The sequence below is a fragment of the Prevotella sp. S7 MS 2 genome, from assembly GCF_000762865.1.
Lineage (GTDB): Bacteria > Bacteroidota > Bacteroidia > Bacteroidales > Bacteroidaceae > Prevotella.
In genome coordinates this window covers 1-115343 of sequence record NZ_JRPT01000001.1, presented here as the reverse complement: position 1 = coordinate 115343, position 115343 = coordinate 1, and the positions used below count along the sequence as shown (strand labels likewise).

92 protein-coding genes (1 of these 92 running past the window's edge) are annotated in these 115343 nt (G+C 43.9%); 59 read left to right on the top strand and 33 right to left on the bottom strand.

The features are described 5' to 3' along the window. Both HMPREF0671_RS00470 and HMPREF0671_RS00465 read left to right on the top strand, forming a co-directional pair. Window positions 1-805, top strand: partial view of a valine--tRNA ligase gene (locus HMPREF0671_RS00470; protein ID WP_036895917.1) — the 3' end only. It extends 1841 nt beyond the left edge of the window; the window shows 805 of its 2646 coding nt (coding positions 1842-2646); its start codon lies off the left edge, out of view; its stop codon occupies window positions 803-805. Window positions 806-874: 69 nt separating this feature from the next. Continuing rightward, entirely contained in the window at window positions 875-2119 is a 1245-nt protein-coding gene (locus HMPREF0671_RS00465) for a clostripain-related cysteine peptidase (protein WP_036895915.1), read from the top strand. A gap of 60 nt (window positions 2120-2179) precedes the next feature. Here the strand turns inward: HMPREF0671_RS00465 and HMPREF0671_RS00460 are convergent, their stop codons facing one another. Then, window positions 2180-3928, bottom strand: coding sequence for a phospho-sugar mutase (locus HMPREF0671_RS00460; RefSeq protein WP_036895913.1), 1749 nt, complete (start codon window positions 3926-3928; stop codon window positions 2180-2182). Window positions 3929-4104: 176 nt separating this feature from the next. Here HMPREF0671_RS00460 and HMPREF0671_RS00455 point away from each other — a divergent pair, with 176 nt between their 5' ends. The 11 genes from HMPREF0671_RS00455 to HMPREF0671_RS00405 all read left to right on the top strand — a co-directional run bounded on the left by HMPREF0671_RS00455 (window position 4105) and on the right by HMPREF0671_RS00405 (window position 12326). Continuing rightward, entirely contained in the window at window positions 4105-4422 is a 318-nt protein-coding gene (locus HMPREF0671_RS00455) for a DUF4491 family protein (protein ID WP_036895911.1), read from the top strand. A 14-nt stretch (window positions 4423-4436) separates the two neighbouring features. Continuing rightward, window positions 4437-4907: a 23S rRNA (pseudouridine(1915)-N(3))-methyltransferase RlmH gene (gene rlmH / locus HMPREF0671_RS00450; protein WP_036895910.1), complete on the top strand. Its 471-nt coding sequence runs from the start codon at window positions 4437-4439 to the stop codon at window positions 4905-4907. Window positions 4908-5283: 376 nt separating this feature from the next. After that, window positions 5284-5595 carry a T9SS type A sorting domain-containing protein gene (locus HMPREF0671_RS00445; protein ID WP_036895908.1) on the top strand — a complete coding sequence of 104 codons (312 nt, stop codon included), beginning with the start codon at window positions 5284-5286 and terminating at the stop codon, window positions 5593-5595. A gap of 170 nt (window positions 5596-5765) precedes the next feature. After that, on the top strand, window positions 5766-7163 hold the full coding sequence (locus tag HMPREF0671_RS00440) for a L,D-transpeptidase family protein (RefSeq protein ID WP_232223143.1): 1398 nt from the start codon (window positions 5766-5768) through the stop codon (window positions 7161-7163). Continuing rightward, window positions 7160-7705: an RNA polymerase sigma factor gene (locus HMPREF0671_RS00435; RefSeq protein WP_232223142.1), complete on the top strand. Its 546-nt coding sequence runs from the start codon at window positions 7160-7162 to the stop codon at window positions 7703-7705. The genes HMPREF0671_RS00440 and HMPREF0671_RS00435 overlap by 4 nt, the downstream gene beginning before the upstream one ends. A gap of 222 nt (window positions 7706-7927) precedes the next feature. Further along, complete coding sequence (locus HMPREF0671_RS00430) at window positions 7928-8299, top strand: hypothetical protein (protein WP_036895906.1); 372 nt, start codon at window positions 7928-7930, stop codon at window positions 8297-8299. Window positions 8300-8301: 2 nt separating this feature from the next. Further along, a complete protein-coding gene (locus tag HMPREF0671_RS00425; RefSeq protein ID WP_036895991.1) occupies window positions 8302-8745 on the top strand; it encodes a hypothetical protein in 444 nt (147 codons plus the stop codon). Further along, window positions 8742-9479: a tRNA pseudouridine(38-40) synthase TruA gene (gene truA / locus HMPREF0671_RS00420; protein ID WP_036895905.1), complete on the top strand. Its 738-nt coding sequence runs from the start codon at window positions 8742-8744 to the stop codon at window positions 9477-9479. Before HMPREF0671_RS00425 ends, truA begins: the two co-directional genes overlap by 4 nt. Next, window positions 9479-10399 carry a DMT family transporter gene (locus tag HMPREF0671_RS00415; RefSeq protein ID WP_036895903.1) on the top strand — a complete coding sequence of 307 codons (921 nt, stop codon included), beginning with the start codon at window positions 9479-9481 and terminating at the stop codon, window positions 10397-10399. The genes truA and HMPREF0671_RS00415 overlap by 1 nt, the downstream gene beginning before the upstream one ends. 139 nt (window positions 10400-10538) lie before the next feature. Next, window positions 10539-11426, top strand: coding sequence for a 4-hydroxy-tetrahydrodipicolinate synthase (dapA, locus tag HMPREF0671_RS00410; RefSeq protein WP_036895901.1), 888 nt, complete (start codon window positions 10539-10541; stop codon window positions 11424-11426). A 12-nt stretch (window positions 11427-11438) separates the two neighbouring features. Then, window positions 11439-12326 (top strand): AraC family transcriptional regulator, encoded by an 888-nt coding sequence (locus HMPREF0671_RS00405; protein ID WP_036895899.1) that lies wholly within the window; start codon window positions 11439-11441, stop codon window positions 12324-12326. A gap of 9 nt (window positions 12327-12335) precedes the next feature. Here the strand turns inward: HMPREF0671_RS00405 and HMPREF0671_RS00400 are convergent, their stop codons facing one another. Continuing rightward, window positions 12336-13370 (bottom strand): asparaginase, encoded by a 1035-nt coding sequence (locus HMPREF0671_RS00400; protein ID WP_036895897.1) that lies wholly within the window; start codon window positions 13368-13370, stop codon window positions 12336-12338. Window positions 13371-13506: 136 nt separating this feature from the next. On the opposite strand from HMPREF0671_RS00400, the gene uxaC reads away from it, so the two are divergent. From uxaC to carB, 5 genes are all read left to right on the top strand, one after another. Then, window positions 13507-14910, top strand: a complete 1404-nt coding sequence (uxaC, locus tag HMPREF0671_RS00395; RefSeq protein WP_036895895.1) for a glucuronate isomerase — start codon at window positions 13507-13509, stop codon at window positions 14908-14910. Window positions 14911-15166: 256 nt separating this feature from the next. Beyond that, entirely contained in the window at window positions 15167-15964 is a 798-nt protein-coding gene (locus HMPREF0671_RS00390; protein WP_036895894.1) for a polysaccharide biosynthesis/export family protein, read from the top strand. A 143-nt stretch (window positions 15965-16107) separates the two neighbouring features. Further along, the gene (locus tag HMPREF0671_RS00385; RefSeq protein ID WP_036895892.1) at window positions 16108-17994 is read left to right on the top strand and encodes an amidophosphoribosyltransferase; all 1887 of its coding nucleotides are present in this window, start codon (window positions 16108-16110) and stop codon (window positions 17992-17994) included. A gap of 20 nt (window positions 17995-18014) precedes the next feature. Beyond that, window positions 18015-19091, top strand: coding sequence for a glutamine-hydrolyzing carbamoyl-phosphate synthase small subunit (gene carA / locus HMPREF0671_RS00380; RefSeq protein ID WP_036895891.1), 1077 nt, complete (start codon window positions 18015-18017; stop codon window positions 19089-19091). A gap of 8 nt (window positions 19092-19099) precedes the next feature. Continuing rightward, window positions 19100-22324, top strand: coding sequence for a carbamoyl-phosphate synthase (glutamine-hydrolyzing) large subunit (gene carB / locus HMPREF0671_RS00375; protein WP_036895889.1), 3225 nt, complete (start codon window positions 19100-19102; stop codon window positions 22322-22324). A gap of 82 nt (window positions 22325-22406) precedes the next feature. On the opposite strand, the gene HMPREF0671_RS00370 is transcribed toward carB, so the two are convergent. The 3 genes from HMPREF0671_RS00370 to HMPREF0671_RS00360 form a co-directional block, all read right to left on the bottom strand. Beyond that, window positions 22407-23816: a threonine/serine exporter ThrE family protein gene (locus HMPREF0671_RS00370; protein ID WP_036895887.1), complete on the bottom strand. Its 1410-nt coding sequence runs from the start codon at window positions 23814-23816 to the stop codon at window positions 22407-22409. Between the two features lie 175 nt (window positions 23817-23991). Then, window positions 23992-25680 carry a putative transporter gene (locus HMPREF0671_RS00365; RefSeq protein ID WP_036895885.1) on the bottom strand — a complete coding sequence of 563 codons (1689 nt, stop codon included), beginning with the start codon at window positions 25678-25680 and terminating at the stop codon, window positions 23992-23994. Window positions 25681-26005: 325 nt separating this feature from the next. After that, window positions 26006-26824 (bottom strand): hypothetical protein, encoded by an 819-nt coding sequence (locus HMPREF0671_RS00360; protein ID WP_036895883.1) that lies wholly within the window; start codon window positions 26822-26824, stop codon window positions 26006-26008. 139 nt (window positions 26825-26963) lie between these two features. Between HMPREF0671_RS00360 and HMPREF0671_RS00355 the strand changes: the two genes are divergently transcribed. The 3 genes from HMPREF0671_RS00355 to HMPREF0671_RS00345 are packed head-to-tail and all read left to right on the top strand — an operon-like array spanning window position 26964 to window position 29871. Continuing rightward, window positions 26964-28238: a replication-associated recombination protein A gene (locus HMPREF0671_RS00355; RefSeq protein ID WP_036895882.1), complete on the top strand. Its 1275-nt coding sequence runs from the start codon at window positions 26964-26966 to the stop codon at window positions 28236-28238. A gap of 30 nt (window positions 28239-28268) precedes the next feature. Continuing rightward, window positions 28269-29225, top strand: coding sequence for a D-2-hydroxyacid dehydrogenase (locus HMPREF0671_RS00350; protein ID WP_036895881.1), 957 nt, complete (start codon window positions 28269-28271; stop codon window positions 29223-29225). A gap of 4 nt (window positions 29226-29229) precedes the next feature. Further along, on the top strand, window positions 29230-29871 hold the full coding sequence (locus HMPREF0671_RS00345; protein ID WP_036895879.1) for a trimeric intracellular cation channel family protein: 642 nt from the start codon (window positions 29230-29232) through the stop codon (window positions 29869-29871). A gap of 62 nt (window positions 29872-29933) precedes the next feature. Here the strand turns inward: HMPREF0671_RS00345 and HMPREF0671_RS00340 are convergent, their stop codons facing one another. Genes HMPREF0671_RS00340 through HMPREF0671_RS00330 form a run of 3 tightly spaced genes read right to left on the bottom strand, consistent with a single transcriptional unit; the run spans window position 29934 to window position 33792 of the window. Then, window positions 29934-31235: an NCS2 family permease gene (locus HMPREF0671_RS00340; RefSeq protein ID WP_036895878.1), complete on the bottom strand. Its 1302-nt coding sequence runs from the start codon at window positions 31233-31235 to the stop codon at window positions 29934-29936. A 23-nt stretch (window positions 31236-31258) separates the two neighbouring features. Further along, window positions 31259-32035 (bottom strand): NAD(+) diphosphatase, encoded by a 777-nt coding sequence (gene nudC, locus HMPREF0671_RS00335; protein WP_036895876.1) that lies wholly within the window; start codon window positions 32033-32035, stop codon window positions 31259-31261. Further along, on the bottom strand, window positions 32035-33792 hold the full coding sequence (locus HMPREF0671_RS00330; RefSeq protein ID WP_036895875.1) for a bifunctional UDP-sugar hydrolase/5'-nucleotidase: 1758 nt from the start codon (window positions 33790-33792) through the stop codon (window positions 32035-32037). Before HMPREF0671_RS00330 ends, nudC begins: the two co-directional genes overlap by 1 nt. A 98-nt stretch (window positions 33793-33890) precedes the next feature. On the opposite strand from HMPREF0671_RS00330, the gene HMPREF0671_RS00325 reads away from it, so the two are divergent. The 8 genes from HMPREF0671_RS00325 to glmM all read left to right on the top strand — a co-directional run bounded on the left by HMPREF0671_RS00325 (window position 33891) and on the right by glmM (window position 47352). Then, window positions 33891-34562, top strand: coding sequence for a DnaJ domain-containing protein (locus HMPREF0671_RS00325; RefSeq protein ID WP_036895873.1), 672 nt, complete (start codon window positions 33891-33893; stop codon window positions 34560-34562). A 74-nt stretch (window positions 34563-34636) separates the two neighbouring features. Beyond that, window positions 34637-35305 carry an RluA family pseudouridine synthase gene (locus HMPREF0671_RS00320; protein ID WP_036895871.1) on the top strand — a complete coding sequence of 223 codons (669 nt, stop codon included), beginning with the start codon at window positions 34637-34639 and terminating at the stop codon, window positions 35303-35305. 569 nt (window positions 35306-35874) lie between these two features. Further along, complete coding sequence (locus HMPREF0671_RS00315; RefSeq protein ID WP_036895870.1) at window positions 35875-40500, top strand: translocation/assembly module TamB domain-containing protein; 4626 nt, start codon at window positions 35875-35877, stop codon at window positions 40498-40500. After that, complete coding sequence (locus HMPREF0671_RS00310; RefSeq protein WP_036895869.1) at window positions 40497-42863, top strand: BamA/TamA family outer membrane protein; 2367 nt, start codon at window positions 40497-40499, stop codon at window positions 42861-42863. Before HMPREF0671_RS00315 ends, HMPREF0671_RS00310 begins: the two co-directional genes overlap by 4 nt. A gap of 99 nt (window positions 42864-42962) precedes the next feature. Then, window positions 42963-43874 carry a nucleotidyltransferase gene (locus HMPREF0671_RS00305; RefSeq protein WP_036895867.1) on the top strand — a complete coding sequence of 304 codons (912 nt, stop codon included), beginning with the start codon at window positions 42963-42965 and terminating at the stop codon, window positions 43872-43874. 317 nt (window positions 43875-44191) lie between these two features. Continuing rightward, entirely contained in the window at window positions 44192-45229 is a 1038-nt protein-coding gene (locus HMPREF0671_RS00300; protein ID WP_036895865.1) for a bifunctional oligoribonuclease/PAP phosphatase NrnA, read from the top strand. A gap of 75 nt (window positions 45230-45304) precedes the next feature. Next, a complete protein-coding gene (locus HMPREF0671_RS00295; RefSeq protein WP_036895862.1) occupies window positions 45305-45940 on the top strand; it encodes a DUF4827 domain-containing protein in 636 nt (211 codons plus the stop codon). Between the two features lie 29 nt (window positions 45941-45969). Further along, window positions 45970-47352, top strand: a complete 1383-nt coding sequence (gene glmM / locus HMPREF0671_RS00290) for a phosphoglucosamine mutase (RefSeq protein WP_036895861.1) — start codon at window positions 45970-45972, stop codon at window positions 47350-47352. An 8-nt stretch (window positions 47353-47360) separates the two neighbouring features. Here glmM and HMPREF0671_RS00285 read toward each other — a convergent pair whose 3' ends face one another. The 12 genes from HMPREF0671_RS00285 to epsC all read right to left on the bottom strand — a co-directional run bounded on the left by HMPREF0671_RS00285 (window position 47361) and on the right by epsC (window position 62599). Next, entirely contained in the window at window positions 47361-47831 is a 471-nt protein-coding gene (locus HMPREF0671_RS00285; RefSeq protein WP_036895859.1) for a DUF4112 domain-containing protein, read from the bottom strand. After that, window positions 47815-48564: a hypothetical protein gene (locus HMPREF0671_RS00280; RefSeq protein ID WP_036895856.1), complete on the bottom strand. Its 750-nt coding sequence runs from the start codon at window positions 48562-48564 to the stop codon at window positions 47815-47817. The genes HMPREF0671_RS00285 and HMPREF0671_RS00280 overlap by 17 nt, the downstream gene beginning before the upstream one ends. Further along, on the bottom strand, window positions 48557-49534 hold the full coding sequence (queG, locus tag HMPREF0671_RS00275) for a tRNA epoxyqueuosine(34) reductase QueG (protein WP_036895853.1): 978 nt from the start codon (window positions 49532-49534) through the stop codon (window positions 48557-48559). Before queG ends, HMPREF0671_RS00280 begins: the two co-directional genes overlap by 8 nt. Beyond that, complete coding sequence (locus HMPREF0671_RS00270; RefSeq protein ID WP_036895850.1) at window positions 49512-50123, bottom strand: polysaccharide deacetylase family protein; 612 nt, start codon at window positions 50121-50123, stop codon at window positions 49512-49514. Before HMPREF0671_RS00270 ends, queG begins: the two co-directional genes overlap by 23 nt. A 6-nt stretch (window positions 50124-50129) precedes the next feature. Then, window positions 50130-53486, bottom strand: a complete 3357-nt coding sequence (locus tag HMPREF0671_RS00265) for a DUF2723 domain-containing protein (RefSeq protein WP_036895848.1) — start codon at window positions 53484-53486, stop codon at window positions 50130-50132. 336 nt (window positions 53487-53822) lie between these two features. After that, a complete protein-coding gene (locus HMPREF0671_RS00260) occupies window positions 53823-54533 on the bottom strand; it encodes a metal ABC transporter ATP-binding protein (RefSeq protein WP_036895846.1) in 711 nt (236 codons plus the stop codon). 3 nt (window positions 54534-54536) lie between these two features. Then, the gene (locus tag HMPREF0671_RS00255) at window positions 54537-55769 is read right to left on the bottom strand and encodes a metal ABC transporter solute-binding protein, Zn/Mn family (protein ID WP_036895844.1); all 1233 of its coding nucleotides are present in this window, start codon (window positions 55767-55769) and stop codon (window positions 54537-54539) included. Beyond that, the gene (locus HMPREF0671_RS00250; protein ID WP_036895842.1) at window positions 55745-56683 is read right to left on the bottom strand and encodes a hypothetical protein; all 939 of its coding nucleotides are present in this window, start codon (window positions 56681-56683) and stop codon (window positions 55745-55747) included. The genes HMPREF0671_RS00255 and HMPREF0671_RS00250 overlap by 25 nt, the downstream gene beginning before the upstream one ends. A 48-nt stretch (window positions 56684-56731) precedes the next feature. Then, on the bottom strand, window positions 56732-58000 hold the full coding sequence (gene purD / locus HMPREF0671_RS00245) for a phosphoribosylamine--glycine ligase (RefSeq protein ID WP_036895839.1): 1269 nt from the start codon (window positions 57998-58000) through the stop codon (window positions 56732-56734). 51 nt (window positions 58001-58051) lie between these two features. Continuing rightward, window positions 58052-60232, bottom strand: a complete 2181-nt coding sequence (locus HMPREF0671_RS00240) for a DPP IV N-terminal domain-containing protein (RefSeq protein ID WP_036895989.1) — start codon at window positions 60230-60232, stop codon at window positions 58052-58054. Beyond that, window positions 60222-61685, bottom strand: a complete 1464-nt coding sequence (locus tag HMPREF0671_RS00235) for a class I SAM-dependent RNA methyltransferase (RefSeq protein WP_036895837.1) — start codon at window positions 61683-61685, stop codon at window positions 60222-60224. The genes HMPREF0671_RS00240 and HMPREF0671_RS00235 overlap by 11 nt, the downstream gene beginning before the upstream one ends. 17 nt (window positions 61686-61702) lie before the next feature. Beyond that, complete coding sequence (gene epsC, locus HMPREF0671_RS00230) at window positions 61703-62599, bottom strand: serine O-acetyltransferase EpsC (RefSeq protein WP_036895836.1); 897 nt, start codon at window positions 62597-62599, stop codon at window positions 61703-61705. 214 nt (window positions 62600-62813) lie between these two features. On the opposite strand from epsC, the gene HMPREF0671_RS00225 reads away from it, so the two are divergent. The 8 genes from HMPREF0671_RS00225 (at window position 62814) to HMPREF0671_RS00190 (ending at window position 71765) form a co-directional block, all read left to right on the top strand. Further along, complete coding sequence (locus tag HMPREF0671_RS00225) at window positions 62814-64082, top strand: Gfo/Idh/MocA family protein (RefSeq protein WP_036895834.1); 1269 nt, start codon at window positions 62814-62816, stop codon at window positions 64080-64082. A 291-nt stretch (window positions 64083-64373) separates the two neighbouring features. Then, window positions 64374-65135 carry a GIN domain-containing protein gene (locus HMPREF0671_RS00220; protein ID WP_036895832.1) on the top strand — a complete coding sequence of 254 codons (762 nt, stop codon included), beginning with the start codon at window positions 64374-64376 and terminating at the stop codon, window positions 65133-65135. 154 nt (window positions 65136-65289) lie between these two features. Next, the gene (locus tag HMPREF0671_RS00215) at window positions 65290-66015 is read left to right on the top strand and encodes a sugar phosphate nucleotidyltransferase (protein ID WP_036895830.1); all 726 of its coding nucleotides are present in this window, start codon (window positions 65290-65292) and stop codon (window positions 66013-66015) included. Between the two features lie 10 nt (window positions 66016-66025). Then, window positions 66026-66826 carry a hypothetical protein gene (locus tag HMPREF0671_RS00210; RefSeq protein ID WP_036895987.1) on the top strand — a complete coding sequence of 267 codons (801 nt, stop codon included), beginning with the start codon at window positions 66026-66028 and terminating at the stop codon, window positions 66824-66826. 5 nt (window positions 66827-66831) lie between these two features. Beyond that, window positions 66832-67755 carry a CDP-alcohol phosphatidyltransferase family protein gene (locus HMPREF0671_RS00205; RefSeq protein WP_036895828.1) on the top strand — a complete coding sequence of 308 codons (924 nt, stop codon included), beginning with the start codon at window positions 66832-66834 and terminating at the stop codon, window positions 67753-67755. 27 nt (window positions 67756-67782) lie between these two features. Next, entirely contained in the window at window positions 67783-68487 is a 705-nt protein-coding gene (locus HMPREF0671_RS00200; RefSeq protein WP_082721659.1) for an HAD family hydrolase, read from the top strand. Next, window positions 68484-71102 carry a DUF5686 family protein gene (locus tag HMPREF0671_RS00195; RefSeq protein ID WP_036895826.1) on the top strand — a complete coding sequence of 873 codons (2619 nt, stop codon included), beginning with the start codon at window positions 68484-68486 and terminating at the stop codon, window positions 71100-71102. The genes HMPREF0671_RS00200 and HMPREF0671_RS00195 overlap by 4 nt, the downstream gene beginning before the upstream one ends. Window positions 71103-71126: 24 nt before the next feature. After that, complete coding sequence (locus HMPREF0671_RS00190) at window positions 71127-71765, top strand: response regulator transcription factor (protein ID WP_036895823.1); 639 nt, start codon at window positions 71127-71129, stop codon at window positions 71763-71765. 135 nt (window positions 71766-71900) lie between these two features. Here HMPREF0671_RS00190 and HMPREF0671_RS00185 read toward each other — a convergent pair whose 3' ends face one another. From HMPREF0671_RS00185 to HMPREF0671_RS00160, 6 genes are all read right to left on the bottom strand, one after another. Then, the gene (locus tag HMPREF0671_RS00185) at window positions 71901-72818 is read right to left on the bottom strand and encodes a dihydrodipicolinate synthase family protein (RefSeq protein ID WP_036895821.1); all 918 of its coding nucleotides are present in this window, start codon (window positions 72816-72818) and stop codon (window positions 71901-71903) included. Between the two features lie 39 nt (window positions 72819-72857). Then, window positions 72858-74090, bottom strand: a complete 1233-nt coding sequence (locus HMPREF0671_RS00180) for an MFS transporter (RefSeq protein WP_036895818.1) — start codon at window positions 74088-74090, stop codon at window positions 72858-72860. Window positions 74091-74137: 47 nt separating this feature from the next. Next, window positions 74138-75241: a cyclically-permuted mutarotase family protein gene (locus HMPREF0671_RS00175; RefSeq protein WP_036895815.1), complete on the bottom strand. Its 1104-nt coding sequence runs from the start codon at window positions 75239-75241 to the stop codon at window positions 74138-74140. Continuing rightward, window positions 75232-76011 carry a creatininase family protein gene (locus tag HMPREF0671_RS00170; RefSeq protein ID WP_036895813.1) on the bottom strand — a complete coding sequence of 260 codons (780 nt, stop codon included), beginning with the start codon at window positions 76009-76011 and terminating at the stop codon, window positions 75232-75234. The genes HMPREF0671_RS00175 and HMPREF0671_RS00170 overlap by 10 nt, the downstream gene beginning before the upstream one ends. 99 nt (window positions 76012-76110) lie before the next feature. Beyond that, window positions 76111-77616, bottom strand: coding sequence for a Gfo/Idh/MocA family protein (locus HMPREF0671_RS00165; protein WP_231725583.1), 1506 nt, complete (start codon window positions 77614-77616; stop codon window positions 76111-76113). A gap of 164 nt (window positions 77617-77780) precedes the next feature. Next, entirely contained in the window at window positions 77781-79910 is a 2130-nt protein-coding gene (locus HMPREF0671_RS00160) for a Tex family protein (protein ID WP_036895810.1), read from the bottom strand. A 128-nt stretch (window positions 79911-80038) separates the two neighbouring features. Here HMPREF0671_RS00160 and abc-f point away from each other — a divergent pair, with 128 nt between their 5' ends. Then, complete coding sequence (gene abc-f, locus HMPREF0671_RS00155) at window positions 80039-81994, top strand: ribosomal protection-like ABC-F family protein (RefSeq protein ID WP_036895808.1); 1956 nt, start codon at window positions 80039-80041, stop codon at window positions 81992-81994. 38 nt (window positions 81995-82032) lie between these two features. Then, complete coding sequence (locus HMPREF0671_RS00150; protein WP_036895982.1) at window positions 82033-84066, top strand: M13 family metallopeptidase; 2034 nt, start codon at window positions 82033-82035, stop codon at window positions 84064-84066. A gap of 254 nt (window positions 84067-84320) precedes the next feature. Here the strand turns inward: HMPREF0671_RS00150 and HMPREF0671_RS00145 are convergent, their stop codons facing one another. Further along, window positions 84321-85799, bottom strand: a complete 1479-nt coding sequence (locus tag HMPREF0671_RS00145) for an alkaline phosphatase family protein (RefSeq protein ID WP_036895981.1) — start codon at window positions 85797-85799, stop codon at window positions 84321-84323. A 542-nt stretch (window positions 85800-86341) separates the two neighbouring features. Here HMPREF0671_RS00145 and metA point away from each other — a divergent pair. Genes metA through HMPREF0671_RS00125 form a run of 3 tightly spaced genes read left to right on the top strand, consistent with a single transcriptional unit; the run spans window position 86342 to window position 90115 of the window. Continuing rightward, on the top strand, window positions 86342-87259 hold the full coding sequence (gene metA / locus HMPREF0671_RS00135; RefSeq protein ID WP_036895803.1) for a homoserine O-succinyltransferase: 918 nt from the start codon (window positions 86342-86344) through the stop codon (window positions 87257-87259). Between the two features lie 8 nt (window positions 87260-87267). Beyond that, entirely contained in the window at window positions 87268-89118 is a 1851-nt protein-coding gene (locus HMPREF0671_RS00130) for a U32 family peptidase (RefSeq protein ID WP_036895980.1), read from the top strand. After that, window positions 89108-90115 carry a hypothetical protein gene (locus HMPREF0671_RS00125; protein WP_036895801.1) on the top strand — a complete coding sequence of 336 codons (1008 nt, stop codon included), beginning with the start codon at window positions 89108-89110 and terminating at the stop codon, window positions 90113-90115. Before HMPREF0671_RS00130 ends, HMPREF0671_RS00125 begins: the two co-directional genes overlap by 11 nt. 13 nt (window positions 90116-90128) lie before the next feature. On the opposite strand, the gene HMPREF0671_RS00120 is transcribed toward HMPREF0671_RS00125, so the two are convergent. Further along, the gene (locus tag HMPREF0671_RS00120; protein ID WP_052052700.1) at window positions 90129-90782 is read right to left on the bottom strand and encodes a hypothetical protein; all 654 of its coding nucleotides are present in this window, start codon (window positions 90780-90782) and stop codon (window positions 90129-90131) included. A 191-nt stretch (window positions 90783-90973) separates the two neighbouring features. On the opposite strand from HMPREF0671_RS00120, the gene HMPREF0671_RS00110 reads away from it, so the two are divergent. Next, the gene (locus HMPREF0671_RS00110; RefSeq protein ID WP_197421713.1) at window positions 90974-92422 is read left to right on the top strand and encodes a hypothetical protein; all 1449 of its coding nucleotides are present in this window, start codon (window positions 90974-90976) and stop codon (window positions 92420-92422) included. Beyond that, entirely contained in the window at window positions 92419-92934 is a 516-nt protein-coding gene (locus tag HMPREF0671_RS00105; RefSeq protein WP_036895794.1) for a DUF6646 family protein, read from the top strand. Before HMPREF0671_RS00110 ends, HMPREF0671_RS00105 begins: the two co-directional genes overlap by 4 nt. A gap of 276 nt (window positions 92935-93210) precedes the next feature. Here HMPREF0671_RS00105 and HMPREF0671_RS00100 read toward each other — a convergent pair whose 3' ends face one another. Further along, window positions 93211-94734, bottom strand: coding sequence for a DUF438 domain-containing protein (locus tag HMPREF0671_RS00100; RefSeq protein WP_036895977.1), 1524 nt, complete (start codon window positions 94732-94734; stop codon window positions 93211-93213). A gap of 197 nt (window positions 94735-94931) precedes the next feature. Here HMPREF0671_RS00100 and HMPREF0671_RS00095 point away from each other — a divergent pair, with 197 nt between their 5' ends. From HMPREF0671_RS00095 to folD, 9 genes are all read left to right on the top strand, one after another. Further along, on the top strand, window positions 94932-95522 hold the full coding sequence (locus HMPREF0671_RS00095; protein WP_232223141.1) for a Tat pathway signal sequence: 591 nt from the start codon (window positions 94932-94934) through the stop codon (window positions 95520-95522). A gap of 1 nt (window position 95523) precedes the next feature. Next, on the top strand, window positions 95524-96405 hold the full coding sequence (locus tag HMPREF0671_RS00090; RefSeq protein WP_036895791.1) for a lipopolysaccharide assembly protein LapB: 882 nt from the start codon (window positions 95524-95526) through the stop codon (window positions 96403-96405). Between the two features lie 304 nt (window positions 96406-96709). Next, window positions 96710-97540: a prephenate dehydratase gene (locus HMPREF0671_RS00085; RefSeq protein WP_036895789.1), complete on the top strand. Its 831-nt coding sequence runs from the start codon at window positions 96710-96712 to the stop codon at window positions 97538-97540. A gap of 58 nt (window positions 97541-97598) precedes the next feature. After that, on the top strand, window positions 97599-98780 hold the full coding sequence (locus HMPREF0671_RS00080) for a pyridoxal phosphate-dependent aminotransferase (protein WP_084589693.1): 1182 nt from the start codon (window positions 97599-97601) through the stop codon (window positions 98778-98780). Between the two features lie 13 nt (window positions 98781-98793). Next, on the top strand, window positions 98794-99861 hold the full coding sequence (locus tag HMPREF0671_RS00075) for a bifunctional 3-deoxy-7-phosphoheptulonate synthase/chorismate mutase type II (RefSeq protein ID WP_036895787.1): 1068 nt from the start codon (window positions 98794-98796) through the stop codon (window positions 99859-99861). Next, window positions 99858-100643, top strand: coding sequence for a prephenate dehydrogenase/arogenate dehydrogenase family protein (locus HMPREF0671_RS00070; protein WP_036895786.1), 786 nt, complete (start codon window positions 99858-99860; stop codon window positions 100641-100643). The genes HMPREF0671_RS00075 and HMPREF0671_RS00070 overlap by 4 nt, the downstream gene beginning before the upstream one ends. Before the next feature lie 2 nt (window positions 100644-100645). Then, complete coding sequence (locus HMPREF0671_RS00065) at window positions 100646-101599, top strand: endonuclease (RefSeq protein WP_036895784.1); 954 nt, start codon at window positions 100646-100648, stop codon at window positions 101597-101599. A gap of 387 nt (window positions 101600-101986) precedes the next feature. Beyond that, a complete protein-coding gene (ffh, locus tag HMPREF0671_RS00060; RefSeq protein ID WP_036895782.1) occupies window positions 101987-103336 on the top strand; it encodes a signal recognition particle protein in 1350 nt (449 codons plus the stop codon). A gap of 52 nt (window positions 103337-103388) precedes the next feature. Beyond that, the gene (gene folD, locus HMPREF0671_RS00055) at window positions 103389-104267 is read left to right on the top strand and encodes a bifunctional methylenetetrahydrofolate dehydrogenase/methenyltetrahydrofolate cyclohydrolase FolD (protein WP_036895780.1); all 879 of its coding nucleotides are present in this window, start codon (window positions 103389-103391) and stop codon (window positions 104265-104267) included. 127 nt (window positions 104268-104394) lie between these two features. Here the strand turns inward: folD and cobC are convergent, their stop codons facing one another. From cobC to cobU, 4 genes are read right to left on the bottom strand one after another with little or no spacing between them, the layout of a single operon-like run. Continuing rightward, the gene (gene cobC, locus HMPREF0671_RS00050) at window positions 104395-104931 is read right to left on the bottom strand and encodes an alpha-ribazole phosphatase (protein WP_036895778.1); all 537 of its coding nucleotides are present in this window, start codon (window positions 104929-104931) and stop codon (window positions 104395-104397) included. Then, window positions 104928-105725, bottom strand: coding sequence for an adenosylcobinamide-GDP ribazoletransferase (cobS, locus tag HMPREF0671_RS00045; RefSeq protein WP_036895777.1), 798 nt, complete (start codon window positions 105723-105725; stop codon window positions 104928-104930). Before cobS ends, cobC begins: the two co-directional genes overlap by 4 nt. 3 nt (window positions 105726-105728) lie before the next feature. Continuing rightward, window positions 105729-106772: a nicotinate-nucleotide--dimethylbenzimidazole phosphoribosyltransferase gene (gene cobT, locus HMPREF0671_RS00040; RefSeq protein ID WP_036895775.1), complete on the bottom strand. Its 1044-nt coding sequence runs from the start codon at window positions 106770-106772 to the stop codon at window positions 105729-105731. 1 nt (window position 106773) lies between these two features. Beyond that, window positions 106774-107301 (bottom strand): bifunctional adenosylcobinamide kinase/adenosylcobinamide-phosphate guanylyltransferase, encoded by a 528-nt coding sequence (gene cobU / locus HMPREF0671_RS00035; RefSeq protein ID WP_036895772.1) that lies wholly within the window; start codon window positions 107299-107301, stop codon window positions 106774-106776. Window positions 107302-107788: 487 nt separating this feature from the next. On the opposite strand from cobU, the gene HMPREF0671_RS00030 reads away from it, so the two are divergent. From HMPREF0671_RS00030 to ilvC, 6 genes are all read left to right on the top strand, one after another. Next, a complete protein-coding gene (locus HMPREF0671_RS00030; protein WP_036895770.1) occupies window positions 107789-108964 on the top strand; it encodes an OmpA family protein in 1176 nt (391 codons plus the stop codon). A 322-nt stretch (window positions 108965-109286) separates the two neighbouring features. Further along, window positions 109287-111089, top strand: a complete 1803-nt coding sequence (gene ilvD / locus HMPREF0671_RS00025; RefSeq protein WP_036895972.1) for a dihydroxy-acid dehydratase — start codon at window positions 109287-109289, stop codon at window positions 111087-111089. Window positions 111090-111105: 16 nt separating this feature from the next. Then, window positions 111106-112821 carry a biosynthetic-type acetolactate synthase large subunit gene (gene ilvB, locus HMPREF0671_RS00020; RefSeq protein ID WP_036895767.1) on the top strand — a complete coding sequence of 572 codons (1716 nt, stop codon included), beginning with the start codon at window positions 111106-111108 and terminating at the stop codon, window positions 112819-112821. Between the two features lie 28 nt (window positions 112822-112849). Continuing rightward, window positions 112850-113392, top strand: coding sequence for an acetolactate synthase small subunit (gene ilvN, locus HMPREF0671_RS00015; RefSeq protein WP_036895970.1), 543 nt, complete (start codon window positions 112850-112852; stop codon window positions 113390-113392). Then, window positions 113379-114149 (top strand): acyl-[acyl-carrier-protein] thioesterase, encoded by a 771-nt coding sequence (locus HMPREF0671_RS00010; RefSeq protein ID WP_036895764.1) that lies wholly within the window; start codon window positions 113379-113381, stop codon window positions 114147-114149. The genes ilvN and HMPREF0671_RS00010 overlap by 14 nt, the downstream gene beginning before the upstream one ends. Window positions 114150-114272: 123 nt before the next feature. Continuing rightward, window positions 114273-115316 (top strand): ketol-acid reductoisomerase, encoded by a 1044-nt coding sequence (gene ilvC, locus HMPREF0671_RS00005; RefSeq protein ID WP_036895761.1) that lies wholly within the window; start codon window positions 114273-114275, stop codon window positions 115314-115316. Window positions 115317-115343: the final 27 nt, after the last annotated feature.

Sequence of the window (115343 nt, the reverse complement as noted above, 5' to 3'; positions counted from 1 at the left end):
GAAATGGTTCAAATCGAAGTTGAAGATAGTCAATGCCGAGTTGAACGAGCAGTTCCGTCAATATCGTATTAGCGAAGCATTGATGACTGTTTATCGCCTTTTCTGGGATGAATTCTCTAGTTGGTATCTTGAAATGATTAAGCCAGAATACGGCAAACCCATTGATAAAGCCACCTATGAAGCAACTCTTGAGGTGTTTGAAAGCTTGCTGAAGATGCTCCATCCATTCATGCCTTTCATCACGGAAGACCTGTGGCAGCATATCTATGAGCGCAAAGATGGCGAGTCAATCATGACTCAACAACTCGAAATCGAGGCTCCTACAGAGTCTGATCATGTGTTGGCTCAATCTATTGAGAACGTAAAACAGATTATCGGTGGAGTTAGAATGATTCGTAATCAGAAGAATATTTCTCCGCGTGAGCAGCTTGTTTTGCAGGCAGTGAAGGCTTTCAACGAGGCCGACTTCATCTCTGTTGTCTTGAAGATTGGTAACCTTGAGAAGGTAGAAGTGGTAGATGAGAAGGCTTCGGATGCCGCTCAATTCATGGTGGGAACCGATGAATATGCTGTTCCTATCGGTTCGTTGATAAATGTGGAAGCTGAAATTGAAAAGGCAGAAGCACAGTTGAAGCACTTAGAAGGGTTCTTGGCAGGTATCAAGAAGAAACTTTCTAACGAGAAATTCGTGGCTCATGCTCCTGCTCAAGTAGTAGAATTGGAACGTAAAAAGCAAAGCGACTCTGAGGAAAAGATAGCTGCGCTCAAGCTCACCATTGCTGATTTGAAAAAGACTCAAGCCTAATTATAACACTCCTTTCGTAGTTCTTGTTTGTAAACTACGGAAGGAGTGTTTTCTTTTAAAATTATTTTTATGCATAAGAAATTTCTATTCTATCTGTCACTAACTTTTAGTTTGCTTTTCATGGTGGCTGCTTGTCATGAAAAAGACCCTGAAGATGATGAGCAGAAGAAAGAGCCAAAAGCAACTTCAAAAACAGTTTTTGTCTATATGCCATGGTCGGCTAATACGACTGGAACGGTTAAAAATAACTCTCTTTATACTGATTTCTTGCAGAATATCAGTGATATGAAGGCGGCAATCAAGACGATGGGGGGACTTGGAGACAACCGTTTGATAGTGTTTATCAGCCAAAGTTACAAGAAAGCTCACATGTTTGAAATCTCTTATGACAAAGGGCAAGTGACTTGTGATACGCTCTTTACCTATGGCGGAACCAAAGCTGATGCTTCTTCAAAGTTGAAACCACTGCCTACGTTGGGTGAGTCGGCTGGTGTCACAAGTATCTTGAATGATGCTTACTCGCTTTCTCAATCGAAGACTTATGCCACTGTTGTGGGTTGCCATGGTATGGGCTGGTTGCCAAAGGGGAGTTATCCGGCTGGAAGCCGAGCTTTTGGAGGAAGTGTTGCAGCCACTCAAATTAACATAGTTGACTATGCTGCGGCTATTAAAAACTCTGAAATAGGAAAAATGCAGTATGTTGCTTTTGATGATTGCTATCTCTCTAACGTAGAGACGGCATACGATATGCGAGATGCAACCGACTATATGGTGGCATCGACGAGCGAGATTATGAGTGCAGGAATGCCTTATGCGCTTGTCTTACGATACTTGTTGAATACGCCGGATTATAATAATATCTGCCAAACATTCTACAAATTCTATTTAGATTACACGTATGGTGGTACGCCATATCCCTATGGTACGCTCTCGGCGATAGATTGTAGTCAGGTGGAGAAGATGGCTCTGTTTATGAAGACCATCAATAAACAATATTCGTTTGCCCCATCGGACCTTGTCAAACTGATTACTTTGGATGGTTTCAACAATCATGTGTTCTACGACATGGAGAGCTATGTGAACTTGTTATGCCAAGATAAGACATTGAAAGAGCAGTTTGCAATGCTATTAAAGAGTTTGGTGCCTTATACTGTTTGTACACCTTATATATATAGTGCATATCTAAATAGTAATAATGGTGGTCCTTTTGCCGTCTCCAAGAGTTCGGGTATCACGATTAGTGACCCTAGTTTGAACGATGATGCCATTGAGAGTAAGAAGCTTACTGCTTGGTGGAAGGCTACACACGAATAGATATAAAAGTAAAAGAGACGAGGTGTTTCCTCGTCTCTTTTTTATTTTCACGCTGGAATATTAATCCAAATTCAGTGATCTCTTAATAGCTGCAATCTTCACATCGCCCTTCTTGTCAAGTTCTACGTAATCAGATTTCTTTGTCATCTGGTCTTTTACTTCCAAATAGAATTTAATCTTAGGCTCTGTGCCCGATGGACGTACCGAAACCTTGGTGCCGTCGCTGCAGAACCATTGTAGCACGTTGCTGGTATCAGGCATATCAAGTTTGGTTACATTACCGTTCTCGTCGGTCTGCTCCAAAGTCTGATAATCTTTCCAGCATACAACTTTACTGCCGCCTAAATCCTTAGGTGGATTGTTACGGAAGTTGCTCATCATCTGCTTAATCTCGTCAGCTCCGCTCTTACCGGGGCGTACTACGTTGATGGTAAACTCTTTAGAGAAACCGTATTCCAGGTAGATGTCCATCAATAAGTCGTACAGTGTCTTGCCTTGGTCTTTAGCATAAGCGCATATCTCAGCTAATAATGACATGGCAGAAACAGCATCCTTGTCGCGAACAAAGTCTTCGGCCATGAATCCGTAACTTTCTTCGCCACCACCGATATACTGCTTTTTGCCTTCGCTGATTCTGATTTCGCGTGCAATCCACTTAAAGCCGGTGTAGCAATCGCGCATCTCAATGTTGTTCTTATCGGCAATCTTCTTGATAACCTCAGTGGTTACAATGGTCTTTACGATATAGTCGGTAGGTTTCAACAGGCCTTTGTTCTTGCGATTGGTGATGATGTAGTACAAGAAAATCAAGCAAGTCTGGTTACCATTGATTAATACCCATTCGCCCTTATCGTTCTTACAAGCCATACCAACACGGTCTGCATCGGGGTCACTAGCCATTACGATGTCGGCATCCAACTTCTTAGCATCGCGTATAGCCAATGTCAAAGCCTCGCCATTCTCAGGGTTTGGACTAACCACTGTTGGGAAGTCGCCACTCTTTACCATCTGTTCTTCTACACAATGTACCTCGTCGAAGCCCCACAATTTCAAACTGCGAGGAATCATCGTCATACCTGTACCGTGCAATGGAGTGTAGACAATCTTCAAATCGTGCTGACGTTTGATAACCTCTGGGTCGATACTGAGCGTATGAACCTGCTCCAAATATATCTTATCTACCTCTTCGCCGATGATTTCGATAAGTTCTTTGTTGCCTGTAAACTTCACGTCGTCTACGGTAACCTTATTTACTTCGTCGATGATACCCTTATCGTGAGGTGCCAATACCTGTGCACCGTCTTCCCAATAAGCCTTGTATCCGTTGTATTCCTTGGGGTTGTGGCTGGCTGTAATGTTCACACCTGCCTGACAACCGAAGTGGCGAATAGCGAACGAACACTCCGGTGTAGGGCGCATATCATCGAATAGATAAGCCTTGATACCGTTAGCTGAGAAGATGTCGGCAACGGTCTCGGCAAACTTTCTAGAGTTGTTACGGCAGTCATGGCATACTACTACAGAGATTTGTTCCTTATCCTTGAAATTGATTTTGAGGTAGTTGGCAAAACCTTGGGTAGCCATTCCCACGGTGTAGATATTCATTTTGTTGGAGCCAGAGCCCATGATGCCACGTAAACCTCCTGTTCCAAACTCTAAATCTTTATAGAAACTCTCAATGAGTTCTGTTTTGTCTTCGGCGTCAAGTTTTGCTTGTACGTCTTTACGAGTGTCTTCGTCGAAAGCCGGAGACAACCATTGCTTAGCCTTGGCTTCGCATTGTGCAATAAGTTCTGCGTTGTTTGCCATAATATATATTAATAATGTGTCAGTTCTATGATAAGGCAAAGATAATCAAATTATTTGAATGTATCTCTACAAATCCATTAATTTTTCGTATCTTTGACAGCGTTTATAGCCCTTTTGCAGCAGCTTGTGGAATTGCAAGGGATATGCTGTACGGGCGCATTTAAAATTAAAAACTTATGTATTTTACCGGTTTAATCATCGCTATAGGAACTTTTCTCATTATTGGTTTTTTTCATCCTGTCGTTATCAAGGTCGAGTATTATTTTGGCACGCGATATTGGTGGGTGTTTCTTCTACTTGGTATCGTAGCTGTCATTTGTTCCATTTGTGTGGCCGATGTTATTTGGAGTAGCTTGTTAGGTGTCTTAGGCGCATCGTTGTTGTGGAGTATTGGCGAGATATTCAGCCAAAAAGAACGTGTAGAGAAAGGCTGGTTCCCGGCCAACCCTAAGCGTATCAATGAGTATAAATTTAAAGACGGAGTGCGTCGTTAAGTCTTGATAAGCCGATGAAAACAGAACTCCTTGTGGTAGGGAAGACCGTCAACAAACATTTTATAGCCGGTATTGAGGATTATACGGAGCGTATCAGCCATTATATGCCTTTTGAGATGACCGTGATACCTGAACTTAAAAATACAAAGAGCCTCACCGAAGAGCAGCAGAAGGAACGCGAAGGCGAATTATTGTTACGGCGTTTCCAACCCGGCGATACCGTCGTATTGCTCGACGAGCATGGTAAAGAATTCCGCTCCATAGAGTTTGCACGGTGGATAGCCAAGAAGCAATCGACTGCTCGCAAATTGTTTTTTGTGGTTGGTGGACCTTATGGTTTCTCTCCGGCAGTGTATCAACGAGCCGATGAAAAGATTAGTCTCTCGCAGATGACGTTCAGCCATCAAATGATAAGACTCATCTTTGTGGAGCAGATTTATCGCGCTTGTACTATAATCAAGGGCGAACCTTATCACCATGAGTGATAATTCTTATCTATCAACTCTATAACTCAAGAACACACAATCTCAAAGACTTATACTCTAACTCACAAACAAAAGAACTTAAAAACTCATGAACTTACTTTGCTGCAGGGGCATGGCAGTATTGCTGTTAAGCCTATGCAGCGATGCTGAAGAGTCGAGGCAGTGATGTTGCCGTGGCTTGGCAGCAAAGTGAGTTCGTGAGTTTCTAAGGTCGTAAGTTTATGAGTTGTTGGATAAGCGAGTGCTTATTTTAAACTGAAAGCATTTTTATTGTGCCAACATTGTGAAAAAAGATTAAAATGAATGTGCGAAAAATAAACAAGAGGTTTTAATTACTTGATATTTCATATCTTTGTCTTATAAATAGAGTAATGGTATGATGAAGCGATTGTTTACAGTATTGACTGTCGGGATGTTGGCAATGACAACACCCCAGTCGGTGCATGCTTCGTCGTTGGAATATTCTATAGACGATGAATTTTCTAAGATTTCTATATCAATTATGAACCGTAATGTTTTGGCAATTACGGGCGCAACCGGTCAGGTGGTGCGTGTTTATAACCTTACCGGTATGTGTGTGGTTAGCTATAAGGTTGATGTAGACAACTTCCACTACGATTTGAATCTGCCCAAAGGTTGCTATATTGTCAAGGTGGGAACTTTTGTTCGTAAAGTCTCTGTTAATTGAAGTGTCTGAAATTAGGTCTTTTGGTTGCAATGAGTTTCTTGTTGTTGGAAGCTTGTAACGAGAAGGCGGTAAATCCAAATAGAAATTTGAGCTTGGATAGTTTTTCAAGTTTAGACTCTAGTGCTTTCTCCTTAAATTCTCATCGCATACGTGAATATATTGATGTGGCTATGAGAAATGATGCAGACTCGATGAAAGCCGACTATGAAGCACGTCGCTATTATCGAAATAAAGGGGTATTTGTGTGGATAGATAGGCTTGGTGTAGACCATCGGGCTATGCAATTGTTGGAGCAATTGAAGACAGTGTCGAGCATGGGATTTTCCGAGAAAAAGTTCTGTGTGAAGCAGATTGAGGACGATTTAGCGCGTGTCCGTGAACTCGAATTCGATTCCGATGAGAATCAAATCAATCAAGTGTTTGGTCGATTGGAGTATCGTTTGACCAAGGCTTATTTCCGTTTTGCTGTCGGACAACGGTTTGGTTACGTCAATCCGCGCCGTTTGTTAAATGCTTTAGACGTGCGCGATAGCGACTCTATACATGTCAGTTACCGTCAACTGTTTGATGTTCGTCAAGACGAAGTTGATAAATCGTTTTATCGTCTAGCCCTGCGTAAAGTGCACCAAGATAGTGTTGCCATCTTCTTAAATGAGATTACGCCGAGCAGTGCCCTCTACACGCTGTATCTCAAGCAACTGAACGATGCTCATAACAGATTTGAACGCGCTAAGATTTTATGTAATCTGGAACGGGCACGATGGCGTACGCACGATAATCCCTCAATGCATCAGAAGTATGTAATGGTAAATATTCCGGCTTTTAGATTGATGGGTGTGGATGGTAAAGACACTATTACGATGCGTGTGGGATGCGGTAGTTTGGAGACTAAGACGCCACTGTTGTCGAGCCAAATGGAGCGAATGGATGTGAATCCTCGGTGGGTATTGCCGGCCAGTATCATCAAAAAAAGCGTGGCACATCATGCCGGTGACAGTGCTTACTTTGCTCGTAAACGCTTCTCGGTGATTGACCGGCATACGCGAAAGAAGGTTTCTGTGCACCATGTCACAGCCGATATGCTCACTTCGGGTAGTTTTTATGTGGTGCAGACCGGTGGTGTGGGCAACTCATTAGGTAGAATCATTTTCCGCTTCAAAAACAATTTTGCCGTGTATCTACACGATACTTCGCAGCGAGATTTCTTCAATTTGCACGACCGCGGTGTCTCTCATGGATGCGTGCGAGTGGAAAAACCGTTTGATTTAGCCGTGTTTTTATTAGGAGATAAGGACGAGAAGGTGATTGATAAAATCAAATATTCGATGTTGGCACCGATAGGTGTGGAGAGCGAAAAGACTGATGATGAGGATGCGGAAGAGCCCAAGAAGAAAGAGATAGATAAACGTATGCTCATTCATTCGGTCTCTGTGAACCCGAAAGTCCCACTTTTTATCACTTATTACACGCTTTATCCCGGTCGCTGGGGAGTATTGGCAGAATATCCCGATGTGTATGGTTACGATCGCGTGATATATGGAATGCTTAAAAATTACGGCGTCCAATGAGTGTTCAAGTAGATATGTGGCAAAGCCAGTTGGCCGATCCTGCCCAGCGACGAGAGACCTTTTCGAAGGCGGTACACCAGTACAGTGAACCCTTGTATTGGAAGATTCGTCGTATCGTATTGACCCATGAGGATGCCAACGACGTACTTCAAAACACCTTTATCAAGGCTTGGAACAATCTGGATAAATTTAAGAGTAATTCTAAGTTTACTACTTGGTTGTTTCGGATCGCTATCAATGAGAGTTTGGACTTCGTACGTAAGCAGAAAGTAAGGGCGTCTATAAGTCAGGATGGGGATACAGCGGTGGTCGATACGTTGCTTGCCGATGAGTATTTTGATGGCGATAAGACACAGGCTTTATTACAAGAATCCATTGCACAATTGCCCGAAGTGCAACGTGCCGTCTTTACTTTGCGCTACTATGATGAGATGAAATATAGTGAGATGAGTGAGATGTTGAGAACTAGCGAAGGGGCTTTGAAAGCGAGTTATCACTTGGCTGTGAAGAAAATAACGGAATATTTACGGGATAAGGATTAAACCTTTGCGGTGAATTTACGTCTTAATAATAAAAAGAGATAAATTTTCAAGCTTGAAGATAAACGGAAGTCAATAGGAGTTAAAGCCTTTTTGCGACTTGGAGTCAACAGACAAATGTCCGTTAACTTCACCTGTTACTCCAACGCCTACAAGGCGTTTAACTTCCGATAACTTCGAAGTAGGGCATAATTGAGAAACGAGTATAAAAAGGAGATAAATAAAATGATAGACCAAGACGAGGATATATTGAAACGGAAATACGGGAAAGCAACCGGCTTTCGCGCACCCGATGGCTATTTCGACCAATTGGCTAGCGATGTCATGAGCAAGATACAGGAGCCTCAACAAGCTGCTGTAGTCTCACTCAAGCGTCGGGTGCATCGTCGTGTTAACTCTATTATAGCTGCTGCAGCGTGTGTTGGTGTGGTCGGAATAGCCTTGTGGACGTATTTATCTAAGTCAGAGCAGACGCCAACTGTACCGTCTGAACATTGGATAGCCAATGTAAATGCCGGCGAAATATCGGCAGACGAAGTGGTAGATTATACCATGATGGACAATGAGGCCATCTATGCGTCTTTGGTAAACGAATGAATATGAGAAAGATTATAGTCATGAAGAAAGCTGCTATCATTGCGCTGACACTCATCATATCGCTTGCAGTGAATGCTCAAGGGCCGAAACGGAAGTTTGATCCGGTTCAGTTTGAACGCGAAATGGAACAGTATATCACGAAAGAAGCTAGTCTTTCGGTGTATGAATCGTCTGTATTTTTCCCTTTGTATCGAGAGATGATGGGGAAACAGCGTGTTATTTTCGGTCAGATGAAGCGTTATCGCTTCATCGATGTGCAAGATAATGAGGCGTGTGCCGATGCTATTGCCCAGCAAGACGCGCTCGATATTAAGATGAAAGAGTTGCAACAAGAGTATCATCGTAAGTTTATGAAGGTGTTACCTGCTGGAAAAGTGTTTCAAATAATTAAGGCCGAAGCACGCTTTCATAGGCAGGCTTTCAGACGAGCAGCTAGGGGTAGATGATGGAAAAACGTTATTTTATATGGCTGCGATATGATGGCACGCGTTATCATGGATGGCAAATACAACCTAATGGCAACTCTGTACAGAACGAAATACAGAAAGCTTTGTCGCTATTATTGCGCGAACAGGTAGAGATAGTGGGCGCAGGAAGGACCGATGCCGGCGTTCATGCCCGCATGATGGCAGCACATTTCGATACCGAAGCGGTGTTTGAATGTGCCCAATTGGCCTATCGGATGAACAGTTTGTTGCCCCGTGATATTTCAATAGATAAGATAGAGGAGGTAGAGAATGACTTGCATGCACGCTTTAGTGCCAAAAGTCGCACCTATCATTATTTCATTCATCAAGGTAAGAATCCTTTTTTGAATGCTTATTCCTGTGAATTGAGATACCCACTCGATTTCAATTTGATGAATGAAGCGGCTCGTCGATTGCTTGAGGTGAAAGATTTTGCAGCTTTTTGTAAGACGCATACCGATGTCAAAACGACGTTGTGCGATGTGACTGAAGCCCATTGGATGGAGCTACCCGATAAGCAATACATGTTTGTTATTACCGCTAATCGGTTCTTGCGTAACATGGTGAGAGCCGTGGTGGGTACGTTGTTGGATGTTGGGAAGCATCGTTTGACACTTGAAGAGTTTGATGAAGTGGTAAAGAAAGGTAACCGTTCGAATGCCGGAGAGAGTATGCCGGCCAAAGCTTTGTTCTTAGAAAAGGTGGTATATTGATGGCTTGGTTAATGTTTGCATTCCTATCAGCTGCGCTGTTAGGATTCTATGATGTGTTTAAAAAGAAAGCATTGCGGGGAAATGCGGTTATTCCTGTGTTGTTTCTGAACACTATTTTCTGTTCTTGTATATTCCTTCCTTTTATCTTATTTTCGGCATTTACGCATGTATTGGACGACAATATGTTTTATGTTCCGGTATCCGATTGGAGCGTACATAAGTATATTGTGCTGAAATCTTGTATTGTATTATCAAGCTGGGTGTTTGGTTATTTCTCGATGAAACATCTCCCTATCACCATTGTAGGGCCTATTAATGCCACTCGTCCGGTGATGGTGTTGGTGGGAGCAATGCTCGTTTTTCAGGAAAGATTGAACGTTTGGCAGTGGGCTGGTGTGCTTTTAGCCATCTTTTCATTGTGGATGTTAAGCCGAAGTGGGAAGCGTGAAGGTATCGATTTTAAGCATAACAAGTGGGTGGTCTCATTGCTTTTGGCTGCCATATTGGGTGCTGTCAGTGGCTTGTATGATAAATATTTGATGGCCGGAATAGCTGACAGCGGAGTCGGTTTGAATCGGATGGTGGTGCAAAGTTGGTACAATATCTATCAAATGGGAATGATGGGAGCGATGATGTTGCTCATTTGGCTGCCCACTCGTAAGCATACGACACCGTTTCATTGGGATTGGAGTATCATCATGATATCTGTTTTCCTGTCTATAGCCGACTTTGTTTATTTCTATGCACTGTCTAAACCCGATGCCATGATATCTATTGTGTCGATGATTAGAAGGGGAAGTGTGTTGGTAAGTTTCCTTTTTGGTGCGATGATTTTCCATGAAAAGAACCTTAAGGCTAAGGCTTTAGACTTGTTCTTTGTCCTGCTCGGCATGATATTCTTGTATATCGGATCGAAGTAGAAAGTGTATCATTGTTGCATAAAACAATACTTCTATTTCGAGATTGATATAATTTGAGTGTTTTTCTTTGCACATTTATTGAAATCATGTAACTTTGCAATGAGAACTTGACGGAACATCTAAGGAATATATAGAAGCTATGGCACAGAATATTTTCAGGGGTTTAGGCGTTGCTGTGATAACTCCTTTTACATTAACAGGGGAGGTAGATTACCCCTCATTGAAGCGTTTGGTTGAATATCAGATTAGCAATGGCGCTGATTTCCTGTGTATTTTGGCCACTACAGGTGAGTCTCCTTGTTTGTCGAAAGAGGAAAAAGATAAAATAACCGAGCTTGTCAAGACTGTTAATCAAGGCCGTGTGAAGATCGTGAAGTATTGCGGTGGTAATAATACGGCGGCTGTAGTACGAGAGATTCAGACCACGGATTGGAGTGGGATTGATGGTATTCTGAGTATTTGCCCTTACTATAACAAGCCTTCACAAGAAGGTTTGTACCAGCATTTCAAGGCTATTGCCGAAGCAAGTCCGTTGCCAATCATCCTTTATAATGTTCCCGGAAGAACGGGAATCAATATGAAAGCGGAGACAACCATACGTTTAGCGAAGGATTTTCCCAACATTGTGGGTATCAAAGAAGCAAGTGGTAGTCTTGAGCAGGTGGACGAAATCATCAAAGGAAAGCCCGATAATTTCGATATAATCAGTGGTGATGACGCCCTGACATTCTCTATGGTAGCCAGTGGGGCAGCCGGTGTTATTTCGGTAATCGGTAATGCTTTGCCTAAAGAATTCTCACGAATGATTCGTTTGGAGTTCAAGGGTGAGTTTGAACCGGCACGCAAAATCCATCACATGTTTACCGAATTGTACAGTCTTCTGTTCGTAGAAGGCAATCCGGCCGGTGTGAAAGCCTTGCTAAGTGATATGGGAATGATAGAGAATGTGCTTCGTCTTCCGTTGGTTCCAACAACGATTAAGACCCGACAGAAGATGTCTGCAATTTTGAAAGATTTACGAATTTAAACTCTATATGGTATGAGTGAGGATAGGAGAGTAATTCATGAGATAACTCCTCTTATGGGTAAAGACGTGCTATACATTGCCGATCGCCATAAGAAAGAATTCACATACCCTATCCACAATCACGAAGTATACGAGTTGAATTTTGTGGAACGCGCTGCCGGAGTGAAGAGAGTGGTGGGCGATTCCAGCGAAGTAATAGGTGAATATGACCTTGTCTTAATCACTAGTCCCGACTTGGAACATGTCTGGGAACAGCATGAATGTCGCAGTGAGGATATTCGTGAGATTACCGTTCAGTTCGATTTTAATATGACGGAAGACAATCTCTTTGGTCGAAATCCGTTTGTTAGCATGCGTAAGATGATGGTGGAGGCGCGTAAAGGGCTATGCTTTCCGATGAGTGCTATCGTACGCGTGTACAAGATGTTGGACGGTTTGAGTGCCATACAAGATGGATTTTATGCTGTCACTCAGTTCCTTTCAATCCTCTACGAACTTTCAAAATGCTCTGATGCCCGTACACTTTCGTCGTCTAGTTTCGCCAAAATTTCAGTGGAAGATGATAGCCGTCGCATCCTCAAGGTGAAGAATTTCATCAGTAAGAATTACATGGATGAGATTCGATTGTCGGTATTATCAGAGATGGTTGGTATGAGTCCGAGTGCATTCAGTCGCTTCTTTAAGTTGCATACAGGGCGTAGTTTGTCCGACTACATTATCGATATTCGTTTAGGATATGCTTCGCGTATGCTGGTAGATACGGCAAAGAGCATCTCCGAAATCAGCTATGAATGCGGATTCAACAATCTTAGTAATTTCAATAGAATATTCAAAAAGCGCAAAGACTGTTCTCCTTCTGGGTTCAGAGAGAACTATCATAAGACGCGCGTTATCGTCTAGTCGGCTTGTTTATTTGACTGTTATTTCGCCTGCAATACAGGTATTCATCTGCTTTCTTATTATCTTTGGGTTGTCGTAGATGTCTAGCAGATACATCAATTTGGTGACGGCTGCTTCCACAGTACTATCATATCCGCTGATGACACCGGCTTCCTTGAGTTGGTATCCCGTGTCGTATCTAGCCATTTCTACTGTTCCCGAAATGCATTGACTGATGTTTACGACTGTTATTCCACGTTTACATGCTTTGGTCAGGAGCTCCACAAGCCATGGACTTTGTGGAGCATTGCCACTCCCGTAACTCCTCATGACGATACCTTTTAGCTCTGGTGCGTCAATGACGTGTCCCACAATACTGTCTTGTATGCCCGGAAAGAGCGAGAATACGATAACATTCGGGTTCATCGAAATGTGCGGAATCATGGGCTTAGTGTAGTCGGGCGTGAGGATATGATGGTCGTGAAAGGTGAAGTTTACGCCTGCATCGCACAGGTGGGGATAGTTGAATGAGTCGAAAGCATTGAATCCATCGGCATTCTGCTTGGTCGCTCTATTGCCTCGAATCAACTTCCCGCCAAAATATATCGACACCTCTGGGACAGCCGGGCGCCCATCTATGTTTTTCATAGAGGCCAACTCGATACTTGTAACGAGATTCTCCTTGCCGTCGGTACGAAGCAGTCCGATGGGCAATTGGCTACCTGTGAGTATCACAGGCTTGGTAAGATTGCCCAGCATAAAGGACAATGCCGAGGCTGTATAAGCCATCGTATCGGTACCATGTAGCACGACGAAGCCATCGTACTCGCCGTATTTCTCACTGATAATTTGGACAAGTGTGCTCCAAAGATGTGGAGACATGTCGCTAGAATCAATTGGTTCGCTGAATTGGTATACATCTACGCCAACCGATAGCAGGGCAAAATCGGGAATCTTACCAATGAAATGGTTGAAATCAAGTGGCTCCAGTGAGCCTGTCTTCGGATTTTGTCCCATGCCGATAGTCCCGCCTGTATATATCAAAAGAACCTTTGAATCTTTCATGTGTCGTTATTTCTTTCGTTTGAAATGCAAATATAGCTTAAATTACTTAGCTACACAAAAAAATGAATTATATTTGCATTACAATCTAAGACAGACGAACTCGTTGTCATAACATATAAAGAATATTCGATTACCGATGAAAGAATTTATGGATGAGAACTTCTTGTTGGAGACCACTGTCGCCCAAGAATTGTATCATAATCATGCTGCACAGAAGCCAATCATAGACTATCACTGTCACTTGAATCCCAAGATGGTAGCCGAAGACCATCGTTTCGCCAGTATCACGGAGCTGTGGTTGGGTGGCGACCACTATAAGTGGAGAGCCATGCGTACCAATGGAGTGCCCGAAAAGTATTGTACCGGCGATGAGACTTCGGACTGGGAGAAGTTTGAAAAATGGGCCGATACAATGCCTTATACCTATCGTAACCCCCTGTTTCATTGGAGTCAGCTGGAGTTGAAGACCGCTTTTGGTATCACGAAGCTACTTTCTCCGCAGACGGCACGTGAGATATACGACGAGTGTAATGAGAAACTTGCTTCGTCGGAATATAGTGCTAGAGGACTGATGAGACATTACCATGTGGAGACGGTATGTACTACCGACGACCCGATAGATGATTTACGGTATCATCAAGCAACTCTCCAGAGCGACTTTGAAGTGAGAATGTTACCCGCATGGCGCCCGGATAAGGCCATGAATATAGAGAAAAAGGAGTATGCTGGCTATGTTAAACAACTCTCTGAGGTATCGGGTGTAGACATCAGACGATTCTCCGATTTGGTCGATGCCTTGCAAAAAAGGCATGATTTCTTTGCCGAAAACGGCTGTAAACTCTCCGATCATGGTATCGAAGAATTTTATGATGAGCCTTATACGGATAGCCAAGTAGAGACCATTTTTGAGAAGGCGATGCGCGGACAAATGCTCTCTGCACTTGAAATACGGCAATATAAGCATGCCTTTTTGACCATGTGTGCAGAAATGGATGCTGCGTCTGATTGGACACAACAATATCATTATGGTGCTATTCGCGACAATAATGGACTGATGCTTGGTAGAATTGGCGTTGACACTGGATTTGATTCCATTGGTACTTTTAGCACGGCGAGAGCCATGAGTCATTTCTTTGACGAACTGAATCAGAAAGGAATGCTGACGCGTACCATCGTTTATTGCTTGAATCCTTGCGATAATGAGGTGGTGGCAACGATGATGGGAAACTTCCAAGACGGCAGTGTGCCGGGGAAAATGCAGTTTGGTGCCGGTTGGTGGTTCAATGATCAGTTAGACGGAATGACCCGCCAAATCAATGCTTTGTCGAACCTTGGACTGCTAAGTAGGTTTATTGGGATGCTCACCGACTCCCGTTCTTTCTTGAGTTATCCCCGACATGAGTACTTCAGAAGGTTGCTTTGTAACATCATTGGGAATGATGTTGAGCGTGGATTGATACCTAATGATCAAACTGAATTGGCTCGTATGGTGGAAGACATTAGTTATAATAATGCACGCAATTATTTCAAGTTGTATTAGTGCAGGGACTTGGCAAGCTTGCTGAAGAGGCTTGGCAGCGATGCTGTTAGGGCTAGGCAGCAATGTTGCCGACGCCCTGCAGTGAGTTGATATTCTTATTTTCATGCTTTTACATGTATGTTAATGAAGGCTCATGTGGGTGTAGTCATTAAACTTAAAAGGTGCAAACATTTTATTGGAATAAAAACTTGTCAAATTAAAAAAATACAATTATATTTGCACAATATTAAACGATAATTATGCTATTATTGTAGTTATGAAAAAAACTCTAACGATTCTACTCTTTATTGCGGCTGTCTTGGTATTAGGTAGTTGCTCTGGTGCGAAGAATGTAGCTTATTTTCAGAACATTGATTCTATAAGTTTGCAGGCTTCTCAAGGTCTTTACGATGCGAAAATCATGCCGAAAGACATGCTTACTATTACGGTTATCACGACCGATCCCGATGTGGCTGCACCTTTCAACCTCTCTGTTCAGAACACGATCGGTTCGGGCGGACAAATTAGCAGCGGCTATGGCTCGCTTCAAGGCTACTTGGTAGACAATGAAGGTAACATTAACTTTCCGGTTGTTGGTAAGTTGCATGTTGTAGGATTGACGAAGTATCAGTGCCAGAACTTAATCAAAGAGAAGATAGCTCCTTACTTGGCTAAATCTCAAAATCCAATTGTGACGGTTTCGATGGCTAGTTATCGAGTTACTGTTATCGGTGAAGTCGGCCATCCGGGAGTAGTGCCGGTGTCTACTGAAAAGATGAGTGTGGTAGAGGCTTTGGCGCAAGCGGGCGACTTGACCATTTATGGTAAGCGCGACAATGTGATGCTTATCCGAGAAGATGCTACCGGAAGAAAGGAAACTCATCGCCTCAATTTGAATGATGCGAACTTGATTAATTCTCCATATTATTATCTACAACAAAATGATATTCTGTATGTTGAACCCAATAAGGTGAAGGCACAGAATGCTGCTATTGGTTCTTCGACAACCATTTGGTTCTCGGTTATTGGTATTCTAACTAGTTTAGCATCGTTGGTAATAAATATTGTAAGATAAACAAAGAGAAAGTGAAAGATTGATAAGGTTATGGTTTCAGTCTTTCACTTTTTTGATTTGATCTTCTGTGAGGCATAAGGTGCGACCATGTTGTCGCGCCATTTGTATAATAGGGAAACTGTAGTTAAAAGGAATATAGAATAGTGGAAACTCTAAAGCATGAATGTGGTGTGGCCTTGGTGAGGCTGCTGAAACCTCTGGAATATTATCAGCAAAAGTACGGTACATGGATGTATGGCTTGAACAAGCTATACTTAATGATGGAGAAACAACATAACAGAGGGCAGGAAGGTGCCGGTATGGCCTGCGTGAGTCTGGAAGCTGAGCCCGGACAAGAGTATATGTTTCGTCAGAGAGCAGAAGGTACGAAAGCCATTACAGAGATCTTTGGCGAGGTACATCGCTCGTTTAAAGACTTTTCTCCGAAGAAGTTGAACGATGTGGAATACGTGAAACGTCACGTTCCTTTTGCGGGAGAAATGTATATGGGACACCTCCGCTATTCTACGACTGGCAAGAGTGGTCTCTCGTACGTGCATCCGTTCTTGCGTAGAAACAACTGGCGTGCGAAGAATCTGTGCCTGTGTGGAAACTTCAATATGACTAATATTGATGAGATTTTCGGTCGCTTGAGGGCACAAGGGCAGTGGCCACGTATTTATAGTGACAGTTATATCATGCTCGAATTACTAGGTCATAGGCTGGATAGAGAGGTTGAACGGAATTTCGTTCAGGCTCAAGCGCAAGGCTTAGAGGGCATGGATATTACAGAATACATTGAGAACAACGTGCAGATGTCTAACGTGTTGCAGACGTCCATGACCGGCTTTGATGGTGGATATGTAGTCTGTGGACTCACCGGTTCGGGCGAGATGTTCTCTATGCGCGACCCTTGGGGTATTCGTCCGGCTTTCTATTATATCAACGACGAGATTGCTGTATTGGCCAGTGAGCGCCCTGTATTGCAGACAACATTTGATTTGGAATGTGACGATGTGAAAGAGCTGCCAGCCGGTGCCGCATTGTTGGTGAAGCGGAATGGTGAGTGTTCCATCGAACAAGTGTTGGAACCTAAAGAGAGTCAAGCCTGCTCTTTCGAACGAATCTATTTTAGTCGTGGCTCCGATCGCGATATATATAAGGAGCGTAAGAAGCTAGGTGAGCAGCTTACGCAACCTATTTTAAAAGCCATCGACAACGATACGCAGCACACTGTGTTCTCGTTCATTCCGAATACAGCCGAGGTTGCCTTCTATGGTATGCTTGATGGATTCAAGAACTATGTTAACGAGCAGAAGATAGCAAGGTTGTCGAACCTTGGACATACGCCAAGTCATGAAGAGTTAATGAGTATTCTGCAAGAAGATGTACGCAGTGAGAAGGTAGCATGGAAGGATATTAAACTTCGTACCTTTATTACTGAGGGTAACTCGCGCAACGATTTGGCATCACATGTTTATGATATTACCTACGAAAGTATTGAACCTCATGTAGACAATCTCGTTATCATAGACGATAGTATAGTACGTGGTACGACGTTGAAGGAGAGCATTTTGCGTATCTTGGATAGGCTTCATCCTCATAAGATAGTTATTGTTAGTAGTGCTCCACAGATTAGATACCCCGATTATTACGGTATTGATATGCCTCGATTGGAGGAATTCTGTGTGTTCCGCGCAACCATTCAATTGCTTAAGGAACGTGGTTTGCAACATGTGATAGAGGATGTATATCGCTCATGTAAGGCCGAACTAGAGAAGTCGAAGGATGAAATGAAGAATGGAGTGAGGGAAATTTATAGTCCGTTCACGACCGAAGAAATCAACAATAAGATTGTTGAGATGTTGCGTCCTGAGGGTATGAAGACTCCTGTGGAGTTGGTCTATCAGTCTATAGAGGGCTTGCAGATGGCTATACCTAATCACAGAGGTAATTGGTATTTTACTGGTAAGTATCCTACTCCCGGTGGTACAAGGTTGTGTAATGAGGCCTTTGTGGATTACTTTGAGAATGTGTATAAGAGTGAATAATATTCAATAAAGAGAATAGAATGAAGAAAGTAACATTAATATTGGAAGACGGAACAAAGTTTCATGGTAAGTCTTTCGGCTACGATGCGCCTGTAGCGGGCGAGGTTGTATTCAATACTGCCATGATGGGATACCCGGAGAGTCTTACAGATCCATCTTATGCTGGGCAGTTGATGACGTTGACTTATCCGCTTGTAGGTAATTATGGTGTGCCTGCATTTACGGTTGAGCCATCCGGTTTGCCCACTTTTATGGAGAGTGATAAGATATATGCTTCTGCCATTATTGTTGCTGATTATAGTGAAGAGTACTCTCATTGGAATGCCGTAGAGAGTTTATCCGACTGGTTGAAACGCGAACATGTGCCGGGAATAACGGGCATTGACACGCGAGAGTTGACCAAAGTGTTGCGTTCTCATGGGGTGATGATGGGGAAAATTATCTTTGACGATGAGCCCGATAATATTCCTGAAGCTGATTATGAAGGCGTAAACTTCGTGGATAAGGTTTCGTGTAAGGAGATTATTCGTTATAATGAGGGTGCTGGAAAGAAGGTTGTTCTCGTGGATTGTGGCGTGAAAGCCAACATTATTCGTTGCTTGATTAATCGCGGAGTAGAAGTGATTCGAGTGCCTTGGAATTATGATTATACCGGAATGGAGTTTGATGGTCTCTTCTTGGGTAATGGTCCCGGTGACCCGGATATGTGTTCCGAGGCTGTCGATGTGATTCGTAAGCAAATCAGTATGAGCCGTAAACCGATATGCGGTATCTGCATGGGTAACCAACTCTTGGCTAAAGCAGGTGGTGCATCCATCTATAAATTGAAATATGGACACCGTTCTCACAACCAGCCGGTGCGTATGGTAGGCACGAATAAGTGCTTTGTGACCAGTCAAAACCATGGCTATGCCGTTGATATCAAGACCATCGGAAAAGATTGGGAAGAACTCTTTGTGAATATGAATGATGGAAGTAACGAGGGAATCAAGCATAAGACGAATCCTTGGTTTACTAGTCAGTTCCATCCGGAAGCATGTTCCGGTCCCGTAGATACGGAGTTTGTATTTGATGATTTTGTTGCAACCTTAAAGTAAAAGAGAAGATGAAAGATGAAAAGATAAAGAAAGTACTCCTCTTAGGTTCTGGTGCTTTGAAGATTGGAGAGGCCGGTGAGTTCGATTATTCGGGTTCACAAGCCCTTAAAGCCATGCGTGAAGAGGGTATTTATACCGTATTAATCAATCCTAATATTGCAACTGTTCAAACATCGGAAGGTGTTGCCGATCAGATATATTTCCTGCCTGTGCAGCCTTACTTCGTTGAACGTGTCATCGAAAAGGAGCGTCCTGATGGTATCTTACTGTCGTTTGGAGGTCAAACAGCACTCAATTGTGGTGTGGAACTCTATAAGAGTGGCATCTTAGAAAAGTACAATGTACAGGTACTAGGAACTCCCGTTCAGGCCATTATGGATACAGAAGACCGTGAACTTTTCGTTGAAAAACTGGACGAAATAGATGTCAAGACTATCAAGAGTGAGGCTTGTGACAATATTGAAAAGACTCGTAAAGCTGCTCGCGAACTCGGTTATCCGGTGATTATTCGCGCTGCTTATGCCCTTGGAGGACTTGGTAGTGGTTTCGCTGATAACGAAGAAGAACTAGATAAGCTTGCAGAAAAGGCATTCTCTTTCTCACCTCAGGTACTTGTTGAGAAAAGTTTGAAGGGCTGGAAGGAAATAGAATACGAGGTAGTACGCGACCGTTTCGACAACTGTATTACCGTATGTAACATGGAAAACTTTGACCCTTTGGGCATCCATACGGGTGAAAGTATCGTCATTGCGCCCTCTCAGACATTGACAAACAGCGAATACCATAAGTTGAGAGCATTGGCTATACGCATCATTCGACACATCGGTATCGTCGGAGAGTGTAATGTTCAGTATGCATTCGATCCCAAGAGCGAAGACTATAGAGTCATTGAGGTGAACGCACGATTGAGCCGTTCGTCTGCATTAGCGTCTAAGGCGACCGGTTATCCCTTGGCTTTTGTCGCTGCAAAGTTAGGTCTTGGATATGGTTTGTTCGACTTAAAGAACTCTGTTACAAAGACTACCAGCGCTTTCTTTGAGCCTGCATTGGACTATGTAGTGTGCAAGATTCCACGCTGGGACTTGTCAAAATTCCGTGGAGTAGACAAGGAATTGGGTTCTTCCATGAAGTCTGTCGGAGAGGTAATGGCTATCGGTCGAAACTTCGAAGAAGCCATCCAAAAAGGCTTACGCATGATAGGGCAGGGCATGCATGGCTTTGTCGAGAACAAGGAATTGGAAATAGAAGACATTGATGCAGCTTTGAAAGAACCTACCGATAAGCGCATCTTCGTCATCTCAAAGGCTATGCACAAGGCCTATACTGTTGATCAGATTCATGAATTGACGAAGATTGATAAGTGGTTCTTGCAGAAATTGAAGAATATTATTGATATTGATGAGCAGTTGAAGACATGCAATATCAATACACTTGATAAGGAATTGCTACAGAAAGCCAAAGTTTATGGCTTCACAGATTTCCAAATTGCGCGTGCCGTAGGGCTTGAAGGAGAACTCCATAACATGTTCAAGGCACAGCTATTGGTACGAAATCTGCGTAAGAACTATGGCATATTGCCGGTGGTAAAACAGATAGATACTTTGGCAGCAGAGTATCCGGCGCAGACTAATTATCTCTATCTGACCTATGCAGGAGTACAGAATGATATTGACTTTGAGAAGGATAAGCGCTCTATTATCGTGCTTGGGTCGGGAGCATACCGTATTGGTAGCTCAGTAGAATTCGACTGGTGTGGTGTTCAAGCTTTGAATACTATTCGCAAAGAAGGTTACCGTTCGGTGATGATTAACTATAATCCGGAGACTGTTTCTACCGATTATGATATGTGCGACCGTCTTTATTTCGATGAATTGACGTTTGAACGTGTCATGGATATCATTGAATTGGAGACTCCGCATGGTGTCATTGTCAGCACAGGAGGGCAGATTCCGAACAACTTAGCCATGAAGCTCGACGAGCAAAATGTACCTATTCTTGGTACGGCGGCGCAAGATATTGATGGCGCTGAAGACCGCGCTAAGTTCTCAGCCATGCTTACTCGCAATGGAATCAACCAACCCGAATGGAGTGCTTTGACCAGTATGGACGACATCGGAAAGTTTGTCGAGCGTGTAGGATTTCCGGTATTGGTTCGCCCATCGTATGTTCTTTCGGGGGCAGCGATGAATGTTTGCTCTAACGAAGAGGAACTTGTGAAGTTCTTACAACTTGCTGCTAACGTCAGTGAAGACCATCCTGTGGTTGTATCGAAGTTTATTGAGCACGCCAAGGAAATCGAGATGGATGCCGTAGCTCGCAATGGTGAGATTCTTGCATATGCCATCAGTGAGCACGTAGAGTTTGCCGGTGTGCACTCAGGAGATGCTACCATTGCTTTCCCACCGCAGAAGTTGTATGTTGAAACTGTTCGTCGTGTCAAGCATGTGAGTCGCCAGATAGCTAAAGAACTGCATATTAGCGGTCCTTTCAATATCCAGTTTATGGCTCGTGATAACGATATTTTAGTTATCGAATGTAATCTTCGTGCCTCACGTTCGTTCCCATTTGTCAGCAAAGTGTTGAAGATTAATCTCATCGAACTGGCTACCAAAGTGATGTTGGGACTCCCTGTAGAGAAACCAAATAAGAACCTTTTTGACCTCGACTACGTAGGAATTAAGGCCAGTCAGTTCTCTTTCAGCCGTCTACAGAAGGCCGATCCGGTCTTAGGAGTGGATATGAGTTCTACTGGAGAGGTTGGTTGTTTGGGTGACGATACCAATGATGCATTGCTCAAGAGTATGCTTAGCGTCGGCCATCGTATCCCTGCTAAGACCGTTCTGCTCTCTACGGGTGGTGCAAAGGAGAAGGCCGGTATGCTTGATGCTGCTAGAGAATTGGTCGAACATGGCTATAAACTCTATGCAACGGGTGGTACCAGCAAGTATCTTGCAGAGAATGGAGTGGCAAACGAACGCGTTTTCTGGCCGTCAGAAGAAGGACAAGAGCCCCAAGCCTTGACCATGTTACATGAGCATAAGATTGATATGGTGGTTAATATTCCTAAGAACTTGACGGTTCATGAACTTACCAACGGTTACAAGATACGCCGTGCAGCTATTGATTTGAACGTTCCATTGATTACCAACAGTCGTTTGGCAAGTGCTTTCATTCATGCTTTCTGTAGCGTACCTTTGGATGAAATAGAGATTAAGAGTTGGTCTGAATATTAATCAGCTAGGCCATATAATATATAAAGAGCGGATGTCCGGTAGGGCATCCGCTCTTTTTCTTTGTGCTTTATCAGTAGTTTCCTTATGCTTGTTTCAACTCTGTGGCAGCTTCGTGTTTTCGCTGTCGCTCTATCACCATATCGAGAAGCTTCTTATTGCGCTTCGGTGTTACCATTCGACGAACGAAGATGTTGGGAATAGCCAAGCCTATGGCGATGAACAAGATAATCAGTGTAGCTCTGATACCATTGTACATAGCCACCGTTACCTCGCCCACAATACCGTGCATATCGATGAATGCAAACAGTGAACGATACATCAATACGCCCGGAATCATAGGGATAACGCAGGGTATAGACAGGCAATGATGAGGCATGTGGAACCAGTGCATGGCTTGCGTACAGATGATACTGATGAGTGCCGAACCCACAAATGAACCTATAATCAAGCCCATATCCAATCCTATATTATCAGTACTGGGACCTAGATTCACGAAGTTTCGTGTACAGACTGCAATGATTCCGCCTATGGCTAACACTGGTAACAGACGTTTGGGGAAGTTGTATATGGTTGCGAATCCCATGGCCGAGATGGCTGCGGCAATAGAGAATTCAAGATAAGTGTGGTGAGGTATCATACTCAGGTCTTTGACAAAGTTGTCAATACCGCATACTTCTATCGTTAATGCGATACCAAATGCCATAGACAGAACAAACATAAGCGTGATGACAGCACGTGTTATGCCTATCTGGACGTAATTTGTCAGCATGTCGCTTACTGAATTGATGATGGGCACACCCGGCACTATGAATAGCGTACATGCCATCAATGGATGCCACGGAGTGTCTGTATGAAGTACCGAAGCCAGCATATCAGGCATAGCAGCCATAACTTCTGTAGAGAGTGAGAAGTTGGCAAATAGCCAAGCAATGAGTGTTGCTACGAAAGCAGAAATAGCAATATTCACATACGTGTTCGACCCTTTCTTATTCAAGTATGTCTTCAGTTGCATGCCAAACATGGCTGCTATTGAAGCATAGAAGAAGGCGGTCCAGTCGCATCCGAACTGTATACAGAAGCCACCGCAGGCAAATCCGCTGCAAGCTGCTACTTCCCAATCGGTATAACTGTTCTTCTTGTTCTTGATTTCATTCAATGCTTCCTCGTATTGTTCGAGCGAATAGTCTTCCTTTATAGCCAGCCATGATAGTTTACTGATGGCAGTGATGGTGGCCATGTTGATGCCGTGTTTGTCGCAACGCTTGTATTTGCTGTATAAATGGCCGTCGATACACACGTTGACCATCAAGATATTAAAGTTAAAGTAGATATGCATGTCTTCCTCAATGATGCCTAAGAATGCGGCAACACGCTTCATATTGCGCGAAATACGAGCTGTGTCGGCGTTACTCGACATGAGGAGACATCCTGTGTCTAAGAGTAGTTCTAACTTCTTAATGACGATTGCTTCTGAATTACAATTATTATCCATGCTTCTTTTGTAGTCTTTGAAATGATGTTATCTGAATTTTCTGTGCAAAGTTAGTCAAATAAATATTGACGTAAATATGTTTCTGAAGAAATATAAAAAGTCTGCTATCGATTTTGTAGATAGCAGACTTGTAGAATGGGTTAATTCTTGTCTAAATCTAAAATACTAATCTTCTTTACCCCATTGCAAATATCATTATCTGTACCGTAACGATGCGTAAGAACATCGAGAACGGATATACGGTCGAGTAAGCTATGGCAGCCGAGTCGGTCGTAGTCAAATCGTTGCTGTATGCCAGTGCTGCCGGGTTGGTGTTGGCACCCGATAATACGCCCAGCAACGTGAAGTAGTTGAGATGGTATACATAGCGACCTATGAGTCCACCTATTAAGATTGGAAGCAGTGTGATGATGAAACCGAAGGCTATCCAAGTAGCTCCTTGTCGGCTGATAACAGTTTCTACGAACGAGTTACCCGCTCCCAAGCCCACACACGCCAAGAAGATACAGATACCAATCTCGCGTATCATGAGGTTGGCGCTGATGGTATTGTAGGTCACGATGCGATATTTAGGACCGAAACATCCCATCAATATGGCTACGACAAGCGGTCCACCAGTCAGTCCAAGTTTCAAAGGTGCAGGAATACCCGGTATCACGAAGGGTACGTTTGCTAGTATACAACCTAATGCAATACCCCAGAATATGGAGATAATGTTTGGTGTATTGAGGCGTCGCATGGAGTTACCGAGTATCTTCTCGGTATGTCCTATGGCTAATTCTGAGCCGACAACCGTCACACGGTCGCCCATCTGGAGTTGCAATTGTGGTGTGGCTACAAGGTCTACACCCGAACGATTCACTCTCGTAATGTTAGCATTGAAGTTGCTTCTGATTCTTAATTGAGCCAAACTTTTGCCGTTTAGTTCCGGTTTGGTAATTAGAATCCTTCTCGAAATCAACTCTTTCTCGTATGGAGACCAGTCCATCTCAATGGAGTTACCCATCAGTGCGATGATAGGTTCAATGTCTTTAGGGTTGGCGATAATCAGCAATTTGTCGCCAAGATGAATGGTTGTTTGTCCGTTGACGAGTGCATTGTGAGCTGCATTATTGGCATGGACAATACGCGAGATGACGAACTGGCGTTTCACCATAGGACGAATGTGTTTGATGGTCATGCCATCAATCATCTCATTGGTCACCTCTACAGTGAATGTTCTTACGCTTAACTCCTCCAAGTGTCCTAATCCGGTGCGTGCATCCTCATCTTCTTCTTCCTTATTAATTCTAAGGATGTATCTCAAAAGCATGAAAGCTAAGATGACACCGAATATACCTAATGGATAAGTTACGGTGTAACCTAGTGCGATTTCCGGTGCATCAATACCGTTCAAGTCGCTGTTTGCCTGCTGAGCAGCACCTAGTCCCGGTGTATTGGTCACGGCTCCGGAGAGTATACCGGCCAATGTGGTGATAGGAGTCTGCGTGGTGAAGTGCAGCGTGATGGTGATAATCACACTCAAGAATATCGTGATGATGGCTAGCATGGTAAGTGTTTTACCACCCTTACGGAATGAAGAGAAGAAACTTGGACCTACTTGCATACCGATAGAGTAGACAAAGAGAATTAGTCCAAACTCTTTCATGAAGTGCAATAGATGCTCGTCGAGGTTCAAATTGAATTGGCCGAACAAGATACCGAAGAAGAGTATCCACATCAGTCCAAGCGATACATTACCTATTTTGATTTTTCCTAGCGACAATCCCATTGCTATAACAAGGGATAGAATAAGTACGGAGTGGGCTACACCGCCACCCCATAGTCCGGGCATTCCTTGAAATAAGTGCTCGATAATTTCCATGATTGATCGTAATTGATTTTGCAATTGCAAAGTTATTACATTTAATATAGAACATCAAGTGGTGGTAATTATATTCAGAGAGTGCTGTTATTAGTATTTTCGATAGCCATAGTTGTCTTATTGCAAAGTGTCGGCAGCGTTACTGCAATGGCCGAACAGCGTTGCTGCAGTGCTTGTTCAGCATGCTTGCCTCGACTTTGCAGCGAGTTAAGGGGGAGAAATTAGGAGTGGGAAATAAGGAACTTGAGGATGGGAGATAGGCACAATAAAAGGGGAATCGGGTTTAGCCCGATTCCCCTGATGGTCGTTTGTAATATCTTTCTGTTTAATAGTTGTCGTCGTCAGACATATCCTCGGCTTCCATATTGAGGTCGTCCGGATTTTCCTCAAAGGTCGTGCGATAACTCTCTTCTGTCAATTTGTCTTCGTCGAAAACATCCTCATCGTCATCGGGCTCGTTGTAACTATCCTTGATTTCCGGTAAGTCTTCATCATCGGTATCAATGGTATCTCCATCTAAATCCAACTTATCCATATCGTCATCACTATCAAATCTTACCCTTGGTCTTTCTAATTCAGGCTTCTCTTTAGCGAAGATGGCTTCAATCCATCCACCCTTTGGAATTTCAAGCACATCAAATCCGTCGGCTACCTTCTTCTCATACATGCCACCTTTCTTGTGTAGTCTGTCTTTGGGAAGAGTAGTAGTGCTGATGTCGAAACCATGTTCGATGATGTCTCTGATGCTTTGTGAAAGTGAATCCCAGCCACCGCCAAAATTTCGGTCGATGCATTCTAGCAACTTTGTAGCAGAGATATGGTGTATATTTTCGTAGGTAAGATCGGATACACGCATGATGGTGCGTTTCTTCAATGCCCACTTGTTCTTGTTGTTTTCGTCTATTCTGATGCGTCCAATCTTGAATCCGCGGTCTTCATACTTCCTGATGACCTCTGGTTTATCAATCTTAATTTCTTCTGCATCGAATGCGCTTTTGATGACATCTATGTAATGTCTCGTGTTATCCTTGAGGTCTGCATCTTTCTCAGCAGCCTCCCACATACGGAATATGTCATTCTCCTGAATATCCCATACATTGCTTTTGCTTAGCGTCTTTAGGGTTAATACTTTCTGTTGTCTCATATGTGTGATTGCTATTTATCTTACCTTAAACTCAGTCTTGGATAGCGCTGCAAAAGTACATACTCTGTATCATATTCACAAACTTTTCAAAAGGAATTTTTGTATTTCTCCTCCTTATTCTCTATTTTTGCATACATATATGAGTGAACCGTTAGCAGAGCGAATGCGACCCAAAACTTTGGACGATTATGTCGGCCAAAAACATCTCGTAGGAGAGGGAGCCGTATTGCGCCAAATGATAGACACAGGTAGGATTTCCTCATTTTTGTTATGGGGACCACCGGGTGTTGGAAAGACTACACTTGCACGTATTATTGCCAATAAGTTAGACACTCCGTTCTATACTTTAAGCGCTGTGACAAGTGGAGTAAAGGACGTTCGCGACGTCATAGCAAAGGCCAAGGAAAGCAGATTCTTCAATACCGCATCGCCAATCTTGTTTATTGACGAGATTCATCGGTTTAGTAAATCGCAGCAAGACTCCTTGCTTGGTGCAGTGGAGCAGGGGGTGGTGACATTGATCGGGGCTACGACGGAGAATCCTTCGTTTGAAGTGATTAGGCCGTTGTTGTCACGTTGTCAGTTGTATGTTTTGAAATCGTTGGAGCAAGACGATTTATTGGAACTGCTCCATAAAGCTATTACGACGGATATATATTTGAAAGAGCGCCGTATAGAACTGAAAGAGACCGGGACCATGTTGCGGTATAGTGGTGGAGATGCGCGTAAATTGCTGAATATATTGGAATTGGTAGTAGAGTCGGAGGGGAAGAACGATGTGGTGATTACCGACGACTTGGTAGTAAACCGGCTGCAACAGAACCCTTTGGCCTATGATAAAGATGGGGAAATGCACTACGATATCATCTCGGCATTCATCAAGAGCATCCGTGGGAGCGACCCTGATGCAGCCTTATACTGGATGGCTAGGATGATAGAAGGCGGTGAAGATCCTCAATTTATCGCTCGCCGACTGGTCATTAGTGCCTCCGAAGATATAGGATTAGCCAATCCCAACGCTCTGTTATTGGCTAATGCGGCTTTCGATGCGGTCATGAAAATAGGCTGGCCTGAGGGGCGTATCCCGTTGGCGGAGGCTGTTGTGTATCTCGCTACGAGTGCCAAAAGCAATTCAAGTTATCTTGGTATTGATGCAGCGTTGGAGAAAGTGCGACAGACAGGAAACCTTCCTGTGCCGCTACATTTGCGTAATGCTCCGACCAAACTGATGAAACAGTTGGGTTATCATGATGGTTATAAGTACAGTCATGACTATCCTGAGCACTTCGTACAGCAACAGTATATGCCCGATGAACTGGTGAACGACAGGTTATGGCATGCACAACCCAATGCGGTAGAGACGAAGTTGAAAGATCGCATGACTCGTTTTTGGGGTGATAGATATGAGAAGTAATATATATAAAGGTATAAAGATATTGATAAAATGAAAATCGTTGAATTGGATGCTCATGCTATCAACCCCGGAGATCTGTCTTGGGAAGGGTTGAAATCATTAGGCGAATTTGTGGAATATGAACGTTCTACGGGCAAAGAAGTTGTAGAACGGGCCAAAGATGCTGACGTGGTACTGACCAATAAGGTGTCTATTCGTGAGAAAGAAATGAGCCAATTGCCTAAGTTGAAGTATATTGGTGTGATGGCAACAGGCTATAATACCATAGACTTGGAGGCAGCTCGGAAACGTGGTATTGTCGTGACAAATATTCCGGCATATAGCACTGATAGTGTGGCGCAGATGACTTTTGCCCATATTCTTAATATTATGAATCGGGTAGACCATTATGCAGAGCTTAACAGACAAGGCAAATGGAGCGACAATCCCGACTTTTGTTATTGGGATAGTCCGTTACATGAGATTGCCGGTAAGACGCTTGGTATCATTGGATTAGGCAATATTGGTATGAAAGTAGCAATGATTGCTAAGGAATTCGGAATGGATGTATTTGCTTATACAAGCAAGAATTCGGCTGATTTACCTGATGGCATTCAGAAAACAACGTTTGATGGACTGCTCTCTGTGAGCGATATTCTGACTTTGCATTGTCCACTTACGCCCGAAACAAGGGGGATGATTAATAAGGAAACCATCAAGATGATGAAGCAAGGTGCTATTATTATCAATACCGGGCGTGGTCCGTTGGTTGATGAGCAAGATGTGGCTGACGCGTTGGAAAGTGGTCAATTGGCTGGATATGGGGCTGATGTGATGTACGAGGAACCTCCTCGTAAAGACAATCCATTGCTCCGTCAGCCCAATGCTTTTATAACTCCGCATGTGGCATGGGCCACTTTTGAGGCACGCAAACGCTTGGTTGATATTTGTGTAGAGAATGTGAAAGCTTTTATTGACGGTCATCCTATTCATGTAGTAAACTCATAATAACATGTTCTATCAAGATCCTGAGGTTGTTCGTACGGTTCAACAAGTTCTAGAATTCGTCGGTACTTTCGCGTTTGCTATATCAGGTATCCGCCAGGCGGCGGCTAAACATTTCGATTGGTTTGGCGGTTTTGTGTGTGGATTTGCTGTTGCTATTGGTGGCGGAACGCTGCGCGACGTCATGTTAGGGACCACTCCTTTTTGGATGACATCGTCTATTTATATCGTTTGTACGGTTATTGCGCAGTTGTTTGTGATTGTTTTTGCACGGTCACTTAATAAGTTGGACAATGCGTGGTTGGTTTTTGACACCATAGGTTTGGCTCTGTTTACCATTGCCGGTATGCAGAAAACCTTGCAATTCGGTTATCCTTTCTGGGTTGCCATCATCATGGGATGCATTACCGGAGCCGCTGGTGGAGTGATAAGAGATGTGTTTCTCAATAAAGAACCGCTTATTTTCCAGAAAGATATTTACGCCATGGCTAGTATCTCAGGCGGTTTGGTGTATTGGGGGCTTGTCTCTTTAGAGGTAAATGTGGGTATAGCGTCTATTGTTACGTTCTTGATTATCTGCGTCATTCGCTTCTTGGCCGTTCGATACCATATATCATTGCCTATTTTGAAAGATGAAAATGGAGGTTGATATTTACCAACAATAAAGCCCGACAAGTGTCGGGCTTTATTGTTTTATGCTTGTTTGATTATTTATTCAAATACAAATTTCAGGATAAAGATAATGGATAGAGCTATCAACATGGGGTTGAGCGCCTTGAATTGTCCTGTACATAACTTGATGATGACATAGGCAAGGATACCTAAGCAGATACCATCTGCGATAGAATAGCAAAGTACCATCGTAATCATTGTGATGAAAGCAGGGAATGCTTCGCTCACATCGCTAAGGTTAGTCTTCTTTACACAGTCAATCATCAAGACTCCTACGAGTACCAATGCACCACTGGTAGCTGCGCTGGGAATAACCAAGAATAACGGACTCAAGAACAAACTGAGCAGGAACAGGCATCCTACAATGAACGAGGTGAGTCCACTTCGACCGCCTTCAGCAATTCCTGAAGCGCTCTCAATGTATGTTGTGATAGTGGAACTACCTAGCATTGCACCGCAAGTAGTACCGATAGCGTCGCTCATCATGGCCTCTTTTACATGTGGAATGCTACCGTTCTTTTCTACGATACCGGTTTTTTCTGATAAGCCAACGAGTGTTCCGATGGTATCGAAAACGTTGACAATAAGAAGTGTGAACACCACGATGACCGTGTTGAAGTTCATCAATCCGTCGAAATCAAACTTCCAAAAGACAGGTGATATATCCTGTGGAGTGGAGACGGGAGACCATCCTGACTCCATTTGAGTGACTCCCATGGGGATTCCAATGATGGTTGCTGCCAAGATACCATAGAACAATGAGCCTTTCACATTCCTTGCCATGAGGATTCCACTGCCCAAGATGGCGATGAGCCCTAATATACATTCAGGTGTAAAAGCACCTAGACCAACGAATGTTCCTTCCTTGGCTACGATGATACCGGCATTCTTTAATCCGATAAAAGCGATGAACATACCGATTCCGGCACTGATGGCGTAACGCAGATTCAGCGGGATTGAGTCGAGAATCATTTCTCTGACGTTTAAGAAAGTAATCAAGATAAAGATGATACCTTCTATCAACATGATGGTCAAACTCTGTTGCCAAGTGTATCCCATAGCCTGACATAGGGTGTAGGCAAAGAATGCATTCAGTCCCATACTGGGTGCTTGGGCAAATGGAAGCTTTGCCATGAAAGCCAGCAAGAGCGTGGCTATGGCGGCAGCTATGGCCGTTCCGGTGAATAATGCACCTTTATCCATACCTGTTGTAGCTAGGATAGCGGGGTTAACAGCAAGAATGTAACTCATCGTTAAGAAGGTTGTGGCGCCTGCAATAAGCTCCGTCTTCACCTTCATGGTCTGTGGATTGAATCCAAGTGCTTTTTCAAGAAAACTCATATTGATTATTTATGTTAAAGGATTTATTTGTTGTTAGTTAGCCAGTCGTCCAATATCATGCGGGCAATACTTAGTTTTTCGGGGATGGTAGGTAAGGTCTCTTTAGTGAACCAAGCCCCTTTGCTCAGCTCATCGGTCTGCAATTTGATTTCACCGGACACATAGTCGGCATTAAAACCTACCATCAATCCACTGGGATAGGGCCACGGCTGCGACCCAAAATAGCGCAGATTGGTGATGGTGATGCCAGTTTCTTCCATCACTTCGCGATGAACTGCCTCTTCCAAGGTTTCACCTGTCTCCACAAAACCGGCTACAAGACCGTAGAAATTGGTCTTGAAGTTCTTTGCATGAACCAACAAGACTTCATCATCGCGATGTATCAACACGATAATAGCGGTTGCCAACTGGGGCCAAACTTCCTTTCCACACGATGTACAACGCTTACTGATGTCGGTATGCATGCGCATTGGGGCACCACAAACACCACAGAATTGCGTATTCTTATCCCAATATAACAGCTCATGACATTTACCTGCTTTCAGGTAAAGTTCCATGCTTAGTTCATAATACGATGCGCGTAATCCGCACATTTTGAATCCCGGATAATCTGTTATTGGCGCATCAACGCTGAAAGCCTTGGCCGGTGTACCGTCTTCTAAGGCTGGAATGTTGATTACATGTGTCCATGGTTTGAGGGCAACAGGTGGTTCTTCTTCACATGGGATGGAACAACTACCGTCTTCCCGACACTCTAATAGAATGTCTGATTTACAAAATACAAACCAATAAGTCTTCATTATTTAATGTCTTTCGGATCTTGTGCGCGGCCGAAGAGTAGCATACTGTCGCGTTTAGCAGCTTCACGTGTCCATGCTTCCGGTATAAATTTCCAGTTGTTATTGGGCTTCGGATCCATTACCTTCGTCTTTTCTATTTCCTTCATCAAGTAGTATCGTTGGTCTTTCTCGCTTCTCCAGACGATACGACTCTCCAAGCTATCACGCGGAATACCTGCTCCTCGTGTGAGCAACTCGCCTCCACCGTTTCCCCGATAGCTGTTGATAGCTACCTTATACCATTCATTCTCTTTGAACGGACGGCCGTCGGCCATACTGATAATACGTACCTTTTGTCCGTCGGGTTTAGTCACATCTACCTCATAGATGATTCCTGCAGCGCTGTCAAAGTTGAATGTAAAGTTCTTGAAACCAAGTCGTTGTTGGTCTCCTTTGGTATCGGCCAAAAGTAAAAGATGGTCGTTCGGACTCTTCATCGTGTTCACCCATTGATCGTAACTCATCTCCAAATGCTTACGAATTTCTTCACCTGTGAGCCGCATCACGTAGAGTTGGTTCTCAAACCTATACAGGTTGAACATATCAGATACATGCAACGTGCCGGCTTTGATGCTTGCATCGAAAGCCAAAGGAGCGTTGAAGGCTACATCGGCACCGGTAATCTGCAATTGCAAATTGAGTATTAAGTCGGTAAAAGCAGAGCTGCCGAAATAGCTATCGCGTGTATAAATGGTGTTCTTAAAGCTACCTATTTCACGATTAACAAAGGTATTCACTTTGTCTATATGATCTTTGAAGTAGGCCATGTAAGCCTCGTCAACAGGTTGATTAATCATATCTACCAGTTTTCCTACGACCTTTTTGTCAATCATCTTACCCTTTTTGTTGAGGGTGACGGTAATCTCTGCGTCAGCCACAGTAATAGCGTTGTTAGCTGGATCTAGGCAAACTACCGGTTTACCAGCCACATTTTGTATAGTCTCATTAGAACGTGTGTGGTCGTGACCGAACAATATGAGGTCGAATCCGGGTACCTCTTTGGCTACACGATGTGAAGCGTTCTCCTCGTATTCGTCTGTCTTGATACCGTTATCTTTACCACTATGGAAGAGGCCGATAATGATATCGGGATGCTCGGTATCTTGAACTGTCTTCACCCACTTGCGTGCCGAAACTACCATATCTTCAAAGTAGAGTTCCGACCATAGATTCTTAGAGAGCCAACTGGGGATAGCAGGAGTCAGCATACCGATGATAGCAATCTTCACTCCATCCTTATTTAATATGGTATAAGGCTTTACATACGGTTTTTGAGTCTTGGTATCGATGATGTTACAACCCAACATGGGGCAGTTAATCTCTTTTATCCATTTGTCGTACACAGCATGTCCTGTCTCTACATCGTGGTTTCCTACGGACTCGGCATCATACTTCATGTAGTTGATAATGTCTGCTGCCACGTTCCGTTCTTGCGTAGCTATGTAGTTATAGTAGTAACATGTAGGTTGTCCTTGGAGTATATCGCCATTGTCGAGCAACACTACGTTGTTGCCATAATCTTTGCGTAGCGAGTTCACATAGCTGCTCACTCTAGCCAATGTACCTGCTTTTGGTTTGCGATTGATAAAATCGTAAGGGAAAAAACTTCCGTGTACATCGCTCGTTTCAATCACTCTGATATTGATGGTTTTATTCTTTCCCATGGCGTATGTGGAAAGGCAGAGAGCCATGAGACATGCAATGAAGATTCTTTTCATTTTGCTTTTTCATTTATGTGTGCAAAGATAGCGTTTTTTTATGAATGCGGCATGGTTTTTGCTTACTTCTTATTAAAGAATAAAAGAGTACAGAAATTATGGCATTTATAGATTATTACAAGATTCTAGGCGTCGATAAGAGCATCCCACAAAAGGATGTCAGGGCGGCTTATAGGAAGCGTGCAAAGCTGTTCCATCCCGATTTGCATCCCAATGATCCGAAAGCGAAAGCCAAGTTTCAAGCATTAAACGAGGCTTACGATGTGTTGAGCGACCCTGAGAAACGCCGCAAATACGACCAATATGGTGAGAAGTGGCGCGAGGCCGATATGTTTAATGGTGGCAGAGGTGGTGGAAACTACCAGTGGTCTTCGGCCGGTGGTGGTAATCCTTTCGAGGGATTCGACTTTAATAGCTTTGGTGGAGGCGGTTTCTCCAGTTTTTTTAAAGACCTTTTTGGAAGTGGTCGAACTGCCAATACTGGTCGTTCGGCTCGGCAAAGTTCGGGTAGTGTGAATGCCGAAGTGAACATAGACTTTTATACAGCTTTGCTTGGTGGCGAGGTAATCGTACAGTTGGGTGATGGAACTAAGATTAAGTTGAAGATTAAACCCGAAACACAGAATGGCACAAAGGTGCGATTGCGTGGCAAGGGAATGAATCGGGGAGATGGTACTTTCGGCGACTTGATAGTCACCTACAACGTCACTCTGCCCACGGGATTGACCGAACGACAGAAGCAATTGCTTCGGCAGATGCAACAGGGATAAAAGGATGAGGATGCAGAATTGTTCGCATTCTCATCCTTTTTTGTATCTTTGTATTCGTATAAACAAATAAAACGATGCAAGTAGTTTACGAAGATAATCATCTCATCATCGTCTCTAAACGTAGTGGAGAGATTGTTCAGGGCGATAAGACTGGCGATACACCGCTTAGCGAGACGGTGAAAGCATACATCAAAGAGAAATACCAAAAGCCGGGAAATGTATTTATAGGTGTGATACACAGGCTAGATAGGCCTGTGTGGGGACTCGTTGTCTTTGCCAAAACATCCAAGGCTCTTTCGCGAATGAGTGAGATGTTCCGTACCGGAGAGGTGCATAAGACCTATTGGGCTATTACTCGTAACGTACCTAAACAGCTCGAAGGGACCCTTACACATTGGCTTGTGCGCAACGAAAAGCAGAACAAAAGCTATGCTTACGACCATGAAGTGCCACGTTCGAAGAAAGCTGTTTTAAATTATAAGGTAATAGGTAGGTCAGACAACTATACGTTGATAGAGGTAGAATTGCTCACTGGACGACATCATCAGATACGTTGTCAGCTCGCAGCAATGGGGTGGCCTATCAAAGGCGATTTGAAATATGGGGCTCAGCGTAGCAATCCCGACGGCAGTATCTCACTGCTCTCGCATCAAGTAGCGTTCGTTCATCCTGTGTCTAAAGAGTCATTGTGTGTTGTAGCTCCATTACCCGAAGACCGTTTGTGGAGTGCTATTGCGCCGTGAAAGTAGCCATTTATGCCTTTTAAACTTATCCTTCCTCGTTTCAAAGTTTTGTTTCTTGTCTACTCGTTAACTTGTCTACTACCTGACTGCAAGGCCGTGGCAGTTTTGCTGACTAACCCTTGCAGTATTGCTGCCGAGCCTAGACATGAATGTTGCCAAGCCACTGCAGTAATTTCAGAGTGAGGAGCTAGGGGTGAGAAGTGAAGAGTTTGGAAGATACAAATAGTAATGGTAATGATGTGTTGACAAATTGACGAGTAGACAAGTAAATAAATATTAGGGAAAAGATGTGAATGGGTGAAAGATACTGGTAGTTGTAGTAGAGATGGGAGGTCGCCCGTCTCTACTGTAATTAATGTAGGCTTTGGAGCTCAGAGATGGTAAGTTGGAATCGGTAGATCAGTATCGAGAACCTTAAATAATGCAGTTATAGGCTTATCCCACCTATTATAATATAGGCCTTTTTGAAAATTATAGCTGAAGGCATTCGCCATTCTATTAAAAAATAGCTAACTTTGCATGTAGCTAAGAATGGGCTGTCTGCTGCCCGAAAACAGTATTAGATTTCTATGAAAAAGAAGCTGAAGTGGGTCGCTGTCGTTATTCTGACGCCGATACTCTTGTTTGTCGTGCTCGCATTGTTGCTCTATTTCCCTCCCTTTCAGAATTGGGCGGTAGCTAGAGTGGCTGCCTATGCTTCTGAAAAAACCGGTATGGAAATCTCTGTAGAGCATGTGAATCTGGAGTTTCCGCTTGATTTGGGAGTCGAAGGCATCAAGGTGATTCAGCAGAATGATTCTCTTCCACAGCAAAAAGATACGGTGGCAGACATCCGTAAGGTTGTAGCCGATATTCAACTTTGGCCTTTACTCAAGCAACAAGTGCAGATAGACGAACTCGCATTCATCCAATTAAAAGTGAATACGACCAACTTTATTCACGAGGCAAGGGTGAAAGGTACGATCGGAGAACTCAATCTGAAAGCTCATGGTATAGATTTGAAGGCCGATTCTGTGAAGATTGACGATGCCAATCTGAAAGATGCACGAGTGAATATTGAGTTGAGTGATACTGTTCCACCGGACACTTCACAGCAGAAAAGCTACTGGAAGATATCAGTGAATAGGCTTAATGTGGAGCGTACAGACGTGACTGTACACATGCCGGGCGACACCTTGCAAGTGCAAGCTTATATGGGTAAGGCTGTGGCTGAAGGGGGGTATTTTGATTTATACAAAGAGTTGTATCAGGTAAGGAAACTTGATTGGACAGCAGGACGGCTGAAATATGATAACAATTTTGAAATATTTGCTAAAGGATTAGATTATAATCATCTATCAATCAGTAATATATCGCTGGGTCTAGATTCCTTGGATTATTGCAATCCGAAGCTTGTTATGAACTTACGTGAGTGCCAGTTCGACGAGAAAAGTGGCTTGCAAGTGCAGCAAATAGCTGGGCGTGTGCTGATGGATTCGACGAAGTTGTATCTCTCAAAGGTTACATTTAAGACGTCGGAATCATCGCTTCATGGTGATTTGGATATGGACTTGAATACTTTTGCCGATCCCTCCCCCGGGAAATTCAATGCTACCGTACATGGAAGATTCGGCAAACAAGACCTTATGATATTCATGAACGACATGCCGCCAGCATTCCGTAGGGCGTGGCCCAGCTATCCTTTATCTGTCGATGGAGTGGTGCGAGGTAATATGAAACGTATTGTTTTGGCGGGTCTGAACGTAAAATTACCTTCTGCCTTCGATGTCCGAGCTACCGGATATATACAGAATCCCACTGATGCCAAGCATATGAAAGCTAGCTTGGACTTGAAAGCTGCGAGCTATCGGATGGACTTCCTGACCGCATTATTGGACAGGGAACTGATGAAAACGGTTCGAGTACCGAGTGGAATCACGTTTAATGGGCATGTAGAAGTGAATGGACAGAGCTATGCATCAACTTTTGTGGCCGGTCAAGGAGGCGGTAGATTGAGCGGAACTGCTCGTTTCGACGCGTCAAGAATGTCTTATACGGCTCGTCTCACGGCTTCGCAGCTACCACTTCAGAACTTTGTTCCCAACATGGATTTACATCCTTTTACCGGATTTGTAGATGTTTCGGGTGTCGGGACAGACATGCTTTCGCCCCGAACACATCTTGTGGCCAAGGCACGTATACAGAAATTCAGATACGGGAAGTACAATCTAGACAACACGACGGCTGATGCTACGGTGAATCGTGGGCTTGCTCGTGCCGATATTGTGAGTAAAAACGACTTGTTGAAAGGTAATATACATCTGGATGCAAAATTGAATAGCAAGCATGTGGATGCTAAAGTGATGTGCAATCTAGATAAAGCCGACTTCTATCATCTACGCATTGCCGAGACGCCTTTGACTGCTTCAATGCGTGCCAATGTAGCTTTGCAGACCGATATGAAGCACTTTTATATGGTCAAAGGTACCATGCAAGATGTTGTCATAGACGATGGGAAGCAGATATATCGACCCGGTGGCTTGGATATAGATATGTTGACGCGCCGTGATACAACTCATGCTGTGCTCAATTGCGGTGATTTCCACTTGAAGATGAATGGTCGTGGAGGTTATGAGCGATTGATGGCGCAGGCTAACAGTTTCATGAAAGAAGTGCAATTGCAACTCAAGAACAAGCGGATAGACCAAGTGAAGTTGTGGCAAAGATTGCCCGATGCCAACTTGTATTTGGTGAGTGGCAAGGATAACTTCTTTGTACATATGCTCAATCGTTATGGTTATCAGTTCGCAAGTGCTGATATTAATGTGGTGTCTTCGCATGTAATAGGGCTTAATGGTCGCTTGCAAATCGACTCATTGGTAGCTGATAGTATGCTATTAGATACTGTTCGGTTTAATATTTATTCTACGAATAATGCCTTTACATATTATGCTCAGGTGCGCAACAATGCTAGAAATCCACAGTATGTATTTAATGCGCTCTTCGATGGAGGGCTACATGAACGGGGTGCCAACCTCAAAGTAAGGCTCTATGATGCCAAAGATAATCTTGGAGTAGGGGTCGGTTTGACTGCTTCTATGGAGTCGAATGGCATTCAATTGCATTTGGATGACCAGCCAGTATTGGGCTATAAGACTTTCTCGGTGAACGATAGTAACTTCGTATTCTTGGGTGATAACCGACGCGTAAGGGCTGATTTGAAGTTACGTTCGGCTGATGGAATGGGCGTACAGGTTTATTCTGATGACGAAAACGAGGAAGCATTGCAGGACATAACGTTCAGTTTGAATCAGTTTGATTTAAAGAAAGTACTCTCGGTAGTGCCTTATACGCCTGATTTAGCGGGTATCTTGAATGGCGATTATCACCTGATACAGACCAAAGATGAGTTGTCGGTATCATCTAATATGACCATAGATAATATGGTATATGAAAAGAGTCCGATGGGCAATGTGGGTGCTGAGTTCGTCTATATGCCTAAGGCTGATGGTAGTCATTATGTAGATGGCATTCTCATGCACAATGGTTCGGAGGTGGCAACGGTCAAAGGTACATATCTATCTAAGGGAGATGGCTATCTAGATGCAACGCTTGGATTCGATAAATTGCCCTTGTTGATGGTGAATGGATTTATCCCTCAGCAGTTGTTTGGGTTCAAAGGATATGCCGAAGGAAGCCTAGATGTCAAGGGAAGTTTGAGCAAACCGAATGTCAATGGAGAACTGTATGTGGATTCTGCTTACTTGGTTAGCCAGCCGTATGGAGTGGAAATGCGATTCGATAATGACCCTGTGACCATCACAAACAGTCGATTACTTTTCGAAAACTTCATGATGTATTCGCATAACGATAGTCCGTTAATAATGTCAGGGTATCTGGATTTCGCCGATTTAGACAACATGTTGATGGATGTAAGAATGCGTGCGGACAACTTCTTATTGATAGATGCTAAGGAAAACTTGCGTTCCGAGACTTTTGGTAAAGCCTATGTAGACTTCTTCGGAAGAATGAATGGACGTGTTGAGAACCTACAGTTGAGAGGCAAATTGAATGTTCTTGGCTCTACGGATATGACTTATATACTCCGTGATTCAGAGCTTTCTACCGACACACAACTAGATGAACTCGTGAAGTTTACAGACCTTCAAGACTCTATACAAGAAGTTGTTGAACGGCCAAAGCCCGAAGGTTTCAATATGGCATTGGGCATTAGTATCGATGAGGGAGCCCATGTCGTGTGTGCATTAAACGCAGATAAGACCAATTATATAGACCTAATGGGGGGTGGCGACCTACAAATGACGTATAATGCAGTAGACTTTGTCGGGCTGAAAGGGCGTTATACGCTTAACAGCGGTGAGATGAAATACTCGTTACCGGTTATTCCTTTGAAGACGTTTAACATTCAAGATGGGAGTTATCTAAGCTTTACGGGCGATCCAATGAACCCGAATCTTCATATTACGGCGACCGAAACCGTGAAAGCAACGGTCAATGAATCGGGCAGCAATGGGCGAGTTGTGGACTTTACATGTGGTGTGAAGTTGAGTAAAACACTCAATAAACCGGGCGTAGAGTTTATTATTGATGCCCCCAATGATATGACAATAGCTAATGAATTGAACACGATGTCGACCGAAGGTAGGGGTAAAGTGGCCATTACCATGCTTGCTTCGGGTATGTATTTGGTCGATGGAAACACCAATGCGTTCTCTATGAACAGTGCATTGAGTTCATTCTTACAGGGTGAAATCAGCAAGATTACCGGCACAGCCATGCGTTCTATGGGTCTTGATATAGGCATGAGTGTCGACAATGCCACTACTTCGAGTGGTGCAATGCATACTGATTATAACTTCCGTTTTGCTAAACGACTGTGGAATAATCGTTTGAAAATCATCGTAGGAGGTAAAGTTTCCACTGGTTCGGAGTTGGAACAAACTCGTAGCAATACTTTCTTTGACAACGTGGAAATGCAATATCGACTTGACCAAAAGTCGAGTAAGTACCTCCGTTTGTTCTATAACAACAGCACCTACGACTGGTTGGAAGGATTAATCGGGGAATATGGGGTCGGTTTTAAGTGGCGTCGGAAACTTGATCACTTCAAAGATATATTCCGATTCAATACTCCTAAGGGGAATGAACTGCCTGCATTGCCTGCCGATTCAGTAAAAATGAAGAAGAAAAAATGAAAAGGAATGCCAATAAGATAGTCGTGCAAGTGTTGTTAGGAGCCATTGTTCTGTTAGCAACACAGTTGACTTCATGTTCTTCAACAAGCGCTATCCCCGATGGTGAACAACTTTATACGGGGTTAGAGAAGATACAATACACCAATTACGAAAAGAATTTGCATGCTGAAACCACTCAGTTGGAAATGGAATCGGCACTTGCTGCCATTCCCAATGGATCGCTTTTTGGCAGCAGTTATTACCGTACGCCTTTCCCAATACGCCTTTGGATATGGAATGCCTTTTCTCAATCGGAGTCTACTTTAGGCAAATGGATGACGAAAACATTTGGCACTCAGCCTAAACTAATGAGCCAAGTGAATCCTGATTTGCGCTCTTCGGTGGCCGAATCTCAGCTCAAGAAGTTCGGTTATTTCAATGGAAAGGTGACTTATAACATCAAAACCGGACATAATCCAAAGAAAGCCAAGCTCTCTTATACGGTCGATATGGGACATTTGTGGACAGTAGATACACTGCAATACACAAACTTTCCGATGACAACAGATAGTCTTATACGTGCTAGTAGAGCCGATGCGCTCATCAAGAGGGGGTATCCGTTCAGTGTATCTACACTGGATGGCGAGCGTCAGCGCATTGCCCGATTGCTCCGTAACAATGGTTTCTATTACCAACAAGCAGGTTATAGCTCTTATTTGGCAGATACTTTGAATGCTAAAGGCAAGGTTGCACTCAAGCTACAGATGGCAGATAGTTTGGATACCGATGTACTTACGAAATGGTATATAGGCAAGGTGACATATAATCTGAGACGTTCTTTCCTTGATACATTATACAATTCGACTACCCGAAGAGCTATAACCATTAACTATAACGGTCGTAAATCGCCCATACGAACAGGTGTTTTGCTACGTGGTCTGCGTCTTCGTCCACGTAAGTTGTACTGTTTGGCCGATGAAGAAGAGACAACCAAGTATCTACAAGGCACAGGATTGTTTGCCAATAGCGATTTGGTTTTCACTAAAAGAAGCGAAGATACGGAGACGGATACCCTCGATTTGTCTGTCAATTGTGTGATGGAAAAGAGGTATGACTTCTATGTTGGAGCCAATGCAAAAGGTAAGACTACGGGGCGGATGGGGCCTGAACTCGTACTAGGTTTTACCAAGTTGAACACTTTCCGTGGCGGTGAAAAGCTCGATATTAACGTTCATGGTTCTTACGAATGGCAGACAGCCCATCGCTCTGAAGGTGCTGCTGCGCAGATAAACTCTTATTATTATGGTGCAGACGTGGCTTTGGTACTTCCTCGATTGTTGACACCTAGGAATCTGTTTGGATTCCGTCGAGATTATACCAAGCTGCTTGACCGCAATCGTCGACATTATTATTTCATGCCGACAACAACTCTTAAAGCTTCATCAGATGTGCTTAACAGAGCCGGATACTACAAAAGACATGTGGTATCCGGCGAACTTACGTATGATTTTTGGACCAGTGCACAGTCTCATCACAGCTTTAGTCCCTTGATACTTTCTTATGAATACATGACGAGTACGACACATGCGTTTGACAGCCTGTTAAATACAAATGCCTATTTGCAGGTTTCTATGCGCGACCAATTCGTACCAAAGATGAGCTATACTTATCAGTATACCAGCCCATCTACTTATCGTAATCCTATCACTTGGTCGGCTACAGTGAGCGAGGCCGGCAATCTAATCTCGTTGGGATATATGGTTGCGGGTAAGAAATGGGACGATAAGAATAAGAAGATGTTTAAGAATCCTTTCGCACAATTCTTTAAGCTGGAGGGCGACTTTGTGAAGTTGTGGCATTTGTCAGAGTCTTCTTATATCGTGGGACATGCTTCTGCCGGTGCAATATGGAGCTACGGAAATGCTACGAAAGCCCCTTATTACGAGCAATTCTACATAGGTGGTGCCAATAGTGTGCGTGCGTTTACGGTCAGGAGCATCGGACCGGGACGTTACAAACCTACGTCTTCCAAGTATTCTTACATAGAACAGACGGGCGATTTGAAACTTTTGTTCAACACGGAATACCGTACGAAACTCTTCGGAAGCCTTCATGGTGCTGTATTCTTGGATGCCGGCAATGTCTGGACACTGAAAAAAGATGAGGCACGTCCCCAATCCCGGTTCAAGTTGAATCGCTTTTACCGCGATATGGCGGTGGGAACAGGTGTTGGTTTGCGTTATGATATGGGCATGTTTGTCATTCGTGTGGACTGGGGAATAGGTCTCCACGTGCCTTATGATACCGGAAAAAGCGGGTTCTACAATGTCTCCAGCTTCAAGGATGCACAGAGTATACATCTTGCTGTGGGCTATCCGTTCTAGCAAAATAACCTTTGTGGAAATGTTCGGATTCTCATTATAATTGTTTACTTTTGCATAAAAGAAAATCTATATATACCAAAATACATAAAAATCAATAGTATGAAACCAACTTTGTTGCTTCTTGCTGCCGGAATGGGCAGTCGTTATGGTGGACTGAAACAGTTAGACGGATTAGGTCCTAATGGTGAGACTATCATGGATTATTCTATCTATGATGCCATGAAAGCCGGTTTTGGAAAAATTGTTTTCGTGATTCGTAAGGACTTTGAACAGGATTTCCGCGAGAAAATATTGTCTAAATACGAAGGTCATATACCTGCCGAACTGTGCTATCAAGCACTAGATAGTCTGCCCGAAGGGTTCAGTGTACCCGAAGGAAGAGAAAAACCATGGGGTACAAACCATGCTGTGATGATGGCTAAGGGAATCATTAACGAACCTTTCTGTGTTATCAATTGCGACGATTTCTACAATCGTGACTCTTTTATGGTTATCGGTAAGTTCTTGGCCGACCTGCCTGAGGGAGCTAAGAATCAGTATTCTATGGTAGGTTTCCGTGTAGGTAACACGTTGAGCGATAATGGTACGGTGGCTCGTGGAGTCTGTGCCAAGAGCGAGGAAGGCAATCTGACTACTGTAGTAGAGCGTACTGAGATTATGCGTGTGGATGGTAAGGTGTCTTATAAAGATGAAAATGGTGAATGGGTAGCCATTGAAGACAACACACCTGTGTCTATGAACATGTGGGGATTCACTCCCGACTACTTCGAACATAGCGATGCTTACTTCAAAGAGTTCCTTAGCGACCCCAAGAACATGGAAAACTTGAAGGCTGAGTTCTTCATTCCATTGATGGTCAATAAGCTCGTGAACGAAGGTACTGCTACCGTTAAGGTACTTGATACTACAAGTAAATGGTTCGGTGTAACCTATGCTGCTGACCGTCAAGCTAGTGTAGATCGCATTCAGAGCCTTGTTTCTGAAGGCGTATACCCTAATAAATTGTTCTAAATGAGATACTCCTTGGCTCGTGATAGTATCAAGGTTGCTACTTGATAAGATTACTATTCGAGCATGAGGATGCTTCTTTTGATTTGATGCCAAGGCTTAACAGCGATGCTGCCGAGCCTTGGCATTTTTGTTGAAAAGCCTTGGCAGTGATGCTGCAGGGGCGTTGCAGGGAGTTAAGAGTGATGAGTTAGGAGTGAGAATTTATTGAGTTAGGAGTGAGAAGTGAATAGTTTGGAGTGATAGGAGTATTCTGTTTTAAGAGAATGTGTGGCTCTCCGGCTATGGCATTCTCTTTTTTTTATTACCTTTGCAGCACTATGCAAATGAACATTCTAAACGATATTGAACTTGCACAATTACAGCAGGCTATTGGAGAATCGAATCATATAGTGGTGTGTTGTCATAAAGGACCGGACGGAGATGCCATCGGTTCGTCGCTGGCATGGACCGAGTATCTGCGTCAAGCAGGCAAAGAAGCTACGTTGGTTATACCCGATGCCTTCCCCGATTTCCTGAAATGGCTGCCCGGTGTGGAGCGTATTGTGCGCCATGATCGCCATCCAAAGAGTGTGGAAAAGTTGTTCGGACAGGCCGACTTGGTCTTCTGTCTCGACTTCAATGTGCTGGGTAGGGTGGAAGATATGGAACAAGTGCTCACGGCATCACCTGCCAAGAAGATTATGATAGACCATCATTTGAATCCTGATATGGACACAGTTTTGACGGTATCTCATCCGGAAATGAGCAGTACTTCGGAGATGATATTCCGCATTATATGGCAATTGGGAGCCTTCGATATGATGACCAAGAAGATAGCTGTGCCTATCTATTGTGGCATGATGACCGACACGGGTGGGTTTACGTATAATTCTTCGCGTCCGGAAATTTACTTTATCATTGGTCAACTTTTGACCAAAGGATTTGATAAGGATAAGATTTATCGGCAAGTATTCAACAACTATAGTTCTTGGGCCATTCGTTTCCGAGGCTATTTGATGAGTCAAAAGTTAAATGTCTTTGAAGATTTGCATGCTTCTTATTTTGCCGTTACTAAGCAAGATATGGAAGACTACCATTTCATCAAGGGCGATTTGGAAGGCTTGGTGAACGAACCTTTACGTATCAAGGGGCTGAAACTCTCTATTTCTCTGCGTGAAGACGACCGTCACGAGAACACTGTTTTGGTGAGTACACGCTCGGTCGACGACTTCCCTTGTAACCTTTTGGCTACTGAATTCTTCAATGGTGGCGGCCATATGAATGCTGCAGGTGGAAAACTACATTGCTCTATGGCCGAAGCAGAGCAGATAGCACGTCGCGCCATAGCCCATTATGAGAGTTTTTTAAAAGGTTAAAAGTTTTATAAAACATGTAAGGTCAATCATAAATAGTAATCTTTTTTGTACCTTTGCGCGATAACATACAACACAATGAAGAAATTTACATTCCTCTTTCTCGCCTTGATAGGTGTCATTATCTTTGCTTCTTGTCGCGATCATGAGACGTATGCAGATAAGAAGAAGAAAGAACGTACAGCTATATCTCAGTATCTTGCGAAGGAAAAAGTCAATGTTATTAATGAATCGGAGTTCTTTAAAGATACAACTACCGATGTCAGTAAGAACGAATTTGTGCTACTTGAAAGCTCCGGAATCTATTTGCAGATAGTCAGGAGGGGAGCAGGTAAGCCTATTAAGAAAGGTGAGACTGCTAATGTGTTGTGTCGTTTTACAGAGACAAACTTGATGACCGACTCTGTCATCTTGAGTAATAATGTAGCTTATTATTCGATGATTTCGGATAAAATGACGGTTTGGAATACCAGTGGAACATACACCGGTGTGTTTGATAGTCGCAATAGTGTGATGTTTACTGCTTATAAAAGCACTTCAGTTCCGACTGGTTGGATGTCGGTGTTCCCCTATATTAAGTTGGGACGCCAAACTAAAGAGAATGAAGAAATAGCCAAAGTAAAGATTATTGTTCCTAGTGATCGAGGTACATTGGCGGCTTCTCGTGCGGTCTATCCCAGTCTCTTTGAGTTGACATTCCAACGAGATATCTAATAAAAACAACATAGTTAAAACCTTAATCCATGACATTAATAAAATCTATTTCAGGTATCCGTGGAACGATTGGTGGTTCTACGGGCGACACACTGAATCCACTTGACATCGTCAAGTTCACTTCAGCTTATGCAACTTTCATTCGTCGTAGCAAGCAGTCTAGCAGCAATACGATTGTGGTTGGGCGCGATGCACGTATCTCTGGTGAGATGGTTAAGAACGTAGTATGCGGTACTTTGATGGGTATTGGCTACGATGTGCTTGACATTGGATTGGCAACGACTCCAACAACCGAACTCGCTGTCCGTATGAGTGGTGCTGCTGGTGGCCTTATTTTGACTGCCAGTCATAACCCACGTCATTGGAATGCATTGAAATTGTTGAATCATGAAGGTGAATTCTTGACCAAAGACGATGGTAATGAAGTGTTAGCTTTGGCTGAGAAAGAAGACTTTGAGTATGCTGATGTAGACCACTTAGGTAAGTATACAGCCGATTCTACATTTGATAAGCGACATATAGAGTCGGTGCTGGCATTGAAATTGGTTGATGTAGAAGCCATTAAGAATGCTCATTTCAAGGTAGCTGTCGACACAGTTAACAGTGTTGGTGGTGTTATCCTGCCTCATTTGTTTGAAGCATTAGGCGTGGAATACACTTTATTGAATGGTGAACCAAATGGCGATTTTGCTCATAATCCGGAACCATTGGAGAAGAATTTGGGGGATATCATGACCGAAGTAGCCAAGGGCGGATACGATTTGGGTGTTGTGGTTGACCCCGATGTAGACCGTTTGGTGTTCATTTGTGAGGATGGAAAGATGTATGGCGAGGAATATACACTTGTTTCTGTGGCTGATTATGTGCTCGAGCATACACCCGGTAACACCGTAAGTAATTTGAGTTCTACGCGTGCTTTGCGTGATGTTACGGAGAAATATGGTTGTCAGTATGCTGCCGCTGCTGTTGGAGAGGTAAATGTTACAACCAAGATGAAGGCTGTGAACGCTGTTATTGGTGGCGAAGGCAACGGTGGAGTTATCTATCCTGAAAGCCATTATGGTCGTGATGCACTTGTAGGTATTGCCCTCTTCTTGTCTTTATTGGCTCATAAGGGCTGCAAGGTGAGCGAACTTCGTGCTAGCTATCCTAACTATTTCATCGCTAAGAATCGCATTGATTTGACTCCATCTACCGATGTTGATGCTATCTTGGAGAAGGTGAAGGAGATGTTTAAAGACGAACAAGTGACCGATATTGATGGTGTCAAGATTGATTTCCCCGATAAGTGGGTTCACTTACGTAAGAGTAATACCGAGCCAATTATCCGTGTTTACAGTGAAGCTGCAACAATGGAAGAGGCCGATGCCATTGGTAAGAAACTGATGCAGGTGGTTTATGATATGCAATAAAAATGGAATTACCAAATGAGGTAAATATGTTTGGCGAGCCAAATGAGGCTCCATATCATACCAATAATCATCAAGATTAATACAACGAGGGTTAGAACAGAAAGGGCAGCCTTTCTGTTCACTTCGTTTATAACGGTTTTATCATCGTTGATAAAGCCATCTAGAAGTTGCATATTCTTGCTGTTGGCGCGATGAAAGAAGTCTATTACGTCGCCAACATAGAAAGGAATCAAGCCCAATAGCACATCGCGCAGCGTGTTGTTGAGTATTGCAAGCGTGAGTGGAATGGACCGTATCTTGAACAAACTGAAGTAGATATGGACGAGAGAAAATAGGGCTGCGACCGTATCTCCGATTCCGCCGGGTACGAAACCAATCACCGCGTCTAGATAATATTGGTCTAGATACTGCGTTATTTGTTTCATACGGGCATACAATGCCGTCTTTTTGAGGTTCTCTTTTCTAATTTGATTGGTCATTGGTAGAGACGATTCCTTCTTCTTTGATAAGCTCTTGATAGGTTTCATCAAGGGTGTTCAACATCACGTTCATGTTGGTTTCGCTACCACAAGCAGTGAGGAATAGCTCGTTTAAATCGGCTTCTCCGGGTTTAAGTTGGCTGTCATTGATGAGTAAATGGATGTTGATAATCAGCAAACGGAGGATAGTTGGCTGATGGAGTGAGGCTTTCTTGGTTTTTGAAAGTTTGATGCCTGTAGTGTAGGATTTAAGGATTGTGCGCACCATCAAGTTGATAGCAAGTGGCTCGTTGGCTACAGACAGTTGGTTGCCATGCGTATATTGCTTCAGGTATTCGGCTACATCATAGAACTTTCCACGCAGTAAGTAGTCGAAATTTTGCTTGTATTCAGTGACCATAGCATCGTACAACTTCTGTGTTTTACATGCAAAACGCAGGTAATCTTGCATTGTTGGCTTTTTCGTTTCAAACTCTTTGGTGAGTCGTTGTTGTGCATCTGCTACGTCACGGTAGTTCAATCGGATGAACATGGTGAACATTATCATGAAGAAAGCGTCTGCAATCTGGTCGTAATGTTCCAGCATTGCTTGCTTGATGTTACGCGGGTTGTATTTCTTGTCGGTGTCGTCGGTAGGGTAGAGACTATCCATGATGCCCATGGTAAAGGCTTCGAAGAATGCCCTTATCAATGCGGTTGTGGCCTGATAACTGTTTACGTGTTTGCTATTCATCGTCTTGTTGTTTGGTATCCAAAGTTAATTCATTTCCTTCATAATCGCAAGTAGCGGCCTTGATATTTCTCATGAGTCCGGCATATTTGGCTCTCTTGACAGCACTCCCTTTGAAAAGTTTGCGGTAATCTTCCTCGCTTAGATTTATCCAATCGCCCCGTTTCATACGCAAAAGTTCTTCTTTGGGCTGCAATTCGGGTGTATCGTTGGGATGAGCGAAGCGATTCCATGGGCATACTTGTTGACAACGGTCGCATCCATAGATGGTTTCTCCCATCTTACATGCATATTTCTGTGGTATATCATTGCGATTTTCAATGGTCTGATAACTCAGACAAGCAAGTGCATTGAGTTCCTTTCCTTCTTGTAGAGCGCCTGTCGGACAGTTGTCTATACACCGATGGCAGTTTCCACATCGGTTCTTTGCTGGTTCATCGTATTCCAACTCAATGTCTAAAAACAACTCTCCAAGGAAGAACATGCTGCCTGCATGGGGAATAATCAATTGATGATTCTTGCCTATCCAGCCCAATCCTGCTTGCGCAGCCCAGTATCGTTCGAGCACAGGAGCGCTGTCGCAAAACACACGATAGTTTTCTACTCCTATCTTATCTGCCAACTCTCTGAGCTTATTTTTCACGATATCGTGGTAGTCTTGCCCCAATGCGTAAGCGGCAAAACGAAGTTCTCCGTCCCCAAAATCATGTGCCGGAGCATAGTTTAATGCCACACATACGATGCTCTTGAGTCCATCCATGAGCAGTCGAGGGTCGAGTCGCCTGTCGGTATAGTTATTCATATAAGCCATACCGGCATAATATTCTGCATCCAACCAGCGTCTGACGTGACATGCTGTAGCCTCGTCTACTCTGTCGGCTTGCGCAATGCCACAAGCAAAGAAGCCGAGGTTTTTAGCCTCGGCTTTTATTATTTCGCTTAATTCTTGCTTATTCGAAGATTTTAAACTCATATCCTTGCTCTTGCAACCATTCCAAAGCTCTCGGCAAAGCATACTTTAATTTATCGATACTTTTAAGAGAATCGTGGAAAGTAATGATGGAACCGTTACGCGCATAACGCTTTACGTTGTTCAAAACATCCTCGCCTGACAGCCATTTAGAGTAGTCGCGAGTGACTAAGTCCCACATGATAATCTTGTAACCACGCTTCAACCACCAGTATTCACTGGGTCTTAACCAACCGTGGGGAGGCCTGAATAGATGGGCATGTATCAATTCATTGGCCTTATGCGTGTTGATAGCGTAAGTGAATGTCCAATGTTTGAAAGCTCCGATGTGATTGAATGTGTGGTTTCCAACCTGATGTCCGTCCTCTAATATTTGGTTGTAGAGATCGTGATGGCGCAACACATTCTCGCCAACCATGAAGAAAGTGGCTTTCGCATTGTACTTCTTCAGGGTCTCAAGAATGAAAGGTGTTGATTCGGGAATGGGTCCATCGTCGAACGTCAGATACACTGAATGATCGTTAGGATCCATTCTCCAAATAGCACCGGGATATAACCAGCGCAGCCATTTAGCAGGTTGTTCAATTAGCATGCGCCTTTAATCCCTGTTTGGTAAGATTCCACCTTTTGCCCGATAACGTGCAAATACGGTGTTAAACATATTGTTCCACTTGCCAGCCAGCTTCTTATCAACCATAGGAGCGTCGTCTGCAATTTGTCGCATAATAGTCATCTCGCGGAGGCATTCGCTCATTGATTGTGCAAATCGATCGGCATTGAGGCTCAAGTACCACTCCATGAGTTGCTTAGAATGCTTCCATACGTCATTCATAATGGTCATGGATTGCTGCTTTTTGCCCAAAAGAGCATATGCACGAGCCAAATCCAAAGCCCCTATGGCATACAGATAAGACCCGTTATATGATGCACTGTAGGGTACATTATAGCTTGGAATCTCTTTGTCAACCTTCTCTAATACCTTTAAAGCCTTCTGCTTTTGTCCTTCGGCAATGAGTCGATTGGCCAGTTCGGCATATAGATTTCGATGTGTATAACACATGCGTATGACCGTTTCATCGAGATAAAGTCCGGGCTTGGAGAGGCCTCCGAACTTGTAACGATTCATCAAGTTGTTGTACACTTTCTCCGTATCGTAGCGCTTAGCACCGGGTTTATTGGTGGTGAAAGGAGTAATACGATTGGCCAATCCTTCTTGTACGAAGTTGTCACCAAGGTTCATATAGTTGTCTTCACCTACTGTCAGAGCCACGTAAATAGGACGTTTCCAGTCGCATTGTGCTATCATTTCGAGCATCATCAGGTCGCCCTTGTAGAGCGCATCCTTGTTAGCTAGAGAGATAACCATGCGATCAGGGATGGTATCACTGGCCATTAACATACCGCTTTTACGCACAGCGTCTTTATCAACCGTTACATATACGGTGTCGGTAGGGATGAAATGCATATCAGCATCCTTTGAGCGTACCCAGTATTTCAGAATGTTCTTTAATTCAAACGGGTTGTCGCCAAATTGCTTCTTGGCTGCTTCTGGATTGGTTTTATAGAACTCCAAAATCTGTTTTTTGGCTTCGGGCTGAATCGATACATACTCATTGGTACCTGAACAGTAGTCGAGTCGAGGCCATGTGATAGGCACAGAAGGGGAGTCGTAAGCCGGACGCCTCATCTGATCGATATACCAATCGGTCTGTAGATAGCTGAGATTGCAGACGCGTGCATCTGTGCGAACACCCTCAACATCCTGATTATACCATAGCGGGAAGGTGTCGTTATCTCCATTGGTAAAGATAATGGGGTTGCCTTTATCTTGCAATGTCATCAGATAATTCTGTCCGAAGTCGCGGCAAGTGTATCTTCCACTGCGGTCATGGTCGTCCCATGTCTGGCTTGCCATTTGTATTGGAACGAGCAATGCTAGCAATGATACGACGGCAGCTACGACAGTTCCACTTACATGCAGGTACTTCTTGATGAGGTCATAGATTGCTGCGACACCGATACCACACCAAATTGCAAATGCATAGAACGAACCGGCGTAGGCGTAATCGCGCTCACGTGGCTGCATAGGTGTTTGGTTCAGATAGATAACGATAGCTAAACCAGTCATGAAGAACAAGAAGAATACCACCCAGAACTGGCGTATTCCACGTTGTCCACGCCATGCTTGCCAGAACAATCCGAGCAATCCGAGCAACAAAGGCAGGCAATAGAACACATTGTGTCCCTTGTTATTCTTTAAGTCATCGGGCAGTTTGCTCTGGTCGCCCAGTCGTGCATTGTCCACGAAAGGAATACCGGTAATCCAGTTACCATGCTCCAATTCTCCGTTACCTTGTATATCATTCTGTCTTCCGGCAAAGTTCCACATAAAGTAACGCCAATACATGAAGTTGCATTGGTAGGAGAGGAAGAAGCGGATATTCTCCAGTTGTGAAGGCATTTTCACCGTCATGGCTTCCCCACAACGATCATATGCCACGTCGTAACCGTCTACACCGCCCATCCAGTCTTCGTAGGCTTGGGCGTGGGGAGCATCATACATGCGTGGGAACAACATGTTCTGTGCATATTGGTACTTGTTTTTATGGCTTACGATGAAGTAAGAATCCTTCTCGTTTTTGTTGGCTTTTTCCTTGCGACTATAGATAGGTGCACCCTGTTTGGTAACAGGTCGGCACATATTGCCGTCTGTTTTCAATGCCACCTGCGATGTGTAGGCCTGTCCATAAACCAATGGGCGGTCGCCATACTGGTCGCGACTCAGGTAATTTCCGAGCGTGAAGATGTCTTCAGGAGAGTTCTGATCCATCGGTGGATTGGCCGATGAGCGGATGACAACAAGCGCGTAGCTGGAGTAACCAATCATCAGCATGAGCATACAGAGTAAGGTTGTATTCTTTATACGAGCCGAGACGTAGCTCACCTTTGCTTTTCCCTCTGTCTTTTTGAGGTTGAGGGCAAACCACAATACTGCCAATACGATGATACCAACTGCGGCTGCGCCCACACCATTACCAAAGAAAGGAATACCCAACATGGCAACAGAAAGCACGAAAGCCAGATTTTGTCGTTTCTCACTTTGATCGGTATAGCTCTCGTAAATAGCCCAAATGACGGTAGCTACCAAGAGAATGATGTAGACAATCTCACCTGTATTGAATGGGCATCCGAGTACGTTGACGAACAACAATTCAAACCATCCACCCACGGTAATGATTCCCGGAACGACACCATAAAGAACGGCTGCCACAATGACAAACGCTCCTAAGAGTGCGAACAGTGAACCTTTAAGTTCGATATTGGGGAACTTGCGGTAGCAGTAAACCAGTACAATAGCCGGAATACACAGCAAATTGAGCAGGTGTACACCAATGCTTAAGCCGGTCATATAGGCTATGAGCACGAGCCAACGGTCACTATGAGGTTCGTCGGCGTGGTCTTCCCACTTCAATATGAGCCAGAATACAATGGCTGTGAAGGCCGATGAATAGGCATAAACCTCACCCTCTACGGCTGAGAACCAGAATGTATCGCTGAATGTATAAATCAATGCACCGACCAAACCTGCACCTTCAATGATGATCAATTTGGCTGTTGTGAGCTCGTCCCAGTCCTTCATGATGAGCTTACGGGTTAAGTGTGTGACGGTCCAAAAGAGGAACATGATGGTCGTAGCACTCAATAATGCGCTCATTGTATTCACCATTCGAGCTACTTGTGAAGGCTCGTTGACAAACTGACTAAACAAGTTTGCGGTGAGCATGAAGAATGGTGCTCCGGGTGGGTGTCCGATTTCGAGTTTAAATGCAGTAGTGATAAACTCTGGACAGTCCCAGAAACTGGCTGTCGGTTCAATTGTTGAACAATATACGAATGCCGCAATAAAGAATGCAACCCATCCAAGTATATTGTCCACTAATTTGTACTGTCTCATAAATTTGTTTGTGAATAATGATTGCAAAGATAGATTAAATCAAGCATATTGCAAAATATTGCTTGCGTTTTTAAACATTATTGTATGGCTATTTAGGCTCTCTTATGGCGTAACTCATTAACTAATGAACTTATAAACTCACAAACTTATTTTGTTGCAGAGTCTAGGCAGTATTGCTGCAGGGGCTTGTCAAAAATGCTGAAGAGGCTAGGCAGGAAAGTTGCCGAGGCTTTGCAGTCATTTCGTTGACAAGTTAACGAGTAGACAAGTTGACGAGGTCTGGAGTTAAGAGTGGGGATTTAGGAGTGAGGAATGGTGAGTTTTTATAGACCACTTCTATGGTCTGATAGATAGAAAATGCTGTTCTATTTTGGTTATGGGTATGTCGGTGTGTTCATGATAATGCAGTGTGCGATTGACACAAGCTACGTGTTTCACGTTCTCAATGATTTCGGCGATGTCGTGACTTACCACAATGACAGCGCAATCGTCATTGATGCGGTGCAGCATCTCGTACATCTGTTTTTGGAAACGTTTGTCGATGTAGGTATTGGGTTCGTCTAATACCACGACTTCGGGATTGGAAACAATGGCTCTCGCCAATAATACACGTTGTAATTGGCCACCGCTGAGCTGTCCAATGTGTCGTTTTTCGAGTCCTTCGAGCTCCAGCCTTTCAATGGCGTGACGTACCTGTTGGTGTTGTTCTTTGGTGTAGGGATGTAGAAAACGTTTCTGTCTGCTGAGTCCGGAGAGTACCACTTCGTATACGGAAATAGGAAATTTGCGGTCTATTTTGTTATATTGTGGCAGATAACCCATGGAAAGTTCATTTACAACTTTGCCTTCGCGTCGGTAGATAATTTCTCCTGTTTGTGGCTTCATCAGGCCGAGTATGACGCGCATGAGCGTAGTTTTGCCACCCCCGTTAGGCCCTATGATGCCTAGATAGTCGTGGTCGTAGACTTTCAACGACACGTCTTCCAATGCCATGACAGCTCCGTAGGTGGCTGAGATATGGTTGAGTTCGATGATTGGTTGTGCCATGTCTTACTTCAAAAGTTTTGCAATATGAACCATCTCTTGATCCCAATGGTAGCCTAGTGGATTGATGATAGATTGCTTTGCAGCTACTCCAGCTGCAACAACGTTCAAATTTCGATTGGCTATCTCTTTTTGTACGAAGATGACTTTTACCTGTTTTTGCTTGGCTAATCGAATGACTTGTTGCAGTTGTGCAGCACTTGGCTCGTGTCCCTCTTCCTCAACAGGTATTTGAGTAAGCCCATAGTCGCGGGCAAAATAGGTGAGAATGGGATGATAGATGAGAAAAGCGTTGGCCTTTTCCTGAGTGATATGCTCTCTCACCTCGTTGTCTACCATGCTGATATGGTCTAGTAGATTTTCCAAATTCTGCTTGAAATAGAGGCTGTCTCGCGAATCTATCTCTTTTAACTTGTTGAAAATGTTGATGGCAATGATGCGGGCATTGGTTGCACTCATCCATGTATGGGGGTCGTCGAAGCCATTAAGGGTCTTCACAGGGGCTATACCGTCTGATGTATCTACCATGATGGTGTGCGGAGCGTTGGCTATGAGTTTCTTCATCCATGTGCGCTCAAATCCGATATTGCCTATTTTTAAAAACAAATCGCTCTTCGAGAGCTCCATCATTTGCTTAGGCGTGGGCTCGTAGGTTTCGGGATTGCCACCTTTGGGTACCATGGTGATGACTTTGAACTTATCGCCTGCTATCTGTTCTGTGAAATAACGAAGGGGCTCTATGGACACCATGATGGTGCGTTGATTGTCTACTTTGCCACCCGTACACGAAGTCAGTGAGGCCACTGACAGGATAAGGATGACGTATCTTAGAAACTTTCCCATACTCATACTAATAGTTGAAATAAAAAAATTGGCTCTCATGAGCCCTAATGCAATGGTGATGGCACTTCCAAGGAAAGGTATGAAACCGAAGAATCCCATCCAAGCGCCTCGTCCACCCATGAATTTCGTGGCACGATTAAGGTTTTCTGGACTTACATGTAGATATTTCTCTATCCAGTCGAGACGCCCTAAGCGCCCTACACTGTAGTTGAAGAGTCCGCCCATCACGTTGCCGATGGTAGCAGAAAATACTAAAGGCCAAGGTTTCAAACCGGCAGCCAACAGTCCTAGCATAACGGCTTCGCTGCTGAATGGTAAGAAACTACCGGCCAAAAAGGCAGCCAACAGCATGCCCCAATTGCCCCAATTGATTAGAAACTCAGTGATGGAACCCATAGATTGATGGCTGTTAGAGTGAGTGCTATGACCAACATCATACAGAAAGCAATGTTGGTTATCCGCGTACGAGTGAGTGCTAAGAAGTGCCCAATGAGTGGTGCTGTGGTGATAATGCTGATGCGTAGTAGCTCAGAATAGTGTTGAGGCTGTAGAAAAATGAAAATAAACGCGGCTGCATCTATCACGACAAAGACTTCATAAAACATGCGGGTTCTAATCTTATCGTTGTAGCTATGACGGAAAAAGTGGATAGTTCCGGTCATGGCAAGAATGATTAAGAAACCGCAAGTGAGTAGTTGGTTGAATGGAAGTTGCTGGATTTGTCCTATAGGTTGGAATAGGGCTAGTTGCTGGAAATGCAAAATCAATTCCGTAGGGTTATCCATCCATACATCATAACCAGCTAGGAACCAATAGGGGACTGACAGTCCGAGCAGACTGGCACATAGGGTTTTCACGCTTCCGGCAAGGATGTTGGTGTAGAGTATCACCCAAAGAATGGGTACAAAATAGAGTATTTGAACAAAGAAGATACTGGCAATGCCCCACATCGCAAAGGCATAGAACACCCAGCCGGTGGCTCTATTATCTTGGTATCCTCTAAAGAAAAACAGGAAGAAAGCGATGATGCATAACTGTAAAAGGCTTCCTTCTAAGGATGGAAGCAAGAAAGCTGCCATCGTACATAGCACGAGGAAGGAGCAGGAAACCATACGACTATAAATACGGATAAGTGCATATGCATTGTTAAGTTGTACCATCATGAATGAGGCTAATGCCAAACAAGCCGTTTGAATCCACAATTGATGCTCCATCAATGCATAGGCACACACTCCCAAAGCATAGATGCTGGTCAATGGGAGCGCGTATCTACTGGTTGCAATTTTTCTCTGTAAACTCTTGTTTACCAATCTGCTATACCTTCCTTGTTATGTTTTTAGTGAATAATAGTTATTGAATTACAAGTCTTGACCGATGTCAGTTCTAAAGTATTTATCCTTGAATATAATCTTTTGAGCACCTCGGAAACTCTTTTGGAGAGCTTCTTCTTTGTCCTTTCCATAGCTGCTAACGGCAATAACACGGCCACCATTGGTGACAACCTCGCCTTCTTTAAGAGCTGTGCCGGCATGGAAGACGATGGAATCTTCTACATCTTTGATGCCTGAAATGGGATAACCTTTGACATATTGCTGTGGATAACCACCGCTAACAAGCATGACACAGACGGCCGAACGGTCATCGAATTCAATCGAACGTTGGTCTAGATTGTCCTCGGCAACGCCCTCGAACAGTTCGACAATATCGCTCTTGAGCCGCAGCATGACGCTTTCGGTCTCTGGATCACCCATACGACAGTTGTATTCTATAACCATTGGCTCGCCATCAACATTAATTAAGCCAAAGAAGATAAATCCTTTGTAGTCGATACCTTCGGTAGCCAATCCCTCAACAGTGGGGCGGATGATGCGATCTTCGACTTTTTGCATCCACTCTTTAGTGGCAAATGGAACCGGCGAAACGCTTCCCATACCACCGGTATTCAACCCCGTGTCGTGCTCACCAATGCGTTTGTAGTCTTTGGCTTCGGGCAAAATCTTGTAATTTTTACCATCCGTCAGTACGAATACAGAACATTCGATACCACTGAGAAATTCCTCTATAACCACGGAAGCACTGGCATCGCCGAACATTCCACCCAACATGTCGCGGAGTTCTTGCTTGGCTTCATCGAGTGTAGGGAGTATCAAGACGCCTTTTCCGGCACATAATCCATCGGCTTTGAGCACGTATGGTGCTTTCAATGTCTCAAGAAACTTCACTCCTTCTTCAATATTTGTACCGTTGAAAGTGCGATATTGAGCCGTAGGTATGTTGTGTCGCATCATGAAACCCTTTGCAAAATCCTTGCTACCTTCAAGTACCGCTCCTGCTTTAGAGGGACCGATAACTGGGATATGAGCCGTTCTTACATCCTGTTTCAGGTTGTCGTAGATTCCTTTTACCAATGGATCTTCCGGTCCAACGACTATCATGTGGATATTATTCTGCAAAGCGAAGTCTTTGATAGCGTCGAAATCGTCGGCTTTGAGATTCACATTGGTGCCGCAGTTGGCCGTTCCGGCATTGCCCGGAGCTATATATAATTGGTCTACTTTGTTGCTTTGTGCAATCTTCCAAGCCAAGGCGTGCTCACGACCTCCGCTTCCTAGTAATAATATATTCATCGTTGTTGTTGGATTTAAAGGGTTATGTAGATTCTTACACCAATATGCTTGTTATTTATTTACGGGCAGATAGTCAAAGAAGTATTGGCTGATACGCTTGTGTAAGTGGGTACTTTGATGCCCACGCATGTTGTGTGGCTCGCCCGGATACATGAAGAAATCAGGCTGAGTACCATCTAATATGCACTGATGGATAAATGCTTTGGCATGTTGTGGCACCACTACGGGGTCGTTCTCGCCAATGATTATCTGCAATTTTCCTTTGAGATTCTTGGCTTGTTTGATTAAGCTCGTCTTGCCATATCCCTCCGGATTGTTCTGTGGAGTGTCCATATAGCGTTCGCCATACATCACTTCGTACCACTTCCAATCGATAACCGGACCACCGGCAACGCCCACTTTGAACACGTCGGGATAGTTGGTCATGAGCGAGGTGGTCATAAATCCGCCGAAACTCCAGCCATGTACGCCTATCTTATCGGCATCCACATAGGGCAATGTCTTCAAGTATGCGATGCCTTGCATTTGGTCTTTCATCTCTTCTTGGCCAAGTTGGCGGAATGTAGCCTGCTCGAAAGCCTTGCCACGATTCTCACTTCCGCGGTTATCAAGAATGAAAAGAAGGTATCCACTCTGCGCCATGAAAGTCTCCCAACCACGACTTGCATAGTGCCAACGGGCATCTACGTTGTGTGCATGAGGCCCTCCGTAAACGTAAATGATAGTCGGATATTTTTTCGTTGGGTCGAAATTGGTAGGTTTCACCATACGATAATAAAGGTCGGTGGTACCATCTGCGGCTTTCAAAGAGCCGCAACTGTATTCCGGAACATCGTAATCTTTCCATGGATTGACCGCAGTGAAGTAGCGGATGTGCTTTCCATTCTCCGTATTCATGATGTCGATGTTGCGTGGAACAGTCGGTTCGGAATAGTTATCAAGAATGTATTGTCCGCTAGTGCTGATTTTTGCGGTGTGCCAACCGGCACCATTGTCCATCAAAGCACGCTTTCCTGTCTCAATATCTACAAGCCATGTGTTCTTTTGAATGGACTTACACTCATTGCTAGAGATGATAATCGCGCGGCGTTTGGTATTGAATCCGAGCACATCCATGACCACCCAATTGCCTTGGGTAATTTGTTTGAGTTGCGTACCATCGCTACTGAACAAGTATAGGTGGTTGTAACCGTCTTTTTGGCTCTGCATGATGAACTTAGAATGATCCCATGGTAAAAAGACGATAGGGTGTTGAGGCTCTACATACTTGCTATCTGTCTCGCGATAAAGTTCGGCAATCTTATCACCTGTAGTGGCGTTGTAGCTCACCAATCGACAATCGTTTTGGTCTCTATTGAGCTCAAACATGTAGATAATCTTGGAATCTGGACTCCATGAAATGTTCGTGAAATAGCGGTCGGTAGGGTCACCTGCTTTCAAATAAACAGTATGGCCGCTCTGCAAATCGTATACTCCGACGGTCACTTTGTGCGATGTCTCGCCAGCCATAGGATATTTTAGCGGAGCAGGGGTAGCCATGCGCGATTGCCCATCTTGGGGCTTCCAGTCATTTTCGGGGATGTCAACGAGGGGAAACGAAGCCACCATGCTCTGATCCATACGATAGAATGCCAACTTATTACCATCGTTGCTCCAGTATGTTCCCTTTGATATGCCGAATTCATCGCGGTGTACACTCTGTCCATAAACGATGTCATTACTGCCATCGGTGGTTAGTTGTACGGTGCGATTTCCTTGTTTTACGTAGAGCTGAGAGTCTTTCACATAAGCTACGGCCTTACTGATGGCATTCCAATCTGCATGCTCTTGTCCAGTCAAAGACTGTGACCAAACAACCGATTTCTTCCGAAAATCATAGAGAAGACGGCTTTTCATGTTGGTCAATAGAACTACCGTCTTACCGCTATAGGGGAACTCTGCATAGTATAAACTATGTACTTTGCCCAAGCTATCGGCCACATGCTTGTTCACATCTGATAGATTAAAGAGTATCTTCTCTTTACCATTCTTCGCATCAATAGTCTTGCATGCGTCGGCATCAAGTCGCACCAATTGGTCTCCCCACCATGTTGTGTAACGGTTTTGGGGCACCATATTATAATAATTGTTACCTCCGAAGTTGAGATCTTCAAGGGTAAAGTGCTTTAATTGCGCCTGACTCATGGTCGTGGTTGCTATGAATAGAATGGTAAGTAAACTCTTAATCTTCATCATTATCAAATCTTTTACGTCTTTTATCAAATCCTGTGCGACGGTCACCTTTACCGAATCCACCTTTAAAATCTTTCTTTCCGAACGAGCCTTTGCGGTCGTTGGTGAAGCGTTTACGTGGACGTGAGTCGTCATCATCAGCCCGGCGAGGTTCCCGACGTTCCAATGAATGGAATTTAAAGGAGCGAATATCGGCTGCTTCATTCTCTTCTTCTTCGTCCAATCGTTTCTTGAATTCGCGGTTTTTCTTAAAGCGATGCTTCTCTGCCATTTCTGCTTTTTCTTTCTCAGTCTTCACGATACCGCCCTCAGAACGGAATTCTTTCATTCTACCATCGAACATAGCATACTTGCGGAACTCGCATTCCAGACTTCCATTGTATACAGGTATCTTGATAGAAGGCTTGAGGCCAATTTGGTCGAAACACTCTTCACGATAGCTTAATACCCATGCTTCGTTGCCTGTAAACTGATGCTTGAGTCGTTCACCAATCATTTTATAAGTGCCTAATAGATTAGGTGTGGAGATACGCTCGCCGTATGGAGGATTCATCACCATGATAGCAGGGTTCTCTGGCTTTGTGAAATTCTTGAAATCTTGCTGTTCTATCGTTACGTCTTTGGTAAGTCCAGCAGCTCTAACATTCAGTCTTGCTGTGTTTACGGCCTTCATATCAATGTCGTAACCATAAATATGGTGTGTGAACTCGCGCTCTTGTGAGTCGTCATTATATATCTCATCGAACATTTCTTGGTCGAAGTCGGGCCATTTCTCGAACGCATATTCTTTGCGGAATACACCCGGACTGATGTTTCTAGCAATTAAAGCGGCCTCCACAACGATGGTACCTGAACCGCACATTGGGTCTATAAAGTCGGTATCGCCTTTCCATCCAGTCATCAATATCATACCCGCTGCAAGTACTTCGTTAAGCGGTGCCTCTACCGACTCTTGTCGATAACCGCGGCGATGAAGACTTTCTCCACTGGAATCGAGCGACAGTGTGGCTTTATCTTCGGCTACATGAATATTCAATCTGATGTCCGGATTGCTTACACTGATATTGGGTCGCTTGCCAGTTTTCTCACGAAACTGGTCTACAATGGCATCTTTCACCTTGTAAGTCACGAAACGTGAGTTTCTAAACTCTTCTGAATAAACCACCGAATCAACCGAGAAAGTCTTACCTTCTTCTATATATTTGCTCCAGTCTATCTTCTTTACTTCCTCGTACATATCGTCAGCCGACTTCGCTTTGAAGTGTGCGATAGGTTTCAATATACGAATAGCTGTGTGCAATTGGAAGTTCGCACGATACATCATTCGCTTGTCGCCGGTAAACGAAACCATGCGTCTACCAATCTGTACATTGTTTGCTCCCAGTTGGGTTAGCTCTTGTGCCAAGACTGTTTCCAATCCCATAAAGGTCTTGGCAATGAGTTCAAATTCCATTGTTTAATTTGCTATGTTTAATTTTTCTTATATTTCTTCGTCTGCGGTTCCATGTCCTCGGTCACCCATACGTTTGCTCCGATGATGCAACTGTCGCCGATTGTGATGCGACCTAATACGGTAGCGTTGGCATAAACTATTACGTTGTCTTCCAAGATGGGGTGGCGTGGGATGCCTTTGATGGGGTTTCCGTTCTCGTCGAGTGGGAAACTCTTGGCTCCTAACGTCACACCTTGATAGAGTTTTACGTTATTTCCGATGATACAGGTAGCACCGATAACCACACCCGTACCGTGGTCTATGGTGAAATATTGGCCTATAGTGGCCTCCGGATGGATGTCGATACCGGTCTCGGAGTGTGCCATCTCTGTCATCATACGAGGAATCAAAGGCACGTTTAATTTATATAGTTCGTGAGCCACACGATAGTTTGTCAGCGCTTTTATCACCGGATAGCATGATATAATCTCTGCATAACTGTCAGCGGCAGGGTCTCCGTTGAAAGCAGCTATGACGTCTGTGCTCAGTGTTTGTCTGATTTCTGGTAACTTAGCTATGAGCTTCATGGCCAAGTCTTCGGCCGATTGGCGAAGTGAATCCATCACATGTTCATCCTCCTGTTTATCACAATCGGAGAAACATAAGCCCGCCAGAATTTGGACGGACAAAAGTTTATAAAGGCGTTCGACGTTTACACCGATATGAAATTTGATGGTATTGGTATTTACGGAAGATTTTCCGTAATAGCCGGGAAATAGAATTGCACGTGACAAATCGATGATTTCCTCAAGCACCTTGCCTGAGGGAATAGGGTCGCCGTCGCGATGTTGGTGGAACAAACCTTTCAATGAGCGTGGTTCAGATAGCTCTTCTACTGTCTGTGCCAACACACGAGTAAGATGTTCATGACTCATTCCGATGTTGATGTATCAATAATTTGGGAACAAAGATAATCATTTTTTGTCTGCATAAGTGTATGAATGTGCTATTTTTTGTATGTGTGAATTATGATTTTTAGCAACTTTTAGACAATGTAATCCTTTGTCCCACCATCACATATTTGTCAGAACTGTCTGTCAGATTCTTATTTTTCTATATCTTTGCAGCATATAATCAACATTTGAAAAGATGAAGATGAATTCCCAACCCCTTTCAACTATCATACCAAATCGAAAGAGAGGACAACAGGATGTATTGCAGTTGGCTACGGAACCTTTAGATAGAATACGCATTGGTTTTGTAGGATTAGGGTATCGTGGACAGTCGGCTGTCAAACGATGGTCGCATATTGATGGAGTGGAAATCGTAGCATTATGCGATGCTAATATCGATTTTGTCAATCAATGTGCTGTTGTCATTGGGAAGGAAAACATGAATTTATTTTCTGGGCAAGATGGTTATGCCCGGCTATGTGCATTGTCTAGTCTCGATATTGTATATATATGTACCGATTGGCAGAGCCATACCGAGATAGCACTATGTGCTATGGAGCATGGCAAGCATGTGGCCATAGAGGTGCCGGCAGCTTTGTCGCTGACCGATATATGGCAGTTGATAGACAAGGCGGAGCAGACTCGACGGCATTGTATGATGTTGGAGAATTCTGTATACGATTATTTTGAAACTGCTATTCGGCAGTTATATCATCGTGGAATATTCGGTAATGTTGTGCATGTGGAGGGTGGTTACACTCATTTTATGACCGACCAATGGACGTCTTGGCGCATAGAATACAACCGAACACATTGTGGTGATGTGTACCCCACGCATGGATTGGGACCACTCTGCCAGTTGCTTGATATTCATCGCACTGATCGCTTCGATTATTTGGTGGCTATGCAGAGCGATGCTTATACCGGTGGATCAGTGTATCAGCGCCTGATGGATAAACCATGTGAGGAGTTCTCGAATGGCGACGAAACCACTATGCTTATTCGAACATTGTGTGGAAAAACTATTACGCTCAGTCATAATGTGATGAATCCACGCCCTTATAGTCGTGGATATAAAGTTGTCGGCACACAAGGATATGCTTCAAAATATCCTCATCCACAAGTAGTGTTGGCAGAGGGTAGCCTCCAACAGTTGCAATTACCATTGGAGTTTGCTAATCAGGTGTTGAGTAACGATGTGATGGAACCACTGCTTCAAGTGCATTATCCTACTTATTTCGGCGAGCAACAAGCCTTGGCTCACAAGCTAGACCCACGTGGTGGTATGTCGTTTTATATGGATTATCGGTTGGCTTATTGTCTACATCGTGGCTTGCCGCTCGATATGGATGTGTATGATATGGCCGAATGGTGTTGTGTGAGTGAATTGTCGGCTCTCTCCATATCCCATGGGGCGATGCCAGTAAGCGTTCCAGATTTCACAAGAGGGGCTGCACAAGTGTAGTCTTGTTTTTATTTGAAGAAGTGGTGTAAGTCGAATAGCATTACAATCCAATAACTGTTATTTCTTTAGGATAGATAAGTTGGATTTCTGCAGGGGCTTGGCAATATTGCTGCCAAGCCCCTGCAGAAATGCTGAAAGCCCCTTGCAACATTGCTGTTTGTGCTCGGCAGTAAAATGGGTGATTGCCATGAAGATTGCATATGAGTTTATCCTATTTTCTTATATCGGCTTGCAACTTTTCTAAGTAAGTCTACGTCAAACATCTAGAATCAAATAAATACACGGATAGAGATGAAGAAATTATTGACATTGGCATTGGTTGCTGTCTTTATTTTAGGTACAGTAGGTTGTCGTTCGTATAGCAATAGCAGCTCGAAAGAGCAGATAGGACGACGCATTCAGGTTCGTCCTTTTGAACAAATAGAAACCCGTCTGTTGGGAAAAGTTGTTTATCAGCAGGCTGATACTTTGGGAGTACGATTGGAAGGAGATAAAGATAGGGTTAATAACGTATTGGTTTCGTACGACGGAAATCGTATTGTCTTGAGTCAAAAGAACAGCGTTAACTTTTTCCCTTTTGGCAATAATCAAGATGGAAAACTTACTATCTATATCTCATCTCCCGATTTGACGGCTGTCGAATTAAAGGGAGCCGGCTCTTTTGAAGTTGATGGCAAACTGGATACTGATACATTATCGTTGATATTGCGGGGTGCTGGAGATATGAATGTGCCTGATATTGTATGCGATTATTTTGCAGCTCAGCTTCATGGAGCAGGCGATATGCGCTTCGGACATGTAGAAACAGTGAGCAGCGATGTGCAGGTACGGGGGGTAGGTGATATTGATATGAACCTACGAAATGCTGCTCGTGCCTATTTTAGTGTACATGGTACGGGCGATATAGATGCCAGTTTAGATCGTTGTGGAACGGTAGATTGCGAACTTGCGGGTGTGGGTGACATCACCCTAAAGGGACAAGTCAAGCAGTTGAAGCAATCACTTCGTGGTACAGGAGATATTGATGTGTCTGATTTGCGTGTAGGGAAATAGACTAGAACACAAGTGAAATAGAATGTATGTTATGCACGCTTATTAGATTAGGTGTGCATAATGTGTATCGTGAAAAACAAAAATGTGCTAAAAAGTTTTTGCTTTTTAGTGAATATGCTTAACTTTGTCACTGTTTAATATATTGACAGTTTTAATGGATTATGCAATTATTGCAGCCGGCGAAGGTTCTCGTTTGGCCCAAGAGGGGGTGGAAGCGCCGAAGCCTCTAGTTAGAATTCAGGATGAACATTTGATTGATAGACTGATAAGAATCTTTATGGCGAATGATGCAGAGAGGATTTTTGTCATCTGTAATAGCAAAATGTCCGACGTAAGTTTACATTTGGTTAATCTTGAGAGAGATGGTTTGAATGGGCGCCCTATACCTTTGAACTTCTTGGTAAAGTCTACCCCAAGTTCGATGCATAGCTTCTTTGAGTTGAGTAAGCATCTAACTCATGGGCCGTTCGTGCTGACTACAGTAGATACAATCTTCCGTGAGGATGAGTTTTCTGACTATATTCAAGCTTTTAAAAAGACTATCGAAGTGGGAGAAGATGGGCTGATGGGAGTAACAGACTACATTGATGACGAGAAACCGCTGTATGTAGGAACCGATCAAGAGATGAATGTGACAGGATTCTATGATGACTCTGTAGAGGGATGTCGGTATATATCGGGTGGTATATATGGCTTGACGGGGAGCGCAATCAATACACTTGCCGACTGCATGGAGCGAGGAGAAAGTCGTATGCGCAACTTCCAACGCGGACTAGTTAGAGATGGTCGCCGGTTGAAAGCATTTGCCTTTTCGAAGGTAATGGATGTTGATCATGCGTCGGATATAGTAAAAGCAGAGACGTTTTTGTCTAATCAATAACTTGAAAGAGTTGAAAACGAGAGAGTTAAAAGTTGTAGGTGTTCGTCGAGACGATCGCTTTTCACCTAATTCTGTGGAGAAAGATCGGCTGATTTTAGAGGCTGTCGGACACCATTTGGCTATGGATATGGTCGTAATAGATGAATCATTGCTCGATGAGAGTGTTGAAGCCGACATCATATTCTCTATGGCTCGCCTACCCAAGACGCTACAAGTGCTTCGCTTATTGGAGCAACGGGGAACTTTGGTTATTAATTCTCCGGTTAGTGTGGAGAACTGTTCGCGTACCAAACTGGAGCAAATGATGGCGGCAATGGGTGTTCCTATGCCGGAAAAAACGGGACGAAACGGTTATTGGTTGAAGCGTGGCGATGCCGCAGCACAACAAAAAAGCGATGTCGTCTATTGTCGAGATGCCGATGAATTGGCTGCTGCTAAGACTGAATTTGAGCGCCGTGGCATTACAAACTGGGTGGTGAGTGCACATGTTCTGGGCGATTTGATTAAATTTTATGGCGTTAGAGGAGGTTTTTTCAAGTATTATTATCCCAGTGATGATGGTATCAGTAAGTTTGGAGCAGAGGCGATTAACGGGCAAGCCCAGCATTATCCGTTTGCTCTAGACGATTTGAAAGAGACCGTGGCAAAGGTTGCTGATATTACCGGTTTGGCTGTCTATGGTGGTGATGCCATTGTTGATGCTACCGGACATTATTATATTATAGATTTTAATGACTGGCCTAGCTTCTCTCGTTGTCGCGAGGAAGCAGCTGCAGAGATAGCACGTTTGGCCGTCGATAATGATAGATAAAAGAAATGGAAAGTAGTTTTAAAGAGCTGTTACAGGCATCGTTTAAATCCCAAGATACCGAGGAGTGGTTGGATGTACACTTTACCCGTCCCATAGGACTGGTGTTTGCGCTCCTTTGGAATAAGTTGAATATCCATCCAAATGCAATTACTATCCTCTCTATTTTCTTAGGGATAGGTGCCGGATATATGTTCTATTTCACAGATTTGACGCATAATATCATGGGCGTATTGCTGTTGATGTTTGCCAATTTCTGTGATTCTACCGACGGACAGATGGCTCGTCTCACCGGTAAGAAGACTTTGGTAGGTCGTGTTTTGGATGGTTTTTCGGGCGATGTATGGTTTGCTTGTATTTATATAGCGATTAGTTTGCGCCTCATGAATGAGTATATGCCTTATACAGATGTCAAGTGGGGCGTATGGATTTGGCTTCTTAATATTGTTGCCGGGCTTGTTTGTCATTCTCCACAAAGCTCTTTAAGCGACTATTATCGTCAGATACATCTGTTCTTCTTGAAAGGTAAGAGTGGTAGCGAGCTAGATAATTATGCTAGTCAGCGTGCTGTTTACGAGCGGATGAAGCGAGATGGTAATCTCTTGGGACGCATATTCTACTACAATTATGCCAATTATTGCAAGAGTCAAGAGCGTCGTACGCCTAAATTTCAGGCTTTCTTCAAGCGTTGGCAAGAGCAGCCTAACGAGGTGGTGAGGCAAGAATTCTTAACAGGAAGCCGCCCATTGATGGCTTATACCAATATTTTGACTTTCAATACACGTGCTATTGTCATTTACATTACGTGTTTGTTGAATTGTCCTTGGGTCTATCCGTTGTTTGAATTGTCGGTGATGACCTGTCTTTATATCTATATGCACAGTCGTCACGAGAGCCTGTGTGGTCGGCTGACCGGTAAACTTGCTCAATAGTTATTTAATATTTTAAAGCGTAAAAAGATGATGGACGGGATAAAAGGATATATATTTGATTATGGGGGAACGCTTGATACTGCTGGTTGTCATTGGGGAAAAGTCTTGTGGTATGCCTATCAACGGCAGCAAGTCCCGGTGACCGAGCAGCAGTTTAGAGATGCTTATGTGCATGGAGAGCGTACATTAGGCAATAGTCCTATTATCAAACCGGACTTTACTTTCTACCGAACGCTTGATGTAAAGATTCGCTTAGAGATGGAATGGTTGTGCGAACATGGGGCTTGGGATGCTGATCTTGAAGCCTTTAACCGAGCACACGATGCCGTATTAAACGATGTTTACGAACTTGTAAAGCGTAATACGGCGCACAGCCGTGAGGTATTGACCCGCCTGTCAAAGGTTTATCCCATGGTATTGGTGAGCAATTTCTATGGTAATGTAGAAGTTGTATTGCACGAATTTGAATTTGAGAAATTCTTTAAGAGTGTGGTAGAGAGTGCTGTTGTGGGCATCAGAAAACCCGATTCACGTATCTTTAAGATTGGAGTAGAACGATTGGGGCTGAACACCGAAGACGTAGTTGTGGTAGGCGATAGCTTCTATAAAGATATAGAACCCGCACAGAAGATCGGTTGTAAGACCGTATGGTTTAAGGGAGAGGGGTGGACCGACAAGCAATATGACGAGTCGTTGCCCGACAAAGTGATTACTGATTTAGAGCAGTTATGAAAAGAATATTCAGGATATACATATTGTTAATAGGACTGTTGCTATTCTCTTCAGGAATAAAAGCGCAGATAACGGGTACCGTTACCGATGCAGCGACAGGCGATACACTGTTTTATCCCAGTGCATCTTACAAAGGACACCATATCGCAGTAAGTGGTAATGCTTCGGGATTGTACAGTATTGAGCGGCACGAAGGATGGGTATTGACCATCAGTGCAGTAGGTTATCAGCCACGAACCTTTATGATTAAGGCAAATACCCCGTCGGTATTGAATGTAAAACTGCGCGAGGATACGAAGACATTAACCGAAGTTGTGGTTAAAAGTAGTCGTGGCAAGTACTCTCGAAAGAATAATCCTGCAGTGGAATTGATGAGGCGTGTGGTTGCTGCCAAGAAGAAGACAGACTTGGATAACCATCCTTATTATCAGTATAATAAGTATCAGAAGATAACTCTAGCAGTCAATGATATTAAGCCATTAGACATAGATAGCGGTTTCTTTGCGAAGAAACAATGGCTCATAGACCAAATAGAGACGAGCCCATATACTAACAAACTGATTCTTCCTGTATCGGTAGACGAGACCGTTTCGCAGCATATTTATCGTAAAGACCCGAAGTCTGAGAAGGATATTATCACCGGTCAGAACTCCAATGGTATCAATCAACTTATCCAGACCGGTGATATTCTGAATACAGCCATGAAGGATGTGTTCACCGATGTCGACTTGTACGATGACCAAATCAGGCTTTTACAGTATCCGTTCACAAGTCCTATAGGTAAGAATGCCGTGTCGTTTTACCGTTATTATATAGAAGATACGGTCTATGTAGACCATGATTTATGTTATCATCTACAGTTTCTACCCAACAATCAACAAGATTTTGGATTCCGTGGAGAGCTGTATGTATTGGCCGATTCTACCCTGCATGTGAAACGATGTGAACTTACTATCCCGAAAAGAAGCGATGTAAACTTCGTCGAGAATCTACATGTAACGCAGGAATTCAAGAAATTGGAGAATGGCGAATGGGTGTTGAGCGTCGACGATATGTTTGTGGAAATGAAGCTAGCTAGCTTTCTTTCCAAGTTCCTCGTGGTGCGGACAACCCGTTTAAGCGACTATGCATTCGATGAATTGCCAAAACAATTGTTTAAAGGTAAGGGCAAGGAGCGGCGTGAGGCCAACTCTATGATGCGCGACGAAGCTTTCTGGAACAGGTACAGAGGGGTGGAATTGACAAAGAGCGAAAGTTCTATGGATGCGTTTATCCACCGAGTTGAGCAAATCAAAGGATTCAAATACATCATCTTCGGAGCCAAAGCTTTCATTGAAAATTTTGTTGAAACTGGCGATTTAAACCATCCGAGCAAGGTAGATATTGGCCCCATCAACACTATGTTGACCAAGAATTTCATTGATGGATTGCGTACTCGCGTGAGCGCACAGACCACTGCTAACCTGAATAAGCATTGGTTTGCATCGGGATATTTGGCTCGTGGATGGCGCAGTAAGAAGATTTATTACGAGGGAAATCTTACTTATTCGTTCAATAAGAAGGACTATTTGCCGCGCGAATTCCCCAAGCGTACCCTTACGTTTACCTCAGCTTATGATGTGATGTCGCCTTCCGACCGTTTCATGCAAACCGATAAGGATAATGTATTTACAGCATTCAAGTGGGCAAAGGTAGATAAAATGATGTTCTACAATCGCCAACAATTGAAGTTTGAATACGAAGAAGAGTGGGGATTGAAGACCACTATAGGTCTCAAAACGGAAGCCAATGAAGCTGTGGGACGTCTGTTTTTCGAGCCTCTTAGTGCGATTTCGGCCACTAATCCTTCTATGTTACCTACCTTGTCAGTGCTGGATGATAGCGAGGTTGGACGATATTTACACAACGGAAAGATTCGCACGACAGAATTGAGCATACAGTTTAATTTGGCACCGGGACGTACCTATATTAATACCAAGCAACGTCGACTGCCTATTAATCTCGATGCACCGGTATTTACCCTTGGCCATACGATGGGTATTAAAGGAGTATTGGGTGGTCAGTATAACTATAACTTCACCGAAGCTGGTGTCTATAAGCGCTTCTGGATGAATTCTTGGGGTAAGGTAGATGTGAAATTGAGGGCTGGAGCACAATGGAACAAGGTGCCTTATCCACTGCTTATCATGCCTGCGGCCAACCTTAGTTACATAGTACAAGAGGGAACTTTCAACATGATTAACAACATGGAGTTCTTGAACGACCGCTATGCGAGCCTCGATGTAAGTTGGGATTTGAATGGTAAGATATTCAATCGTATCCCTTTGCTGAAGAAGTTGAAGTGGAGAGAGTACCTTGGTGTGAAGACATTGTGGGGCAAATTGACCGACAAGAATAATCCATTGCTTGAAAAGAATGCCGGTGATCATGTTTTGATGGCATTCCCCGAAGGTACGTATGTGATGGATTCCAAACGGCCATATGTGGAGTTGGTGGCCGGTATTCACAATATCTTCAAGATTCTGCATGTGGAGTTCGTACATCGCATGAACTACAACAATTTGCCTACAGCAAAGAAAAACGGTGTTCGTTTCATGTTGCGTATGACATTCTAGAGGCTTTCTTAAAATACAATCAATATGAAAATATTCCTCGCAGACAGGCAAGATATCACCCGCGCAGGCCTCATGTATCTGATAGAGCGACTACCGGATGCAGACTATAAGTATATAGAGGATAAGGGAGAACTATTGTTGGGTTTGCACGAATATCCCGACAGCATTGTTATTCTCGATTATACGCTGTTCGATATTAATGATGGTGAGGAATTGGTGATTCTAAGCCAGCGTTTCAAACGAGTCCATTGGATACTTTTCAGTGAAGATTTGAGTTTGGATTTTGTACGCTATTTGATTGCAAGCGGCCCTGAATTCAGTATCGTTATGAAAGAATCTCCCTTGTCAGAGATAAAGACTTCGATAGATTATGCTATTCGGAAACAACGTTTCATCAGCCAACGTATGGCAGAGATGTTGCTGGCTCCGGTTCCTCAGATGGAAGAAAGAGTGAAGCTTACGAAGACAGAAACCGAAATATTAAAGGATATAGCGCTCGGTATGACGACCAAGGAGATTGCTGAAAAAAGGTTTTCCAGTTTCCACACCATCAATACCCATCGCAAGAATATCTTCCGTAAACTAAGCGTGAATAATGTGCATGAAGCCACTAAATATGCACTTCGGGCAGGCTTGATAGACTCTGCCGAGTATTACATATAATACTTTGATGTTGCTGCCAAGTTTTGGCAGCATTGCTGTCTCAATTAGTCAGCATTACAGTAAAGGCCTTACAGCATCGCTGCAAGGCCTTTGCAATTATTAGTAATGGATTCCTTGGAATCCTCATATTAATCTTTAGAACTGATTACAACGCTCGAAGAAGTTGATGGCTTCTAGTTCTTTGCGCATGGCATCTTCCTCTTCTGCTGTCATATTGCGGAATGGTTTACGATTAGGACCAAGGTCGAAGCCCATCAATTTCATGATACGTTTGCCTCCAACGATGTTTCCGCGATAATGGCAAATGACGTTGATGACCTCCTGAGCGAAGTTCTGATGTTCGCGAGCTGCCTCAATATCGCCCTTCTTCCAAGCGTCGATGATGGCTGTCAACTCGCGTCCATTGTAGTTGGTTGTACCCCCGATACCACCTTGAGCACCACCTTGAGCAAGTGAAGGCAGGATGGTTTCGTCCTGTCCGTGCAACATATCAAACTTACCGTTCTTATACAAGCGGCATTGGTTGTACTCATACAGGCTCTCAAAGGTATATTTGATGCCGGCGAAGTTAGGTATACGACTGTCTACAGCCTTCAATAAGTCGAGCATGGGGAGGAATGCTCCGTTGAAAGCAGGGATGTGATAATAGTAGAAAGGCAACTCCGGTGCAGCGGCAGCTATCTCTTCACAGTATTCTACTAGTTCTTCAATGCGTCCGATTTTAGGGAATGGAGGCGCCATAGAACCGATACCGAAAGCGCCAATCTGCTGTGCATGGGCAGCCAATTCTCGGCTGTCGCGCAGACAGCAGCTTCCTACATGGACAATCACCTTGAATCCTTCGGGAGCTTCGGCAATCCATTTTTCGGCCAGTTGTTTGCGTTCTTCGGTAGTCAGCATGTAGCCTTCACCGGAAGAACCATTGATGAAAACACCCTTTAACCCATTCTTTTGCAGCATACGAGCATATGCTCCGATGGGTTCTAAGTTTACGTCGCCATTCTCATAAAACGGAGTAAATGGTGCGTCAATCAATCCAATAATCTTTTCCATATTCATAATTATATGTATGTTTTTATGTTTGAATCTGTTTTATTCTAAGTTGTCGGCCTTCGGTTTAAGGAAGATGAGCTGCAATAATAGGGCAGCCAACATGACCAAACTGAGCCAAGCAAAGCCTTCACCCAGCATTCCACCGTCTTTCCATTTGCCTAGTACCTGTGTCACGGCAGCTCCGGCAAACACACCGGTCATGTTCATGAGGCCGTAAGCAGTAGCACGATAACGTGAGGAAATGAACTGGCAAAGTATCGGCATGTTGTTGGCGTCGAACATTCCAAAGCCAATACCGAATAGACAGCCGGCTCCGACGATGGCCAACAGACTATGTCCGTAGCCTAAAAGCAGGAGCGATGGGATGGTAAGACCAAGTCCGATGGCACTGGTATAGATGCGACCACGCAGGCATCGTTGCACCCATCGGTCGGATAAGATACCACCTAAGATGACTCCTAAGAACGAAGAAGCGGCTATAGTTATGGTAGAGATGGGGCCGGCTTGTTCCATTGAAATACCAAGATTGGTAGCGAAGAGTGTCGGTAGCCAGTTTTTAGTAGCCCAGCCCGGCAGACTTGGGGCTGCAAAGAAGAAGAGGATTATCCAAAAAGTCCATATAGAGAGGACGATACCTAGACCACTGAAGACTGAGGATATACCACGTTTTTGGCCTTCCTCGGCCGAAGTTTTCGCATGTTCGGGTTTCTCGTGGAGGAGCAACAATAGCACAACGGCGTAGGCAATGCCTATCAATCCGAAGCTATGGAAGGCTGTGTGCCATGTGAATAGTGAGGCTACGGCAGCACCGAAACCACCAATAGCCTGCCCCACATAGAGGCCGGTCATGTGAATTCCAATAGCTAGTGAGCGCGTTTTTCCATCGTGCCAGTCGGCAATGAGCGATAGGGCAGAGGGTATATAGAGTGCTTCGCTGATGCCCATGATGCCACGTAACCAGTAGAGAGTGTGGAAATCGTTGGCATAGCCCATAAGGAATGTGACTAAAGACCATACGAACAAGCTACCTACGATGAGCCATTTACGACTTACGCGGTCGGCAATGACGCCTGAGAAGGGGCTGGCAAGGCCATAGACCCATAAAAATGCTGCCATCAAAGCACCGAATGCCTCGGCACTATTGAGCTCGTGTATATCTAGCGACATAGCTTCCTGCATGGTGGAAAGCATCTGTCTGTCCATGTAGTTGAGTAGAGCTACAATCCATAGTAGGGCTACGACTACCCATGGATAATATTTCTTATTTGTCATTAGGTTTTGGTTTTATTAGTCAATGGGGCTTATTGGCCTCATCGATATTATTTAATCGTTATCTTGTAAATGCCTGTTGAGCGGATGCCCGGCTTGAGTTCGCCGCCAATCTCATAGAGATGAGTACCGTCGGTGAATAATGCTGCACCAGCACGAGCTGTTGCTTCGCTCTCTCCGATAGTTTTCCATTGTCCATCTTTAAACTGCATGACGAGCCGATTGAAGCGATACCATTCTACAGGATGGGTCATATAGCCCAGTTGGGGATGGTTTACGGCATTGAGGAATATGTCTTTGTTGACACCACCCATGGCGATAATGCTTCCATCGGACAGGGTTGTGGCACATCCACCACCTAGGAAAACGGTCTCTCCTGTGTTGTCGGTAGCAGCAGGGAGAGCAGTCCATGTGGCAGTATTGAAATCGTATTGCCAACCTTCTAAGCCTAATTGGGTGTCTTGAGCTTCCGTCCTTGGCGACGAACCGCCCCAAAGGCAAATGCTATTTTCGACGAAGGCGCAAACTGGTTGTACGCGTGGAATTCCGGGAAAGTCGGGTAATTGCTGCCAACCTTTATCAAGTGCCGACAGTTCTAGCATCAATACGCGATTAGAAGCATGTCCGTTCCAGTTGCCACCTAGCACAATTAAACTGTCGCCAATGGCACATCCGGCATGATTGTCTAGCTTGGCAGGAAGTGTAGGAAGATTGGTTATCTCGGCTTTACCGCCTTTTAACGTGATGGCATAAGTGGTATTCAGGCTTGATTCAGCGTTGTTGCCACCGATACAATAGAGCGTTTCGCCCTTCACAATGCTTACGCCGTAAGCTATTGGGGTAGGGAGCTCTCCCACTTTTTCCCAAACGTTGGTATCAGAACCATTGACAGCTGTAGCGTAGATACCTTGATAGTATCTTTTTTCTCCTTTCTCTGCTGCTGGTCGTTCGGGGAAATTACATCCTCCGACCATAACAAGATGGTCTTGAATGAGTCCGGCAAAGCATGCCGATACTCCCTTTTCTATACCAGCTTCTGCAGTAGGAAAACCTTTTAATTGTTGGATATTCATCTGTAGCGTATATTCTTGGCTTGCTCCACACATCGATGTGAGGCAGGCAGTTAGTAATAACAAAATAAATCTTAAGGCCATGCTTCGTAGAAATCTTCTGTTTTTTCGATTTTAGCAAAGTCGCGTAAAAACTCGGCATAGCTCTCACATACAGCATTAGCAAACTTCTTTCCCTTTTCAGCCGTAGATAGGTGAGGGGCGCCAATGCCTGTATCATGCGATACCATATCCCACTGTCGGGGCATCCAAACGTTGCCAGTCTTCATCGCTTTGATGGCATAGCCACGGCTTTTGCCGTTCCCAGTCTCATCAAGACGGACAAGTTCGGGATGATAATGCATCATGACAGAGGTCTCAACCTCATCGGCATGGTCGCCCGGTGTGGTAAAAAAGTCTTTAGGATTGATATGATTGAACCAGTTGCTAACCGTTATTAAAAAGTTAGGATAGTCTATTGATAGGTCTCGAATCATGTTCTTGAAGTTGTTTCCGCCATGCCCGTTGATAATAAAAAGTTTACGGAAACCTTGATGATGGAGCGAACTTACGATGTCGGTGAGGATAGCTTTCTGCGTTTCATAGCGTCCGTGAATGCAGAAAGGAAGTTCGCGTTGTCCCGGATTTTGTGAACCTAGCGTGATAGGAGGCATTACCATACACCTTACATTATATTTCTGAAAAGCTAATTGGGCTGCGTCTGCGGCAACGGCATGTGAGAGAATACAGTCTGTCATGTAAGGTAAGTGCCAGTTGTGAGGCTCTGTTGCTCCCCAAGGCAACACGATCACTTCGTAATCTAAGTCTTTGGCAATGCCGTAAGTGGATACTGTTAAGTCTGTTTCTCTATTCATAAGAAGGTGTAGGTCAATGAGTTAATAACGTTCGTGATAAGATATGATAGCTTGAAATTGAACATAGGAGGATTGGAGTCCTCCTATGTTACGAAGTAATTACTTCTTAGATTTCTTGTCTATTTTTTCCCAATACTTCTTACCTTGAGCTTTGAGCTTCGCTGTGAAAGCCTTAGCTTCTGCAGCAGTCAGAGCTTCTTGCTCCGGACTAGCGAATGCATGGGCGTATCCTTTGACGTCGTTGGAGTGTCCACGAGTGAAGTCTGGAACTTCTACAGGAATGTTGCCGTTGTCCATAGAGATAGCGCCTAGTTCGGCGAGGCAGCACCATTCACCGAGATCATAAACGTCCATATCTAGTGGAAGACCGTTTTGTAGACAGTAAACTAAGCGACTATCCATGATAAAGTCCATACCGCCGTGTCCACCAACTTCCTTTGCTTCTTCGCCATACTTCTTGACGATGGGGCTAGTATACTTCTCTACGAGTGCTTGAGCATCTTTTGCCGAGAGGTATTCGTGTCCAGAGAGGTTGTCGGAAGAGGGAGCTACACCCGAACTTTGCATCTTCTTAGAAGATACAGCATAGCCTTCTACTGGGTATTTATTAGCAAATCCTTCAGTACCGGTGAGCTGATACATACGGTTGTAAGGCTGTGGATTCATGACATTGTGATGGATTTCCAACACTTTGCCGTTATCAGTACGAATCAGAGTAGTAGTGTGGTCGCCATTCTTGAATTCAGTACATGCCTTACCGGTAGCTTCTTCAACCTTCTTCTTACCATTAACCGACTTGGTATCCATGGCAATCAAGGTACGCATACGGTCGCCACGGTGGATGTTAAGAACCTGAGCGATGGGGCCTAGACCGTGAGTTGCATATACATCACCGCGGAACTTTTGATTGTAATCAAGTCTCCAGCCAAGCTTGTCGTTAGCATCTTTTTTCCAGTAATATGACCAGTACGGACTCAAATCATGGCGATAAGCACCTTGAGTATAGAGTACGTCGCCGAATACACCGTGCTGTGCCATGTTCAAAGTATTCAACTCAAAGAAGTCATAGCAGCAGTTTTCCAGCATCATACAGTGGAGACGATTTTTCTCTGACAAGTTAATCAAAGTCCAAATCTCGTTCATGTTCATAGCAGAAGGTACTTCAATAGCAACATGTTTGCCATGTTCCATAGCGTATTTTGCAACGATGAAATGGTGTAACCAGTCGGTTGCAATGTACACGAGGTCAATGTCTTTGCGCTGACATAGTTCCTTGTAGCCCTCTTCTCCATAGTAAACATCGGCAGCAGGCATTGAAGCTTTTCTCAAAATGTTTTGGCATTTCTCTGCACGTTCTTTCTCATGATCGCACAAAGCCATAATCTGGATGCCGGGAATGTGAGTCCACCGTTCTACAGCACCGGGTCCACGCATACCTAAACCTACGAATGCTACACGTACAACTTTCAATTTAGGTGTTACCAAATTGATTACATCTTTTTGGCCTTCAGGGCGTGTAGGCACATCAGTCACGGCAGTACCGTTCTTAATGGTGTAGTGCCAGTCGAATTGTGCAAATGCTTGAACGGACCACATAGTTGCCATTAACGTGCAAATAGTGGCCAACATAAACCTTTTACTTCTTCTCATTGTGAGTTTCATTTTGTTTGGTTTCTAGTTTTTAACGGTAAATTATTTGAATTGCAAATATAGTAACTTTTGATAATATAAGCGAATTTATTTTGTTATTATTTTAATATCTTAATTGATTAAAATTTCATTGTGAGGCTGATTCTTTTTCGTTGGAAATCTACCTCTAATACTTTCACCCGTACATGCTGGTGTAAATGCACCGCTTCATTGGGATCTTTGACGAAATGATGGGACAATTGAGAGATGTGTACAAGCCCGTCTTGGTGCACGCCAATATCTACAAAGGCACCGAAATTAGTGATATTGGTAACGATACCCGGTAGTTCCATGCCTGTTTCCAAATCTTTGATGTCTTTCACTCGCTCGTCGAATTCAAATGTTTCAATCTCATTTCGAGGGTCCCGGCCGGGCTTTTCCAACTCTTTCATAATGTCGTTGAGTGTCGGTAGGCCTCTTTCGGCGGTGATATAGCGATTCAAATCGATGGTTTGTTGTATGTCTTTATGCTTGATAAGTTCTGCTACGGTGCAACGATTGTCCTTGGCCATGGCTTCAACAATGCCGTAACTTTCAGGGTGTACAGCACTGTTATCAAGTGGATTCTTACTGTTTGGGATGCGTAGGAAGCCAGCACATTGTTGGAATGCTGCCGGTCCGAGACGTGGAACCTTTTTTAATTCAGCACGAGTAGCGAAAGGACCGTTCTTCATTCTGTATTCAACGATGTTGCTAGCAAGTGTCGGACCGAGCCCACTTACGTATGTAAGCAATTGCTGGCTAGCCGTGTTGAGGTTGACACCAACCGTATTTACGCAACTTTCAATAGTTTGATCAAGGCTCTTTTTAAGTTGTGTTTGGTCGACATCGTGCTGATATTGCCCCACGCCAATGTTTTTTGGATCAATCTTAACAAGTTCTGCCAGTGGGTCCATGAGGCGTCGGGCGATGGAAACTGCGCCTCGAACAGTGACGTCTTCATTTGGGAATTCTTCACGAGCAACCTTTGATGCTGAGTAAATAGAGGCCCCATCTTCGCTCACAACATACACAGGCAAGTCTGAGCGATAAAACTCTGTGTGCTTGATAATATCGCTTGTCTCTCGGCTGGCCGTCCCATTACCAACAGCAATGGCCTCACATGAGAATTTCTTGGCGACTTCTGCGAACTGTTTCGAAGCCGAAAGTTGATTACCTTTGGGTGGTAATATGTCTACAACCGTGTGATAGAGAAGATTTCCTTGAGCATCTAGACAAACTACTTTACAGCCAGTCCGAAAGCCCGGATCAACTCCCATGACTTTCTTTTGCCCTAAAGGCGCAGCTAATAAAAGTTGCCTCAAGTTGCCCACAAACACCTTGATAGCCTCTTGGTCGGCCACCTCTTTGCTTAAAGCCGTAAACTCATTCTCCATAGCAGGTTTGAGTAGGCGCTTATAAGCGTCTTCTACAGCCTCCTCAACGAGCTTTTGACATGCCCCAAAACCTTTGATATATAGTCGTTTTAAACGGCTCAAACATTCTTCGTCATCGGCCGAAATGCTAACTCGCAGAATCCCTTCGTTCTCGCCTCTACGCATAGCTAACAATCTATGACTGGAACAACGCTTTAGCGGTTCTTGCCAATCGAAATAGTCACTGAACTTTTGTGCTTCCTCTATATCTTTCTTTGTTTTGACCACTTTCGATGTAATGACCGCTCCACGGCGGTAAAGTGAGCGTAGTTGTTGGCGCGAACGCTCGTCCTCATTCACTGTTTCGGCGATGATATCTTGTGCCCCTTTGATAGCTTCTATACTGTTTTTGATGTCTCCTTTGACGAATCTAGTTGCGGCATGGTGGGGATGTTGCTCTCTTTGTAACAGGATAATAGTGGCCAAAGGCTCCAATCCTTGTTCGCGAGCTATTTGGGCTTTCGTCCTACGCTTGGGTTTATAGGGTAGGTAAATATCCTCCAATTCCGTGCCATTCCAACAATTGTTGATGCGCGACAGTAGGTCGTCGGTTATCTTCCCCTGCTCTGTGATGGTCTTACAGATGGTCTCTTTGCGTTTAACAAGTTCTTTGTATTTGTCATTTAGTTCGCTGATGGAAGCTATTTGCACTTCGTCTAATGAGCCGGTCTGTTCTTTACGATACCGCGAGATGAACGGGATGGTACAGCCCTCATCCAATAGTTGAAGTGTATGCTCGACACTTCTTGCAGATAAAGAAAGTGCTTGGGCTATGATATTTGTAAATAGATTCATGTCTAATTGTTTTTTATAGTATCTGCAAAGATACTTCAATGCAACAGATAAAGGGAACTTTCAAACTATTTATTTTGTAATATTATTATTTCAGCGTAACTTTGCAATATAATAAGGTGTACTAAATAATGATTTCAGTAGAAGGTTTGAAGGTTGAATTTGGTGTGAAACCGCTATTCACCGATGTTAGTTTTGTTGTGAACGATCATGATCGTATTGCCCTTGTAGGTAAGAATGGAGCAGGCAAGTCTACCATGCTTAAGATTCTATGTGGCATTCAGAAGCCCACTGACGGGACTGTCTCTGTGCCTAATGATTGCACGATAGGCTATTTACCGCAGGTTATGAAGCTGCAAGACGACACCACTGTGCGCGAAGAAACACGCAAAGCTTTCGCGAGTACGACCAATCTTCAGGCTCGTATAGAGAAGATGCAACAAGAGATGGCCGACCGCACCGACTACGAAAGTGAGAGCTATGCTGCCTTGGTTGATAAGTTTACGCAGGAGCATGAACGCTTTATGATGCTTGGAGGCGAGAACTATGAGGCTGAAATTGAGCGTACTTTAGTGGGCTTAGGCTTTGAACGTAGTGATTTCGAACGACCTACTCGCGAGTTCTCTGGGGGATGGCGAATGCGTATCGAACTTGCTAAAATCTTGTTACAGAAGCCTGATGTATTGCTATTAGACGAACCGACCAACCATCTTGATATTGATTCTATTCAGTGGCTCGAACAGTTTTTGATCCAAAGTTCAAGTGCTGTGGTACTTGTAAGTCACGATAGAGCGTTCATCAACAACGTCACTAATCGCACCATAGAGATTACATGTGGTCGTGCCGAAGACTATCGTGTTAAGTACAATGAGTACGTTACGCTCCGAGCTGAGCGCCGAGAACAGCAACTTCGTGCCTATGAGAACCAGCAAAAGGAGATAGCCGACATCAAAGACTTTATTGAAAAGTTTCGTTATAAGCCCACGAAGGCTGTACAAGTGCAGAGCCGTATCAAGCAATTAGAGAAGATTGTGCCCATCGAAGTAGACGAAGTCGACAACTCTGCGCTCCACCTCAAGTTCCCACCATGCTTACGTAGTGGTGATTTTCCCGTTATTTGTGAGGATGTACGTAAGGATTATGACGCTCATACTGTGTTTAAGCATGTTAACCTAACCATTCGACGAGGCGAGAAAGTTGCTTTTGTTGGCAAGAATGGTGAGGGCAAGTCAACGCTTGTTAAATGTATAATGGGCGAGATACCATACACAGGTAAGCTTAAGGTCGGACACAATGTGCAGATTGGTTATTTCGCTCAGAATCAGGCACAGTTGCTTGATGAGGAACTGACGGTGTACGATACGATAGAACATGTGGCTAAAGGCGAAGTGCGTCTGCGTATCAACGACATTCTTGGAGCATTCATGTTCGGTGGTGAGGCTTCTGATAAAAAGGTGAAATTCCTTAGTGGTGGCGAGCGTAGCAGATTAGCCATGATTCGCTTATTGCTCGAACCTGTCAATTTGTTGATTCTCGACGAGCCTACCAATCACCTTGATATGCCTTCTAAAGATGTGTTGAAAGAGGCTATACGTGCCTTCGACGGTACGGCTATCATTGTGAGTCACGACCGTGAATTCCTTGATGGATTGGCCGAGAAAGTATATGAATTCCGCGGTGGACAGGTGAGAGAGCATTTGGGAGGCATCTATGATTATCTGCAAGCATACCAAGCCGAGACCGTAGGAGAGGCTTTGCAAAATGCTTCGATGGCTGAACGAACGGTTTCAACTAAAGCAGATACAGCAGTTACTACCCCTATTCTGTCTAGCGGTAAAGAGAGTTACGCTGAGCGTAAAGAGCTACAAAAGCGACTTAATAAAGCAGAAAAAGCCGTTAAGGAAAGCGAGTCGAGAATAGTATCCATGGAGAAGCGTATTGCCGAGTTGGATACTTTGCTTTGCGATCCAGCTAATGCTTCCAACATGGAGTTGGTTACTGAGTACACGGCAGTGAAGCGTAAGCTCGACGAAGAGAATGAGAAATGGTTGGAACTCTCCGAGAAATTGGAGGAATTGCAAGCATGATGATTAACGAATATATCAATAATCCAAATAACGAAATGATGAATTTAAAAACGATTGTTCCCATGTTGGCTTTCGTGGCCATGCCCGAATTGAGTATGGCACAGAATGCTACGGGACTTAAAGCAGCCAATCTTGACAAGACCGTGCGTCCTGCCGACGATTTCTATGAGTTTGCAACAGGTGGTTGGCAGAAGAATAATCCACTGCCGGCAGCCTATAGTCGTTACGGAAGTTTCGACAAGTTGCAAGAAGATAACAACAAACGTATCAACTCTATCTTGGATGAACTCCTCAAGAAAAAGTTCAAGCAGGGTACTACTGAGCAGAAGTTGAGCGATCTTTATAAGCTGGCTATGGACTCTGTTCGTCGTAACAAAGAGGGCGTTAGTCCTGTGATGCCCCGTATGAAGGAGTTTGAAAGTGCCAAGACTATTGCCGATTTGAAGGCTTTGCAACTCAAGTATGCTACTTTCGGATATGGTGTTCCATTCAGTACATGGTTTGGTGCTGATGACAAAAATGCCAAGATGAATATTCTGAGCATCTATCAGGGTGGTCTTACTTTGGGTCAGAAAGATTATTATGTAGACAACGATGCGGCCACAGCCGATATTCGTGAAGCTTATAAGAAGCACATTGTGCGTATGTTCCAGCTCTTCGGATTCTCTCAGACAGAAGCCGAAAGTCGCCGAGATGCTATCATGCGTTTTGAAACGGCAGTGGCTTTGATATCCAAAAGTAATACAGAACTGCGCGATCCACAGGCTAATTACAATAAGATGACATTAGCCGAGTTCAAGGAAAACTATCCCGGTATCGATTTGGAAGCCATGTCTAAGGCTCGTGGTGTGAAGGTCGACTATATCCAAGAGATGGTTGTAGGACAGCCAGCATTCATGGCCGGCGTCGATAAATTGACCGCAGTGCTCTCTGCCGACGACCTTCGTGCCCTCATGGAGTGGGATCTTATTCAATCGTCAGCTTCTTATTTGAGCGACGAGGTGATTGCTGCCAATTTCGATTTCTTTGGTAAAACCATGCGTGGACGTAAGGTTGATTATCCTCGTTGGAAGAAAGCTACTAATCAAGTAGAGAGTGTTCTGGGCGAGGCGTTGGGTAAAATGTATGCTGAGCGTTACTTCCCGGAATCAAGCAAGAAGCGTATGAAGGAACTTGTTCGCAACTTACAAATCTCTCTCGGACAGCGTATAGATGCACAAACTTGGATGAGCGACACAACAAAGGCTGCTGCTCATGAAAAGTTGGATGCCTTCTATGTGAAGATAGGTTATCCTGATAAGTGGGAAGATATGTCAAGATTGATCATTGATCCGGCTAAGTCTTACTACGAAAATATGATGGCTTGTACCGAATTTTGGAGTGTTCGCCATATCGAAAAGAGAGCCGGCAAACCGGTAGACCGTGACGAATGGGGTATGACTCCGCAGACAGTGAATGCTTATTACAATCCTACGACTAACGAGATTTGCTTCCCCGCTGGTATTTTGCAGTATCCGTTCTTCGATCCTAAGGCCGATGATGCCTTTAATTATGGTGCTATCGGGGTGGTTATCGGTCATGAGATGACTCACGGATTCGATGATCAGGGACGTCAATATGATAAGGATGGTAATATGAAAGACTGGTGGACAGCCAGCGATGCAGCCAATTTCAAGGAGCGTACAGATAAGTATGCCGACTTCTTTAGCAATATTAATGTGTTGCCAGACCTTAAAGGTAACGGTCGATTAACATTGGGTGAGAACCTTGCAGACCACGGAGGCCTTCAGTTAGCTTACTATGCTTACAAGAATGCTACAGCCAAGAAGCCTTTGAAAACTAAAGAAGGATTCACCGCAGATCAACGTTTCTTCATTGCTTATGCCGGTGTATGGGGACAGAATATCACTGAGAAAGAAATTCGTAACCGTGTGAAGAGCGATCCTCACTCACTGGGCGAATGGCGTGTAAATGGTGCTCTTCCTCATATTGATGCTTGGTATAAGGCTTTCGATGTGAAGCAGGGAGATAAGATGTTTATCCCTGAAAGCGAGCGTTTGCAGCTTTGGTAAGATATACCTACTATAATATAGCTCAAGTATGACATGTTCGGGAGTCATCAGGAGTTAGTAGAAGTAAAAGCCTCAAAAAGCCTTGGAGTAAACAGACAAATGTCTATTAACTCCCCTTTGTAACTCCAACGCCTGACAGGCGTTTTACTCCAAATAATGCTGAAGTTGAGCATGATAGCGAAACTTCAACAATATAATAAAACCGACATCCCTTGTTGAGATGCCGGTTTTATTCTTTATATACCGTAAGATTCTTATTCTACAACTTTCAATATAGCGTTGCCAACACAAGCATTAGGCATTTGTATGTGAAGCATCTGGCAGACAGTGGGTGCAATATCGGTGATATAGGTCGGCGTAGAGGTCTGGCCATGTTTCACGTTCCATCCCATGAATACAAGTGGAATGTGGGAATCGTAGGGATTCCATGCACTGTGTGACGTACCGATGTAGTCGGCTGCAACCTTGAAAGGTAGCATGTTAGGACGTTGGATAACTAATAGCTCACCACTTCTACCGCGGCAATAGCCATTAATAGCACGTTCGCGCACAATGGAATTGATAGGAGCTGAGGCAATGTTATCCATATCTACCACATATACAAATTGTGAATCGGCCTTCAAATAGTCTACTGCTGCAGCCTTAACAGCCTTTTCGTCAAGGCCGGCTTTCTTGGTAACATCGTGGTTTAGATACATCGCTGTGGAGTAAATGTCGTTGAAGAGGTCGGCTACACCGAATTTCTGTTGCAGATGATTGTTGAGTGCTGTCATGGTAGCTTTATAATCCCAACCACCAGCAGGAATGTTGTGACTGCGTGATACGTTTGGATTGTGAGCACCGGCATGGTCGGCCGAGAGGAAGAAGAGGTAGTTGCCACGACCAATTTTGCGGTCTAGATAATTGAAAAACTCTGCTAAATCCCTGTCTAAGCGCATATAGACATCGTGGTTTTCCTTGCCACGTGTGCCGTATTTATGCCCGATGATGTCGGTCGATGATACACTTATGCAGAGCATATCGGTCTGTCCACGCATACCCATCTGCTCGTTTTTGATGGTAGCTTCGGCCATTTTGAACGTACTGGTCACTCCATCGGGAATGCCGGTAATGTCTACATCCTTAGCCGGGCGGTTGGCCTTGTTGAACTTTTCTACCCATGCTGGCAGTTGCTTCATATAATAGGTGCTGGTGATATAGCCTCTAGAGCTGTGGTCCCACCAATAAGCGGCATCGGCAGCATGACCGGCTGGGAATATGGAAGCGCGGTCTTTGAGTGCTACGCCTATCACTTTCGACTTGGCATCGGTAGCCATTTTGAGCATGTCTCCGATAGTTGTAGCCCACATATTGCGTGGCGACATCATCCCTTCCTTGCTATTGCTACCCACGGTTTGCACAGTTTTGTCTTCGCAACAATACACTTTTTTATTACCTAGATGGAAGTTGTTGCCGGCAATACCATGAAGAGCAGGCACAGAACCGGTATAGATGGATGTATGGCCAATGGCTGTTACTGTCGGGATATAGTTTATCATAGTGTTTTCGCAACTAAACCCTTCGTTGAGCAAGCGCTTCAATCCGCCCTTACCATATTGGTCGTAATAATAGTAAAGGTAGTCCCACCGCATTTGATCGATAGCAAGTCCCACCACAAGTTTCGGTCGTGCAGGTTGTGCCAACAATAGAAGTGTGGCGCAACATGCTAATAATAAAATAGATAGTCTTTTCATTTGATATTGATTTTTAGAATTACTGATAATCATGATATGTTTACAAAGGAAGTGCAAACGAGCGCAATGAAAATGTATTCTCAGATTGTCGAGTGCAGTCTTTGCTTCTACAAAGATAGTTATATTTTGTTTTTGTCCAATACATAGCTTCTGTTTTTCATATTTTCAATTCTCTATTGAGGTGAAACATTAGCACGGTGCAGTCAAAGATTGTTGCTTCCAGCATATGGTGTTTGCTGTCAATCAAGGCGATGGAGCATCCAATGAGTGGCTCGAACCAGTCTCCCTCTCCTTGCGAGAGGGACGGGGTGAGGTTACTGCAAGGCTACGGCAGGACTGCTGGCAAGTCGAGGCAGTCTTGCTGTTTGGTTTTTGCAGCATCGCTGATGTGCCTCTGCAACGAAGTAATGGATAAGTTACTAAGTAGACTAGTAAATGAGTTTGGATTGTAATATGCGCTTTCAGATGCTGCAATTTTATTTGGTTATATCTATGAATAGCACTATCTTTGCGAGGAGTTTTATAGATTGAAAGGAACATAAATGCCGTTACGATTACCAGACAGACTGCCTGCGATAGAGATATTAAAGCAAGAAAATATCTTTGTGATGGATGAGACGCGTGCGCACAATCAGGAAATCAGACCTCTAAAGATTGTGGTACTCAACTTGATGCCGCTCAAGATAACGACCGAGACCGATTTAGTCAGGTTGCTATCAAACACACCTTTGCAGCTTGAAATCTACTTCATGAAGTTGAAAAGTCATACTCCGAAGAATACGCCGGTGGAACATATGATGATGTTTTATCGTGATTTTGAAGCTCTGTCTCGTGAGAAGTTCGACGGAATGATAATTACCGGAGCACCCATTGAAACCATGCCTTATGAGGAAGTAGAGTATTGGCCGGAAATAATTCGTATCTTTAATTGGGCTCGTACGCATGTTACGAGTACGCTATACCTATGTTGGGGGGCAATGGCAGGGCTATACCATTTCTACGATGTGCCCAAATATGGGTTGGATAAGAAAATGTTCGGTATCTTCAAACAGAAGACTATAGCACCGCAATTGCCTATCTTTAGAGGCTTCGATGAAGAATTTAACATGCCTCAAAGCAGACATACAGAAGTGCATCGTGAAGATATAGAGAAGCATCCCGAACTGGATATTATCGCGGAATCGGCCGAGAGTGGAGTTAGTGTGGTGATGGCGCGTGGCGGACGGGAATTCTTTATCACCGGACATTTGGAATATGCACCCGACACTTTGGACAAAGAATATAAGCGAGATAAGAATATTCGAGATGATGTAGAGTTACCCCGGAATTATTATCATGATGATAATCCGGCACTAGAGCCTATTGTGAGCTGGCGTGCACATGCCAACTTGTTCTATAACAATTGGATAAATTATTACGTATATCAGGAGACTCCTTATAATATAGACGATATTCGCTGATGGAAAAAATACGTACGTTGGAACTCTTGGCACCTGCTAAGAACTTGGAGTGTGGCTTGGCTGCCATTGCACATGGGGCCGATGCCGTCTATATCGGAGCCACTCACTTCGGTGCGAGGGTTGCTGCCGGCAATGCTATAGACGATATTGCACAATTATGTAGGTATGCCCATCAGTTTGGGGTACGTATTTATGTGACAGTCAACACCATTATTTATGAACAGGAATTAGCCGATACAAAGTCGCTTATCCGCGAATTGGCTCGTATTGGAGTAGATGCTGTCTTGGTGCAAGATATGGGAATGGTAGAGATGTTCCGACAATTACATGAGGAAGAACCCGATTTGAGGTTGCCGGCATTGCATGCCAGTACACAATGTGATACTCGTACGGCCGAGAAGGTGAAGTGGTTGCAGGCTATTGGGTTCGAGCGTGCGGTGCTAGCACGCGAACTTTCGGTGGCCGAAATAGTCTCTATTCATGAACAGAATCCCGATGTAGAGTTGGAAGTCTTTGTACATGGTGCGTTGTGTGTGAGTTATTCGGGTGTTTGTTATGCCTCTCAACATTGTTTTAATCGTAGTGCTAATCGTGGCGAATGTGCACAATTTTGTCGTATGAAGTTTGATTTGGTAGATGCGACAGGTCGTGAGATAGAGCATCAGCGGTATTTGTTGTCGCTTAAAGATATGTGCCAAATCGAGCAACTTGAACCTTTGGCTGAAGCTGGTGCATGCTCGTTTAAGATAGAAGGACGCTTGAAAGATGTGGGATATGTAAAGAATGTGGTCTCTGCCTATAGCAAACGACTCAATCAATTGGTACAGAAATATCCTGAAAAGTATTGTAGGGCGTCAAGAGGTGAGGTGAGTTACAACTTTGAGCCCAACTTACAAAAGACTTTTAATCGTGGTTTTACCAACTATTTCTTGAATGGCCGAAAGTCTGCTATAGCTAGTTTTGATACGCCCAAAGCTATGGGGGAGTTTGTCGGGACGGTGAAAGAAATACGTCATAACAGCTTCAATGTGGCTGGAACGGCCAACTTTGCCAATGGAGACGGATTCTGTTTCATCAATACGAATAGGGAATTGGAAGGTTTCCGAGTAAATCGAGCAGAGGGAAACAGGCTTTACCCGTTGAAGATGCCGACTCATTTAAAGCCCGGAATGCGGTTGTATCGCAACAACGACGTGGTATTTGAGAAGACATTATCGGGACAAACAGCCGAGCGGAAAATCAAAATAAAGATGTCGTTTGGACTTACTGAGAATGGTTTCTCGTTGATGGCCGAAGGTAAAACCGTTACAGTAGACTTCGCACATCAGGAGGCTCAGAAGCCACAACGAGATAATATTATTCGTCAACTATCCAAGTTAGGCAATACACCCTATCTTTGTGATGAGGTGACAGTGGCCGATGGAGTCGATCGTTACTTCTTGCCTTCGAGTGTATTAACTGATATGCGTAGGCAATTGGTAGAACAGTTATCAGTTGCCGAAGTGCCGATTGCTGCAAAAAATAAGAAAAAGCAAGAAGTAGGAATAGGCTCTTTGGCGTGGACACCGGAATATAAGAAGCATTTATATTTATATAATGTGAGCAACCACTTGGCTCAACAATTTTATGAAAAGCAAGGAATGACAAGGGTAGGGAAGGCCTTTGAAGTGGAGCCAAAGTCCAATGCGCTGATCATGCAATGCCGTCATTGCATTCGTTTCTCGCTTGGTTATTGTGTCAAGCATGGCGGACGAAAACCCGAATGGAAAGAACCGCTCAAGTTGGTGTTGGGAGATGGCCGACGGTTTGAGTTGGAGTTTAATTGTAAGGAATGCCAAATGAACATCTATGCAGAATAAATCGGTACATCGAATCATTGCCAGTGTATTACCATTATTATTGATAATGATGGTCTCTTCGTGCTATCATAAGAAGAGAACTAAGCCCGATGCAATGGTACAATACAGTGCGCGACAACTGGATTCGCTCTCTTTTCAGAGCACACACCACTATACCAACAACTATAACTTCGTAGTTAAGAGCGATTCTATCGTCTTGATACAGCAGCAACCTGAAGAGTCTATGTCCGATTTGATGACAGATTCAGTGGTCGTATATAAGCATGACCATTTGGTTGTAGCTGATATTCGGGTGCTGCCGAATGATTCTGTCGACTCGGTATGGGTACAGTTGGCACGTGATCAGAATACGTTTGGATGGATACATGAGTCGAAACTCATGCCAAAGGTGGTGCCCGATGATCCCATTTCACAATTTATCTCCACTTTTTCCGATGTCCATTTGCTCATATTCTTGGTCGTCATCAGTATCATCGGAGTCGTTTATTGGTTGCGGAGGATACTTCGTCAGCGAGCACGTATCGTACATTTGCGTGATATTAATTCGTTTTATCCTACATTGTTGACACTTGTTGTGGCTACAGCTGCGACTCTGTATGCAAGTATTCAACTCTTTGCGCCCGATACATGGAGGCATTTCTATTTCCATCCCACGTTGAATCCATTCTCTGTTCCGCCTATCCTTGGCATCTTTCTTGCTTTGGTTTGGGCCATGTTGATAGTGGGATTGGCTGCTTTTGACGATACTCGTCACCAGTTAAAGTTTGGAGCTGCGCTCACATATCTAAGTGGATTGGCTGCAGTTTGTGCTGCCGATTACATCGTGTTTAGCATTACTACCTTATATTATATAGGCTATCCACTGCTTGTACTATACTTCTATTTCGCCCTCAAATGCTATTTGAAGACGGGATATGTGCGTTATACGTGCGGGAATTGTGGTGCTCTGATGTCGAAGAAAGGGCGCTGTCCGTCTTGTGGAGCGATGAATAATTGATATTATTTTGGCTTTAAGGCTTGCTTAAAGGGTAGTTGTATTGGTCGAAATACTGGAAGTCTTTGTTGTTGTAATGCGCTCCTTCCACATTCACTTGGATAGAAATGTTTGGATTGATGTTGTATTTCACAGCTGCTCCAACTACATCTGCGTCACCGGTAAACATTCCCATGCCGCCCATGGGACCATGATACCAATAGCCGGGATGGTAGAATGAAGAGTAACGATTACCATAATTGTTGGCTATATTCTTCTTTGCATACACCCAAGCTTCCCAATGTTCGTTGAAACGGTAGCCTAATGCAGCATAAAGAGCCCCATCTCTATAGGAGTCGCTACCCCAGTTGATGTTCTGAACATAGCCTCCTGCTGCCAGCCAAAGTTTATTATTCTTGGTCAGCGGAGTCAGGTAAGTTGCACTCAAGCTTTGTGTGAAGCCTCCACGATGGGGTACATTTTTGCCAAAAGTAGCAAAAGCGGAAAGGCCTAATTGGACGTTCAGTCCCTTATGGAGGCCCCACCCATAATAATGATAAGGTGTCATGGCGTATGACATTGGTACAGGCGGCTGCAGCACGGTGGCTGTGGTGTCTGCGGTCTGTTGGGCTTTGCTAATAGTACAAAGTCCAAGTAGGATAGTTACTATGAGTACCTTTCTTTTCATCATGGGCAAAGTTAGACTTTTAGAAAATAAAAACCAAGACCTACAAACAACTTTAGTGATAATTTGCACTTATTTGGAACTAATCATACGACATTTAGATGAAGATGTAAATTATTGTTTTAGAATTGCTTGGATGCAATTCTTTTATTTCCTATATTTGCCAATGAAATTTATAACTAAATCAAAGTGTAGACATGAAAAAGGTTTTATTGTTGATGTGTATGGTGCTGTTTGGCTCCTTGGGCTGTAGCTTTGCGCAAATAACAGGGCGTTTGGAGTTCAGCGCAAAAGATGATTATGAAGACGAGAACATTGTCCCGATGGAGGATAAGGGATTGATGGTACAGTCTTTTGCCAAAGATTCTAAAGATGGGAAGCGATTTTTTAAGATGCAATTTTTCTCTACAGCAATGAAGCCAATCAGCACTGATTCGCTGTTGGTAGATAAGCGTATGTACATCCACTCTAATATATTTGATGCCGGAACTCTCTATACGGTGTTGAGAGAACGTAGTGGTGAATTTGCCATCTTGGCTTTTGATGCTAAAACGCGTAAGGTTAAAATGACTGAAGGTGAGTATGCTAAGAAGGGTACCATGCGTAATATACAGATTGTCGACGGCTATGCGGTGTTCAGTTCTACCGTGAAGAAACTGGAGCGTGTGGGTATTATCGATATGAAGACGGGTGATTGCAAGTATGCCGATATTCACTTTGAGGGAGTAAAAGACAAGAATGTGTTTATCTTGGAGACGCAGGTGATAGATGGAATCGTCTATGCTTTCGTGCGTGCGGAACGCGAAGTGTATCTTTCACGTATCGATATGCAAGGTAAACAGTTGGGTGCTACGCTGCTTACAAAGGATATCGACCAAGAGCTAGTGTCTGCTTCTATCTCGAAAGTCGGTAACAAATACTTTGTTACAGGAACCTATGCTACGAAGAAAGTGGGCTCGCAGGGTATCTATTTCGGTGAGCTGAAGGACTGGAATTTTAGCTTCTTGAAGTTCTATAACTATCTTGATTTGAAGCATTTTGCTGATTATATGAGTGAAAGGGCTCAGAAAAAGATAGAACGAAAGAAAGAGAAGAAAGCTAAAGAGGGTAAGGAATATACGCGGAACTACTTCATGGCATCGCACAAGATTATGAGCGATGGGAAGGATTATTTCTATCTTGGTGAGGCTTATTACCCCACTTATCGAATGGTGATGATTGGTAGGACATGGGTTCGAGAGTTCGATGGCTATGCCTATACGCATGCTATTCTTGTGAAATTCAATCCTCAAGGTGATGTGGTGTGGGATAATAGCTTTGAGATGGCACCTCGTACCAAACCATATTACGTCAAGAGATTTATTTCGACTAGTCTGAGTGATGCCGGAGCTAAGATGCTATTTGCTGATAAGAAACGCATTGTGATGAAGCTGTTTAATAACCAAACCGGTGCGGTAGTCAAAGATCGTACGGAGGAAGTCATCGAAACCGACAATGAAGACGAAAAAGTAAAGAAGGGCAAATATGCTAATTCGAGTCACTGGTATGGCGACAACTTCTTGGTATACGGCACACATGTGGTTAAAAATACGCAGACCGGGGATCGTCGTAAGGTTGTTTACGTGAATAAATACACCATCAAATGAGAACTTGGTATAGATATATAGCTTTCATCATACTGCTTTTAGGAATCTCGATTTCTGCATCTGCCCAAGCCTATGATGGCGATTTGGACAGAAAGATTTCGGCCGGTTATCTCAATGTAGGTGGCCGTTCGGGTGTAGAATTGTGCTATGATTGGGGCATGAGTGATTGGGTATCAGTGGGTATGAAAGGCTCTGTGTTGTTTATAGGAAAGTCTGAATCTGACGACGAACCAGACTTTGTTAATGGTGTTGACCTGTCTTTTCCTGTCGATATACATTGGGACGATGCACTCAAGCTGCCTTCCACAATCGATTTCTATACCGGTGTGGGCATAGGGTCTCGTGTATTTGATGTGCACAGTGGGCTTCGTTATAGTCTCAATGAAACTTTTGGACTGTATGCACAAGCGCAATATAATATACTAAGAACGTTTGAGCGCATAACTGATTTTCCAAGTTTATATACGCGTAAGATACAAGTTTCTTTGGGATTGACTATCAATATAGATTAAGAAGAATAAGGACTGAATGTCCAAAAACAGTGAGGGAGCTATGCCGGATGCTTGGTAGCAAATGGCAAAGCCCCCTCTTTTTGTTTTTATCATTTCTTATATCGTAATCTCGGCTAGGTCGTCTTGTTGCCCCGAATCGTTAATTCGTCAGCTTGTCAGCGCGTCTGTTAATTCTCTGCAGAGCCTTGGCAGCATCGCCGTCTAGCCTTGGCGGCATTGCTGTCAGGCTCTTGCAATGACGCTGCATGGCCTTTGCAGCCGACCAAGTGTGAGAAACTATTGTTTCAATTCGCTTGTGAGACGTTCCAATTGGGCTATCAAGTAGTCTAGTTTCAGACCCGAACGGTCGCTCATCATCTGTACATCGGCCTTGGCGGCGATAATCTTTCCGAGCGGCGAACTGAGCATTTTGAACTCCGGTGCAATCTCCGGTAAGCGTTTTTTCAAGCCGGGATACTGTTTCAGCAGGTCTTTGAGTCTGGTTTTGCGAGTGATTTCGTCCACCCCTTCTGTGTCGTCTGCCTCATCTTCCACGGTTTGTGTAGTAGGTTCAGGCGTCTCTCCGGCCCATGTAAGCAGTGTCTGAGAACCCTCGAGCGAGCGTATGTGCGTGCAGTCTTGCATCATCTCTAGCACGCCACGAAACATTCCTTCTTTGTCTCTCACAGCTATGTATATGATGTAGATAAACAAATCGGGCTTGTTAATCCAAAACTCTGCGCGGTCTTGCTCGCCGCTCCGCAACTTGTCTATCACCTCTCTTACGATGTGGGCACTCTTGCGTGGATGGCAATTCATCACTTCTCGGCCTATCACATTCTTACTTCTAGGGAATATGCGGTGGTCGGTGTCCGAGTAGAAACAAACCAATTCGTTCTCGTCGACAAACGATATGTCGATGGGCAAATGCTTATAGATGAGGTTGATTTGGTCGAGTGTGAGCTTTCCGGTAGTCACGTCAAGCTTGTCATTACTCCCCGAATTGTAGCCATATTTGCCCAAGAGTTGCTGTAACTCGGCTGCGAATCCGTCGGCAGCGGCGTGTCTCGGCTCTGCTTTTGCAGTAGGATGTTCCACTTGGAAGAATGCAAACCCAATCTCTTGGTCGCCCTCTTTCATCTCTTCGAACTCTGTTTCGGTAATCAGAGCCTGCGAAGTGGGGTAGAGGATGGCCTCTTCTTTCTCCATCAAGTCGCGACAATGGTCGATGAGCGTGCGCTGCAGTGCGATGAATTTATCCTCGTCTGTTTCGTTAAGGAGCTTCTGTGAGTCGCGTATCTCGTCTCTTACGATATCGTCGAAGTTCCACATGGTGGTTGTAGGGCGTGTGAATCCCTTCTTCTCCAACATCGGGTAGAGCTGGTTTTGTTTACGTTTGTAGTGAATAGGGTACTGCCCTATCCGGTCGTAAAGTTCCAGCCATTGGTTCTTAATCATCGGATATTGAATCAAATCTTCTACAGCCAAGAGTAGTTTGCGCATCTCGTCGTTCTCCCGATAGTAGTGCATGAGCGGATGAGAAGGTGGAAGTTTGGGGCGCGAAGTGTCAAGGATGCCATCTAGTAGTTGCAGTGTCATGCGCATATCCACGCGTACGCATTCGTCATCGTCGGCTTCCATCATGTTCTGTTCTACGAAGGCGATGTGGTAAGGGCGTATTTTACCCACGCGCAAAGCCAGTTCTTTTCTAGCCTCTTCGAGCGATAATGCACCGGTTTCGTATTTCTCCTCGATGTCGAGCAACGCCTTCATCCTTTCTTGTTCAATCTCCGGAAGATGTTCTTTCATTGAATTTGCCATACGGTTATATTCCTTTTTTTGACGTTTATGATGTTTGATGATGCAAATATAAGTATAAAGTTGGATAGGAATGAGTAACAAATGTGACTCCGAGGTGTTAAATTTATACAAATGAAGTTTTTCCTAATAAAATTGAATAAGTTTGGTGTATCAGGTGGATTTTGCTATTTTTGCCCAACTAACTAATAAGCATAACAATGATGAAGAAAACAGTGATGGGATTTTTAGCAGCACTTTTACTGATTGGTATGCCGGTGCATGCACAGAATACGACGCAGAAGGAGAACTTTGGTAAGAAGGTTTCAAAGTTCTGGAAGAAAACAAAGACGACAATGGTAAATGCCGGACACGAGTTGGGTGACGCCATTGGATTTGATGATAGAGTGGATAAAGATGCTGATTTGAAGGAAATTGATGGCGTAAAATATATGCCAATCTATACCACCGACCTCTTTGCGAAGGGTAATCCCAGTGATGATAAGACCTTGATAGACTTGTCAACGGCTGCCTTTAAGAAGAAATATCCCAATGCAACAATTGTTAGCGCTGTCGTTCCACAGATGGAATGGTTGAATACGGCGGTAAAAGAAGGAGGCAAGATAACGGGATATCGCAAGCGTGCTTATTGTTATGTACTGGCTAAGGATGGCACTGATGGCTATATCAATGCACGTTTCTTCTTTATGTCGTACCGTAAAGCAGGTGAAAAATATATTGAGAGTAGCAGTTGGCCTAAGTGGGAACGCACCGATATTGTGCCTGTAAGTGCTTATGAAAAACTAAAATAGAATGAATTTTTTAAGGGCTTTGTTCGGTGGAAAGACCGAAGATAGTGAGGAAGAAAAGAAGCACCAAGAAGAGAAAGATTTCGAGGTGCTGAAGTATGATGGTGTTCGTGCTATGAAGACAGGGAATGCTTCGTATGCCATTCGTTGTTTCGAGCATGCGCTGGAGAGACAGGAAGACTTGGAGATAAGGGATTACCTGTCGCAGACTTTCATGATGGTCAATGAGCCATTACAGGCTTATGAGCAATTGCAAAAGATGGCTGAGAAGGCGCCCGACAACCAAAAGATTCTTTTGAGAATGGCAAATGTGGCCTATATGATGGACGATTATCAGGCTATGGGTGATGCCTGTGAGAAGGCATTGTTGATAGATAACGACAGTGCAGAGGTACATTATCTCTATGGACAGGCTTGTATGGGACAGGGAGATAGCTCAAACGCGGTGGCTATGTTGACCAAGGCTATTGGTCTGAACGATAAATATGGCGATGCTTACTTGCTTCGTGGCGAAATACATTTGAAAGAAGATGCACTCACCGAAGCCGATGAAGACGTGCAATGGTTGCTGGAGCATGTGGCTGAAAATGAAGATGTGTTGCTCTTGAAAGCTAGAATAGAGGCAAAGCGAGAAAATACCGAGGATGCTATTATTTATTATAATAAGGTAATAGGAGTTAATCCTTTCTGTCAAGCAGCATTCCAAGAACGTGCAGGTATGTTTCGATTGGTAGGTAAGATAGCTGAGGCTGAAGCCGACGAACAGCAGGCTCAGGAACTGGCAGTAGCATCGGGAATATCCCAGCAAGCTGATGAAAATGAGCCGGGAACACTTCAACAGAAGATGGAAAATAAATATCGGGCGAACAATCCGTATGGCTTCTAAATATCGAATTGTAGTTTGTGTGCCATATTTTTGAGCATTTTTCTTGGATAGATAAAATTATTATTCTACTTTTGTAGGCAAATATAAACACAACAGAATAAAGAAATAAAGCATGAATAAGTCTTATGCATCTTTTTATTACTTTTATTTTTACTTTGCAAGAATTTGTGAAGCGGGAAGTTGCGTGTAGATTTTAACTTAAGAAAAAAGACAAACGAAATAACGAAACGGTCCCGCTTATCAGAGTGAGGACCGTTTTTGTTTTACCGGAATAAACTTATCCGGAGTATAGAGAAAACCAGATATGAAGAGAATAGCAATACAAGGAGAGCGTGGTTCGTTTCATGACATTGCCGCACATCAATACTTTGAAGGCGAACAGATACAATTAATATGTTGTGGAACGTTTGAAGAAGTGTTTGAAAACATTCGTCGTGACCCTACTGTTATTGGTATGTTGGCTATCGAAAATACCATTGCCGGCAGTTTGCTACATAATTATGAACTTCTTCGTAACTCAGGTGTGACGGTTGTTGGTGAGCATAAGCTGCACATAGAACATGCTATATGTTGTTTGCCTGACGACGATTGGAGCAGCATAACAGAGGTTCATTCCCACCCGGTTGCCCTTGCTCAGTGTCGACAATTCCTTGCTAATCATCCTGAAATGAAAGCTGTTGAGGCGGAAGATACCGCAGGCTCGGCTGAATATATAGCCAAGCATCAAGTCCATGGATGGGCTGCTATCTGTTCAACGTATGCTGCCAAGCTGTACGGAATGCGTATCTTACAAGAAGATATTCACGATAATAAGCACAACTATACGCGCTTTTTGGTTGTGAGTACGCCACAGAAGGCTGATTTCCTACGCTCTTTGGAGAAGTCGAACAAGTCGAACTTGGTATTCTCTCTGCCTCATGAAGAAGGTAGTCTGAGTAAGATACTGACGATATTGAGTTTCTATAACATCAATCTTACGAAGATACAGTCGTTGCCAATTATCGGTCATGAGTGGGAATATTTGTTCTATATAGACCTCACATTCAACAATTTGACACGATACCGACAGTCGATAGATGCCATAACTCCCTTGGTAAAAGAACTCACCGTGCTGGGAGAATATTGTGAAAGTTAGGAGTTAAGAGTGAGTAGTGAGAAGTTTTATGTGATAAAAGAATAAAAATATAGAGACAATGATACAACTGGCAGATAGATTAAACGAAGTACAAGAATACTATTTCAGTCGTAAACTGAAAGAAGTTGCAAAGATGAATGCCAATGGTGAGGATGTTATCAGTTTGGCAATCGGTTCTCCCGACATGCCACCATCGAAGCAAACGGTGGATAAACTGATAGAGGTAGCACAACAACCATCGGCACATGGTTATCAACCTACGGTGGGAATACCGGAGCTACGCAACGCTATGGCTGCCTTTTATCGCAAATGGTATCATGTAGAATTAGACCCAGTAACCGAGATTCAGCCTTTGATAGGTAGTAAAGAGGGGATACTTCATACCACGTTGGCGTTTGTCAATCCAGGTGATTCGGTGCTCGTTCCCGATCCGGGATATCCCACTTATACCTCATTGAGCAAACTGTTGGGTGCCAACGTCATCAATTATAATCTGCGAGAAGATAATGGTTGGCAGCCCGACTTTAATGAGTTGGAGCAGATGAACCTTGAAAGTGTTAAGTTGATGTGGGTGAATTATCCGCACATGCCGACAGGTGGAAATGCTCGTCGGGAAACTTTTGAGCGTTTGGTCGCTTTTGCTAAGAAGCATAATATCGTCATTGTGAACGACAATCCTTATTCTTTTATCTTGAATGAGGGTGAGAAGTTGTCCATACTTCAGGTTCCCGGAGCAAAGGATTATTGCATAGAATTCAACTCTATGAGTAAAAGTTTCAACATGCCGGGGTGGCGTGTAGGGCTCTGTGCAAGCAATTCTACGTTCATCAATTGGATACTTAAGGTGAAAAGCAATATCGATAGCGGCACCTTTCGAGGCATTCAAATGGCAGCAGCCGAGGCTTATCAGACTAACGATGAGGCTTGGCATCAAGAATATAATATAGATGTTTACCGTCGCCGTCGCCATATTGCCGAGCAAATCATGACCACGTTAGGTTGTGAGTTCGATTCTCAACAGGTGGGAATGTTTCTTTGGGGCAAGATACCTGAGACGTATCAGGATGTCGAAGAACTCACTGAAAGAGTACTACATGAGGTAAAGGTGTTTATCACTCCGGGCTTTATCTTTGGCAACAACGGTAAACGTTATATTCGAATCAGCCTTTGTGCGAAGGACGAAAAGATACAGGAAGCATTGGAAAGAATCCAAAGAATATCATTATCAACAACGAATTAAAATACAATAGAATATGGAATTAGAATTAGAACCCCTTACATTGCCTAGTGATCAAGAACGTCCGATAGTGATGGCTGGTCCTTGTTCGGCCGAGACAGAGGAACAAGTGATGACCACTGCCAAGCAGTTGGCTGCCAAAGGTTGCCACATGTTCCGTGCCGGAGTATGGAAACCTCGTACCAAACCGGGTGGTTTCGAAGGATGTGGAGAGCAAGCTTTGCCTTGGTTGAAGGCTGCTAAGGAAGAAACCGGTATGTTGATAGCAACCGAAGTTGCTACACCTGAACATGTAGAATTGTGTTTGAAGTATGGTGTAGACATTTTGTGGGTAGGCGCACGAACCAGTGCCAATCCTTTCGCTGTGCAAGCTTTGGCCGACAGTTTGAAAGGTATTGATATCCCGGTGTTTGTTAAGAATCCCGTAAACCCCGACTTAGAACTATGGATAGGAGCTTTACAGCGTATCAATCAAGCTGGTATTAAACGGTTGGGAGCTATCCATCGTGGTTTTTCCAGCTATGATAAGAAGATTTATCGCAATCTTCCGATGTGGCAAATCCCCATCGAACTCCATCGTCGCATACCTGCATTGCCAATCGTTTGCGACCCCAGTCACATCGGAGGACGCCGCGATTTGATTGCTCCTTTGTGCCAACAAGCTATGGATTTGGGCTTCGACGGCTTGATAATAGAAAGCCATTGCACGCCGGATACGGCTTGGAGCGATGCATTGCAACAGGTTACGCCCGATGTACTCGACTATATTCTGAACTTGTTGGTTATCCGTGACGAGCATACTACGACCGAAGGAATACGCCAACTACGTAGTCAGATAGACGATTTGGACAACCAATTGATGGAACTTTTGGCCAAACGACTTCGTGTTTGTCGCGAGATAGGACAGTATAAGAAGGAACACAACATGACAGTATTGCAGTCTAATCGTTACAACGAAATCTTAGAGAAGCGTGGAGCACAGGGTGTTTTGTGTGGATTGAGCGCTGAAAGTGTGGCTCATATCTTTGAAGAGATACATGAAGAGAGTGTTCGTCAGCAACTTGAAATAGTCAATCAGAAATGAGAATATTAGTCATGGGTGCAGGTAAGATGGGGAGTTTCTTCATCGACCTGCTTAGTTTTGAGCACGAGGTTGCTGTATATGAGCGCGATGCGCAACGTATGCGCTTCACTTATAACTGTCAACGGTTCACTCAACTGGATGAGGTGAAGGCGTTTAATCCCGAACTTGTCATCAATGCGGTGACCGTAAAGTATACCATCAGTGCTTTTAAAGAGATATTACCTTACCTGAATGATGACTGTATCATTAGTGATATAGCTAGTGTTAAGACCGGACTGAAAGAGTTTTATGAGCAGTGTGGGCGCCCGTATGTGAGCACTCACCCGATGTTCGGACCTACTTTCGCCAACCTTAATCAACTGAGTGAGGAGAACGCCATCATCATTAGCGAGGGCGATTACATGGGACGTATCTTCTTTAAGGATATGTATCAGCGACTGGGACTCAATATCTACGAGTACACTTTCCAAGAACATGACGAGACGGTAGCCTATTCTTTGAGTATTCCTTTTGTGAGTACGTTTGTCTTTGCGGCTGTGATGAAGCATCAAGATGCACCGGGTACTACCTTTAAACGCCACATGCGCATAGCTCGTGGAGTGCTCTCTGAGGACGATTATCTATTACAAGAGATTCTTTTCAACCCTTATACACACGACCAAGTGTCGCAAATTCGCACGGAATTAAAGGAATTATTGGAGATAATAGATAAGAAAGATGCGAGTGGAATGAAGTCCTATCTCACCAAGATTCGTAAAAATCTGAAGCAAGATTTAGCATAAAGATGGCGTTGTTGACCCTCTTACTGAGCATTTTCACATTTGTAGAGCTGAATACGGAGAATCTTTTCGATACGCAACACGATTCTCTCAAGAACGACACGGAGTTTTTGCCGGATAGTTATCATTATTGGAACAATGCTCGATACTGGCGTAAACTTAATCACATTGGGCAGGAAATCATTGCTTGTGGAGGCGATTCGGCAGGTTGGACGTTGCCCGATATGGTGGCATTGTGCGAAGTTGAGAACGATACGGTGATGCGCGACCTCACCAAACGGTCACTTTTGCGCAAAGCACGCTACGAATATATTATGACCAATTCGCCCGATGAGCGAGGTATTGATGTGGCTTTGATGTATTCACCTTTTGCGTTTCGTCCCATCAATCACCATTCTATCCGCATCCAACCAATAAAGAATATGCGTCCGACACGCGACATTCTTTATGTTTCGGGGCTATTGATAGACGATGATACGCTCCATGTGTTCGTAGTACATGCACCTAGTCGGTCGGGTGGTGAGGTGCATTCTCGTCCGTTTCGCATGGCTGTAGCTGAGCGATTGATGGCTTCTGTAGATTCCATTCGCGTTCTGTCTCCTCGTGCACGTATCATTGTGGCAGGCGACTTCAATGACTATGTGGGTGATAAAAGTCTGATGTATATCGGTGAACGAGGGTTACAAGACGTGTCAGAGAATGTTATCGGCATGCACGGAGCAAAAGGAACATACCGTTATAAAGGCAAGTGGGGGAGTCTAGACCATATATTTTGTAGCCTCTCGATGCAGTTGTTGTTGGATAGTTGTTATATCTTTGATGCCCCGTTTTTATTGACCGATGATGAGAAGTATGGCGGACTGCAACCTCGACGTAATTTCAATGGGGGCCAATATAACAATGGTTTCAGCGACCATCTGCCTTTGATAGCTCGCTTTAGAGTCGGAGTTGAAGAATAAAGTAAGTATAATAGCTGTAACGTATTGGTAATATGGATTTAATGCAAAGTCTCTGCAGTGTTACTGCAGGGCTTTTTCAGTTTTACTGCAGAGGCTTTACAGCAATGTTGCCTCGCCTTTGCAGTCAGTTGAGAGTAATTCTTTTATCTCATCAGATGAATATGATGAACTTATAAAATAATTCTTATTTAAATACGCTCAAAATAGGGGTGTATGCGCAGAATGTCGCTTTTAGTGTTTTAAAATAATTTAAAACATTGTTTTTTATTCTTTTTTTGCCTATTAATAAGGTAATTTTGCAGTGAATTTTATAAAGAATCCTTGTTATCACTCTGCAAATAAGACAGATTGAGAGTTATAACATGTAGTTGCAGTCTATAAGAAATTATGTTTGAAAATCTAAGCGACAGACTTGAGCGCTCGTTTAAAATACTAAAAGGTGAAGGCAAAATCACAGAGATAAATGTGGCCGAAACCTTGAAGGATGTGCGTCGTGCATTGCTTGATGCTGACGTAAACTATAAGGTAGCTAAGACATTCACCGACACGGTAAAGACCAAGGCGATGGGTATGAATGTACTCACAGCTGTGAAGCCAAGCCAGTTGATGGTGAAGATAGTGCACGATGAATTGGCTGATTTGATGGGAGGTGAGGCCTCTGAATTGAATTTGTCCGGTCATCCGGCTATCATATTGATGAGCGGTTTGCAAGGTTCCGGTAAGACAACGTTCAGTGGAAAGTTGGCCAACTTGTTGAAAAACAAGCAGCATAAGAAACCTTTGCTCGTGGCTTGTGACGTATATCGTCCGGCAGCTATCGAACAGTTGAAGGTCGTTGGAGAGCAGGTGGGCGTACCTGTATATACAGAATCGGAGAACAAAAATGTCGTTGAGATTGCCAACAATGCCATCAAGGAGGCAAAAGCTAAGAGCTATGATGTTGTCATTGTGGATACTGCGGGTCGCTTGGCGGTCGATGAGGAGATGATGAACGAAATCTCTAATTTGAAACAAGCGTTGAATCCGGATGAGACTTTGTTTGTAGTTGACTCCATGACTGGTCAGGATGCTGTGAATACGGCAAAAGAATTCAACGACCGTTTGGACTTCAATGGCGTCGTATTGACGAAGCTCGATGGTGATACTCGTGGTGGTGCGGCTCTCTCTATCCGCACGGTTGTGACGAAACCTATCAAGTTTGTCGGTACAGGAGAGAAGATGGAAGCTATTGATGTGTTCCATCCTTCGCGTATGGCCGATCGTATCTTGGGCATGGGTGACATCGTTTCGCTTGTTGAACGTGCTCAGGAACAGTTCGATGAAGAGGAAGCTCGCAGGCTCCAGAAGAAGATTCAAAAGAACAAATTCGACTTCAATGATTTCCTCGGACAGATAGAGCAAATCAAGAAGATGGGTAATCTAAAGGATTTGGCAGGCATGATTCCGGGTGTAGGCAAGGCTATCAAGGATGTAGATATAGACGATAATGCTTTCAAAGGTATTGAAGCTATCATCAAGAGTATGACTCCTAAGGAGCGTACCAACCCCGAAATACTGAACCAAAGTCGTCGTCAACGTATTGCAAAAGGCTCCGGTACTGATATACAAGAAGTAAACCGACTGATTAAACAGTTCGACCAGACTCGCAAGATGATGAAGATGGTGACAGGAAATGGTATGGCAGGCATGATGAGCAGAATGAAAGGAATGAATATTCCGGGTATGCCTAAGATGTAAGACGGAAGTTAAGAGATTATAGTAAAAAGCTAATAGAACAATAATTGACGATATGCAGCTGATTGACGGAAAGGCTACGGCTACGGCTATAAAGGCTGAAATAGCAGAAGAAGTAAAGAGAATTGTTGCCGAAGGTGGCAAACAACCTCACTTAGCTGCTGTTTTGGTAGGGCATGATGGTGGTTCTGAGACTTATGTAAAGAACAAAGTTATCGCCTGTGAGCAGTGTGGTTTCAAGTCAACCCTGATTCGTTTTGAAGATACAGTGACAGAGGATGAACTACTGGCAACAGTAGATAAGCTGAATAAAGATGCCGATGTAGACGGCTTTATCGTTCAGTTGCCTCTGCCGAAACATATTGATGAGCAGAAGATAATCATGGCTATAGACTATCGCAAAGACGTGGATGGATTCCATCCTGTTAATGTGGGGCGTATGGCTATTGGTCTTCCATGTTTCATCAGTGCCACTCCGCTTGGCATCATCACACTATTGAAGCACTATAACATAGAGACTAGCGGTAAGAAGTGTGTGGTGTTGGGACGCAGTAATATCGTGGGTAAACCCATGGCACAGTTGATGATGCAGAAACAATATGGTGATGCAACAGTGACAGTCTGCCACAGTCACTCGGCTAACTTGAAAGAGGAATGTCGAGAAGCAGATATTATCATTGCTGCAATTGGTCGTCCTAACTTTGTGACGGCCGACATGGTAAAAGACGGTGCAGTTATCGTTGATGTGGGAACAACCCGCGTTCCTGATGCTACTCGCAAGAGTGGATTCCGCCTGAATGGGGATGTGAAGTTCGACGAAGTATCCCCCAAGTGTTCATTCATTACTCCCGTACCGGGTGGCGTTGGTCCTATGACCATTTGTTCATTGATGAAGAACACCTTGGCAGCAGGCAAAAAAGAATTCTACCGTTAAGCCATTACAAACAAAGAAAACTTGATTTTTTTTATAACTCTCTAATTTTTGGGGGACCATTTCTCAGTGATGAGAGATGGTCCTATTTTCTTTTAGAGAGTTATAGCGTTGTAGATAGATGATGGTATTATATTTCTATGCGCTCAATACCTCCATAATCCGTCAGGTTTTCAAAAGCATTTTCTTTTTCAAAGAGGCCGCCATAGATGCCGGCACAGATGAGTACACCACCATGCGCAAAGATAGCTACGCGCTCATAGGGCTTCTTTCGCAACTCATCTAAGAATGCTGCGACGCGTGCATACATCATTGGGAAACTCTCACCACCCGTTGCTGCCAAGTTCATATAGTCTTGATACCATGCTTCTATATGTGGATCGACCTTGGCAATATCATCATATAACCTCATTTCCCAGTCTCCCATGTTCATCTCTTTAAGTCTTTCGTCTACTATAGGAGAGGTGTAACCGCAGTATGCTGCCAACTTTCTAGCACGTGTTAATGGTGACGAATACACGGCGTCAAAAGGTGCGTCGGCTTGCAGGTTGCCCTTTGTAATAGTAGCTTCTTGCTCGAAAGTGTCGGCTAGAGGTACGTCGCTCCAACCATAGCAAGTGCCTTTGGGCACTCCGACACGCGTATGTCTGATGAGTGTTATTTTCATATTGTATGTAGAATGATGTTGAGTGTTAGGTAAAAACTGAGTTCGATGAGCAGGAAGATAGCGCCACAGCAGTCGCCGGTATACCCCTTGATGCGGCTCCACATGAGTCGATAGAGTGCATACATCACCAAGCATGGGACGAAAACGAGTAAGTCCCACTTCATAAAGTTGAGGTAATAGAGCAGTAAAGCGAGTGGCAGAATGCCTTGAATGAACAGACTAATGCCGGCCGGAATGCTGAATTTGCGGTAGACTACACCGTTCTTGGCCGTTTCAGAACTACGCGCGTAGGCTAGTATCTGTACTATTTGGGCTGCCAACATCTTGGCGTATGTATCACCGGCAAAGATGGCCAAGGCACCTATTACGGGTGGAAGACTATGCAAACAGGCTGTTAATAGCAAGGCATAAAAGACGAGACCGAGTACTCCATAAGACCCTATACGGCTGTCTTTCATAATTTCCAAAATGCGCTCGCGGTCTCTTCCGCCACCTCCAAATCCATCCATGAAGTCGGCTAATCCGTCTTCGTGCAATGCTCCCGTTATCAGTAAGCGAACGATAACGGCCACGATAACGGCCGCCATATAGGGCATGATGAATGAACAACCATAGAGCGTGAGAGCCATGATGCCTCCCGTGAGCCACCCAGTCAGCGGCCAATGCTCCACAACTGTTTCGTATGCAGTCTTTGGCGGTTGGTAGATTCGCCAGAAAGGAAGCCGCGTAAAGAAGATGAGAGCAGCCCAAACTTTGTCGTACCATTTGAGGTTATGGTCAATGGAAACTTTCATTTGTTAGAAGTATTTAGTGATATGAGCACGGTCGAAGTCGTTCATTTCGTTTATCATTCTTATTGCCGACTCTATAATCGGATATGCACAAAGTGCTCCGGTGCCTTCTCCCAACCTCATACCGAGCGATAATATAGGCTTTGCATTCATGAGTAGCAACAGTCGTTTATGCCCGTTTTCATCGCCGCAATGCCCGAATACGGCATAGTCTAACACATTTGGATATAGCTGTGAAGCCGCCAACATACAAGCAGTCATAATAAAACCATCTACCAAAATGACCATGTGGAGTTCGGCTGCACGCAACATGGCTCCGATGGCTCCCACCATTTCAAAACCGCCAAAGTATCTGATGGCATTAAGAGGAGTATTCCGGTTGTTCTTGAGATAAAGATCTACTGCCGCTTTTAGTACTTTGTATTTATGTGAAATGCCTTCGTTGTTGAGTCCGGCACCAGCTCCGATACACTCTTCCAAAGGTATTTGGCCAAACAGACTCATCCAGATACTCGATGGAGATGTATTGGCTATACCCATCTCGCCAAGGCAAATGATGTTGCATTCCTTCTCTTTACACTCGTCTACAAGTTGCACAGCCGTCTCAATACACAGATTGAATTGCTCTTCAGTCATGGCTGCCGCATGCAAGAAATTACTTGTTCCCCAAGCTATTTTGCGATTGATAATTTGTGGGCATGCCGATAGGTCATGGTCGACACCCATGTCTATGATACTAAGGTCGAACCCGTGCTGGCGGCAAAATAGGTTGACACCACCGCCACCATTGGCAAAGTTCAGCATTTGTTGCCATGTTACATCGCGTGGAGATACCGATACGCCCTCGTGCTCAATGCCGTGGTCGGCTCCTAATAAGAGGTGACAAGGATGTGAGAGAGTGGGAGTGAACGTGTGTTGGATGAGACTTATCTGCATGGCCAAGTCTTCAAGCATGCCCAGCGAACCTTTTGGTTTGTTCAGATTGTCTATTTTTTGTTGGATAGCTTGGCGCATATCCTTATCTGTTGGGAGTATATTGAATGTCCTCATCTTATTTGATTTTAACGGGAATACCTGATACCATCATGATTACTTCGTCGGCTTTGGATGCTACGTATTGGTTCATCCATCCCTGAAGGTCGGTGAATCTGCGTTGTATCTCGTTGTTACTGACTCCGCCACTGCCTATTTCGTTTGTCACAAAGATAAAGGTGGCATCTTGCGAAGTGAAGCGGTTGAACTCATCTTGTAATTCTTTCAGTGCACTATCTACTGTCGGTTGTTCTTTCACCTTCTTGTCGCTGTCGTAGAAAAAGTTGGTACACCACAGCGTAATACAGTCAATGACCACCACCTTATTATATAGTTGATGGTGCGATAGATATTTTTCCTCTTCGATATTGGTCCAATTATCGCCCCGCCGTTGTTGGTGTCTATTTACTCGTTCACGGAATTCCTCGTCCCATATATGGGCAGTTGCCAAATATACAGGGGTAGGTGAAAGGCTTAAAGCCAACTGTTCGGCATGCATACTTTTGCCCGATCGTTGTCCGCCGGTAATAAGAATAATGCGTTTCATGTTGCGAAGATACTAAAAAACAACCATATATTGATAGAGCCTTTAGCCCAATTTAGAGCGTTTGTCCTATTATTTAACGTCGTAAAGAGCTTTGTTTTCCGCTCATAACTCTTTACTTCTCATTACTAAGTTCTTCACTCTTAATATTCTGCAGCGGCTTGGCAACATTGCTGTCTCAACTTTGCACAATTGCTGAAGAGGCGAAGCAGCGATACTGTTGGCCCTTTGCAGTCTGCGAATAAATATGTTTACAGGTAGATGGGTAGATGAGTTTAGAGTGCTTGAATATCTAGATTAAACTTTTGTATAGTTTGGTTGACTATTGTATTTTAAGTATTTGAATGAGACTTTTGGGTATTTTTATGTTCTAAAACATGGAAAATATACGAAAACTTTGGAAGTTACAATATTTTTTAATAACTTTGCATGCGTATTCGAGAGGATAAATAAAGAAACATAAAATATAATTATTAAATTTTAGAGAGAAATGAAAAAAATCGCATTACTATTTGCAGCTGCCGCTATGGCAGTATCTGTTTCAGCACAGACTGTAACAGAAAGCAAAACATTCGACAACTTCTACATTGGTATTAATGGTGGTGTTGCAACAAAGACAACTGGCCATTCATGGATGAAAGGTTTGGATCCAAACTTCGGTGTACGCTTGGGTCGTAACTTTACTCCTGTATTTGGCTTGGCTCTTGAGAGCAATGCTTACTTCTCTAATAAGCCTTTTGCTTCTACCGGAACAGCAGTTCGTTTCTTGAACACTAGCGTGTTGGGAACTGTAAACTTGAGCAATTGGTTTGGTGGTTATCAAGGTGAGCCTCGTGCTTTTGAGGTTATCGCTTTGTACGGACTTGGTTGGGGACACCTTTTTGGCAATACTGCACAGTATAAGGCTTCTCATTATCACAACAACTTGACCTCTAAGGCTGCTATCGACTTCGCATTTAACTTCGGTGCTTCAAAGGCTTGGCAGTTTTATATCGAGCCTGCTATGGTTTGGGGACTTAACGATAAGACCAATGCTGCTAACTATAACTTGTCTAACAGCGGCATCAAGTACAATATCAACCACAGCTTTGTACAGTTGAACGCAGGTTTGATTTACAAGTTTGGTAACTCTAATGGAACTCATAACTTCAAGATTGCACAGCTCCGTGACCAGTCTGAGATTGATGGTTTGAATGCTCAAATCAATAGCTTGCGTGGTGATTTGAACGATAAGGATGCTCAACTCGCAGCTAAGGATGGCCAGATTGCTGACTTGCAGAATGCCCTTGATGCTTGCAACAAGAAGCCTAAGTATGTGAAGCCTGTTACTGCTACCAACTTACAGCCTACTGTTTTGTTCCGTCAAGGTAAGAGTGTTATCGATCCAGCACAGTATGCTCCTATCGAACTGATTGCTTCTTATATGAAGAATCATCCTGAAGCAAACGTGGAGATTAAGGGTTATGCTTCTCCAGAGGGTTCTGCAGAGTTGAACCAAAAGCTTTCTGAAGCTCGTGCTGAGGCTGTTAAGACTGCACTTATTAAGAAGTATAAGATTGCAGCTAGCCGTTTGACTACCAAGGGTATGGGTGCTACCGATAAGCTTTTCGAGCAGGTAGAGTTCAACCGTGTTGCTACATTCAACGACAATGCTAAGACGAAGTAATCAACAGTAACATTACTGATTTAAGATAAAGAAGGGGTATGCCTATATAGGTATATCCCTTCTTCTTGTTGTATAGGTTCCTATGAAAGTATTGAATGACAACTTGATAGTTAAGAATATGTGTCTAATAACTTTAAAAACGAAACTATAAGCCCTGTATAACTTACGAATTAAATAATAATTCCCAAAATAAGCGTACTATTTATTGGCCGTTACACAAAAACTATTTATCTTTGTATTCAATTTTATATACCTTGTCTTCGATATAGTTGTTGGCAAGGCTTTTTTGAAATATTGGATTTATAGCGAACAAGTATATACAATGAAACATCAGTTGAGAAGTGCTGTTTGTACAGAAGGTAGAAGAATGGCGGGTGCAAGAGCGCTTTGGGTAGCTGCCGGTATGAAACACGAGCAGATAGGAAAGCCCATTATTGCTATCGTAAATAGCTTTACGCAGTTTGTTCCCGGGCATACTCATTTGCATGAGATTGGCCAGATTATCAAGCAAGAGATTGAGGCTATGGGCTGCTATGCTGCCGAATTCAATACTATTGCTATAGATGACGGAATAGCTATGGGGCATGATGGTATGTTGTATTCCTTGCCTTCGCGCGATATTATTGCCGACTCTGTAGAATATATGGTGAACGCTCACAAGGCCGATGCCATGATTTGCATTTCAAACTGTGATAAAGTGACGCCGGGAATGCTGATGGCTTCGATGCGTTTGAACATTCCTACAATTTTCTGTTCGGGCGGACCGATGGAGGCAGGACGATGGAGAGGGGAGAATGCCGACCTCATTACGGCCATGATTAATGGCGGTGATGAGAGTGTAAGCGATGCCGACTTGATGGAAATAGAGAAGTCAGCATGCCCGGGATGTGGCAGTTGTTCGGGCATGTTTACGGCCAATTCTATGAATTCATTGACCGAAGCTATCGGCTTGTCTCTACCCGGTAATGGTTCTATATTGGCTACGCATAAGAATCGTATTCGCTTGTTTAAAGACGCAGCACGTCAGATTGTGAAAAATGCAATGGCTTATTATGAGGATGGTGATGAGAGTGTTTTACCACGTAATATCGCTACTCGCCAAGCTTTCCTCAATGCTATGGCACTCGATATCGCCATGGGTGGAAGTACAAATACTGTACTTCACTTACTGGCTGTGGCTCAAGAAGGTGAAGTAGACTTCACGATGAAGGATATAGATGAGCTGAGTCGTCGTGTGCCTTGTTTGTGTAAATTGTCTCCTAACACCCAGAAATACAGTGTACAGGAGTGCAATCGTGCCGGTGGAATCCTTGGAATCTTGAACGAATTAGAGAAAGCCGGATTGATAGATGGGCAAGTGAAGCGCGTGGATGGTAAGACTTTGGCAGAGCAAATGAAACGATATGACATTACAGGTGAGTCTGTCGATGAGGAAGCTAATCGTATTTATCGAAGTGCTCCGGGCCATCGGTTCTCTACACAAATGGGTAGTCAAGACACGCAGTGGGAGAGTTTGGATGCCGACCGTGCCAATGGTTGCATCCGCGATATAGCCCATGCTTATACAAAAGATGGTGGTCTGGCTGTCTTGTTTGGAAATATTGCACAAAATGGATGTGTGGTTAAGACTGCCGGAGTGGATGCCAGCTTGTGGCATTTTGAAGGATCGGCCGTGGTATTCGACTCTCAAGATGATGCCTGCGATGGTATCTTGGGCGGTAAGGTGAAGTCGGGAGATTGCGTGGTGATAACACATGAAGGCCCCAAAGGTGGTCCCGGAATGCAAGAGATGCTTTATCCCACCTCTTATATAAAGAGTCGGCATTTGGGCAAAGAGTGTGCGCTGATTACCGATGGACGCTTTTCGGGCGGCACATCCGGACTAAGTATCGGGCACATATCGCCTGAGGCGGCTGCCGGAGGAAACATTGGAAAGATTAAAGATGGCGATATTATTGTAATAGATATACCATCTCGCTCGATCAATGTGAAGCTTTCGGATGCAGAACTTGACGCTCGTGAACAGCAAATACTACGACGTAACCGTGTGGTTAGCAAAGCATTAAAGGCTTATGCGCAAAGTGTTAGTTCGGCAGATAAAGGCGGAGTAAGAATGATAGATTAAGTTTAGGAAATAGATTATGGCGAAAGAAGTAATAACAGGTTCTGAGGCTCTCATGCGAGCTTTGCACAATGAAGGTGTAAAGACCATATTTGGTTATCCCGGTGGAGCCATTATGCCCGTATTTGATGCTTTATATGACTATACACGTGGCGAGAAAAAGATGTTTGATCACATCCTTGTGCGTCACGAACAAGCTGCTGCTCATGCCGCAGAAGGATTTGCTCGTGTAAGCAGTGAAGTGGGTGTTTGCTTGGTAACAAGTGGTCCCGGTGCTACGAATACGCTGACAGGAGTGGCCGATGCCATGATGGATAGTACGCCAATTGTGGTGATTGCCGGACAGGTAGCAGTGGGAGCATTGGGTACAGACGCCTTTCAAGAAGTGGATTTGGTAGGTGTTGCCCAGCCAATAACGAAATGGGCGTATCAGATTCAGCGTCCCGAAGATGTGGCATGGGCTGTTAGTCGTGCCTTCTATATCGCACGTTCAGGTCGTCCCGGCCCTGTTGTTTTGGACTTCCCGAAGAATGCTCAGACCCATAAATGCGAATGGGAAGATGTTCGGGTGAACCATATTCGTTCGTATGTACCTTATCCTCATATTGACGAAGCGGCTGTATCGGCGGCAGCTGAGCTTATCAATGCAAGTAAAAGACCATTTGCGCTTGTCGGACAAGGAGTAGAATTGGGTGGCGCTCAAAGTGAATTGCTTGAGTTTATAGAGAAGGCTGATATCCCAACGGGACGTACCATGATGGGATTGTCGGCATTACCGACTGATCATCCTTTGAATATGGGTATGCTAGGTATGCATGGTAACTATGCTCCGAATATGCAAACGCAACAGTGTGATGTGCTGATTGCTATTGGAATGAGATTTAGTGACCGTGTAACAGGATTGCCATCGACTTATGCCAAGCAAGCAAAGATAATCCATTTGGATATTGATCGCACGGAGATAGACAAGAATATCAAAACAACAGTGGCTGTAGTTGGCGATTGTAAGATGTCGCTTCCCGCTATAACTAGATTGTTGAAAAAGAACTCACATGTCGAATGGAAAGAGTCATTCAAGCAGTTTGATGAAATGGAAATGACCAAAGTCATTGAGCCGGCTATTCATCCTACAGAGGGACCGTTGCTGATGGGCGAGGTTACCAATGTGGTAGCGGAGGAAACTAAAGGTGATGCTGTATTGGTAAATGATGTAGGTCAGAACCAAATGTTCTCTAGTCGATACTTCAAATACAATAAGAAGAGGTCAATAGTAACCAGTGGTGGACTTGGTACAATGGGCTTTGGACTACCCGCAGGTATTGGAGCTACGTTCGGAGCACCGCATCGTACGGTGTGCGTTTTCATGGGTGATGGTGGCTTACAGATGAGTATTCAAGAGTTTGGAACAATTATGGAGCAGGGCTCAGCGGTTAAGATGTTCTTGTTAAACAATAACTATTTGGGGAATGTTCGCCAATGGCAAGATATGTTCTTCAATCACCGTAAGAGCTTTACCAAGATGCTAAATCCACATTATGAAGACATTTGTAAGGCATATAACATCCCGTATGATGTGGTCGTCGATCGCAAAGAACTTCGTGAGAAAGTAGCTAAGGCGTTGGCAACGGACGGCCCTTATCTGCTAGAATGTGCTGTGAGGGAGGAAGATAATGTCATGCCAATGACTCCTCCGGGTAAGAGTGTCGACGAAATGATACTGGGAATAGATGAATAACCGGTTATTGATAGAAGCAAAAAGCAATATGGACAACGAAAAGAAATTATATACTTTACTGGTATATTCAGAAAATATAGCCGGTATACTAAACCAGATTACTGCTGTATTCACTCGTCGTCAGGTGAATATTGAGAGCCTTAACGTGTCGGCTTCGAGCATTAAGGGTATCCATAAATACACGATTACGGTCTGGAGTGATGATGCGCAGATTAAGAAAATTACCAAAGCAATAGAGAATAGGATTGATGTTGTCAAGGCAGACTATTATACCGATGATGATTTGTTCATTCATGAAGTGGCTTTGTTTAAGATTTCGACACCTGTATTGATGGAAAATCCGGAGGTATCTAGAACCATCCGTAAGCACAATGCACGTATGATGGAGGTGAATCCAACGTATAGTACGGTGCTATTAGCAGGTTTGACAGAAGAGATTGCAGATTTGTTTGCGATATTGGATGGCTTCAATTGTTTGCTTCAATATACTCGTTCGGGACGTATTGCAGTGACACGCAGTTTTGAAGAGCCTATTTCTGACTTTTTACAGGAGCAAGATGGACATGCTTAGTAAGGTAGGACGATACGATTTTTTGGCTGAACCCTTTCATTGTGACTTCTCTCATCACCTGTTCATGGGGCATTTGGGCAATCACATGTTGAATGCAGCAGATTTCCATAGCAATGATCGTGGCTATGGAATGACCTATCTTAACCCTATACATAAGACTTGGGTACTGTCTCGTTTAGCCATTGAAATGGAGGAAATGCCACAGGCTTATGATAAGTTTTTTGTGGAAACATGGGTCGAAAGTGCCATGAAGTTTTTTACGAGTAGAAACTTTAAGGTAGTAGGTGCCGATGATAAAGTGTATGGATATGGCCGAAGTATTTGGGCAATGATAGATACTGATACTCGACAACCGACTGATATCTTCTCCGTTCGTGATGGTTTGATAAGCCAATATATAGAATCAGAGAAGTCTTGTCCTATTGATAAGAGCTCACGAGTGAAGATGGGTAGCGACCCGGAACTAATAAGAACCGTCGATACACTGTACAGTGATGTGGACATGAACGGCCACATTAACAGTGTCAAATACATCGAACATATCCTCGATTTATTCCCTCTTGGCTACTATAAGAGTCGGCGTTTGCATCGATTGGATATTGCTTATGTGGCTGAAAGTCATCAAGGAGATCAGTTGGAACTTTATCGTGAGCAAGTGGCAGAGGGCGAGTTTAATATCAGTGTGAACAAATTGACACCGCCAGAGGATGATAGAATCGAAGTTTGTAGGTGTAAGGTTAAATTTGTGAAAGACTGAAATAAAATTTTGTAGTTTTATTATAAAATGTTACCTTTGCGTGCAATAAAGGCTCATAAAGGAACTTATTATATAAAAGATAACCGCGATAGCAGTATCCTATCGCATAAATGACAAAGTTATATGGCAGAAATGAATTTCGGTGGCGTAGTAGAAACTGTTGTCACCAACAAAGAATTCTCTTTAGAAAAAGCACGTGAAGTACTGAAGAATGAAACGATTGCCGTGATAGGTTATGGTATTCAAGGACCCGGTCAAGCTGGTAATCTTCGTGATAATGGATTCAATGTCATCGTCGGACAGCGTCAAGGTAAGACCTATGATAAGGCTGTAGCTGATGGTTGGGTTCCGGGTAAGTCTCTATTCTCTATTGAAGAGGCTGCCCAGAAAGGTACTATTATTTGCATGCTTCTTTCAGATGCCGGTCAGATTGCGATATGGCCAACAATCAAACCTTACCTGACAGCAGGCAAGACTTTGTACTATTCACATGGTTTTGCTATCAATTGGCAGGATCGTACAGGTGTTGTTCCACCTAAAGATGTCGATGTTATCATGGTTGCTCCTAAGGGGTCTGGTACCTCTTTGCGTACAATGTTCCTCGAAGGTCGCGGTTTGAACTGTTCTTATGCGGTATATCAAGATGCTTCAGGCAATGCTGAAGAGAAGACAATTGCTTTTGGTATTGGTATTGGTGCTGGTTATTTGTTCAAGACAACCTTCCAACGTGAGGCTACATCCGACCTTACCGGTGAGCGTGGCTCGCTGATGGGAGCTATTGAAGGCTTGTTGGAAGCACAGTACGAAGTGCTCCGTGAGCATGGGCATTCTCCTTCTGAAGCCTTTAACGAGACTGTAGAGGAATTGACACAGAGTCTGATGCCGCTCTTTGGTGAGAAGGGTATGGACTGGATGTATGCCAACTGTTCGACTACAGCACAGCGTGGTGCGCTCGATTGGGCGCCTCGTTTCCGTGAAGCGATCAAGCCTGTTATGGAGTGGTTGTATCTCTCTGTGAAGACCGGTAACGAGGCTCAAATCTCTATCGACAGCAATTCTAAGCCCGATTATCGTGAGAAATTGAACAAGGAATTGGAGGCAATGCGTAATAAGGAGATGTGGCAAGCAGGTATGACAGTACGCAAACTTCGTCCTGAGAACGATTAATGATTACACATATATAATATGTAGAAG

Coding starts and splice junctions, on each gene's coding strand:
- HMPREF0671_RS00465 (WP_036895915.1), top strand. CDS start 875: ATGCATAAGAAATTTCTATTCTATCTGTCACTAACTTTTAGTTTGCTT.
- HMPREF0671_RS00460 (WP_036895913.1), bottom strand. CDS start 3,928: ATGGCAAACAACGCAGAACTTATTGCACAATGCGAAGCCAAGGCTAAG.
- HMPREF0671_RS00455 (WP_036895911.1), top strand. CDS start 4,105: ATGTATTTTACCGGTTTAATCATCGCTATAGGAACTTTTCTCATTATT.
- rlmH (WP_036895910.1), top strand. CDS start 4,437: ATGAAAACAGAACTCCTTGTGGTAGGGAAGACCGTCAACAAACATTTT.
- HMPREF0671_RS00445 (WP_036895908.1), top strand. CDS start 5,284: ATGATGAAGCGATTGTTTACAGTATTGACTGTCGGGATGTTGGCAATG.
- HMPREF0671_RS00440 (WP_232223143.1), top strand. CDS start 5,766: ATGAGAAATGATGCAGACTCGATGAAAGCCGACTATGAAGCACGTCGC.
- HMPREF0671_RS00435 (WP_232223142.1), top strand. CDS start 7,160: ATGAGTGTTCAAGTAGATATGTGGCAAAGCCAGTTGGCCGATCCTGCC.
- HMPREF0671_RS00430 (WP_036895906.1), top strand. CDS start 7,928: ATGATAGACCAAGACGAGGATATATTGAAACGGAAATACGGGAAAGCA.
- HMPREF0671_RS00425 (WP_036895991.1), top strand. CDS start 8,302: ATGAGAAAGATTATAGTCATGAAGAAAGCTGCTATCATTGCGCTGACA.
- truA (WP_036895905.1), top strand. CDS start 8,742: ATGATGGAAAAACGTTATTTTATATGGCTGCGATATGATGGCACGCGT.
- HMPREF0671_RS00415 (WP_036895903.1), top strand. CDS start 9,479: ATGGCTTGGTTAATGTTTGCATTCCTATCAGCTGCGCTGTTAGGATTC.
- dapA (WP_036895901.1), top strand. CDS start 10,539: ATGGCACAGAATATTTTCAGGGGTTTAGGCGTTGCTGTGATAACTCCT.
- HMPREF0671_RS00405 (WP_036895899.1), top strand. CDS start 11,439: ATGAGTGAGGATAGGAGAGTAATTCATGAGATAACTCCTCTTATGGGT.
- HMPREF0671_RS00400 (WP_036895897.1), bottom strand. CDS start 13,370: ATGAAAGATTCAAAGGTTCTTTTGATATATACAGGCGGGACTATCGGC.
- uxaC (WP_036895895.1), top strand. CDS start 13,507: ATGAAAGAATTTATGGATGAGAACTTCTTGTTGGAGACCACTGTCGCC.
- HMPREF0671_RS00390 (WP_036895894.1), top strand. CDS start 15,167: ATGAAAAAAACTCTAACGATTCTACTCTTTATTGCGGCTGTCTTGGTA.
- carA (WP_036895891.1), top strand. CDS start 18,015: ATGAAGAAAGTAACATTAATATTGGAAGACGGAACAAAGTTTCATGGT.
- carB (WP_036895889.1), top strand. CDS start 19,100: ATGAAAGATGAAAAGATAAAGAAAGTACTCCTCTTAGGTTCTGGTGCT.
- HMPREF0671_RS00370 (WP_036895887.1), bottom strand. CDS start 23,816: ATGGATAATAATTGTAATTCAGAAGCAATCGTCATTAAGAAGTTAGAA.
- HMPREF0671_RS00365 (WP_036895885.1), bottom strand. CDS start 25,680: ATGGAAATTATCGAGCACTTATTTCAAGGAATGCCCGGACTATGGGGT.
- HMPREF0671_RS00360 (WP_036895883.1), bottom strand. CDS start 26,824: ATGAGACAACAGAAAGTATTAACCCTAAAGACGCTAAGCAAAAGCAAT.
- HMPREF0671_RS00355 (WP_036895882.1), top strand. CDS start 26,964: ATGAGTGAACCGTTAGCAGAGCGAATGCGACCCAAAACTTTGGACGAT.
- HMPREF0671_RS00350 (WP_036895881.1), top strand. CDS start 28,269: ATGAAAATCGTTGAATTGGATGCTCATGCTATCAACCCCGGAGATCTG.
- HMPREF0671_RS00345 (WP_036895879.1), top strand. CDS start 29,230: ATGTTCTATCAAGATCCTGAGGTTGTTCGTACGGTTCAACAAGTTCTA.
- HMPREF0671_RS00340 (WP_036895878.1), bottom strand. CDS start 31,235: ATGAGTTTTCTTGAAAAAGCACTTGGATTCAATCCACAGACCATGAAG.
- nudC (WP_036895876.1), bottom strand. CDS start 32,035: ATGAAGACTTATTGGTTTGTATTTTGTAAATCAGACATTCTATTAGAG.
- HMPREF0671_RS00330 (WP_036895875.1), bottom strand. CDS start 33,792: ATGAAAAGAATCTTCATTGCATGTCTCATGGCTCTCTGCCTTTCCACA.
- HMPREF0671_RS00325 (WP_036895873.1), top strand. CDS start 33,891: ATGGCATTTATAGATTATTACAAGATTCTAGGCGTCGATAAGAGCATC.
- HMPREF0671_RS00320 (WP_036895871.1), top strand. CDS start 34,637: ATGCAAGTAGTTTACGAAGATAATCATCTCATCATCGTCTCTAAACGT.
- HMPREF0671_RS00315 (WP_036895870.1), top strand. CDS start 35,875: ATGAAAAAGAAGCTGAAGTGGGTCGCTGTCGTTATTCTGACGCCGATA.
- HMPREF0671_RS00310 (WP_036895869.1), top strand. CDS start 40,497: ATGAAAAGGAATGCCAATAAGATAGTCGTGCAAGTGTTGTTAGGAGCC.
- HMPREF0671_RS00305 (WP_036895867.1), top strand. CDS start 42,963: ATGAAACCAACTTTGTTGCTTCTTGCTGCCGGAATGGGCAGTCGTTAT.
- HMPREF0671_RS00300 (WP_036895865.1), top strand. CDS start 44,192: ATGCAAATGAACATTCTAAACGATATTGAACTTGCACAATTACAGCAG.
- HMPREF0671_RS00295 (WP_036895862.1), top strand. CDS start 45,305: ATGAAGAAATTTACATTCCTCTTTCTCGCCTTGATAGGTGTCATTATC.
- glmM (WP_036895861.1), top strand. CDS start 45,970: ATGACATTAATAAAATCTATTTCAGGTATCCGTGGAACGATTGGTGGT.
- HMPREF0671_RS00285 (WP_036895859.1), bottom strand. CDS start 47,831: ATGACCAATCAAATTAGAAAAGAGAACCTCAAAAAGACGGCATTGTAT.
- HMPREF0671_RS00280 (WP_036895856.1), bottom strand. CDS start 48,564: ATGAATAGCAAACACGTAAACAGTTATCAGGCCACAACCGCATTGATA.
- queG (WP_036895853.1), bottom strand. CDS start 49,534: ATGAGTTTAAAATCTTCGAATAAGCAAGAATTAAGCGAAATAATAAAA.
- HMPREF0671_RS00270 (WP_036895850.1), bottom strand. CDS start 50,123: ATGCTAATTGAACAACCTGCTAAATGGCTGCGCTGGTTATATCCCGGT.
- HMPREF0671_RS00265 (WP_036895848.1), bottom strand. CDS start 53,486: ATGAGACAGTACAAATTAGTGGACAATATACTTGGATGGGTTGCATTC.
- HMPREF0671_RS00260 (WP_036895846.1), bottom strand. CDS start 54,533: ATGGCACAACCAATCATCGAACTCAACCATATCTCAGCCACCTACGGA.
- HMPREF0671_RS00255 (WP_036895844.1), bottom strand. CDS start 55,769: ATGGGTTCCATCACTGAGTTTCTAATCAATTGGGGCAATTGGGGCATG.
- purD (WP_036895839.1), bottom strand. CDS start 58,000: ATGAATATATTATTACTAGGAAGCGGAGGTCGTGAGCACGCCTTGGCT.
- HMPREF0671_RS00240 (WP_036895989.1), bottom strand. CDS start 60,232: ATGAAGATTAAGAGTTTACTTACCATTCTATTCATAGCAACCACGACC.
- HMPREF0671_RS00235 (WP_036895837.1), bottom strand. CDS start 61,685: ATGGAATTTGAACTCATTGCCAAGACCTTTATGGGATTGGAAACAGTC.
- epsC (WP_036895836.1), bottom strand. CDS start 62,599: ATGAGTCATGAACATCTTACTCGTGTGTTGGCACAGACAGTAGAAGAG.
- HMPREF0671_RS00225 (WP_036895834.1), top strand. CDS start 62,814: ATGAAGATGAATTCCCAACCCCTTTCAACTATCATACCAAATCGAAAG.
- HMPREF0671_RS00220 (WP_036895832.1), top strand. CDS start 64,374: ATGAAGAAATTATTGACATTGGCATTGGTTGCTGTCTTTATTTTAGGT.
- HMPREF0671_RS00215 (WP_036895830.1), top strand. CDS start 65,290: ATGGATTATGCAATTATTGCAGCCGGCGAAGGTTCTCGTTTGGCCCAA.
- HMPREF0671_RS00205 (WP_036895828.1), top strand. CDS start 66,832: ATGGAAAGTAGTTTTAAAGAGCTGTTACAGGCATCGTTTAAATCCCAA.
- HMPREF0671_RS00200 (WP_082721659.1), top strand. CDS start 67,783: ATGATGGACGGGATAAAAGGATATATATTTGATTATGGGGGAACGCTT.
- HMPREF0671_RS00195 (WP_036895826.1), top strand. CDS start 68,484: ATGAAAAGAATATTCAGGATATACATATTGTTAATAGGACTGTTGCTA.
- HMPREF0671_RS00190 (WP_036895823.1), top strand. CDS start 71,127: ATGAAAATATTCCTCGCAGACAGGCAAGATATCACCCGCGCAGGCCTC.
- HMPREF0671_RS00185 (WP_036895821.1), bottom strand. CDS start 72,818: ATGGAAAAGATTATTGGATTGATTGACGCACCATTTACTCCGTTTTAT.
- HMPREF0671_RS00180 (WP_036895818.1), bottom strand. CDS start 74,090: ATGACAAATAAGAAATATTATCCATGGGTAGTCGTAGCCCTACTATGG.
- HMPREF0671_RS00175 (WP_036895815.1), bottom strand. CDS start 75,241: ATGGCCTTAAGATTTATTTTGTTATTACTAACTGCCTGCCTCACATCG.
- HMPREF0671_RS00170 (WP_036895813.1), bottom strand. CDS start 76,011: ATGAATAGAGAAACAGACTTAACAGTATCCACTTACGGCATTGCCAAA.
- HMPREF0671_RS00165 (WP_231725583.1), bottom strand. CDS start 77,616: ATGGCAACTATGTGGTCCGTTCAAGCATTTGCACAATTCGACTGGCAC.
- HMPREF0671_RS00160 (WP_036895810.1), bottom strand. CDS start 79,910: ATGAATCTATTTACAAATATCATAGCCCAAGCACTTTCTTTATCTGCA.
- abc-f (WP_036895808.1), top strand. CDS start 80,039: ATGATTTCAGTAGAAGGTTTGAAGGTTGAATTTGGTGTGAAACCGCTA.
- HMPREF0671_RS00150 (WP_036895982.1), top strand. CDS start 82,033: ATGAATTTAAAAACGATTGTTCCCATGTTGGCTTTCGTGGCCATGCCC.
- HMPREF0671_RS00145 (WP_036895981.1), bottom strand. CDS start 85,799: ATGAAAAGACTATCTATTTTATTATTAGCATGTTGCGCCACACTTCTA.
- metA (WP_036895803.1), top strand. CDS start 86,342: ATGCCGTTACGATTACCAGACAGACTGCCTGCGATAGAGATATTAAAG.
- HMPREF0671_RS00125 (WP_036895801.1), top strand. CDS start 89,108: ATGCAGAATAAATCGGTACATCGAATCATTGCCAGTGTATTACCATTA.
- HMPREF0671_RS00120 (WP_052052700.1), bottom strand. CDS start 90,782: ATGATGAAAAGAAAGGTACTCATAGTAACTATCCTACTTGGACTTTGT.
- HMPREF0671_RS00110 (WP_197421713.1), top strand. CDS start 90,974: ATGAAAAAGGTTTTATTGTTGATGTGTATGGTGCTGTTTGGCTCCTTG.
- HMPREF0671_RS00105 (WP_036895794.1), top strand. CDS start 92,419: ATGAGAACTTGGTATAGATATATAGCTTTCATCATACTGCTTTTAGGA.
- HMPREF0671_RS00100 (WP_036895977.1), bottom strand. CDS start 94,734: ATGGCAAATTCAATGAAAGAACATCTTCCGGAGATTGAACAAGAAAGG.
- HMPREF0671_RS00095 (WP_232223141.1), top strand. CDS start 94,932: ATGATGAAGAAAACAGTGATGGGATTTTTAGCAGCACTTTTACTGATT.
- HMPREF0671_RS00090 (WP_036895791.1), top strand. CDS start 95,524: ATGAATTTTTTAAGGGCTTTGTTCGGTGGAAAGACCGAAGATAGTGAG.
- HMPREF0671_RS00085 (WP_036895789.1), top strand. CDS start 96,710: ATGAAGAGAATAGCAATACAAGGAGAGCGTGGTTCGTTTCATGACATT.
- HMPREF0671_RS00080 (WP_084589693.1), top strand. CDS start 97,599: ATGATACAACTGGCAGATAGATTAAACGAAGTACAAGAATACTATTTC.
- HMPREF0671_RS00075 (WP_036895787.1), top strand. CDS start 98,794: ATGGAATTAGAATTAGAACCCCTTACATTGCCTAGTGATCAAGAACGT.
- HMPREF0671_RS00070 (WP_036895786.1), top strand. CDS start 99,858: ATGAGAATATTAGTCATGGGTGCAGGTAAGATGGGGAGTTTCTTCATC.
- HMPREF0671_RS00065 (WP_036895784.1), top strand. CDS start 100,646: ATGGCGTTGTTGACCCTCTTACTGAGCATTTTCACATTTGTAGAGCTG.
- ffh (WP_036895782.1), top strand. CDS start 101,987: ATGTTTGAAAATCTAAGCGACAGACTTGAGCGCTCGTTTAAAATACTA.
- folD (WP_036895780.1), top strand. CDS start 103,389: ATGCAGCTGATTGACGGAAAGGCTACGGCTACGGCTATAAAGGCTGAA.
- cobC (WP_036895778.1), bottom strand. CDS start 104,931: ATGAAAATAACACTCATCAGACATACGCGTGTCGGAGTGCCCAAAGGC.
- cobS (WP_036895777.1), bottom strand. CDS start 105,725: ATGAAAGTTTCCATTGACCATAACCTCAAATGGTACGACAAAGTTTGG.
- cobT (WP_036895775.1), bottom strand. CDS start 106,772: ATGAGGACATTCAATATACTCCCAACAGATAAGGATATGCGCCAAGCT.
- cobU (WP_036895772.1), bottom strand. CDS start 107,301: ATGAAACGCATTATTCTTATTACCGGCGGACAACGATCGGGCAAAAGT.
- HMPREF0671_RS00030 (WP_036895770.1), top strand. CDS start 107,789: ATGAAAAAAATCGCATTACTATTTGCAGCTGCCGCTATGGCAGTATCT.
- ilvD (WP_036895972.1), top strand. CDS start 109,287: ATGAAACATCAGTTGAGAAGTGCTGTTTGTACAGAAGGTAGAAGAATG.
- ilvB (WP_036895767.1), top strand. CDS start 111,106: ATGGCGAAAGAAGTAATAACAGGTTCTGAGGCTCTCATGCGAGCTTTG.
- ilvN (WP_036895970.1), top strand. CDS start 112,850: ATGGACAACGAAAAGAAATTATATACTTTACTGGTATATTCAGAAAAT.
- HMPREF0671_RS00010 (WP_036895764.1), top strand. CDS start 113,379: ATGGACATGCTTAGTAAGGTAGGACGATACGATTTTTTGGCTGAACCC.
- ilvC (WP_036895761.1), top strand. CDS start 114,273: ATGGCAGAAATGAATTTCGGTGGCGTAGTAGAAACTGTTGTCACCAAC.